The following is a 115,343-nucleotide window of genomic DNA, read 5'->3' on the forward strand; positions in this document are numbered from 1 at the left end:
AAAACCGAAGAGGCTTACTACATTTACTTCCGGCGACCTGTTTGCCATTTATCCTAATAACGATGGCACAGAGCGACTGTATTCTATAGGAAAGGTTGATGGTAACATACTGCTTGTAGTAAAACTACATGAGCACGGGCTTGGTTCTTCTTATCTTAATAAACTTAAGCCGAATATAGCCTTTAAAGCACGCATGGTAGATAATCACGCTTTTCATTATCCTGTTAAATCTCCTGCTGTTGCCATGATTTCTAACGGAACGGGCATTGCTCCGTTTCTGGGAATGGCAGCACAAAATAAAAGAAAGACCAATAGCTATTTGTATGCAGGATTCCGCAAAGAAACAGTTATCACAAAGGGTTATATTGCTTTTGCTGATCACCAGATTAAAAAGAAACACCTTACCGATTTCAAGGTTGCGTATTCACGTGAAGGTAATAATTGCTATGTTACCGATTTAGTTGCTAACGATACCCATAAGCTTGCCACACTATTGGCACAGGGAGGCACAATAATGATTTGTGGTTCTATAGCCATGCAGCTTGACGTAGAGGCTGCTCTGAATACTATTTGCCAGAATATGAATAATGAAAGCCTTGACTTTTATAAGGCTAAAAACCAAATCCTGGCTGATTGTTATTAATGTTCAGTTTACTGATTACGATTGTATCATAAGCTCAAAGATAAACCCCGTAACAAAATATGTTTGTTACGGGGTTTATCTTTAAAGCAGGTTCAGTTTTTCTTCTTCAATATCAAGGTATAACAAGTGCTTGCGTACAATTTCTTCGTCGATATTCTGCTCCCTGTTTTTAGTAGTTAGCCATTTGCGTTGGCGTTCCAGTATATCACGATATACCTCCTTTGCCTCATCTGCCATAATAGCTGTTGTATCGCCTAACTGTCCTGTATCTTCCCATTTACAAGCCATTTGATATAAAACAGGGTGTTCATCCATTTCCTTACTATAATCTGCCCTCATTTGTTCCAGCGCATAATAATTAAGCTTACGCCTTATCTTATTATACAACTCCTCTTCAGGCATTATAAAATCTGGATCCGGAATTTTGATCTTCTGTATCATCAACGGCAGTGTAAGTCCTTGTAACAACAAGGTAGTTAGTATTACTATAAAAGTAATGTAGAGTATCAGGTTACGCTCCGGAAACTGGGTACCATCATCTAACTGCACCGGGATAGATAACGCCGCAGCTAAAGATACCACGCCACGCATACCTGCCCACCCCAATAGCATAGGCACCTTATACCCCGGATGCCTTGCATCTGCAACGGTAATAAAATTACGCATTATTAATGTAACTACTACTGCCATATATGCCGATATGAAACGGGCCACAATTAGCACAAGCGTTACAAGTAGCCCGTATCCTGTGGCAGTCCAAAGCCCCTGGTCTTCTAACCCGGCAGTAATTTCCGGCAGGTCCAGCCCAATGAACATAAACACCAGCCCGTTTAGCACAAAACTCAGGCTTTCCCAAACGTTTATGCCCCGCAGCCTTGAACTGCTGCTTAAATAACCAAGCCTGTGTGTAGATAACAATAACCCGCCGCTTACTACGGCAAGCACACCAGAACTGTGTACCTCTTCAGCTGCTATATAAATTGCATAAGGAGTAATAACATCGAGCACAATATCGGCATTAGCATCTGTAGGCAGTAAACGGTGCAATTTCATTATAATATAGCCTACAGCAACACCAATGGCCACACCACCTATAACCATCCATACAAAGCTAAGTGCCGCCTCATGCCATACAAACTGGCCGGTTGCAACGGCTATCATTGCAAAACGGAATATGATTAGTGATGAAGCATCGTTTAAAAGGCTTTCTCCTTCCAAAATGGATGAAAAACGTTTTGGCACTTTTACAAACTTGAGTATGGCTCCGGCACTAACAGCATCCGGTGGCGAAACAATGCCGCCCAACAGAAATCCTAATGCTAATGAAAACCCTGGAATAAAATAGTTAGCCACAAAAGCTACTGATATTGCCGTAAAAAACACGACCAGGAAAGCAAAACTGGTGATAATGCGCCTCCATTTCCATAGCTCTTTCCATGATATGGCCCACGAAGCCTCATACAATAACGGAGGTAGGAAAATAAGGAATATAAGCTCAGAATCTATATGCAGCGCGGGGATACCCGGTATAAAACTAATACCCAGACCGCCCAGTACCAATAGTACAGGATAGGCTATTTTAGCTTTATTGGCCACCATAATAAGCAGCAATATTATTACAATTAACCCCAGATAAAAAGGAAAGTCATGAAACATGTAGAGGTGTGTTTGTTTTGTGTATAATATTACAAAAACTTTGGCTTTTGCAAATCATCCCTACAATAAAAAGATGCTAAACCAACTGCGACGGCGCTACGCCATACGCTTTTTTAAAGGCGAATGAAAAATGCGAAAGGTTTTCAAAACCAACCTCAATATATACATCTGATGCTTTTTTACCTTTCTGTGCTATCAGAAAGTGCGCTTCTTCCAAGCGTTTTTGCTGTAGCCATTTGCTTGGTGTAGTGCCAAATATTTTTTCAAAATCGCGCTTAAAAGTACTAAGGCTACGTCCTGTTAAATAGGCAAACCGCTCTAGCGGTACATTAAAATTAAAATTTTGCAGCATAAAGTCTTTAAGCCCTATTTTTCCGGGTTCTCTAAAGTCAAACAGTACAGGAACAAGATCGGCACGTTTTTGCGCAAGCAGTAAGGCAATCTCCTGCACCTTAAGTGCAATAAGTGTAGAGTTTACTTCTTCTGTACTATTCAAATATGCAATGAGCGATTGCGCAAAACTCTGAAACAAAGGATCGGGATCTAGCGGGATAACGCTGTCTGGTGTATCGCACAACGGGGATGTATCTTTAAAGTTATCCTTTATTTTTAGTAACGTGTCTGCATCCAGCCGTATCGATAGTCCTTTGTATTCGCCTTTATCAACATCGGGCATCTTCGAGAATTTTGCCAGGCGATTCTTGGGGTAAAAAGCAAAATCGCCCGCCTTGAGCTGGTATTCCTTTCGTCCGTCATTAATAGCAAGGCTGCCCGATTCTATGTAGGTAAATACATGTTCCGGAATAAAATTTTCGCCCTCCCTGCTCATACGCGTGTAGCAGGAATAGATAACGCCGCTTACTTTATTAATACTTGAATTTTCCATTGATACAAATTTTGCCACGAATCTCACAAACCTGCCTTGCTTAGGCAGGTTTGTGGCTTCGATTAAAAATTATTTTTTTAAATACGATTTTCCCTGTTCGGTTTCAAAAAAATTCTCCGCCTCATCGTGGTCAGTGCTAAGGCTTACAGGTAGCCATGCTTCCATTTCGGCTGTACGGTCTGCATCCCTGTTTTGCAGCATTCCTATAGCTTCGCTACCCAGTACTAAATGTACCGGCGGATTAGGATGCACTGCTAAATCTATCATAACTTTTGCAGCCTTATCAGGATCGCCAACAGGTACAAAGCTACCGCTTTTAAAAAAGTCGGCACGTTGTTTTACTAAATCGTAGCCTTCAATATCAGCAGCGTAGGTCATACTGTCTCCGGCCCAGTCAGTCCTAAAGCCTCCCGGTTCTACCGATGTTACCTTTATTCCAAAGCTTTCAACTTCTTTTGCTAAAGATTCTGTAAATCCGCTGAGGCCAAATTTTGCTGCCTGGTAAATACTTACTCCTGCGTTGCCTACCCGGCCACCTATAGAACTAATTTGTAATATGCGTCCGCCACCCTGCCTGCGCATGTAAGGCAATACTGCACGCGTAATTTCTATAGGAGCATACAGGTTTGTTTCAAGCTGACTGCGTACCTGCTCATCTGTAAAAGCCTCTGCTGCACCGGTAATGCCAAACCCTGCGTTGTTTACCAAAACATCAACCCTTCCAAAATGTGTTACGGCTTCTGCTACTGCATCATACACGCGGTTGTAATCAGTTACATCTAACTGTAATGCAAGGAACTGCTGCGGGTATAAATCTTCAAAACCTTTAAGCTGTTGCACGTTACGCGCAGTGCCTACTACTTTATCGCCACCGGCTAATACCGCTTCGGTAAGGCTACGGCCAAGGCCACGTGAACTTCCTGTAATAAACCAAACTTTTTCCATGTCAATTAATTCTTTAATTATAAAGACAAAGTTCGGGCATTAACACGCCTTACATTTTGTTGAAACGTTCAACTTTACTTTGCTATAACGTTCAGGATTTCTTTTCGAAGCGCGATAAAATATCGTTCATCATATCGATCTGTACTTTTTGTGTTTCAATAAGGCTTTGCTCCTGGTGCAGTATCAGGTGATCCAGCTTTTCGTGTAACAGGCGTATTTCAAGTTCAGATTTGAGGTTAACCATATAGTCATTCTCAGCCTTTTCACGATCTTTTTCGCCCTGTCGGTTCTGGCTCATCATAATAACAGGAGCCTGTAAGGCCGCCACACAACTCAATATAAGGTTAAGCAGAATAAACGGATATGGGTCAAACCCCTTATTGGCCAGTATAAAAACGTTAGCGCCTATCCATAACAGCAAAAAACCAAGGAATGAAAGTATAAAAGTCCAGCTTCCGCCAAAGGATGCCACTTTATCAGCAACTTTTTGCCCCAGTGTAAGATTGAGGTCATCCTCGTCAGGATTGTCAGATACTAAAGTTTTTTCCCGCAGTGCCTGTAGCACTTTAGCTTCGAGGTCATCAAGCTGCCCCACTTCTTTTTGCAGAAAGTCGGCTATGTATTTTTCGCGGTACTGGTTAAGTTCACCCATGCTCAGGCTACACGTTTCGTTAAACTCAGGATGATCTGCCTTAATAATGTCTAAAATGGGCTGCCTCACAATATTTGCAGGTACGTGTTCGCGCTGCGGGAATTCTTTCCCGGATATATCACTTGTAAATTTCATGTCTAAAACCAGTCTTTCTTTTTAAAATAAATAACCATAACAATTATAGAAACCATCATAATGCCCCATACCACATAATAACCATGTTCTGTATGCAACTCCGGCATATTGTCGAAGTTCATACCGTAAACCCCAACGATAAATGTTAATGGCATAAAGATAACCGAAAATATGGTGAGCGTTTTCATGATCTGGTTCATGCGCTGGCTCTGTGCAGCATAATGAAAGTTAGAGGCACTATCCAGCGAAGTAAGGTCATAATCCGTTTGGTCCAGCATTTCAAGACATTTTTGGTGCAGGCGGGCAAAGTAGGTATGCGTAGTCTTGCGAATAGTTTCGTACTCGTCTTCATCGCGATCGCTCTTAAGGCTAAGCAGGGCATCACGTAGCGGGGCTATAGCACGCTTAAGATATACAAGGTTGTCTTTGGTCTTCTCTATATCTTCAATAATATTTTCTTTACAGTTTTGACGTGCCATATCGGCCAGTTTGGCAATACGGGTTTCATAACGCTCTATGGTTATAAAGAAGTTCTCCATAATGGCATCCAGCATAAGGTAGAGCAGGTAATCGTTCTTCTTTTTTCGAACAATACCTGTACCCGTACGAATACGCTCGCGTATGTGGGTAAAATAGTCGCTCTTTTTTTCCTGAAACGAAATTATAGTATTGCCTTTCAGCAAAAAGCTAACCTGTTCTGTTTTAATACTACCCTGCTCCTCTTCCGGCAGAACCGATTTTATGCTGAAAAACAACACATCGCCCAGCTCTTCTATACGCGTACGCCTATGCACGTTAAGTATATCGCCTATTATAAGTGGTTCTACCTGTACGAGTTCGCCTATATTTTTTATAAGATCAGGGTTATGAAGCCCATGCACGTTAATCCATTTAATGTCATCTGCCTGCTTTTCATCTGTGCATTCTTTTACAATCCTTTCCAGAGAAACTTTATTATATTCTTCATAGCCGTTTTCATCAAAAACAAAAAGCTGTATTTCTATGGGCTCGTCGGTATGCTCGCCGTTATATTCAAAATAGTTTGGCACTACTTTGCGTACTTTGTTGTATTCTATTCTTTTCACAAAAAATGTGGTATTTCTATCCTATAAATATAGGAGTTTTTTAAAATGGATGCTATTTTTACCAAAAGTTTAAGCATGGCTATCCTCATTAAAAATATAAAAGAACTACTCCAGGTTCGCGAAACTAACATTACTAAACTCAGCGGGAGCGAAATGGCTACATTACCATCGCTAAAAAACGCATGGCTTTTGCTTGAAGGCAAAATCATTACAGGCTATGGAACTATGGATACCTGCCCACAAGTTGCTGATGCAGAATTGATAGATGCTACTGGTAAAACCGTATTACCTACCTGGTGCGACAGCCATACACATCTTGTGTATGCCGGTAATCGCGAACAGGAATTTGTAGACCGCATAAACGGATTGAGTTATGAAGAAATAGCCAACCGTGGCGGAGGGATACTTAACTCTGCAAAAAGGCTTAATGAAGCTACTGAGGATGAACTGTATGAACAAAGCCGTCTGCGCCTTGAGGAGGTAATGCGACTGGGTACCGGGGCAATAGAAATTAAATCGGGCTACGGGCTTACGGTAGATGGCGAACTAAAAATGTTACGTGTTATAAAACGCCTGCGCGAAAATTATAACGTAGCCGTTAAAGCAACATTTTTAGGAGCACATGCTTTCCCTACAGCATATAAGGAGAATCATACAGGTTATATTGACCTTATTATAAATGAAATGCTTCCGGCTATAGCCAAGGAAAATCTGGCAGATTATATAGATGCCTTTTGCGAAACAGGTTATTTTTCTGTTGAAGAGACAGAACGCATTATGGAAGCCGGCTTGAACTATGGCCTGCCTGCCAAAATACATGTGAACCAGTTTAACGCCATTGATGGTATTGCTGCCTGCGTAAAATATAATGCCATAAGTGTAGACCATCTTGAGGTGCTGACCGATGCTGATATTGAAGCACTAAAAAATAGCATTACCATGCCGGTGGCATTGCCAACCTGTTCCTTTTTTATAAGCATACCTTATACACCTGCAAGGCAAATGCTAAACGCAGGCTTACCGCTGGCTATTGCAACAGACTATAATCCGGGTACTACACCAAGCGGTAATATGAATCTGGTTGTAGCCACAGCCTGCATAAAAATGAAGATGACACCCGAAGAAGCTATTAATGCCGCTACTATAAACGGAGCCTATGCAATGGGTCTGAGCCATACACATGGCAGCATTACTACCGGTAAAGCTGCAAGTGTAATTATTACCAAACCGGTAAATTCTTATTACGAGCTACCCTATTCATTTGGTACAAACTTAATTGATACTGTAATCATAGCAGGAAAAAAAGTATAAAAAAATGCCACCCAAAAAAGGTGGCATTTTTACTGTATAACTAAATTAATTTAGTTTTTTATTTTCGCTTTCATCGCTTTGTATTCGGCAGTGCGATCAAGTGCCTGATACATACTTGCTAACGTAGAGATTACCCCCTGATCATCAGGATTAATTTTATGTGCTTTTTCAAGATATGGAATTGCACTATTGTAAAGCGCTTCACGTTGCTTTTTAAGCACCTCATAACGGGCATTATCTTTAGCAGATGTACCCAGCTTATTCATCTCATCTACAATTTTCTTTTCACCTGCCAGTTTAAGGGTACCCAGGTTAGTAAGTGCATCAGCATAATCCGGCTTAAGCTCTATAGCTTTCAGGAAATACTTTTCAGCTTCTGCCGGGGCAGTATCCATAGAAAGTACACCCAGGTTATACACAAGTGTAGGATCGTTAGGGTTTTTAGCCAGTGACTCACCTACCAGTTTTTTGTATGTTGCCATATCCCCTGCTTTGTAGGCAAGGTTAGCTTCTTCTATAATAAGGCTGGCATCATCTGGGTTTTCTTTACGGGCATTAGCAAAAAACTGCCTTGCCTTTTCGTTTTCACCCTTACTGTTATATATAAGTGCAATATTTTTTACTATATCCGGCCTTACAGATGGCTGCTTTATCTCCCTTGGTTTTTCGTAAACAATACCTTGTTTTACGGCAGCATCCCTGCTTTCTTTATCTCTAAAACCTTCTTCCTGTCCACTGGCTTTGTTTGTAGCTACATAAATAGTTGCTTCGCCTGTAAATTTAATTTTGTCCAGTTCAAGGTAATATTCTAATGCCTTATCATAATCCTGTGCATTTAAAGACATCGCAGCAGCATTATATAAATTTATAGGCTCATTAGGATCTACCTTGTAAGCAAGGGCAAATGCCATGGCTGTTTCCTTATACATTTTTTTATCAGCAAGCTGCTGAGCCATTAGCAATATGTCGGACTTTAATTTAGGTAAAGACTCCTTCTGAAGTTCATCAGTATATTTCTTCTTACCGGTAGTTTTTTCAATTTCCAGAACCTTGTTAACATCCGCCATACCCTTATCAATGTCAGATACGGCATTCGCCGGATTTAATGCTGCATCAACAAAAAGAAAGTAAGTACCACGATAGTAGTAAAAATCTCTTTTTTGCTCATCGTTAGCACTGCCTATTTTTGATTCAAATGCAGAAAACAATGTATTGTATTCCTGTATTTGTGCTGCTGTTGGAGGCGTTTCAAGTGCATCCAGTTTTTTAAGTGCCTTTAGTTCGTCCTTTTGGGCAAAAGCACTTACAGATAGTAACAGCGATGCCGCTACAACATATTGAATTTTCATAATCTTTTTTATTATTTATTCTTCACTTGTTTCCTCGTCTTCTCCTGTAAAATCTTCCGGGGTAATGTCAAGGTCTTCGGCCTCGGTACCTTCCGGTACTATAATGCCGTTTACACCATTTTCATCAGCACCGTCTAATGCTTCAAGTACAGCTTCATCAACCGCATCTTCCTCACGCATTACTTTAGTTACAGCAGCAATAGAGTCATTACCTTTAATATTAATAAGGCGTACCCCCTGTGTAGCACGGCCCATTACCCTAAGGTCGCTTACGGCCATGCGTATGGTAAGGCCAGATTTGTTGATGATCATAAGGTCATCGGCATCAGTAACACTGTTTATAGATACCAACGCGCCGGTTTTATCTGTAATGCCCAGTGTTTTTACACCCTTACCACCACGGTTTGTAATGCGGTAATCTTCAAGGCTTGAACGCTTGCCATATCCTTTTTCTGATACTACAAGTATTTCACTGTTCATATCATTTACAGATACCATGCCAATTACTTCGTCCTTATCATCGGCAAGGGTAATACCGCGAACACCAGAGGCGCTACGTCCCATCGGTCTTGTCTTACCTTCTTCAAAACGCACCAGCTTACCACTCTTAACCGCTATAAGTACCTGGCTTTCGCCTGTGGTAAGTTTAGCTTCAAGCAGTTCATCATCCTCACGGATGGTAATGGCTGCAATACCGTTAAGTCGCGGACGTGAATATTGCTCAAGCAGGGTCTTTTTAACTATACCCTGTTTTGTAGCCATAATAACGTAGTGGCTGTTTATGTAATCCTGGTTTTTAAGATCCTGTGTACAAATGAATGCTTTTACCTTATCATCATTTTCTATATTAATAAGGTTTTGTATCGCACGGCCTTTACTTGTTTTACTACCTTCCGGAATTTCGTAAACACGCATCCAGAAACATTTACCCTTTTGGGTAAAGAACAGCATATAGTTGTGGTTAGTAGCCACAAACAGGTGCTCCAGGAAGTCCTGGTCGCGGGTAGCCACACCTTTCTGTCCTACACCTCCCCTGTTTTGTGTTTTATATTCGCTAAGTGGCGTACGCTTAATGTAACCCGCGTGAGATATGGTAATAACCACATTTTCATCGGCAATAAGGTCTTCGATGCTTACATCGCCACCTGCATATTCTATCTGACTACGGCGCTCGTCGCCATATTTATCTTTCACTTCTGCAAGCTCTTCTTTAATAAGCTGCATCCTAAGCTCCTTACTTTCAAGGAGTGCTTTTAACTCGCCTATTAATTTCATGATCTCGCTGTATTCTGCACGAAGCTTATCCTGCTCCAGGCCGGTAAGCTGGCGAAGGCGCATCTCTACAATAGCACGTGCCTGTATTTCGCTCAGGTTAAAGCGTTCAATCAATTTTGCACGGGCTTCTTCACCATCCTTAGATCCGCGGATAATGGCAATAACCTCGTCTATATTATCAGATGCTATAATAAGACCCTCTAATATGTGTGCCCTTTCTTCGGCTTTGCGAAGTTCGTACTTGGTACGGCGCACTACAACATCATGCCTGTGTTCCACAAAATAGTGGATCATTTCTTTAAGGTTAAGCAGGTGTGGCCTGCCGTCTACAAGGGCAATGTTATTAACGCTGAATGACGATTGCAGCTGCGTAAATTTAAACAGGGTATTAAGCACCACATTTGGCACTGCCTCCCTCTTTAATATATATACGATACGCATACCGTTACGGTCAGACTCATCACGAATGTTTGCTATGCCCTCAATCCTTTTTTCGTTAACCATGTCAGCCGTTTTCTTGATCATCTCGGCTTTGTTAACCTGATAAGGAATCTCGGTAACAATAATACACTCGCGCCCGTCTATCTCTTCAAAGTTGGTCTTGGCACGCATTACTACACGGCCACGGCCTGTTTTAAAGGCTTCGCGCACGCCCTCATACCCATATATTATACCGCCCGTAGGAAAATCGGGGGCTTTAATATGGTGCATAAGCTCGTCTATCTCTATCTCATTATTATCAATGTAAGCAAGTGTACCGTCTATAACCTCGCTAAGGTTGTGGGGTGGCATATTAGTAGCCATACCCACGGCTATACCGCTGGCACCGTTTATAAGCAGGTTAGGTACGCGCGTAGGCATTACCGTAGGCTCCTGCAGGGTATCGTCAAAGTTTAACTGAAAGTCTACTGTTTCCTTGTCAAGATCGCTCATAATATCCTCAGATATTTTTCTAAGCCTTGCCTCGGTATATCGCATTGCTGCGGGGCTGTCGCCGTCTACAGATCCAAAGTTACCCTGCCCGTCTACTAATAAGTAACGCAGGCTCCACTCCTGTGCCATACGCACCATTGCATCATATACAGATGAATCGCCATGCGGGTGAAACTTACCCAGTACCTCACCCACAATCCTTGCAGATTTTTTGTGAGCCCTGTTACTAAGTACACCCAGTTCATACATTCCGTATAGTACCCTTCTATGCACGGGTTTCAAGCCATCCCTCACATCAGGAAGCGCCCTCGACACGATTACTGACATTGAATAGTCAATGTAAGCACTCTTCATCTGGTCTTCTATATTAATGGGAATTAACTTTTCTCCTTCTGCCATAAGTAGTTATATTAAAATTTATAGTTATTATAAAACGTGCCAATATACAGAAAAAAAATATGGTTTTATCACATTATGTTAAGATTTTTAATCCATTTATCAACAGAAATACGTTTGCATATAGTTAATAAAGTATTACTAAAAGATTTTTATTTTCTGACTATTTTTCGTCTCTTAGCCTGACAGTACTTTTATTTTAGGTATAGTTTTTGCAATTTCCTGAGGAAATAGTTACATTTACAAGTAGTAAAGAAAGGGCATATTTTATGGACGATAATTTTTCACCAAGGGTCAAGGACGTTATAACATACAGCAAGGAAGAAGCCCTGCGTTTAGGCCATGACTTTATTGGTACAGAACACCTGATGTTGGGCATTTTAAGGGATGGGAACGGCAAGGCCATTTCTATACTTAACAGCATATCGGTAGATTTAGAGCACCTGCGCCGCAAAGTAGAGATACTAAGCCCCGCAAACCCTACCGCCGAACGTAATAATGAAAAGAAAAACCTTCATTTAACACGCCAGGCCGAAAGGGCACTGCGCACCACGTTTCTGGAAGCTAAGGTTTTCCAGAGTACAAGTATCAGTACAGCGCATTTACTGCTGTGCATACTGCGTAATGAGAACGACCCTACCACAAAACTGCTCAACAAACTAAAAATTGATTACGAAACAGTTAAAGAACAATTTATCAGCATGACATCAAACGAGGAAGACTTTATGGAAAATCTGCCAAAAGCGGAATCCTACAACGACGATCCCGGACAGGATGACAGTTTGAGGGGCGAAAGCAGCTTTAACAATCCTGCATCGGGCAATAAAGCCAACAAAAAATCAAAAACCCCGGTTCTTGATAACTTTGGCCGCGACCTTACAGAACTTGCCGAAGAAGGCAAATTAGACCCTGTAGTGGGCCGTGAAAAAGAAATAGAACGTGTATCGCAAATACTTAGCCGACGCAAAAAAAACAACCCGCTCCTTATAGGTGAGCCGGGTGTGGGTAAATCAGCCATTGCCGAAGGCCTTGCACTGCGCATTATCCAGAAAAAAGTATCGCGCATCTTATTCAATAAGCGCGTAGTTACCCTGGATCTTGCCAGCCTTGTGGCCGGTACTAAATACCGCGGACAGTTTGAAGAGCGTATGAAAGCCGTAATGAACGAGCTTGAAAAGAACGACGACATCATCCTGTTTATAGATGAGATACATACCATTGTAGGTGCGGGTGGTGCAACAGGTTCGCTGGATGCCAGCAACATGTTCAAACCGGCATTAGCAAGGGGCGAAATTCAATGTATTGGTGCCACTACCCTTGATGAGTACCGCCAGTATATTGAGAAAGACGGCGCGCTTGAGAGGCGTTTCCAGAAGGTAATTGTTGAACCTACTTCGGTTCCTGAAACCATTACCATACTAAACAACATCAAAAACAAGTATGAAGACCACCACAATGTAATTTATACCCAGGAAGCTATTGAGGCCTGTGTGAAACTTACAGACCGTTATATGAGTGAACGCTTTTTACCGGACAAGGCTATTGATGCCCTTGACGAAGCTGGAAGCCGCGTACACATAACAAATATTGATGTTCCTAAGCAGATACTTGACCTTGAGCGCCAGCTTGAAGAAGTGCGTGAGCTTAAGAACAGCGTGGTTAAAAAACAAAAATATGAAGAGGCTGCAAGGCTTCGTGATGACGAAAAACGTATTGAAAAAGAACTTGCCATAGCCCAGGAGCAGTGGGAAGAAGATTCTAAAAACAACCGCGTTACCGTTACCGAAGACAATGTTGCTGATGTGGTAAGCATGATGACCGGTATACCGGTAAACCGTATTGCCCAGACAGAAAGCAACAAACTTGCCAGGCTGCCTGAACTTATTAAAGGTAAGGTTATTGGCCAGGATGAAGCAGTGCAAAAAATTGCCAAGTCAATACAGCGTAACCGTGCCGGCCTAAAAGACCCGAACAAACCGATTGGTTCGTTCATCTTCCTTGGGCAAACGGGTGTGGGTAAAACACAGCTTGCTAAAGTTATTGCAAAAGAACTTTTTGACAGCGAAGATGCCCTTATCCGTATCGACATGAGCGAGTATATGGAAAAATTTGCCATATCGCGCCTTGTGGGTGCGCCTCCGGGATACGTAGGTTATGAAGAAGGCGGACAGCTTACCGAGAAAGTAAGAAGGAAACCTTATGCAGTAGTACTTCTTGATGAGATTGAAAAAGCCCACCCTGATGTATTTAACATGATGCTTCAGGTACTGGATGACGGTTTCTTAACAGATAGCCTTGGCCGTAAGATCGACTTTAAGAACACTATCATTATAATGACCTCTAACGTAGGTGCCCGTCAGTTAAAAGACTTTGGCCAGGGTGTAGGTTTTGGTACATCTGCTAAAAAATCTCAGGCAGACGATCATACAAAAGGTGTTATTGAAGCTGCGCTTAAAAAAACATTTGCGCCGGAGTTCATCAACAGGATAGACGATATCATAGTGTTTAACGCACTTGAAAAAACAGATATTGATAAAATCATCCTTATCGAGCTTGAAAAGCTTTATACCCGTATTAAAGACCTTGGATACAACATTGCCCTGAGCGAAAAAGCACAGGACTTTATTGCCGAGAAAGGTTTTGATAAGCAGTATGGTGCAAGGCCGCTTAAACGTGCTATCCAGAAATATGTAGAAGATGTTCTTGCAGAAGAGATCATTACTTCTAAAATTTCCAGTGGCGACGAGATCTTTATGGATCTTGAAGAAAACGGTACTGAACTTGCCGTTACCATCAAGAAAGCTGAAAATCCTGCAAGCTAAATTTTAAAAGGTTTATTTATAAAGATATCCCCATTGGTTTTTACCGGTGGGGATTTTTTTATGATCATGACCTACGGCTATAATGCTTAATAAATTACAAGTATTTTTTATTTTGCCCTGCTTCTTATGTAATCGAAAAAAAAACCGACCTCAGTTTTCTCAAATAATTGTGCTTAAAAGTTTAACAAACAAAAATTCTACATCGATTTTTTACGAATTTGAAGCCCCTTATTTAGAATGAGTTTTCCTATATTTGCAAGCCTTCTTTTCTATATTCGGCTTAGTGTGAAATAAGCACATTAAGCCAGATATAAAGGCCGAAACAAACTAAAAATAACAAATTAATAATCAGCCTATTCGGTTTCTTTTAGCCGAACGGGTTAAAACAAACAGAACATGTCCGATACATCAAAAATCTATTACACGATAACTGATGAGGCCCCAATGCTGGCCACCCACTCTTTCCTGCCTATCGTGCAGGCTTTTGCTGCCCCTGCCGGGATAGCAGTTGAAACCAGGGATATATCGCTTGCCGGAAGGATACTGGCTAACTTTCCTGAAAATCTTACTGAAGACCAAAAAATAGGCGATGCACTTACCGAACTTGGTGAACTTGCTAACACGCCTGAGGCTAACATAATCAAGCTTCCTAACATCTCTGCTTCTGTACCACAGCTAAAAGCAGCTATTAAAGAACTTCAGGCTCAGGGCTACAACATTCCTGATTTCCCGGAAGATGCTAAAACAGAAGAAGAAAAAACAGCTAAGGCTAAATACTCTAAAGTATTAGGTTCTGCTGTAAACCCGGTGCTTCGCGAAGGTAACTCAGACCGTCGTGCACCTAAAGCGGTTAAAAATTATGCTAAAGCACATCCACACTCTATGGGTGCCTGGAGTGCAGACAGCAAAACCCATGTTGCCAGCATGAGCGAAGGCGACTTTTACGGTAGCGAAAAATCGGTTACTGTAAACGAAGCTACTGACGTTAAAATAGAATTTACTGCACAAGACGGTACTGTTACCGTTCTTAAAGCATCTACCCCGCTTAAAGTAGGCGAGATAATTGACAGTTCTGCGCTTAACCTTAACAAGCTTAAGGCATTTATTGCCAAAGAAATTGTTGATGCAAAAGCTCAGGGCGTACTGTTCTCAGTTCACCTTAAGGCTACCATGATGAAGGTGTCTGACCCTATTATTTTTGGTGCTATTGTAGAGGTTTTCTACGCCGAAGTATTCGAAAAATATGCTGAATTGTTTAAGCAATTGGGTGTTGACACCCGTAACGGCCTTGGTGATGTATATGCTAAAATAGCAGGTACACCTCAGGAAGCCGAAGTTAAGGCTGCTATAGAAGCGGTTTATACTACTGCCCCAGCCCTTGCCTACGTTAATTCTGACAACGGTATTACTAACCTGCACGTGCCAAGCGACGTTATTGTAGATGCTTCTATGCCTGCAATGATTCGTACAAGCGGCCAGATGTGGAATATAGACGGTAAGCAGCAGGATACTAAAGCCATCATACCGGACAGGAGTTACAGCGGCATTTATACTGCTACTATCGACTTTTGTAAAGTTCACGGTGCATTTAACCCTGCAACAATGGGCAGCGTACCAAACGTAGGCCTTATGGCTCAAAAAGCGGAAGAGTACGGATCTCATGATAAAACATTCCAGCTAACCGCTAATGGTGTGGTTAAAGTTGTTGATAACAACAACGGTACAGTTTATATGGAGCAGGCTGTTGAGGCCGGCGACATCTTCAGGATGTGCCAGACTAAAGATGCCCCTATACAGGACTGGGTTAAACTTGCTGTAAACCGTGCAAGGCTTAGCGATACACCGGCTGTTTTCTGGCTGGATGAAAACCGTGGCCACGATGTACAGCTTATTGCAAAAGTTGAAAAATACCTTCAGGATCACGATACTGACGGTCTTGACATACAAATACTTGACCCTATTGCTGCTACAAAATTCTCTCTTGAGAGGATAAAAGACGGCAAAGACACTATATCTGTAACCGGTAACGTACTACGTGACTACCTTACAGACCTTTTCCCTATCCTGGAACTGGGTACATCGGCTAAAATGCTTTCTATAGTGCCTCTTATGAATGGTGGCGGACTGTTTGAAACCGGCGCCGGTGGTTCTGCACCTAAGCACGTTCAGCAGTTTGTTGAAGAGGGTTACCTGCGTTGGGATTCACTGGGCGAGTTCCTTGCTCTTGGTGTATCTTTAGAGCACCTCGGACAAACTCAAAACAACAGTAAAGCACTTGTGCTTAGCGAAACGTTAGACCAGGCGAACGAAAAGTTCCTTGAAAATGATAAGTCACCCGCACGCCGTGTAGGCCAGATCGATAACCGTGGTTCTCACTTCTACCTTGCACTATACTGGGCACAGGCTCTTGCCGCACAGGATAAAGATGCTGAATTAAAAGCATTGTTTGCACCAATAGCTGCTGAACTTACTGAAAATGAAGCTAAAATTGATGCTGAACTTATTGCTGCACAAGGCAAAGCTCAGGAAATAGACGGTTACTATCACCCTAACTATGCTAAGACTGATGCTGCCATGAGGCCAAGCGAAACGCTTAACGCGATACTTGCTAAACTTAAGTAATATATTTAGCGGGAGCCTAACAGATATCCCGTTAAACTTAAATACGAAAGCCATCCTTTAACCGGGATGGCTTTTTGTTTGTAAGAGCTTACTAGTAAAGGAAGGCAAATGCAAATATGCCAAATAAAACAAAACCTTAGTGAAACGTTATAAAAAAACAACAGAGTCAAACTCAAAAGGGTTAATTCACTATTTCTTAACCCCGCCTTAATGAAAGCCTGCATCATAGATTTTTAAGTTTGCGGGATGAAAAATCGACACTACAAAACCCTTTTTTTTAAAGGGATATTAATGACTACCCTATTATCTTCAGCCTTTTTTCTGGCCTCTTTTTCTAACGATCCTGAATATACTTTACCTGAAGTTATAAAACAATATACTGCCAACCTTGATAAAGACATTGTAACGCTTGATAAGGTTGCAAATGATTTTTCTTATGGAAAAACAACCGCTGCCGAAGTTAAAAAGCAGTTAGCCATTACACGACTGGCGTTCAAAAAAGTAGAGTTTTACCTGGCTTTTCATTATCCTGAATACTATAAAGAACACCTTAACGGGGCTCCGCTGATGCAGATAGAAAAAGAAGGCACACAACCCAAGGTAATAGAGCCGGAAGGGTTACAGGTCTTAGATGAAATGGTGTTTTCTGACAATCCTGCAGAGCATAAACATGAAATTGCTGCACTTGCCAAAAGGCTTACTACTAACTATGCCATGCTGCTAACCGGCATAAACACAAACAAGCGCGCTTCCGGTTACGGAATTACCGCCATGCGTATGGAGCTTGTACGTATTACCAGCCTGGGTATAACAGGGTTTGATACACCGGGGTCTTTAAATGCATTACCCGAAACAGCTGCCGCACTGGAAGGCATGAAAAATTATTTCAGCCAAAACTTTACAGATAATGATATTGTTTCGCTCTTTAACGGCGCAATAAACCAGTTACAAACCAGCAGGTCATTTGATACGTTTGACAGGCTGGCCTTTATAAAACAGTATATTGATGTGCTCTATGCAAAACTCGGTAAGCTTGATACTACGTCGCCGGAATTTTTAAATAATACCAGTGCCTGGAATACAAAAAGCACCTCAATTTTTTCGGCTGACTTTCTAAATCCCTATTACTTTTCAGCTTTAAAAAAAGAAGAAGACAGTCCTCAGCTTCGCGCTTTGGGTAAAAAGTTATTCTACGACCCGGTTTTAAGCAACGACGGACAGTTTAGCTGTGCTTCGTGCCACAATCCTGAAAAAGCATTTACCGATGGGTTGCCAAAATCTGCCAGCAACATACAGGGCAAAACTGTTTTAAGAAACTCTCCCACCCTGCTTAATGCGGCCTATGCAGACCGTTATTTCTACGACCTGCGCGCCTTTACTCTGGAGCAGCAGGCAGAGCACGTTATCTTTAACCGCGATGAGTTTAATACCGCTTATAGCGCGCTTATTAAAAAACTGCAAAATAATAACAGCTATACTTCTCAGTTTAAAAAGGTGTTTGGCAGCAATGCCGTAAACCGCGAAAACATGTCGAAGGCGCTGGCATCTTACGTACTTTCATTGCAGTCGTTTAACAGCGATTTTGATAAATACATTCGCGGTGAAATAGCCGATATTCCGCAAAATGTAAAAAACGGTTTTAACCTTTTTATGGGTAAGGCGGCCTGTGCTACCTGCCATTTTACACCTACTTTTTCAGGATTGGTTCCGCCATTATACAGTGAAAACGAAAGCGAAATACTGGGGATTTTAGAAGACCCAAAAGCCAAAAGCCCAAAAGCAGATAACGACATGGGCAGGTACACAAACCGTATAGTTGCAGAGCAGGCCTGGATTTACGAAAAATCGTTTAAGACCACAACCGTGCGCAATGTAGCACTCACTGCACCCTATTTTCATAATGGTGCATACAGCACGCTCGAAGAGGTAGTTGATTTTTATAACAAAGGTGGCGGTGGCGGCCTTGGTCTTAATATAAAAAACCAAACACTTGCTCCCGATGCGCTTAACCTTACCTTAAGTGAACAAAACGACCTGATTGCTTTTATTAAATCGCTTACCGATACCTCAGCGGCAAAACAATAACCGAGATGAACCTTAAATTTGCATTTCCGCTACTGGCAATGGTATTATTGTTTTTAGCGCCAAGTTTTCATACTACATCCAGCGATTATTACCTGGACGATTTTAAACCTATAATTACATCCGGGATAAAGAACTTTAGTACTGAAGCAGAAAACCTCAACACAGTTGCCACAGCTTATACAAACGGTAAAGCCACACTGCCACAGTTGCGCCAGCAACTTACAAAAACGCGCTATGCTTATAAGGCCATAGAAACCGTACTGGAATATTATTACCCAAAACATTGTAAGGCATACTTAAATGGTGCGCCATTAAAGCATTTAGATCCTTATCCGGTTAAAGAAGAATATAAGAATAACACCTATTATGTGGTAACACCACAGGAATACAGTAAAAACATTCCGTTAGACCAGCTCGATACAGAGCATTACCGTGGCGACCAGCATGTAATAGATCCTGTTGGTTTACAAACGCTTGATGAATTAATTTCGGCAGATGAAACGGCAGATGCCAAAAAGGAGATACAGCAATTAACCCAAAAACTGGTGGATGCTGTACCCGCTATAATAATTGCTGTAAACCAGCGTAATTATTTTTATGATTTTGAAATTATTGAAGCCGCCCGTCTTGAAGTAATCCGCATCTTTAGTATGGGGGTAACGGGGTTTGATACGCCCGGTTCTCTAAATGCATTACCGGAAGCCATAGCCGCACTTCAGGGTATAGAAAGCATCATAAATCCGTTGGTACAAAAAGCACCACAGGATCAGGCAAAGCAGCTTAAAATTCTTTTTAGCAATGCAAAGGCTTACCTTAAAAAGAACAATAATTTTAATGGTTTTGACCGCCTTACTTTTCTTACCAACTATATTAACCCAATTTATAAATTGCTTGGTGAGATACAGCAAACCCTGAAGTTACCATCTACCGCCGAACGTTGGGTAAATATACCTTCGTGGAATGCTGAGAGTACTAATATTTTCTCTGGCAACTTCTTAAATCCATATTACTACAGCCTTTTAACGAAAGAAAAAGACAGCGATAGCCTTAGGCAATTGGGCAAAAAACTATTTTATGATGTATCACTAAGCCAAAATGGCGCTATGAGCTGTGCCAGTTGCCACAAGCCTGAGCTTGCCTTTACCGATGGGCAAAAAACATCTATGGCCAGTGTAGATGGCAAAAGGGTTTTAAGGAACTCTCCCACCCTAATAAATGCCGTTTTTTCAGACCGGTATTTTTATGACCTGCGCGCAACCGATCTTGAAGAACAAGCAGAACACGTTATTGCAAACCATCTTGAATTTAATACCAGTTTTGAAAGTATAGAGCAAAAACTAAATACTAATCCTGCCTATAAAAAACTGTTTACCGATTTATTCAAGGTCAAAAACATATCAAGGCACCAGTTTTCAGCAGCGTTATCATCTTATATAATCTCGTTACGCTCCTTTAATAGTGAGTTCGATAAATTTGTACAGGGCAAAACAAAAACACTCTCTCCGCAGGTTCGGGAAGGGTTCAACCTATTTACAGGTAAGGCAGCCTGCGCCACCTGCCACTATGCGCCTATGTTTAGCGGGCTTGTACCACCACTCTACCAGGAAAACGAAAGTGAAGTACTGGGCGTTTTTACAAATGCCACAGACCGTGTTATAGATACAGACCCGGGCCGAATGGCAAGTAAAATACCCGAAGACAAGGAAGAAATTTACCGTTCATCTTTTAAAACGGTAACGGTGCGAAATGCAAAACTTACAGCACCTTACTTTCATAACGGTGGTTATAACACTTTAGAAGAAGTACTCGATTTTTACAATACCGGTGGTGCAGCCGGGGTAGGTTATGCTTATGAAGTACCTAACCAAACCCTTGCCCCCGATGCATTGGGGCTTACAAAAAAAGAGATAGCTGCAATAATAGCATTCATAGCATCGCTTACAGATAGCCCTTACAAATAATTTGATTCGTAAACTACCTCAAAAATCCCTTTTGAGCCACTTGGCTCGAAAGGGATTTTTTTAACCATCTTTCTCTGCATAATTGTTAAGTCGGTTTTAACCCACACTTAAGAAAGCAATTAATGTTTTGTAGATGTTAAATCAATAAGTTTAGGAAAATGATTGCATTATATTCATCGATTACTGTTAAATCAGAAAGAAAGCTTACAACAAGTTAGTAAAACCATTTAGCACTTCTTAAAACAGGTATATATAGCCCTTAAAAAATTCATACAAATAGGCAATATCTTACATTTTTTTGTAACACCACTTTACTTTTACTTAAAACAAACATAAGTATTTCTAAAGGTACTACCCTACCACACCCTACTACTTTTGGCGTTTCAAAACTAATTAATTTTTTTAAACACACACAACTGATGAAAAAGAAGCTACTATTCTTTGGATTTGTGGTTTCGCTGTGTATGTCGTTTGGGGCACAAGCCCAAAGCATACCCGGCGATTCCATTGTGCACGGCCCTATGCTGAGTCCTGTTTACAACAACAAGGTTCGGGTATGGGTACTCACAAAAAACGGTACCGGCTCGGGCAACGCGCTGAGTATCTCGCTCACGGGCAGCAATGCGCCCGCAACTCCCCTTACAGGAACAGTACACAACCAGGATGACCGCCTGGGGTACAGCCTTCGTTCCTTTGAGTACACCGGCCTTACGCCGGGGGCTACTTACACGGCTAACGTACTGGTTAACGGCACGGCTTCTGCAAGGACAGCCAGTATTGCCAATGGCCAGAGCACGCTTGGCGATTTCTCTTTCCTTTCGGGCGGATGTGCCAGGATTTATGACCTGACCCGCTGTATCGACATTCCTGAATCTGCCACACACATTAATGGCGATCCGGGTATCTTTAATGTAATGGCACAGGAAGACAGCGACATGATGGTGTGGCTGGGCGACGCCGTTTACCTTCTTGGCCTTCAGCACGCCATGGGCCAGTGCCCGGATGGTGTAGACGACTGGGCTAACAAAGACATGGCCTTTGACCGCTACCTGTTTTACAGGAAGTACCATGACCAGCTAATTTCGGCTATGCCGCAACTGGCCATTACAGACAACCACGACACGGGGCCAAATGAGTTTAACAAAACCATGCCAACCCTGGGCGAGATGCGCGACATCTTTAAAGACTGGTGGCCAAACCCGGAGTACAAGGACACTCCAGAGGGACAAGGACTCTTCTCTTCTTACGTTTATAAAGACGTAGAGTACTTTTTATTAGACAACCGCAGCTACCGCGATGGTACACAGCAGCACCTGGGCCCTGACCAGCTTGCATGGTTAAAACAGGGACTATTAAACTCTACCGCTACCTTTAAAGTGCTTATTAACGGTACGCCGTCTTTTGAGCGTAACTGTGGTGGCAGGAACTTTTGTAACACTGCACAGGGTAATGAAATCATCCAGTACATCCAGCAAAACAACATCAACGGTGTTATTTCGCTTAGTGCAGACATCCATGAACAAAAATTCATGATCCGCGAAGGCGATACCAAGTATCCGCTTTATGACGTGCTTTCAGGAAACCTTAATTCAGATGTAGGTACCGGTAACGGCAACTTTAACATTAACTACGGCAGCGATTACATTCTTACAGGTGTTAAGCAAACGTATCTTAAAGTAAGTGTTTTTGGTGAGGAAAACGACCGCAGGATGAAAGTTCAGTATGTAGGCCTTAACGGGCAGCCGTATTTTGAAGAGATCATTCACGAGGATATGCTTACCAGCCAAAACAGTGATGCACTAAAACTATCGCTTGGGCTTGATAACGCACTTACCGATGCTTCAGGCTTTAACCACGCATTTACTACTACAGGCGTTGCTTATGCAGCAGACCGTGATGGTGTTGCAAACGGTGCAGCACAATTTACAGCAGCTACAGATGTACATACTGCAGCTGTAAACGCACTAAACTTCCACGACAGGCCATTTAGCCTTGTAATGTGGGTAAACCCAAGCCAGCTGCCTGCAAACGGCGCTACGTTCTTATCTAACGGCGTTGCCGGAAGCGGAATGAGCCTTGGTATGGATGCTACAGGTAAGCTTACCTTTACAAACCATGCAACGGGTACGGTATATACCAGCAATTACAGCGTGCTGCCTAACGCATGGAGCCACATTGTATGGAAATATGATAACGTAAGGAGAAAACTGTCGCTTTACTTTAACGGCTTCCTTATCCAGTCCTGGGCTAATGTTATATCTTCTGCCGCATCTACAGCAGATGTTAAGATAGGTAATAACTTCCAGAACAAAAAGTTCATTGGTGCTCTTGATAACTTCAGGCTATACGGCAGGATCATTTCTGACGAAGAGATCATGAACGATGCTGAGATCGAATCTACACGTGGTGGCGTACTTAAAATGAGCGGCGCTTCTAACATGGCAATACCTGGTGCAGCGGTAAATGAGTCGCTTGCTAATAACTTTACCATAGAATTTTGGGGTAAGCTTAATGCAGACCCGGGTACTAACTATAAATTACTTGCCAGCAACGGCCGTGTAAACAATAACAGTACAGGTATATCATTTGAGTTTCCTGACAGTAACAAGCTTAATGTTGTTGTAGGTAACAACACATCGGGCTGGAACACCATTTCTGAGCAGGGTGCTGCCTGGAACATTGGCGAATGGAACCACGTAGCGTTATCTGCTACTAAAAACGGTACCATGAAGTATTATGTAAACGGCGTACTAATTGCTGAAGGTAACTTTGGCCAGTATGTAGGTAATACATGGGGACTTGGTCTTGGTAAAAGCCCTGCCTATTCTGGTGGTGTAAACGGCGACCTTGACGAACTTCGTATCTGGAAAAAAGCCCTTACGCAGGAAGAAATTGCACAACGCATGCACTATACCCTAACAGGTACTGAGGCAGACCTTGCACATTACTATACTTTTAACAGCGAGGAAGAAGGAGTAACTACAATTGACGACCTTGGTTCATCTAACCAGGATATAGCAATAAGCGGTGCACTACTTGCCCCGGCTACATCTCCGGTAAGTGTTATAGAAACAGGATATCGTGATGTAGTTACCGGTAAATGGAGCCGTAACAACGCTATAAACAACGGAGGCCTTAGCCTGCCGGATGCTATAACAAACTACAGCAGTAACGTTATTATAGGTAAACACAATGCAGATGCTACAGCAGCAGTTCCGGGCCATGAGGGCATGACCTACGCAACCGGCGGATGGTTCATAGACCCTGTAAACAGTCCGTTTGCAACAGTGCGCATCAACCTTACCCAAGCTATTGCAAACTTTAGCACCATTAGTGCTAATGCAGGACATTTTTACCTTATCAAACAAGATTCTGAAACAGAATTTACAACTGTTGCCGAAGGTAATTTTGACGGACAAAATGCTACATTCTACAATGCTAACCTTGCAGAAGGAAAATATTTTGTAGCATGGAGCGCAGGCGAATTTACAGCAGGCCGTGGCGGTGCCCTTTCTCTTGCGGGTGGCCACCAGGTTCAGATTCCGTATGCAGATATGAATGCTACGCTTGATAATGCCTTTACTATAGAAACATGGGTTAACCTTACGGCAGACCCGGGCGGCAACACGCCACTTGTGTCTAACCACGGCAGGGTAAACAATAATACTACCGGCCTTACTATAGAGATGCCAGATAACAATTCGGTATCCGCTACATTTGGTACAGGTACAAGCAGCTGGAACAGCATTAACTCTGGCGCCAGCCTTAGGGTAGGTGAATGGAACCACGTTGCAGTAACCGCTATACCGGGGCAAAACATAAAACTTTATGTAAACGGCGAGCTTAAAGCTACCGCAGCATACAGCGATTTTGCACCTAACACAAACTGGAACTTTGCCATAGGCAGGAGTATTAACTACAACAGCCAGACCACATCTGTAATGGATGAGTTCCGTGTGTGGAACAAAGCAAAGACACAACAGGAAATTAAAGACCAGATGCATGCCATTATTAATGCAGAGGACAATAACCTTGTGTACAACTTTACTTTTGACCAGGAAAACAACGGTACTCTTGTAAACCATGGTACTAACACAGCTGCCATAGCCTACACAAGCGCACAGATTATTGACGCCACCAGCCCGGTTGCCGAAATTAATGCTGCTTTCCCTGATAAAATGGCGGGTAACTGGAGTGTTACTAACGAAACCACTAACGGTTTATACCTTACTACAGCCATTACAAGCTTTACCCAAAACGTGGTAATAAGCCGTAACAACAACAGTAACATACTACCACTGGGCACAGAAGAAGAAACATCTTATGTAGCCGGAGGATGGCATGTAAACGCACAGGGCATTACTGCTGCTAACCTTCAGGTAAGCCTTGAAGGAGTATTAGCAAACCCTGCGCAAACTAATGCTACTGTAGAAAACTACATGCTTATTAAAGGCGACCCTACAAGCAACTACGAAGTGGTAGCTACTGCAGCTTCTGAAGGACTGCTTGTAAACTTTGGCAACATTAACCTTGCCATGGGTAACTATTACCTTGCCTTTACTACTGATGTGGGCGCTGTAATATCAGAACAGGGCGGTGCACTGCACCTTGCCGGAAACCATGAGGTATATGTACCTAAAGAAGGTGTAAACAATGCTCTTGCACAATCGTTTACCATAGAGCTTTGGGCACGCCTTAACGCTACTGCCGGGCCTAACACTAAGCTTGTAGGCTTTACGAGCCTTACTAACGGTAACTGGGGTTGGGAAATGGAGTTTTTGGGTAACCAGACACTACAAACCATTACCGGTAAAGGTGCAGGTGGCGGATGGAATTCGCTTAACTCTTCACGCGTATGGAGCCATGGCGAATGGAACCACGTAGCCGTAACTTTTACACCAAACGGTGAATTTAAACTGTATGTAAACGGTGAGCTTGCCGGATCTACACCGGTAACAGGTACTTTCCAGCCGTGTGCAAACAATCTTGCCTTTGGTAGAAACGTTGCCAACAACGGACAGACCAATAGTGATATTGATGAGTTCCGTATCTGGACAGTGGCTAAATCTGAAGCTGATATCCGCAGGGATATGTACCTGACTATGCCACAAGGTGTAACTAACCTTGCATACAACTATACCTTTAACCAGGAAGATAGTGGGTATCTTATAAACACCGGATCGGTAGCGGTAGAAGTACCGTATAACAACGCATCTATCATTCCTGCTACAGATCCTGTAAGAGATGTAGAAACAGCGTATCGCGGTAACGTGGGTGCTAACTGGAGCGTGAAAAATGACAACCGCAACGGTATGTACCTTACAGACATTATTGCATCTAACGACCAGAACGTGGTTATAGGTAAAGAAGCAGGTACAGAAATACTTACTTTACCAAATACTGACAACGCTGACAGGAAATACCTTAACAGCCGTTGGAAATTTGAATCGCTGTATGTAGAGAACGGTGCGCCAAAGGCTGACCTTACTAAAATATTCAGCAACCTTAACGATGTTAACGTTCTTGCTAACGAATATTACCTGATACAGGGCGACCCTCAGGGTACTTATACTGTAATTGCTACAGGTACTAAGCAAAACAACATTGTTAGCTTTGGTTCAATAACGTTTAACGACCAGCCGGTTTATCTTGCATGGCTTACAGATACTACCTACCCTGTAGGCAGCTTCCCGATAGCCGCACAAAGCCTTTGGAAATACAATGACCTTGGTACAGACCTTGGCACAAACTGGAAAACCAATGACTTTGACGATACTACATGGACGTTTGGTAACGGTATCCTTGGTTATGGCGACAACAACCAGAGCACACTACTTAGCTATGGTACAGATGCTAACAACAAATACCCTACTACGTACCTAAGGCATACCTTTAACGTAGAAAATGCTGCCCAGTACGGCTCGCTACTATTCGACGTACTTAGGGATGACGGTGTGGTAGTTTATGTAAACGGTGTAGAAGCATTCCGTAACAATATGCCTGAAGGAGATATTACATACAACACGTATGCGTCTTCTCAGATAGGTGGTGCAGATGAAACTACATATGTAGAAACCATTACGGCTAATATGCTACAGGACGGTGAAAACGTAATTGCGGTAGAACTTCACCAGGGAGCTGCAAACAGTTCAGACCTTAGCTTTGACATGACGGTAAGGGCATTACCTCCTGCACTTGAGGCTGCTAACTACCCGCTATCTAAAGACAGCGAGTGGCATTACCTTGATAACGGTACCAGCCTTGATGCTGTGGCATGGGGTGTAACAGACTATGCTCCGGGATGGCTTTCAGGAAAAGCGCCGCTAGGATATGGTGATCCTGTAAACACCGTAATAAGCTATGGTGCAGATTCATCAAGAAAATACATAACATCATATTTCTACAGAAATATTAATGTAGACCTTGCTAACGTATCAGACTTTGTAGAGTTTGGCCTTAAGCGCGATGATGGTGCTATTGTATATGTAAATGGTGTAGAAGCCTTCAGGCAAAACCTGCCTGAAACAGGTGTAACATATCTTACTAACTCTTCTACTACTGTAGATGGTGCAGATGAAAACAGGTATTACACAGAGCTACTGCCTAAAACAATCTTCCAGGATGGCCTTAACCGCGTGTCTGTAGAAGTACACAACCGCGATGCATCGAGCTCAGACCTTAAGTTTGATATGTACATTAAAAATGCACAGGATCTTGCTTTAGAGTGTGATGCGCCACACATTGGTTGCTTTACATCTATTAACCCTACCGGACAAACCACTAAACTTATCATAGCTGAGGAACACCGTTTCCAGATGATATTTAAAGAAGGTGAAGCTTATACTGTAGGTGGTGGTAATGTACCGGGTAACCATGATTACACTGCTTATGTGCCTATTGATGGCAGTAGCGAAGTAGGACATCTTTCGGTTAACCATGAAAACAACCCGGGTGGAGTTTCAATGCTTAACATACATCTTAATACAGATAACCTGTTATGGGGTGTAGACACATCTAAACCGGTAGATTTCTATAACAACGACCTTGTTACTACAAACAGGAACTGTTCTGGTGGTACTACACCTTGGGGTACTGTAGTTACTTCTGAAGAAGCTACAGATGCCGGCGACGTTAACGGCGACGGTTACCAGGATGTGGGCTGGCTTGTAGAAATAGACCCTGCAACAGGCTTAGTAAAAGAATATGGTAATGGCAAACAGGAAAAACTGTGGGCTATGGGCCGTATGAATCACGAGAACGTGGTGGTAACACCAGATGGTGCTGCTGCTTACTATGGTGAAGATGGTGGTACACATTGTATGTACAAATTTGTACCTACTGTACCTAATAACCTTTACTCTGGTAAAGTATATGTACTTAAGCTGGACCTTGCTCTTTCTTCTGATGAGGCAAGTTCATCTACAGCTACATGGGTTGAAGTACCTAACACTACGCAGGCAGACAGGAATAACCTGAATATAAATGCTGCTGCACTGGGCGGTACTAACTTTAACGGTGTTGAAGACTGTGAGATCAATCCTTTTAACGGTATGGTTTACTTTACATCTAAAGGTAAAAACCGTATTTATCGCTTTAAAGATAATGGTAATACCGTTTCTGAATTTGAAGTATTTGCAGGTGGCAGGTCGTACCCTATACAAACGGCAAACGGCATTGTAGAAGAGCCGTGGGCAGATGGTAATGACAACCTTGTATTTGATGATAAAGGTAACCTTTGGGTATGCCAGGATGGTGGTAAAATGTACATTTGGGTAATAAGGCCAGACCACAAACAGGATAATCCTAATGTGTTACTGTTTGGCTCTATGCCGGCAGGTTCTGAGCCAACAGGTTTAACCTTTACGCCAGATTATAAGTACGGTTTCTTCTCGGTACAGCACCCTAACGGAAACAATGTATCGCAAACTGATGCTGCACGTAATGAAGTTAATTTTAACGCTTCTGCTACGGTAGTATTCTCACTAGACCAGTTCCTTGGCCTTCAGGCTCCTGTAGCTGATTTCGTTGCAGACGATGTTACCGTTACAGAAGGACAATCAGTAACCTTTACTGACCTTAGTACACACAACCCTACTGCATGGCAGTGGACGTTTGAAGGTGGTACTCCGGCTACGTCTACAGAAGAGCACCCGGTAGTTACTTACAACAATGCTGGCGAGTATGATGTTACCCTTGTAACATCTAATGAAGCAGGAAGCAGCGAAGCAGTAACTAAAGCGGAGTACATACTGGTTGAAGAAACGGCAGGTACAGATAACCCTGTTAAAGGCATGGTGGCACTATACCCTAACCCTACAAGTGGTAAGGTAACTATAGAACTTAACCAGGCGATAGCAGGCGAAAAAGTTTCTGTTGAGGTATTTGACCTTGTGGGAAGAAAAGTTACCGAAAGGAACAACCTTTCTACCATTGGCGGAAGCCAGAAAATTGAACTTGACCTTTCTGCTTATGCAGGCGAGCAGGTGTTTATTATCAAACTACACGTGGGTAATAACACAGGCAGCTATAAGCTGATGAAAGTAAAGCAATAATTTAAATTTATTTAGGGGAGCCGGTAATACGGCTCCCTTATTTATTTTTTTTAATCCTGAAATTATGAAAAAAAGCATACTGCCATTAATGGTATTTCTTGTACTATGGAGCGTTGCCATGACACTCATGGCCGATATTCCGCTGCTTAAAAAAAAATCTGAAAAAGAGCATTACCATATAAAGATCAGGCGGAAGCCCGCTTATAAAGTAACAGACACTAAACCTGTCGATCCTGTTTTAGAACCATAATATAATACCTATGTTTAAATATACAGCCATTGCATTGTTAGCATCAATATTTGTTTATGCGCAAAACCCCAGCCCTATTAAAGCGATGGTTTATCAGAGTGTGCCTGAAGCACTGACTAATAAAGATAATGCCACACAGCTAAACTTTAGGGATAAAGGTTTGTTTCATGCACCACAGGATTTAGAAAAGCTACAGGAACTAACGTTTCTTAACCTTATGGGTAATAACCTCGAAACGGTAGAACCGGCCATACTTTCCCTTAAAAAACTTGAAGTATTAAACCTTAAGCTAAACAACATTAAATACCTGCCGGAAGATATTGGCAACCTCAAAAAGCTGATACGCCTGGACGCGTCAGACAACGGGCTTACCCTACTACCCAAAACACTTAGTAAATTAAAGCAGCTGCAATTTTTGCACCTGTCTTATAACAGCATCACGGCCCTGCCTGCCGAAATTGGCAATTGCAAAACACTTGAAGTACTACAACTTGACAGTAATCAGCTTAGCTTTTTACCCAAAGAAATTTCAAACCTCAGCAACCTTAAGCAACTGCACCTGGGGCATAACCAGTTTAATGAATTTGATGGTATGTGGACACAGCTTAAAAACCTTGAAGAACTAAACCTGGAGTTTAACTACCTGCGTGGTTTTCCTGAAGAGATAAGCGCACTTACTAAATTAAAATCGCTTATTATAAATAATAACGAACTGGCGCAACTGCCTAATGGCATTACAAAACTGGCACAGTTAGAGTTGCTGTCGCTTTCTAATAATAAGCTAACTACACTGCCTGAAAACATTGGGCAGTTAGCTAATTTAAAAACACTTATGATAAATGGCAACCCATTGACACCAGCCGAAAAGCAGCGCCTTAAAAAAGTACTGCCGGATTGCAAAATTTACTTTTAGGCCGATTTACAAAAAAACGGCCGACAGGGTAACTGTGTCATTAAAAGCTATTGTACATTAGCCGTACCAAAACCTTTATTATGAGTTACACACCATCATCTTCAAGATACAGTACAATGCAATACCGCCGCTGTGGAAACAGTGGGCTAAAACTACCTGCGCTTTCGCTGGGGCTATGGCACAACTTTGGATTTGTAAACGATTTTGAGAACAGCCGCAACATACTGCACACGGCTTTTGACAACGGCATTACACACTTTGACCTTGCCAATAACTATGGGCCACCACCGGGATCTGCAGAAGAAGTATTCGGGAAGATATTGCATACTGATTTTGCAGGCTATCGCGATGAGCTTATCATAAGCAGCAAAGCAGGCTATACCATGTGGGACGGCCCTTATGGCGACTGGGGCAGCAAAAAATACCTGGTATCAAGCCTTGACCAGAGCCTAAAGCGCATGAAGCTTGATTATGTGGATATTTTTTACCACCACCGTTCGGACCCTGATACTCCGCTGGAAGAAACCATGGCAGTACTCGACCTCATCGTACGCCAGGGTAAAGCCTTATATGCCGGTATTTCTAATTACAATGCAGAGCAGGCTCAGAAAGCCATTGCAATTTTAAAAGAACTGGGCACACCCTGCCTGATACACCAGCCCAAATACAGTATGTTTGTACGCGATCCTGAAAACGGGTTATTAAATGTACTGGGTACTAATGGCGTAGGCTGTATCCCCTTCTCCCCACTTGCGCAGGGATTGCTGACGGACAAATACCTCAACGGCATACCGCAAGATTCACGAATTGCCACAAGCGGCGTTTTCCTTAATGAAAGCCACATTACCGAAGAACGAATTGAAAAAATTAAACAGCTTAACAGCATTGCGCAACAACGCGGCCAAAAGCTGGCACATATGGCACTGTCCTGGCTGTTAAAAGATGACAGGGTAACATCGGTACTTATTGGCGCAAGTAAACCTGCCCAGGTACTTGATTCTATTCAAAGTCTTAATAACATTACATTTAGCGATAGCGAATTAAAGGCTATTAATGATATCCTTAAATAACCTATACTTGTTATAAATACAGAAGCCCCGGCACTATTGCCGGGGCTTCTGTATTTATATATGCTGTACTATGCTGACATTCGCGCTTCGTAACCAAACTTTTTCAGTACACGGATGTGCGATTTCATTGCACATAAAAACGTCCTGCTCTGTATGTAAGGTATATCAAACTCATGCGCTGTTAGTTTTACAATTTCACCAATTTTAGCATAATGGATATGGCAAACTTTTGGAAACAAATGATGCTCTATCTGGCGGTTAAGCCCACCAAGAAAAAAAGCCGAAAACTTACAGTCTGATGCAAAATTAGCCGTGGTACGCATCTGGTGCTCTGCCCAGGCTTCTTCTATATTACCGTTATCATTCGGCACAGGATAGTCAGTCCCCTCTACCACGTGTGCCAGCTGAAACACCAAGCCCATAGTTAACCCCTGTGCCATGTGCATAATAAGGAAACCGGCAACAAATTGCCACCCGGTTATGTCGAGTACTAAAAGTGGCAACATAATAAATAGAAAGTAATATACTGCCTTATAAAAGAACAGGTTAAAATATTCTATTTTAGGGTGTTTAACGCTTACCTGCCCTACTTTATCCTGAAAGAATTTTTTATAATCTTTACGGAATGCCCATGATAGCGAGGCAAGGCTGTACAGCGGAAATGCGTACCAGTGCTGGTATCTTTGTATGCTGTTTACAGGATCTTCTTCAGATATGCGGATTAGTCCCGGTGCTACGTCGATATCCTCGTCATGTCCCGGTATATTAGTATAGGTATGATGTACAGCATTATGGGTTATGGTCCATACATAAGGGCTTGCACCCAAGAGATGAAATACATAACTAAAAATTGTATTGATGTAGTTTTTTGATGAAAAAGATCCATGTATGGCATCGTGGCATATATTAAACCCCACAAAGGCTTTAAACATTCCCAGCAATATAACAAGTGGCAACATTGCCCACGGGCTAAACAATCCTGAAATAACAAGTCCGTACAAGGCGAAAAAACCACCTAGGAAGATAGCTGTTTTACCCCACATAAGCCCATTAGCGTTAGGAGATATTCCTTCGTCTTTAAAATACTGGTCTACCCTTGCACGGGTAGTTGCCATAAATTGCGACTTTGTGGTATTATTAAACTTTAACCTGGTACTCATAAATAGAAGGGCTGCAATTTTTAGAGCGAAGGTAAAATGCAAATGAGAAGGTAAGTTCTTATCGGGATAACCTTAGTGTTTAAGGCCTGGCTTTGCTGCAGTCTGCAATATTAACGCAAAATATGCGCCGAAAGTTTTAAAGCCGTAAAATAATTAACAAAATACTATAAATAATTCAGTCATTGTAGTATTATACATCCTTTTCCACCTCTTTTTGCAAAACTTCAATTTCTGTTTTCTCTTTTTTAATCGCCTGGCGCAATAACGCAAACAGGCTCATGTACGCGTTTGCTACAAATACAAGGGCAAACCCGCCAATGATATAGCCCCGCCAGTCCGGTAATAAAAGTTGGTAGTTTGTAAGTGCTATAAAAAATACCGTAACATAATGGCTAAAGCAATACTCGCAGGTAAAAAGGTAAAAGAATTTGCGCCTTAGTATTGTCTTAGAAAATTTACTGTTCTTGATGCAATACTCACGCGGTTCGCGAAATACTTCTTCGTGTGTAACCGTCCATGCCACACACGCTATGGGCAGGGCAAGGATAAACAACCAGGTTATAGGATTTTGTATTTCCATTTTCTTACAATTAGTTCTTCGGGTATCAGCCTGTAAGAGCTAATCTAATTTCGAAATAAAAATTTTTAGCTGCTCCCAATTTTATCCTAAAAAGGTCTGGATACACTACGAGTCATTCTCCATTATCGTAAATCCCGCGCTATACAAATATAAATTTACGATATATCGTAAATTATTTCAAACATTAAAAACGCAATACGCTTAACATCAACATAATAAACAAAAGGCATTGTATTGGCTTATGTAGATACAAAATAAAAATAATAGTATTTATGAAACCATCTCCAAACTTATTGGCACCAGACAACCACGCACTGGTATTGATCGACTTTGAAGGCCAAATGGCCTTTGCAACAAAAAGCATCTCAATTACAGAACTGCGCACAAACGTAGCGATCGTTGCCGGGGCATCAAAAATTTTTGATGTACCTACCATTGTTACCACAGTAGCCGAAGAAAGCTTCTCTGGACCCGTGTTTCCTGAAATCGAAGAATTTTACCCGCAGGCTACATCAGGTTATCTTGACCGTACCAGCATGAACACCTGGGAAGACGAAGCCGCTTACAAAGCCATTACCGGTACAGGTAAGCAAAAACTGGTACTTGCCGGCCTGTGGACAGGTGTATGCATTGTAGGCCCTGCCCTTTCTGCCCTTACCGAAGGTTATGAGGTATATGTAATTACAGATGCCTGTGGCGATGTAAGCAACGAAGCCCATGAGCGTGCCATACAGCGCATGGTGCACGAAGGTGTAAAACCTATCACATCGGTACAATACCTTTTAGAACTGCAAAGAGACTGGGCACGCCAGGAAACCTATGTAGCCGTAACCGACCTGATGAAGAAATATGGTGGCAGCTATGGCCTGGGCATTCAGTATTCTCACATCATGCTGAAACATTAATAACAAACATTTGCCTGTACCCTTCCCCACAATTCAAAATCATAGACCAACATGAAAAACAGTTACCTCATAATCATTTTTATACTGCTGAGCTGCAACGCGGGTGCCCAGTCGTTTAAGCTTATGCGTTATGATGAAAACTATGAGTACCTGAAAGACTCTGCCCGTAACTTTTATGAGGGTATAAAGTTTATTCCGCTATCAGCAGATAAAAACATATACGCATCCGTTGGCGGCGAGGCAAGGTATGAGTATGTTGATTTTAATAACGAAGACTGGGGAAGGTTAAATACAGGGCATAATAACTTTTTGCTGCAACGGTATGACCTGCATGCCGATGTACATTTTGGCAGCAGGGTACGGTTCTTTGGGCAGTTAAGAAGCGCATTACAAAGCGGACGCAAGAACGGCTCGCGCCCCATAGATGAAGACCAGCTAAACGTGCAGAACCTTTTTGTAGATGTAGTACCCTGGATAAAAGACAAACAAGCCATAACCATAAGGGCAGGCCGTCAGGAAATAGACTACGGTTCAGGCAGGCTCATATCAGTACGCGAAGGGCCTAACGCCAGACTGTATTTTACGGGAGCAAAAGTTATGTATAGTGCACCAAATGTTACCGCAGATGTTTTTGCCATGATGGCCGATACCACCTATGTAGGAACATTTGACAATAAACCATCCCGTCAGCTTAACCTGTGGGGCGGTTACTCTAAAATAATAATTCCGCGTAGTGGTAACTTAGACTTTTACTACATAGGCATTAAGCGAAACAATGCAGCTTTTGAAGAAGGTCTTGGCAAGGAGCTACGGCATACTGTTGGCTTCCGTTTCTGGAAGTATGGCGGTGGCTTTATCTATAACCTTGAGGGAGCGTATCAGTTTGGGAGCTTTGGCAATGGCAATATCAGCGCATGGACGGGCTCGGCAGACCTGGGCTATTCTTTTGAAAACACTACATTCAAACCCACCATTAACCTCCGCAACGATTATATATCGGGCGATAAACACGCCGGCGATGGCAGCCTGCAAACCTTTAACCCTATTTACCCAAAGGGCGGATACTTCGGCTTTAGCCCGCAAATAGGCCCGGTTAACTTAATAGACATTCACCCTTACGGAACGCTCGACCTGCTGAGCAACCTTAAATTTCAGGCAGATGTGGTGTTTAACTGGCGCTACTCAGTAAACGATGGCGTATACAGGCCAAGCGGTGGCTTTAACCTTGCAGGTTCATCATCTTCCAAACGATATATTGGTACCGCCTATCTCGCAAGTTTTGTGTACAGCTATAGCAAATTCATAACCCTTAACACAGGCATTCAATATTTTAAGACCGGTGCTTTTGTAGACGACATCATCCCCAACTCTAAAAACGGGCTTTTTATCAATGCGCGCCTTGGCTTTAAATTCTAATCATAACTAAATCCATCATGAAAAATATTCTATCACAATTAAAAACAGTACACTTTTCATTAGTACTGGCACTATTACTAACAACAACACTTACAGCACAAACCACCGCTATAGGCACTTCAAAAGTATGGGGCACTATAGAAGGCGTAGCTATAGAAGGCCTTGTGCAGGGCCCATCGACAGCAAAATCAGATTTACAGGTAGCCTGCGTATTTGAATATACTGAGGGCGATATTTACAATACCCCTCCTGCCCTGCCGGCACAGCTAAACGGACTTGTACACCTTGATGATGCACTAAAGGGACAGCTTACTGCACTACGCAAAGCGGGCAAATTTCATGGTTATGCACTGGAAACTGTAGTACTTACACCTGCAAAAGGTACACTGGCGGCACCTAAATTACTCATCATCGGCCTGGGCGACCGCAATGCGTTTACCCCGGAACTAATGAAAAAAGTGGGCAGTGTAGCCGTAAGGGAAGCCCTACGCCTGGGGGTAGAAAACTTTTCTTTTGCCAGCGACCTTAAAGATGCAGGCATTGACTCGCCTACGGCAAAAGTGGCCGGATATGTAACCGAAGGTATTTTTGATGCTTACCGCAGCGAGCTTTGGTTTAAAGAAAACAAGCTGTCAACATTTAAACCGCTTAAAAAAGTTATCCTGCTGGCAGGGCCTGCCTTTTTTGAAGTAGCAGGACAAGGTATTAACGAGGCTATTTCTAACCTTAAAAACTAATACCATGCAGGCAGATACTATACTTTACAACGGAAAAATATACAGCCACGTGCGCGAAAATAAGGGTGCAACTGCGGTAGCCATTAAAGATGGCAAGTTTATAGCCGTAGGTACAGACAGCGATATCATGACGCTTAGCACGGCTGCTACAAAAATTATTGACCTTAAGCAAAAGCGTGTAGTGCCGGGCATTAACGATTCGCACATACACCTTATACGCGGCGGTCTTAATTATAACCTGGAACTGCGCTGGGATGGTGTACCCTCTCTTGCCGATGCGCTGCGCATGTTAAAGCAACAGGTAGACATTACGCCATCGCCACAATGGGTGCGCGTGGTAGGCGGCTGGAGCGAGTTTCAGTTTGCCGAAAGGCGTATGCCTACACTTGATGAGATAAACGCCATAGCGCCTGAAACGCCCGTGTTTATACTACACCTGTATGACAGGGCTTTTATGAACCGTGCCGCGCTTAAAGCCGTTGGCTATACTAAAGATACCCCTGCCCCTCCCGGCGGGCAGATACAGCGCGACAGCAAGGGCGAACCTACAGGGCTAATCATCGCATCGCCAAATGCCATGATACTGTACAGTACACTCGCTAAAGGCCCCAAGCTGTCTTACGAGCACCAGGTAAACTCTACACGCCATTATATGAAAGAGCTTAACCGCTTTGGCATTACCAGCGTTATAGATGCAGGCGGCGGCTTTCAGAATTTCCCTGACGATTACCAGGTAGTTAATGAGCTGAATGAAAAAAAGCAACTTACTGTGCGCATTGCCTACAACCTGTTTACGCAGCGTCCTAAAAAAGAGTTTGAAGATTTTAACGACTGGATCGACTCGGTAAAACTGTACCAGGGCGATGATATGTACCGACACAATGGTGCGGGCGAAATGCTGGTATTCTCTGCGGCAGATTTTGAAGATTTCCTGCAGCCACGTCCGGACCTGCCAGAAAACATGGAGGCCGAACTTGAAAAGGTCGTACGCCTGCTGGTAGAAAACCGCTGGCCTTTCAGGTTACATGCAACCTATAACGAAAGCATTACCCGCTTTTTAAACGTGTTTGAAAAAATAGACCGCGAAGTGCCTTTTAACGGCCTGCCCTGGATTTTTGACCATGCCGAAACCATAGATGAACGCAATATAGAGCGTGTTAAAAAACTGGGCGGTGGTATTGCCATACAAAGCCGTATGGCCTACCAGGGCGAATATTTTACCGATCGTTATGGTGCAGCTGCGGCAGAAAGCACGCCACCTATCAAAAAAATGCTAGAGATGGAAGTACCCGTAGGCGGCGGAAGCGATGCCACACGGGTAAGCAGTTATAACCCCTGGGTAAGTATGTATTGGCTAACGGCAGGTAAAACCGTAGGCGGCCTGCAATTATATACCGATACCCGCCTGAGCCGCGAAACGGCCTTAGAACTTTATACACGCGGCAGTGCATGGTTTAGCCAGGAACAGCAAAAAAAGGGCGATATACAAACCGGTATGTTTGCAGATCTTGCCGTATTAGATAAAGACTACTTTACTGTAAGCGAGGAAGCTGTTAAAAGCATAGAGGCAGAACTTACCATTGTAGACGGTAAGATTGTATATGCAAAAGGCGACTTTTCATCCTACTCCCCTCCTGTTATACCTATACTGCCAGACTGGTCGCCAACCAAAAGCTTTAACGGCTATTACAGCGATGCCACACACGGGCATAAATTACTGGAAGCCGAAAAGAAAAATGCGGGTAAACCCAACCTTACAGCGCAGGTACACAGTTGTGCAGGCAGTTGCAATGTGCACAACCACAACCACGACACCGCAAGGATGAGCAACCTGCCTATTAATAACTACAATGCTTTTTGGGGCGCGTTAGGCTGCTCATGCTTTGCATTTTAATTCCCGCCTATATATGGAACTTATAAAACTCATTTTTACTTCAGATGCCGGTAGTGCTTTTAACAATGCGGCACTACTTGCCTTTAGGGTACTGCTTGCTGTAGAGCTCTTCAGGGTGCACGGCATGAAAAAATTCAGGATTGAGAACGGACAGAAAGAGCACGTTCCCAATCCGCTGCACCTGCCCGAAAAACTGAATGGGCTTGTGGCAACATTTTCAGATACCGTTGTGCCATTCCTCATCATACTGGGCATGGGAACCCGCCTGGCAGTATTGCCTACCATTGGCGTGACAGCCATTGGCTATTTTGTAGTACATAAAAACGACTCGTTAGAAGTACGCGACGTGCCTTATATGTACACGCTTTCGCTATTGTTTTTACTGGCATTGGGCGCAGGCACATATTCTGTAGACCATTATATCTTGAGCCTTATCAATTAAGATGGGTTTTACCACGGAGTCCACTAAGATTTTCACTAAGAACACTAAGCTGGTACGATAAATAGACCATACTGAATGACCACAAAGCTTTGTGTCCCTCCGCCGAAGGCGGTTCTCATTGTGCACTTAGTGAATACCTTGTGCCTCTTGTGGTAAAATATTAAAACTAAAATCCAGCTAAAAAAGATTCTTAGAAGATTTTACCACGGAGTCTACTAAGATTTTCACGAAGAACACTAAGCTGGCACGATAAATAGAACATACTGAATGACCACAAAGCTTTGTGTCCCTCCACGAAGGTGGTTCACATTGTGCACTTAGTGAAAACCTTTGTGTCCCTTGTGGTAAAAATATTAAAACTAAAATCCAGTTAAAAAAGATTCTTAGAAGATTTTACCACGGAGTCCACTAAGATTTTCACTAAGAACACTAAGCTGGTACGATAAATAGACCATACTGAATGACCACAAAGCTTTGTGTACTTCCGCCGAAGGTGGTTTTCTTTGTGCACCTTGTGAAAACCTTGTGCCCCTTGTGGTAAAAATATTAAAACAACAAAATAAGCCATACACTCATGGAACCAAAAATCGGAATTAAAGAAGAGCACCTCGCTGCTGTAGCGCACTCCCTAAGCCAGATCCTGGCAGATGAATTTGTACTATACACAAAAACAAAAAAAGCCCACTGGAATGTTGAAGGCGCAGACTTTTACAACAAGCACCTGTTCTTTGAGCAGCAATATACCCAACTGGATGATATTGTAGATACTGTGGCTGAACGCATCAGGATACTGGGTCATTATGCTCCTGGGTCGCTTAAGGAATATCTGGAGCTTACTCACCTTTCTGAATCTGCATCAGATAAAAACGACAGTCTTAGCTATATAAAAGAACTGCTGGCAGATCACGAAAGCATAATGATACACCTGCGTGAAAACATTAACCGCTATGCATTAGCGTTGAAGGACCTGGGTACCAGCGATTATATAACAGGCCTTATGGAAACCCACGAAAAAATGGCGTGGATGCTAAGGGCACACCTTAAATAATTATTATGGAAAAACAATCTAATATCTGGTATGTTACACTGTTGCTTACCATTATAGCGGGCTACTGCGATACCGTTACATTTGTCGCAGCAGACTCCTTATTTTCGGCACACGTTACGGGCAACTTTATTGTATTTGCCTATCAAATAGTAAAAGGGTCTGAACTGCACGCCTGGATCAAACTGCTAACCTTTCCGGTGTTTATCATATCGGTAATTATTGGAGGCAGATTGGGCGCAAAGGCCGTAGACCGCTACAATCTTTTACTATGGGAAGGGCTTTTGCTTATCCTTGCCGGTGCAGCTTCTTATGTTTTTGGCTATCTGGGCATATTTACAGAATGGCCCATGTATACCGTTGCGCTTGTAGTGGTTTGCGCTATGGGACTGCAAAATGCGTTTGGTAAGCTTTACGCTAAAGAAACCCACGGCCCTACCACCATGATGACGGGTAATGTTACCCAGGCTTCCCTCGATCTTGGCAGCCTGCTTAAAGATGGCCTTAGCAATGCTGATACGGTATTGAGTTTTAAAAAGCAGCTGGTTACAATATCAGGCTTTTTGGTGGGCTGTTTCCTTGGGGCTATAGCCGGGAAATTTTGGGGACTGGGTACCGTGTTGGTACCGGGAATGGCGCTTATATTTTGCTACATTAAAACAAAAAGGGCAGCTACTTTATAACCATGATAGTACCAACCATAACCAATTACATTAAGTAATGAAGCCCAAACTATCACTAAGTGCTAACGATAAGGCACACTTTACCTACGCCTTGTTGCTGTTATCTCCTTTTTTATATGGTGCAAAGGCAGATTTACAGGAATTAAAATTGCACTTTGAAGTCAGTGAACAGGAAGATACCTCTGTAGTAGCAAAAGAAAACCGGCCGCACCACGATCTCATAGCCAGATATGTAGCCATAGGAAGCCTTATTATCTTGTTTATCCTTATCGGGTTGCTTTATAAAAGCAGTCATAAAAACAGGAAAATAGCCCTTGCCCTGATTGATAAACAGGATGAAATATCATGCCGGCAGGAACTCTTAGAAAAGCTTACGGCAGAAAAAGAATGGCTGCTTAATGAGGTACACCATAAGGTAAAAAACAACCTTCAGCTGGTCGTTAGCCTGCTGAATACGCAAAGCGCTTACCTTGAAAATGAAGAAACAGTAAAGGCACTGCAAAGCAGCAAACACCGTATGTATGCTATGTCGCTGGTGCATAATAAGCTCTACAATGCCAAAAATTTAAACTGTATTGATATGGCAGGATACATTGCTGAATTAGTGCATCAGCTTAAAGAGAGCTTTGATCCTCACGGAAATATTACTTTCAAGCAGGATGTAAGCAATATTATACTGGATGCAGAACAGGCCATTCCTATAGGGCTTATAATTAACGAAGCTGTTACCAATGCGTTTCAGCATGCTTTTACAAGTACTAAAGGGAAGTTAGCGGTAGCGTTAACAGAAAACAGCAACAGCTGTACCCTTAGCATTAGCGATAATGGCCCCGGACTTGTAACCGATTTTGATGCTGACCAAAATGGGGCAGTGGGCATGAATCTTATGAGGGGACTGGCAGATCAGCTGGATGGTACTTTTAGCCTTAAAAATTGTGATGGGCTTACTGTAGCGATTATCTTTACAAAGAAATACCATAAAACCGGCAACGCATACAACAATATATAAACATGATGAAAGAGAAAATCTTAATTGTTGAAGATGAATTTATTGTAGCTAACGACCTTAAGATAATGCTTATAAAAGCAGGATACCAGGTAACCGGCATAGCATCATCTGTAGTGCAGGCGCGCAAGCTCATCCAAGATAAAAGGCCAGACTGGGTATTGCTGGATATTATGCTTAAAGGCGACCTTACAGGCATAGACCTGGCGTGGGAACTTATGGAGCAAAACCTGCCGTTCCTGTATATTTCTGCCAATACAAACCATACCACGCTGGAAGCTGTTAAAGCCACACAGCCCTATGGTTTTATGGTAAAACCCTTCAGGGAGCGCGACCTGCTGGTAATGTTAGATATTGCCCGTTACCGTTACGGCATCGAAAAAGGTATTTCAGAATCGGGCAGTAATACAACATCTTCATCTAAGAGCATTGAAGGCATCATTGGCCAAAGCCAAAACCTGATAAACGTTTTAGATAAAATTAAAGTTGTTGCCCCTACCGATACATCGGTGCTTGTGCTGGGCGAAAGCGGTACGGGTAAAGAACGTATAGCCCACTCCATACACGAACTGTCAGGCTTAGGCAGTAATCCGTTTGTTATTGTAAACTGTGCCGCACTGCCGGAATCGCTTATTGAATCAGAACTCTTTGGGCATGAAAAGGGGGCTTTTACAGGAGCAAACACCATGCGCCCCGGTAAATTTGAGCAGGCACACAACGGTACCATTTTTTTGGATGAGATAGGCGAATTGCCTTTAGACTCACAGGTTAAACTGCTTAGGGTATTGCAGGAAAAAGAAATAGAACGCCTTGGTGGCAGCAGTACTATTAAAGTAAACGTACGCATTATTGCCGCAACCAACCGCTGCCTCGAAAAAGAAGTTGCCGAAGGACGCTTCAGGCTCGACCTCTATTACAGGCTTAACGTTTTCCCTATCGAATTGCCGCCACTGCGCGATCGAAAAGACGATATTGAGAGCCTTGCGCAGCATTTCCTGAATAAATATGCTGCCAAAGCCCGAAAGGCCGTAACCGGAATTTCCGCGGAGGCACTAAGCCAACTGCAAAACTATAACTGGCCGGGAAACATACGCGAACTTGAACATCTTATAGAGCGTAATGTACTGCTGGCAAGAGGCGAAATAATAACGCACTTTGATATGCCGGTAACAATAAATGCTACACCTGTTACAGAAAAATCAGGAGCGATGCTTTCTATGGAAGACATGGAGCGCGAACATATTATGGCTGCACTAAAAATGTGTAGCGGCAAAGTTTTTGGATCTGGTGGCGCCGCCGAAATCCTTAAAATACCTGCCACCACGCTATATTCTAAAATGAAGAAGCTGGGCATAAGGCAGGAATATTATTAACCATTTACGCTTACAACAATGAAACACAAAATATCAGGGCTGCACCACATTACAGCCATAGCGGGCAATGCCCAAAAGAATTTCGATTTTTATACTAAAGTACTTGGCCTGCGCCTGGTTAAAAAGACGGTGAACTTTGATGATCCCGGTACTTACCACTTTTACTATGGTAATGAAGAAGGTGCCGCGGGAACCATACTTACCTTTTTCCCGTGGGAAAATATCGGGCAGGGACAGGCAGGCAACGGGCAGGCTACCGAAATTGGCTATGCCGTACCGGAGGGTAGCCTGGAGTTTTGGACAGAGCGTTTTAAACAGCATAATGTAAACTTTGGCGAAGCAGCAGAACGTTTTGGAGAGCACTACCTTCCGTTTACAGATCCTGACGGGCTAAATATCAGCCTGATCGTACCAAAAGTTGCAGACATTCGTAAGCCGTGGGAAACTGCCGAGGTTAAGCAGGATGCCGCTACTAAAGGTTTCCACAGCGTTACCCTGAGCCTTGACAAGATAGACGATACCGCAAGGATACTTACTGATATCTTTGGCTACAGCCTACAATCGCAGGAGGGCAACCGTTATCGCTTTGCTGTTGATACTGTAGATAATGCCAATATTGTAGACCTGCTGGAACAACCCGGGACATCAAGGGGGCGCAATGCTGCAGGCACTAACCACCACGTAGCCTTTAGGGTACCTAATGAGGAAGTGCAAATGGCTTTCCGCGAAGAGATACAAAGCAAGAACCTGAACATTACGCCAAAAATAGACCGCGATTACTTTTACTCGTTGTACTTTAGAGAACCGGGCGGTGTACTGTTTGAAATTGCTACAGACAATCCCGGATTTACCGTAGATGAGCCACTTAACGAACTGGGCACTCACCTTAAGCTGCCGAAACAACACGAGCAGCTACGTAACCAACTGGAAGAATTTTTACCTAAAATAAAATAATATGGCTGAGATAAAATTAGAGCTGGACGAAAAACAGCACGGGGCTTTTAACCTGTATGATGCAGAGACTAAGATTGGCGAAATGGCAGTAGCTATAAGGAAAGATGCTATTACAGTATATCATACCGAGGTGAACGAAAACCAGGCGGGCAAAGGCTATGCAAAGCAACTGCTTGATGCCCTTGTTGCCCATGCCAGAGATAATAACCTTAAAGTTATAGCGCTTTGCCCTTATGTGCATGCACAGTTTACTAAGCATCCTGAAGAGTATAATGATATCTGGTTAAGGCAGGAGTAATTTATCTCTATGTGAATCTCTCTTGGGGAAATTAGTCTATGAGATACACTCTGTAACACAGAGATACGCAGAGGGGCACAGAGATACACAGAGTTTTAAAATTGAGATTGCGCTTACAGCGCGCGAGTACTGAGTTTAATGGAAACAGAGTACGTAATGCTCTGTGTTCTTTTACCGTAGATGTTCAGCCCTTTTTCTCTGTGTATCTCTATGCCCCTCTGCGCATCTCTGTGATATAACTAATACTTGAAATTAAAAACTACAAAATGGAAAACGTAATTACAGCGGGCACTCCTTTAGCAGAAGCTAAAAAAGCCCTTATAATGATACACGGCCGTGGTGCGGCAGCCCAGGATATATTATCACTATCCCGACATTTAAATGTTGACGGATTTGCCCTTACCGCGCCACAGGCACAGGGTAACAGCTGGTATCCGTTATCTTTTTTGGCAAAGCCTCAAGATAATGAGCCGCACCTTACCCGAGCGCTGGATACCCTTACTGCACTTGTTGCAGAAATAGAAGCACAGGGTATCGAAAAAAATAATATTTACTTTTTAGGATTCTCGCAGGGGGCCTGCCTTGTGTCTGAGTTTACGGCTCGCAATGCTGCACAATATGGCGGTATTGTAATTTTTACCGGCGGGCTTATTGGCGACCAGATCTACGCTGAAAACTATGGTGGCAACTTTAATGGGACACCGGTTTTTATGGGTACCAGCAATCCCGATTTTCATGTGCCTGTAGATCGTGTAAACGATACTGCTGCACTGTTTAAAAGCATAGGTGCTAACGTAACCGTTAAGGTTTATGACAATATGCCCCACACTATAGTACAAGATGAAATAGACATGGCTAACCAACTGATATTTAAAAATTAAAGATGTTTACTATAACGCGTATTTATAGCGATGCTAATGGCGAAAGCCATTTTGAAGACAGGACTGTTCCTTTGCATGATAAGGGTGATATAGGTTTCCTGTCGGATGCAGAAAATGTAAAGGAAATTATCTTTCGTGAGGTTAGTCCATCGTATGATTATGACTTTCATAATGCACCGCAAAAACAGTATATCATCCTGCTGGACGGTGGTGTGGAGATTGAAACGTCTTTAGGCGAAAAAAGGGAATTTGCCACAGGCGAAATACTGCTCGTAGAAGACACTACTGGTAAAGGCCATAAGACCAGAAACCTCGAAAAAAAGCTAAGGAAATCAATATTCATAACGCTTTAGAACACTACTATGGAAAAGGAAACAGTACGAATGGAAGGCTTTAGCGATGCCATATTTGCCATAGCAATTACGCTATTAGTGCTTGACCTGCACATGCCCGAAAAAAATGCACTGACAAGCAGCACTACCCTGATAAACTATCTAACCGCGCAATGGCCGTCTTACCTTGCCTTTTGTATTTCTTTTTTTAGCATTTTTATCATGTGGGTCAATCACCACAAGCTCTTTAAACAAATTTATAGCCGTAATACGGCAATTACGTTTGCAAACGGACTCATACTATTTTTTGCATCGGTAGTGTCTTATCCCACAGGGTTGCTGGCACAGTATTTTAATACGCCGTCGGTTAATGTGGTAGTTGCTATTTATACAGGCCTGTTTATCCTTATCAACCTGTCTTATTTATTGTTGTGGCATATCGCCAGTAAGAATAAAACCCTGCTGCGCCCTGATATAAATGAAGCTGCCATAAAAAAGATAACGCTTAACTATGTATACAGCCTTCCCGTTTATATTGTTGCTTTCGGGCTGTCATTTACCTATCCTGTAGTGGCACTTATACTATGTATCTGCCTTTGGATCTACTGGGCATTATCCTCAGGGAAACTGGAGAAAGAAGCAGCATAATAAATTTTACCACAAGGTTTTCACTAAGACCACTAAGCGAACTCTATAATCAAATACACTTTAAGGACACAAAGCTATACGTAAAACTTTGTGTCCTTTACTATTTTCACGTTTACTGATAATTTTACTGATACAGCTTTGTGTACCTCGTGAAAACCTTGTGTCCTCTGTGGTAAAATTTGAAATCAATGTTATAATTAGAGGCAAATTCCCGAAATTGCGTCTTCATTAAATACTCTTTCATGCAGCAAAAAAATCCGCAGGCTGATGCCATTTTAAAAGCCATCCAGGAACGGGAACAAAACCATTTGCTGCAACTGCAACTTTGTACCGCACTGGCACAGGTAACCGACAGAAATGGACTATCTGCGGTAGTGCATCAGCTTAAAGGTATCATCAATTTCAATGCGTTTGTAATTGCGGTTACAGACCGGTACGAAAAAGAATACAACATATTTTTTCACGACAGCGATAAATCTCAGGCAGAACTATTGGGCGCTGTGCACCAGGTTGAAGATGGTTATTTTGATGTGGCGCAACAATCGGCTGAACCGGTTAGCTTTAATCTGCTCAATGTAAACCCTAATAAAGCCGGCCTGCCCATTTTTATACAACGGGAACGACAGGTAGCCATGCGCGAAGCTATCGCTTTCCCCCTGCACTATCATAAGAATAACCCTTCGGTAGTATTTTTATTTTTCAAAAATGCCAGGGGCTTTACACCACAGGTACACCGTTTATTAAAAAGCATTTCGATGCAGGTAGCGTTAACGGTATCTAACTGCCTCATCACACAAAAAATTGCATTGAATGGGAATATCCCAAATACTGTTTCTGTAAAAGAAGAAACAGAAGCGACCCTTACCGAAGCCGAAGTCATCGATCATTTTTCGGGCATTATAGGACAGAGCGCTGCCATGCAAAAGGTTATTACGCTCATACAGCAGGTAGCCCCGTCAGATTCTGGTGTGTTGCTGCTTGGCGAAAGCGGTGTGGGTAAAGAGGTTGTTGCATCGGCTGTACATAAAAATTCTGAAAGGAAAAACAATAAAATGGTGCGCATAAACTGTGCTGCCATTCCTGCAAACCTTATAGAGAGTGAATTGTTTGGGCATGAAAAAGGCAGCTTTACAGGTGCTACAGAGCGCAGGATAGGCAAGTTTGAACAGGCTGACAAGGGCACACTTTTTCTGGATGAAATAGGTGAATTACCCCTCGCCCTGCAAACAAAACTACTACGCGTTTTGCAGGAGCGCGAATTTGAGCGTATAGGCAGTGCCAAAACCATTACCGTAAATGTGCGTGTTATTGCAGCGACCAACCGCAACCTTGTACAGGAAGTTGCTGCCGGGCGCTTCAGGGCCGATTTGTTTTACAGGCTTAATGTGTTCCCTATTATTATACCGCCGCTACGGGAACGGAAAGAAGACATTGCGCAGCTTAGCACCCATTTTATAGCTGAATTTTGCAGGAAAAACAGAAAGAAAACAAAAACACTTGCAGCGAAGGTTTTAGAAGCCCTTACCATTTACACATGGCCGGGTAATGTGCGCGAACTGCGCCATATACTGGAACGTAATGTGCTACTTACCCCTGGTACTACAATAACAGAAATACAACTTCCTGAAATTATTACTCATGGTGTAAACGACGACCACAATTTAAAAACACTGGGAGAGGTAGAAAAAGAGCACATTCTTAAAGCAATAAAACTTTGTAGCGGGCGCATTTCAGGGGCTAATGGGGCTGCTAAAAAACTAGGGATACCCCACACAACCCTGCTTTCAAAAATGCAAAAACTGGGCATTAAGAAAAACCATACCATTGACGAAAGCAAATAGGCAATCTGCTGTGTGCTATACCTAATACAAACTCCTAATCAATTATAAAACAATATTTTATCCTGCAATGATTTTGTAACATCAATATAAATTTACGATATATCGTAAAAAATGTTTTGGCATAAAATTACAAATCACTCATAAACAATATTTTAAATTAAAGGGCATGTAAATTGGTTATTACATAACAAATCAATTTTAATTCAATTTAATTTAAAAGTTATGAGCACATCACAAATTACAAATGCCATCCCTAACGTTGCAAACGATCCTGCAATTTCAACAGAAACAAAAAAATTCCTTGCAGCCTTAAACTCGGGTGGCGTACCACTAGAATCGTTATCACCTTTAGACGCACGCCAGGTATTGGTAGGTGCACAAAAATCGGTAGAAGTAGATTATTCAGGTATTGAAGAATCAGAAAAAACCATTACCCAGGACGGCTATACACTAACACTAAACATTGTAAAACCTGAAGGTACTACAGGTACCCTGCCTGCATTTATATTTATCCACGGTGGTGGCTGGGTGCTGGGCGATTACCCTACCCACAAGCGCATGGTGCGTGATCTTGCAGTACTATCTGGCGCGGCAGGTGTATTTGTAAACTATACCCCAACTCCCGATGCGCAATTTCCGCAGGCAACAAACGAAATCTACGCGACCACTAAGTGGGTAGCCGAAAACGGCAGCGAAATAGGTATTGACGGTTCTAAACTGGCTGTTGTGGGTAACAGTGTTGGCGGAAACATGACAGCAGTAACGGCTATTAAAGCAATAGAAAACAACGGGCCAAAAATTACCAACCTTATTATGCTATGGCCTATAGTTGATAACAATTTTGAGACAGAAACATACAAACGTTTTGGTACAGACCGTTTTCTTACCACATCGTTAATGAAATGGATGTACGACCTGTACACTACAGACCAGACCGAGAGAGACAGCATGTATGCTTCGCCAATAAATGCTCCGGTAGAGATACTTAAAAACTTCCCTCCTACGCTTATACAAGTTGCCGAAGCCGATGTACTTCTTGAAGAAGGCGAAGCCTTTGGCCGTAAACTAGATGACGCCGGTGTTACTGTAACCACAGTGCGCTACAATGGCATGATTCACGATTTTGGTTTGCTGAACCCTCTTGCACATCTTCCGCAAACAAAATCTTTATTTGTACACGCTGCTGCAGAACTTAAAAAATATCTTTTCTCATAATCATAAGCCATGAAGGATACTACTATAAAAAACATTGTAATTGTGCATGGCGCTTTTGCCGATGCATCGGGTTGGGAACCTGCTTATAAAATATTAAAAAGCAAAGGTTATAAAGTAACCCTTGTGCAAAACCCAACTACCACACTGGAAGATGATGTAACCGCCACTAAGGCAGCGCTGGACCGACAAGATGGCCCCGCTTTACTGGTTGGGCATTCCTGGGGCGGTACGGTTATAACCGAAGCCGGCATTCACGACCTGGTAGCGGCACTGGTATATGTAGCAGCTTTTGTACCCGATGTAAACGAGTCTACCCTGCAACTGGTACAGTCTGAAAAGATACTTGAGGTAAATGGTATTTTGCCTCCGGATGATAAAGGGTTGGTATATCTGGATGAGGCGCTTTTTAATCAAACCTTTGCCACAGGGCAAAGCGCTGAGAAGTCTGCTTTTATGTATGACTCACAAATTCCACTTACGGTAAAATCATTTATTACACCCGTTACAAATGCAGCCTGGAGGAGCAAACCATCATATGCTATTTTACCAACAGATGACGCTACAGTAAATCCTAAACTACAGTACACCATGTACAACCGCGCGGGCAGTACCATTACAGAGATGACCGGTGGACATACTTTGTTTATGACACACGCCGAGGAAGTAGCAAACGTAATTATAAAGGCTGCACAAAATACTAACCTTTTATAACCTGTAAGTTAAGATATGGAACATCAAAACACACAACCCTATTTTGATACTGTTACAGAGGCGTTGCAATGGTTAGGCACAGAAGGATATACGCATGACTTTAATCTTGATAATGACTGCATCAGGTTTAATAATGGTGCGCAGGCCATGTCGCCGCAGGATTTTAATATAGAATACGTTTTTCGCTTTGAGGGTGAAACAGACCCGGGAGATGAGAATATTGTTTATGGCATAAACTCTGACACTTTTAAGGTTAAAGGAGTAATGATTAGTGCCTTTGGTGTGTATGCCGATGAAATTTCAGACGAAATGCTAAAAAAACTCTCGGTACATTGATCGAAAGTAATGGTATGACTAAAATAGCAATGTAAGCTATAAGTTTAATCTGGCATAGAAACAAAGAAGGCCGCCTGATTATATATCGGCGGCCTTCTTCTCATTTATAGATAAGCTTAGTTTAGTTCGTTTTTGGAACAATATCCCTGGTTAGCCAGCCCCGCTTACTAGCTGTTGCTATAGCATAAGGTGCAATCCAGAACAGGCCAAAGGTGTATAACAGGCTGTATGAATAGGCATAGAACGATTCTGAAATGCCGTAACGTTTAGCATAAAAGAATACCGGAAAACTTGACATTACCAATATACCCAACAGTGTAGAACTTAAAAACAGTAACGGATAACTGATTATAAAAAACACCATAAGCAGCAGGAACGGGTATGTAAGCGCTATAGAAAAGAACTGGTTAAGGAACAATAACCTTGTACCCAGTTTTGACTGGTCCCTGAATTTTTTGAAAACAAATTTAGCCATCATCAGGTTTTCGCGTACGTTGCTCCTACCCCACCTAATAAACATTTTATAAAGGCCCTTATATTTTTCCGGCACATTTGTAAGCACATAAGAATTACGCTGGAAAAGAATATGGTATCCTTGTTTCATGATCATATTAGTCATGGCACGGTCTTCGCCAATATCAGACGGCTGTCCCATAAACGTTTGATTTATCCATTCATCAAGACAACCAAAAACAGCTGTTCTGCGGTAGGCTGCCAGTGCACCCGGCGTACATAATACAGACCCAACACTACTCTCTGCTGAACGTATAAATTCGAAACTTAATACAAAACTTACATTAAGCATCTTTGCTATAATACTGTTATCGTTATTAAGCACACGAACGTTACCACCTACAGCACCACAGTTTTCATTTGTAACTATAGGGCTTACAAGATTTCTTAATGTATCAGGTTTAACAACTGAGTCGCTGTCTACCGTTATAAAAACATCTCCTTTACCTATGTTAAAACCACGGTATAGTGCATGACGTTTGCCTTTGTTTTCCGGCTGCTGATAGATTGATACCCTGTCTCCAAGCTCGGCTTTAGCCTTTTGCATCCAGTTCCAGGTATCATCTTTACTACCATCATCAATAGCCATGATCTCTAATTTAGCAGCAGGATATTTACTGGCTACAAGGCTCATAAGAGTATCGTATACCAGTTTACCTTCATTATATGCCGGCACAATTACAGTACACGTTGGCAGCATTTCATCTGAAACCGATTTTACCGGCTTGTACTTAAAATATAAAAACAAGTTATATAAAAAGTATGCCCCTTTTATAGCCAATAGTGCTGTAGTAACAGCAATAAGTATAAAACCCCAGGTACTGCTCATACGCTCCTGATGAAGACGGTCAAACTCAGGCTGTAATTGATATACCCATAGTGCACCGCACAATAATAGTGCAATTGTACCTATAATAACAGCACGGCCGGACAGTTTTGAGCGCAATGTTGTAGCCTCAGATTTTGCTGTATTAGCAACAATATTTTTATCCGGAATACTTGCAGAAGTGGTTAGTGGTTTTGCAGTTTTGATATTTATATCTTCCCGAAGGACAAAACGGTTAGTTGTGATGGTATCTGTTTCCATAGTAAGTGCATGTATTATTTTTATTAGGCAGAGTCATTCTTACACAAACAGTAATACCAACCATTGTACCACAACAAAAAACAACTATAAATCAGCACAATACAAATAATAAACTATTGTAGATTGTAGTGCGATTCTACACTTTTCTACACTTTTCCCCATTTATAATATGTCTTATAGAAATCGGGGGCATCAAAAAAATCAATACTTTTACATAGCAAATAATCTTTAACAACATTAAAAATGAGTTCTAAAAGGGCATTATCAGAGTTAGATAAAGAGGAATTTATAACGTTGCTAAAAATACGTTTTGAAAAAAATATGACCCGGCATAACGATATTGCCTGGCAGGATGTAGCATCAAAACTTGAAACCCAACCACACAAGATAATCTCATTACATGAAATGGAAGAGACAGGAGGCGAACCGGATGTTACAGGATACGACAGCACTACAGGCGAGTACATTTTTATAGACTGCTCTCCGGAGAGCCCAAAAGGGCGCAGGAGTATTTGCTTTGATCGCGTAGCGCTGGATAAGCGAAAAGAAAATAAGCCCCATAATACAGCCAAAGATATGGCTGAGGTCATAGGGATAGAAATATTGACGGAAGAACAATACCGAAAACTGCAAACGTTGGGGAATTTCGACCTTAAAACATCAAGCTGGATACAAACACCCGAAAAAATAAGGAAACTGGGAGGTGCTTTATTTGCTGACAGGCGCTATGATACCGTTTTTGTATACCATAATGGTGCAGACTCTTACTATGCAGCCAGGGCATTTAGGGGGATGCTTAAAGTATAAAAATCTATCTGATGGAGATATTCTTATATACAAAATCGGCTGTCCTTATATAAGACAGCCGATTTTGTATGGTGTAAAGTACTATTACTTTATAAATTCTATTTTCTGCGCTTCTTCTATGTTAACGCTGTCAAAAAAGCCCTGCTCATTCATCCACTCATCGCTAAATACTTTACTCATATAACGCGATCCGTGATCAGGGAATATAAGTACAACGTTGCTGTTTTCGTCAAACTCACCTGCTTCGTCATACTGTCTTGCAGCCTGTAGAGTTGCACCGCTGGTATAGCCTACAAAAAGGCCTTCAGTCTTAGCAATATAACGGGCGGCATGTGCGCTGTCTTCGTCAGATACTTTTATAAACTTATCTATAACGTCAAAGTCTGTAGCCGTAGGGATAAGGTTTTTACCAAGCCCCTCTATACGGTAAGGATAAATTTCATCGCTATCAAACTCTTTAGTTTCATGATATTTTTTAAGCACAGATCCAAAAGCATCTACACCTAATATTTTAATATCCGGGTTTTGCTCTTTAAGAAAACGTGCTGTGCCGCTTATAGTACCACCGGTACCGCTGCAGGCTATAAGGTGCGTAATTTTACCGTTAGTCTGTTCCCATATTTCAGGGCCGGTAGTTTTATAGTGCGCATCTACATTAAGGTCATTAAAATACTGGTTAATGTAAACAGAGCCTTTCATTTCTTCATGAAGCCTTTTTGCAACACTATAGTAAGAACGCGGATCATCTGCAGAAACATTTGCAGGGCATACATATACCTTTGCACCCATGGCACGCAGCATATCTATTTTATCCCTGGATGACTTAGAACTTACAGCAAGTACGCAATCATATCCTTTAATAATGCTTACCATAGCAACACTAAACCCCGTATTACCCGAAGTAGTTTCTATAATGGTATCGCCTGGTTTAAGGATACCTTTTCGTTCAGCTTCTTCGATAATATAAAGAGCAATCCTGTCTTTAGTGGAATGGCCCGGATTAAAAGCTTCTACCTTTGCGTAAAAATTTCCTTTTAATCCTTCAGTAATTTTATTGATCTTAACAAGCGGTGTATTGCCTATTAGTTCCAATACATTATTATAGGCTTTTATTTCTTCTTTCATAAAAAAAATAAGTTAGCAAGGTAAACTGTGTGTAAAATATTAGTAACCTTAAAACGTTGCAAATCTAACAAAAAAAAATTAATTACTTTTCTATTCCTTCCAAATCTAATAAAAAACTGTATTCTTTGGCAACTTCCTTAATTGCCTCAAAACGTCCGGAAGCCCCTCCATGCCCGGCTTCCATATTGGTATCCAGGAATAAAAGGTTGTTATCAGTTTTCAGGGTACGTAATTTTGCAACCCATTTGGCAGGCTCCCAGTACTGCACCTGGCTATCGTGAAGCCCGGTTGTAACCAGCATATTTGGATAATCCTGTGCTGTAACATTATCATAAGGAGAGTATTCTTTCATATAATCATAATACTCTTTCTCGTTCGGGTTGCCCCATTCGTCATATTCTCCGGTAGTAAGTGGTATGGTATCATCAAGCATAGTAGTTACCACATCTACAAACGGTACCTGTGCAATAACGCCATTATACAGCTGCGGAGCCATGTTTATTATAGCACCCATTAGTAGCCCACCGGCAGATCCTCCTTCAGCATATAAATGCTGTGGCGATGTATAGCCCTGTGCAATTACATATTCTGAACAGTCTACAAAATCGGTAAATGTATTTTTTTTAACCAGCAGCTTTCCGTTATCATACCACTCACGCCCCAGATCTTCACCTCCGCGAATATGAGCAATGGCATAAATAAAACCCCTGTCTAAAAGACTTAGCCTTATAGATGAGAAATAAGGATCCATAGAGGCTCCATACGACCCGTAAGCGTACAGTAGGAACGGATTACTGCCATCTTTAACTATACCGTTGCGGTACACAACAGACATGGGTACTTTAGTACCGTCTTTGGCTGTAGCCCAAATACGTTCTTCTGTATAGTTATCTTTATCAAAAGTACCGCCAAGAACCTCCTGCTCTTTAAGCACTACCTTCTCTTTGGTCTTCATATTAAAATCAATGACCGATGAAGGCGTTGCCATAGACTGGTAGCTATAACGTAATACATCAGTATCAAAATCTGGATTGGTAGCTGTAGCTGCCATATAGGTTTCTATATCAAAAGGCAGGTAGTACTCCTCCCCTTCCCACGGGCGAATGCGAATGGTATTAAGGCCATTACTGCGCTCGCTTATAACAAGGTAGTCTTTAAAAATATCAATATCTTCAAGAAGCACGTCGCTGCGGTGTGGTATCAGGTCTACCCAGTTGGCTTTTTCAGTCTCACCCTCCGGTGTGGTCATCAGTTTAAAGTTGATGGCCTTATCTTTATTGGTAACAATATACCATTTATCTCCATAGTGGCTAATGCCATATTCCATACCGCGTGTACGTTTCTGGAAAAGGCTGAACTCGCCATCCGGATTTTTAGCATCCAGTATGCGGTACTCTGACGTAAGTGTACTCGACGAACCTATTACAAGATATTTTTTAGACTTTTCTTTATAAATAAAGGTATTATAAGTATCGTCTTTTTCGTAGTATATTACTGTATCATCAGCAGGGTCTGTACCCAGTTTGTGCTTATAAATTTTGTCAGACCGTAATGTTACTTCATCCTTACGGGTGTAGAACATGGTTTGGTTATCGCCGGCCCAGGTAGTGCCACCGGTAGTATTCTCTATTTTTAACGGCAGTATTTCGTTTGTTTCAAGGTTTTTAACCTGAATGGTATATTGCCTGCGCGATACGGTATCAATACCAAAGGCGATCCACTTATTATCTTCGCTTATGCTAAGCCCGGAAAGGTGAAAATAATTATGCCCTTCTGCCATCTGGTTGCAGTCAAACAAAATTTCTTCGGGTGCCTCTAAAGTTTCTTTTTTGCGGGAATATATTGGGTAATCTTTACCTTTTTCATATCGGGTAATGTACCAGTAACCATTATATTTATAAGGTACAGAAGAATCATCTTCTTTAATCCTGCCCTTCATTTCAAGAAAAAGGTCTTCCTGAAACTTTTTAGTGTGGGCAGTTTGCTCTTTGTAGTATTCGTTTTCTTTATTAAGATATTCTATAACTTCGGGGTTTTCCCTTTCGTTTAGCCAGTAATAGTTATCAATACGCACATCGCCGTGCATTTCAAGCGTTTTAGGCTTAATAGCGGCAACCGGCGGAATTATCGTTTCGGTCATTTTTATATTGCTGATTTAGGCATTTCCTGCAAAAGTAAAACAAACCTATTGTTTAAGGGGCTGTTTTTTCATTCTTTTATAAACAGGATAATTTTATGGCAATTTAATACATTTGCATCTACAAATAACATATAAAAACTGCAAAAATGTTTGGAGATATCATGGGAATGATGGGTAAAATTAAAGAAACCCAGCAAAAGATAGAAGAAACTAAAAAAAGGCTTGATACCGTACTGGTAGATGAGCAAAGTAATGACGGCCTGCTTAAGGTAACACTTACTGCTAACCGTACCATTAAAAGTATAACAGTAGACGATAGCCTGCTGGAAGACAAGGAGCAACTGGAAGATTATCTTGTACTGGTATTAAACAAAGCCATAGAAAAGGCAACATCTGTTAACGATGCAGAACTGGGCGCAGTAGCACAGGACGGAATGCCAAACATACCGGGCATGGATATGTTTAAATAGATAAGGTATAAAACCGCTAGGGCAAATGCATTATTTCATTTGGTTAATTTTTTTGCCACGAATTCCCCCGAATTCTCACAAATTTTCATTCTGTTTTAAATCAGTTTGAGTATAACGAATTTAATGATTCCTAAGATTTGTGAGAATTCGGGGAATTCGTGGCTTATTTTTATGGCGCGTTGGCACAGATAAAACTGCGAAGAGGCAGTTTGCTTAAAAATGCATTGTTTACATTTGCTCGTTGCAGGTTGTATTTAATAATAGTAACTTGCCCTCGATCAACAACTAAACAACATGACTTTTAAAAAACTGGTTCTTTGCGGGCTTAGCCTTGCTTATTTTTCTGGTGCCGTGGCACAAGAAATTAACGAAGAAACTGCCTATCGCCCTAACTTTCACTTTACACCAAAGAAAAACTGGATGAACGACCCTAACGGCCTTTTTTATGCCGATGGAGTGTATCATTTATTTTTTCAGCACTGGCCTTATGGCAATGTTTGGGGTCCTATGCACTGGGGCCACGCTACCAGTAAAGACCTTGTAAAATGGGAGGAACAGCCCATAGCCCTCTACCCTGACCGTTTTGGTTACATATTTTCGGGCAGTGCCGTGTATGATACTAAAAATACCAGTGGTTTTGGTAAAGATGGTAAAATACCTGCCATAGCGCTTTTTACCTATCACGACTCCGCAAAAGAAAAAACCGGCGCTACAGATGTAGAATCTCAGGGACTGGCTTATTCTCTTGACAATGGACAAACCTGGACAAAGTATGATGAGGGCAACCCGGTTATAAAGAATAATGGTATTCGCGATTTCAGGGATCCTAAAGTTACATGGGACTGGGTTAACAATAAATGGATAATGGTGCTGGCCGCTAAAGACAGGGCACAGTTTTATACATCAGATAACCTTAAAGACTGGAAATACCTGTCTGACTTTGAAGACAAAGTAAGCAAGCACGGTACGTGGGAGTGCCCCGATTTTTTTCCTATAAAAGTAAAAGGTACTAACGAAGTAAAGTGGGTGCTAATCCAGAGTTTTTATCCCGGTGGTGCTAATGGCGGCAGCGGAACACAATATTATGTAGGAGACTTTGACGGTAAAAATTTTACCCTTGATAAATCTTTTGCGCAAAAACTTGAGAAAGAAAAAGGCATTTGGCTCGATTATGGCCGCGATAACTATGCAAGCGTTACCTGGGGCGGATCGCCAGACGAGCAATATAAAAAATATATCATCGGCTGGATGATTAACCTTGATTATGCCTTTGAACCGCCCACAAACATTTGGCGTGGTACAAATACAGTAGCGCGGGAACTTGAACTTATAAAAGACAAAAACAGCTACAGGTTTAGCATTGCCCCTGTTGCCGCACTTAAAAAATATGTTGCTGCAACCGAAACCCAAAAAAAAATTACCGTAAATCAAACAGCTGAGCTTATTAAAGAAGGTAAAACTAACCTGACTCAGGCAGAGATTAACCTTGACCTTAAAGGATTAAAGAAGGAAAAATATAGTTTGGTGCTTTCTAACAAGACAGGCGATACCCTTAAATTTGGTATAGACAATACTGCAAAAAACTTGTTTATAGACAGGACTGCATCCAGCAACAGTACCACATTTAAAAACCGTACAGCTAAGGTTTCAAAGGCATCTTTAACCGAAGATCAAAAAGAAGTTAGCTTTAAAATACTGCTTGATAAAACATCTATAGAGTTATTTTATAATGATGGCGATAAAGTATTAACCGAAATATTTTTCCTGAAAAGCCCTTTTACAACATTAACCATTGAAGGCAAAAGTAAATTTGTAGTAGAGAATCTGGTTATCAACCAGTTTAATTTTAAATAAAAGATATTTAATAATCAGCCGCTGGTTAAAGCATTTCAAAAAGAAAAGAACACCCGGCGGCGTACCACATTATTTGCTACTTTTGCGTTGATATTATTTTAAAACACACAAATCATGGCTACAGTAACCCTTGGCGGAAACGAAATACACACATCTGGAAACTTACCTGAAACAGGTACAAAAGCACCGGATTTTACATTAGTAAAAGGCGACCTTTCTACTACTTCATTATCAGACTATAAAGGTTCTAAAGTTGTACTTAATATATTCCCAAGTGTAGATACCGGCACTTGTGCGGCATCCGTTCGTAAATTTAACGAGAAAGCTGCTGCGCTTGAAAATACTAGGGTAATCTGTATTTCCCGTGACCTTCCGTTTGCTCAAAACCGTTTTTGTGGTGCAGAGGGGCTTAGCAATGTAGTTACAGCTTCAGATTTTAGGGATGGCAGTTTTGGTGCTGCTTACGGCCTAAATTTTACTGATGGCCCGCTTACCGGCCTGCACTCTCGTGCGGTTGTGGTACTTGATGAAGAAGGTACGGTAGTTTATACTGAGCAGGTACCCGAAATAAAAGACGAGCCAAATTACGACAACGCCCTCGCGGCACTGTAATAGCCGCAATGAAAGATAACAGGTTTGTTAAAGGCAGGCTTAAAAGCATATTTTACTCTGTAAAAGGTGCTTACCGTTTAGTTACCAGCGAGCACAGCATTATGGTGCAGTTTGGCTTAGGCATACTGGTATCAATAGCAGGGTTTTATTTTCACATCTCCTCTACTGAATGGATGCTGCAAACATTTGCCATAGGGCTAATTATGGCTATAGAGGGTGCTAATACAGCGGTAGAAAAAATATGCGATTTTATCCACCCCGGTTTTAACGAAAAAATTGGGGAGATAAAAGACATTGCATCGGGCGCGGTATTTTTTGCCGCAATAACAGCCGTTATAATAGGAGTAATAATTTATTACCCAAAGGTAGCGGCACTATTCTAAATTTAATATTTTTACAAAAAAGGAAGTTTTAAAAAACGTATGGCAAAGGCTAAAAAAGAACCGGAAAAGGTACAAAAACCCGAAAAAGAAAAAAGGCCGTGGCGCTTATCCCGCAGAAATAAAGTACTGCTGGGGCTGCTGTTCTTTTTATTTTCGATAGCCATGCTATTATCATTTGTTTCTTATTTTTTATACTGGAATTCAGACCAAAGCGCACTAACCCGTTTTACTGACAGGGATGTGCAGGTACAAAACTGGCTGGGAAAATTTGGTGCTTACCTTGCCGATGTTTTTTTATATCGTGGTTTTGGTGCTGCATCTTTTATACTAATACGTTTCTTCTTTTTAATGGGTGCCTACATGGTGCTCGACCTGCCTGTAGGTAAACTAAAAAAAACCTTGTTTTGGGATGTTTACCTCGTAATTATCATATCTGTGCTTTTAGGTTTCTTTAATGCTTACCTCCCAGAACTGGGCGGGGTTATAGGCTATGAAATGAATCTTTTTATTCAGGATTATATAGGTAAGACAGGTGCTTTACTAATATTGTTATTTGGGCTATCCGTATTCTTATTTGTAAGGGTAAAAATTTCTCCGGATGCCATTAAAACATTCTTTGAGCGAAAAGAAGAAGAGGAAGATGGAGAGGAGCCTGTGCTACAGGAAACGCCGCTGCAACACGCAGCAGCTGTGGCTTCTCCTCTTACAGACCCTGAAGAAGAACATATAAAAGTAGCCAACTACGAAGATATGGATGAGGACGAATATGAAGATGTTCTTGACAATATAGAACTTAAAGTTGTACAGCCGGAGCCTGCTGCTATTATACCTCCAGCCATACCGGTACCTCCCGTAGCACCGGTTTCTAAATTCGAAATTAACAAGGATGCACTCAAGCCAACTATCGAAAAATCATCTGAAATAGCGCTTGATCCTGTAGCACCCAAACAGGTATTTACTGAGCCTGCACCACAGGTTCATGAAATTATAGAAACCAGCGACGACAACTTTGTTATCGAAAAAATTGAAGACGAACCCGCTGTAGAAGAAAACCTTGCGGCACGCCTTGTACGTGATTTTGGCGAATTTGATCCAACGCTTGAACTGAGTAGCTATCAATTTCCTCCCCTTGAATTGCTAAAAGATTATTCATCGGGCGGTATTACTATAGATCAGCACGAACTCGAAGAAAACAAGAACCGTATTGTAGATACCCTGCGTAACTACAAAATTGATATTGCCCAAATAAAAGCTACCGTAGGCCCTACAGTTACGCTTTACGAAATTGTGCCAGAAGCCGGTATACGCATCTCAAAGATAAAAAGCCTTGAAGACGATATTGCGCTTTCGCTTGCAGCATTGGGCATCCGTATCATTGCCCCAATACCGGGAAAAGGCACCATAGGTATAGAAGTGCCTAACACCAAGCCTACTATGGTATCTATGCGCAGTGTTATTGCTTCGCCTAAATTCCAGACGGCTGAAATGGAGTTACCAATTGCCCTTGGAAAAACAATTAGCAATGAAACTTTTGTAACCGACCTTGCCAAAATGCCCCACCTACTTATGGCGGGTGCTACAGGCCAGGGTAAATCGGTTGGGCTTAATGCCGTGCTTACCTCATTATTATATAAAAAACACCCTGCCGAAGTTAAGTTTGTACTGGTAGACCCTAAAAAGGTAGAACTTACGCTATTTAATAAAATAGAGCGTCATTATCTTGCAAAACTGCCTGATGGAGGTGATGCCATTATAACCGATAACACTAAGGTTATCAACACGCTAAACTCTCTTTGTATTGAAATGGATAACCGTTACAACCTGCTTAAGGATGCAATGGTACGTAACATTAAAGAATACAATGAAAAATTCCGCCACAGGAAATTGAACCCTGAAAACGGACACCGTTTTTTACCTTACATCGTACTTGTAGTAGACGAGTTTGCCGACCTTATCATGACAGCCGGTAAAGAGGTAGAGACCCCTATAGCGCGCCTTGCACAGCTTGCCCGAGCTATTGGTATTCACCTTATTATTGCTACACAAAGGCCATCGGTTAACGTTATTACAGGTATTATTAAAGCCAACTTCCCGGCCAGGATAGCCTTTAGGGTTACCTCTAAAATTGACTCACGCACCATTCTTGACAGCCAGGGTGCAGACCAGCTTATAGGGCGTGGCGATTTACTATACACACAGGGTAACGATCTTGTAAGGGTACAATGTGCGTTTGTAGACACCCCGGAGGTAGAAAAGATAACCGAATTTATTGGCGGGCAAAAGGCATATCCTGATGCTTATCTGCTGCCCGAATATTTTGGAGAAGAAAGTGGCACTAATCTTGATATAGACATTGGCGAAAGAGATTCAATGTTCAGGGATGCTGCAGAAGTAATTGTTACCGCCCAACAGGGTTCGGCATCATTGCTTCAGCGCAAATTAAAACTAGGCTACAACCGTGCCGGCAGGCTTATAGACCAGCTTGAGGCAGCAGGAATTGTAGGCCCTTTTGAAGGCAGTAAAGCCAGAAGCGTAAACGTTCCTGACCTTGTTTCGCTGGAGCAATTCTTAAAAAATGAAGAAAACAATTTTTAATATGCAACGCATTATCAGGGTTTTGTCTTTTGTAATTTTATTTGTTAGTTTAACAACCCAGGCACAGGATTCGCAAAAAGCGAAAAGCTGGCTTGATGCTGTTTCTTCTAAAATAAAAAGCTACAACAATATTACCATTGATTTTAAATACCAGGTAAGCAACCCAAAAAAGAACCTAAACCAGGAAAGTAAAGGAAACGTGGCATTGCAGGGCAATAAGTATGTGCTTAACTTTATGGGAGTTACCCGTGTTTTTGACGGAAAAAAAGTGTACAATATTGTTCCGGAAGATGAAGAGATCAGTATATCATCTGCTGACGACCAGAAAAACGACGGACTTACACCAAGCAAAATGCTTACTTTCTTCAATTCGGGCTACCGCTATACAATGGATATTTTACAGCCGGTAAAGGGCCGTAAAATACAGTATATTAAGCTTGTGCCTACCGATGCTAAAAGCGATGTTAAAGATGTGTTGCTGGGTATAGACTCTCAAACAAAGCATATTTACACCCTTATACAAGCAGACAAAGACGGTACTAAAACTGTTTTTACTATAAATTCTTTTAAAACGAACCAACCTTTGTCAAAAAATCACTTTACCTTTACCGAAAGTAAATATCCTAATTATTACATTAACCGATTAGACTAATTTACCGGTGAAAATATTAGACCGCTACATTCTTACCTCGTTTATACAAACGTTTGCAACTGTATTTATAATCCTGTTCTTTATATTTATATTGCAGGGTATCTGGCTTTTTATAGCCGAGCTTGCCGGCAAAGACCTCGATTTTTTCCTGGTAATAAAATTCCTTGCTTTCTACTCCCCTACCATTGTTCCGTTGGTATTGCCACTTTCTATTTTGCTGGCATCGATCATGACCTTCGGTAGTTTCTCTGAGAATTACGAATTTGCCGCCATGAAATCTTCTGGCATATCGTTACCCAGAGCAATGCGCGGTCTTACCATTTTTATTTTTGGCCTTAGCATAGTAGCTTTCTTCTTTGCTAATAATGTAATTCCGCAGGCACAATATAAGTTTACCAGCCTGCGTAAAAACATTATTCAGCGTAAACCTGCCATGGCTATTGTAGAAGGTCAGTTTAACGCCGTGGGTACATTTAATATTAAGGTAGAAAAAAAGGAAGGCGGAAACGGAGAAAAATTAAAAGGTGTTACCATACACAAACGCAGGCCGGGTGCATCTTATGCTACAGTAATACGTTCTAAAACAGGGCTGCTAAAAAGTAGCGAAAAAAGCAACCTCCTGCAGCTTGAACTTTATGATGGATATTATTATGAAGACATTGTTTCTACAACTTCTAATAACCATGAAAAAATGCCATTTGCCAAGAGTAGCTTTTCAAGGCAGTTAATGAACATCGATCTTACTGCGCTTAATACTTCTACCGAAGATGACGGGCAGATATCCCACACTAATAATATGCTTAATGTATCTGAGCTAAACTATACGCTGGATTCCCTCCAGGGAAGTTATAACAGAGAAGCTAAAAGTATTACAGATAACCTAGTAATAAGGCCTGTTAGTGCCTTTACTGCTACTAATCCGGGAACAGGAAAAGACACCTTTAAAAAGGCCAAAAGCAAGGTTCCTAAAAACCTCTTGTCGCTTTTAAATAAAGAAGAAAAATCTCGTGTTCTTGAAATGGCCAAAAGCAATGTAAGCAGCACAGAATATGTAGTTAACTCCAGTAAAATAGGTCTTGAAGATAAGATTAAAAGCATTAACAGCCATTGGCTGGCACTATATGACAAATTTGTAATTGCTTATGCGTGTATAATGATGTTCTTTATCGGGGCTCCATTGGGGGCTATTATCCGTAAAGGCGGCCTTGGCTTACCCATAGTATTTGCAGTGCTCATATTTATTATATTCCATTTTATAAACACCTTTGGCAAAAAGCTTGCACAGGAAAACGGCATACCACCTATGCTTGGTGCCTGGATGTCGTCTATAGTGCTTACACCACTGGCCATATTACTTACATACAGGGCTACTAATGATAGCGGCCTGGTAAACTTTGATAATTTGTTGCTGCCACTTCAAAAAGTCTTTGATAGGTTTACAAAACCAAAAAAACAGCAATCTTAATCCAGACACAACACAAACATGATAACTGCTAATAACGAAAAAATAGTTTTAAATACCATTGAGGAAGCCATCGAAGACATTCGCATGGGCAAAGTAGTAATAGTGGTTGATGACGAAGACCGTGAAAATGAAGGAGATTTTATAGCCGCCGCCGAAAAAGTAACGCCGGAAATGATAAATTTTATGGCAAGTGAAGGCCGAGGGCTTATATGTGCGCCACTTACTGAGCAGCGTTGCGATGAACTCAACCTGCACCTTATGGTTACAAACAATACAGTGCTGCACGAAACAGCTTTTACCGTATCGGTAGATCTTTTAGGACATGGGTGTACCACCGGCATATCTGTACACGACAGGGCAAAAACAATTAAGGCCCTTGTAGATGAAGACACTAAAGCACATGACCTGGGCCGCCCCGGTCATATATTTCCGCTTCGCGCTAAGCAGGGCGGTGTACTTAGGCGCACGGGCCATACCGAAGCTGCAATAGACCTTGCCAGGCTAGCAGGCCTTAAGCCTGCCGGTATACTTGTAGAAATACTTAACGAAGATGGCTCTATGGCGCGCCTGCCTGAGCTTTCTAAGCTTGCCAAAAAACTTGATCTTAAACTAATATCGATAGAAGACCTTGTAGCATACCGTATGCAGCATGACAGCCTTATCCAGAAGAAAGAAGATTTTGAGGTAGAAACCCGTTTTGGAAACTTCAGGCTACGCGCGTATGAGCAAACAACTAATAAACAAATACACATTGCCCTTACCAAAGGCAGCTGGAACACGGGCGAACCTATCCTTACCCGTATAAACAGTACACAGGTAAACAATGATATTCTTGGCACACTTACTAATGATGCCGATACTAAGCTTGATGGTATGTTTCGTAAAATAAATGAAGAAGGTAAAGGCGCCATACTATTTATAAACCAGGACATACAGCCATCAGAACTATTAAACCGCCTTACAGAATTAAAGGGGCTACAGTCGACCGGCGTAAAAAAAGCACCGCAGCCTAAAATGGATGTAAAAGATTTTGGTATTGGCGCACAGATACTGCATGATATTGATATTTGCAAAATACGCCTGCTAACAAATTCTGAACATGGTAAACGTGTAGGGATGATAGGTTATGGCCTTGAAATAACAGAATATTCAGGTTTTTAATATTATTATATACCTGCTTAATATACAAACTCCCCGAAGCCTGGCTATCGGGGAGTTTTATTTTTAGGACATATTGTACCTGAATATCCGGCAAAAATCTAACGATTATAATAATCTTTCTTTCAAAAACTGTAAACTCCCAACAGCTAACTCCTGTGCGTCATGCGGCGACTTTTGCCATAACGAAACCGCCTGCTGCATCCCGGGAACGGAAGACGAAAAATTCTCCAGGACTAAGTTACCCTCAAAGTCAATTGCCCTGAGCGCTGCAAACAGCTCATCCCAGTTAACGGTACCTTCGCCCGGCATACCCCGGTTGCTCTCGGTAATATGTATATGCTTTAGCAATGAACCGGATGCTATAACGGGATCGTAAAAATTAGCTTCTTCAATATTCATATGAAAGGTATCCAGATGCAGGGCAAGGTTACTCACGCCTGTTTTTTCTGTAAGTTCCCTAACATTAGCCGCTGTATTACAAACGTAACTTTCATAACGGTTTATGGGTTCTATGCCAATGGTTATACCCCGCTTATCGGCATAGACAGCGGCCTGGCCCCATACATCGGTAATAATTTCTTTCTCATCTTCTGTAAGTGAGTTACCGCTAAACACACCAATACCACCGTGCAATACCCCTCCTAAAAAGGTGGCATCTAGTGCTGCTGTTTTATCCAGGGCTTTTTGCATTAATGCCAGAGCTTCTTTAGGATAAAAAGGGATATGTGCTTCTTTAGGCAGGTTAAGTGAGCAGGCTACTCCAAGATTGTTTTCTTTAAGCTGTCTTTTTACGGTTGGCGCATCAAAGTCCATGCTGTTTGGCAAGAGTATCTCAATCAGGTCAAAACCTGTTTTTGCCGTTTTTTTTATGGCATAGTGTCCCGCCTCTGCCGTCCATAATGGCGTAATCCATGATAGTAGCGAAGCTCCAAATTTTATTTTCATTTTGTAAGTAATTGAATGTTAGAATACCCACCATTCTGATCGGATTCCAAAGTAGGTTCCCAGCCTTTTATGTCCGGCCTGCTCTAAAAATGGCGAATACATGGTGTTTTTAGCCTGGTTATTATAGCGTGCCACCTCTGCAATAAACCTTATGTGCGGCCTTGCCCAGGGGCTACGCTCGGCAGTGGGTACAATGGTAGGTGCAAGTGCTACCTTAACCATAGACTCTGCTGGATTATTACCATCTGTACGCGATGTGTAGTGCAGTTCTGAAACCAGGTGCAGCCAGTCTTTAAGATAATATATAACCCTGGTGCCCAGGGCTACATCTACTTTGTAATTATAAATTTCACGGCCATAAAAATCGGTCGCTTTATCTTTAGTACTTCCCGCACCCCTACTTTGTGTAAAAACCGCATAAGGGTTAAGGCTTATTCTGTTTGAAAAGTTTAGCATCAGGTGCTCTACCATAGTAAAAGAATAAGCTCCTTTATAGGTCTGGTCGCCCTGTCGTGGAGCGCCAAAGGTACGCCAGGTCTGCGTACTGCCGCTATCTCCCCCATTTGCTATGCCCCAGCCGTAGCGCGCCGAAAACTGGTTAAACGATCCTGGTTTTGGTGTAGTAAGCACAGAGCTTATTTTAGCTCCCAGTACAAAACCGTAGTCTGACGGGTATGTAGGGTCGGCATTTTTTCTAACAGCCGAAACATAATGATACTCTGCTAATAGCTTAACCAAATGTGTTTTTGTAATGTTAAAACTATGCTCGCCCACCATTACCTCGCGCTGCCGGTATGCCAGTACTTTACTGCTTGATATAATGTTAGCATAAGAATATGGCGTAACGTTAGACGAAGTAGTATCTATAGCTGCCGGAAAGAACATAGAGAACGAGCTCTTTTTATATTTTATGCCAAACCCCTGAGACGAGTGGTCGTCAAAGTAAAAATAATCGGCAATGTGTATGTCATCATAACGCATGTAGCGTGCCCCTGCCCAAACCGTCCAGGGGCTGCCTACAATATTGCGCGCTTCTACAAAGGCTTCAGGCAGGCTTACAATCATGCCATTTATTGATCCTGAATGTACATTACCCAAAAATGTACCGTTAGATGAATAAAAGGCAAGCCGTACCTGAAAGTCTATAGCAGTGCTGTCCTTATTTGCATTTACCGGCATGAAATGAAAGGCCGGAAGCAGGTCTACATAATCGCCCTGATCCATCCGCCCACCTAACGAACCATGACCCAAAAGGTTTAGTTGTCGGCCGGTATGCCCTTCAATATCCGGCGAATAGCCAAACCCTATCCGCCCGGTAGTGCCAAAGGAGAAATTTTTATTAGTTATTGTTATCTGGCTGTTTCCGGCAAAGCTGCCAAGCAACAAAACGTAGATAAAAGTGAGCCTGTAATAAAAGCCGGGTATCATACCGTACTCTTATTTAAAGCAATAGATTTTACACCCAGTGTTTTAGGCTTATAGTATTTTACCGCAAACAGCAGTATTACAACATAACATACTATAGGCAGCAGGTAAGCATAGGCAATATTTGTGTTAGCCACGATACCCATTACCGGCGGAAAAACTGCCCCGCCAAACATGGCCATTACTAAAAATGACGAAGCCTGTTCTGTTTTATTGCCTAATTTTTTTAAGCCAAGACTAAATATAGTAGGATACATTACACTCAAAAAGAAATTGAGCATAACCAGCGCCCCAAAAGATACCCAGCCAAAGCTTTGCGATATAATGATACATAATACCATATTACAAACACAGTACACGGCAAGCAGCCTGTTAGGCGCAATGTAGCGCATTAAGAAGGTGCCTATAAAACGCCCCACCATCATCATTGCCATACTAAGCGAAAAATAATAGGCCACCTGGTTATCTGCAAGGCCGTTTTTTTCTACACCATAGTTTATGAAATATGCCCAGGTACCGCCTTGTGCGCCTATGTTGAAAAACTGGGCCAGTACCGCCCACATAAAATGACGCTGGCGGTATAATGGTGCGTTGGTAATAACCTCTCCTCCTTCGATAGCAACCTCATTATCTGTATGGCCGCCGTGCGGGTCTTTTAGCGCAGGCACTTTTACAAACCAAAAGGCCAGTGCTATGGCAAGTATGACACCGCCAATGATAAGGTACAGGCTCTTAACCGACTCTAAACCTTCGGCACCTTCGGTATTCAGTATAAAGAAACCACCTAATAATGGCCCTATAATAGCACCAAGGCCATTAAACGATTGTGCAAAATTAATGCGTTGGTCGCTGGTTCGCTCATCTCCCAGTGAAGCCACAAATGGATGTGCTACCGTCTCAAGTGTTGCAAGTCCTGATGCCAGTATAAATAACGCTACCCTAAAAAAGGCGAACGATTCGTTTTGAGCCGCCGGAACAAAAAGGAATGCTCCCAGTGCGTACAGTATAAGCCCTAACAGCACACCTTTTTTGTAGCCGTATTTTTTCATGAACAGCCCTGCGGGGATGCCCATAACGGCATAGGCTCCAAATATAGACAACTGCACCATACCCGATTCTGACTTGGTAATGTGCAATACATTCTGGAAGTGCTTGTTAAGCACATCGCCCATGGTAATGGCTATGGCCCAAAACAGGAAGAGCGATGTTACGAATATAAATGTAACGGTATATTTTTTCTCGGTAAATTTAGCTTGCGACATGATACAGCTATTATATATTGTTAGTTAAAACATTACCCGCAGCAACCTGGTGCTGCACACAAAAAGATTTAAAATCTGCAAGGGTATATGATGGGCATGCGCCTTCTCTGGCAGTAATAAAAGCACCTAAGGCGGTTGCCTGTGCCATGATATCCTGCGGGTTAGCCCCCATAATTCTTTTAGATAAAAAGCCTGCAAGAAAAGCATCGCCACTACCCACCGTATCCTGAATGGTAACAGGTACCGCCGGAGCTTCAAAATGTACACCGCCATTATAATATACCGCGCCTTTACTGCCTTTGCTTACAAGCACTTCCTTAACATTAAAAGTATCCTGTATAAAACGTATGCCATCGTCTTCGGTTACATACTCTTTACCCACATAGTCCAGTATCAGGCGCAATTCTGCCTTGTTCATTTTAACAAGGTCGGCTTTAGCGAGCAGGTCTTTTATTACAGGAACGGAGAAGAATGGCGGACGGATGTTTACATCAAAAACCTTAAATTTTGCAATTTCCAGGAGCTGGAACAACGTATTGCGCGATACTTCGTTACGGGTAATAAGGCTGCCAAAAACAAAAGCTTCGGCTTTGCCTACCTTTTCTATATAATCATTCCTGAATTCTATAAAATCCCATGCAACAGGCTGAATGATATCATAATGGGCTTCGTTGTGCTCATCTATGTGCGCTATTACAGTTCCGGTTGGGTAATTAGGATCGATCTGGCTATCCTGTGTTGAGATATTCCAATCCGCAACCTGGTTCATCAGGTCGGCACCCAGCTTATCTTCGCCAATGCGGCTTATCATATGGGCATCTACACCCATACGCATCAGGTTATAGGCTACATTAAAGGGTGCGCCACCGGCGCGTGCGCCTTCAGGAAAAATGTCCCAAAGCACTTCTCCGTAACAAAATACAGAGGGTTTATTTATTGATTGTATCATAAGTTATTTGGTTAAACGTTTAATCAAATTGATAAATAAAAAAGTATTAGTAAATTTCAAATTCAGATGACTGCCCTATATGTAGCTCGGCATTCAGGGTAATATTTTTTACGGGTAATGTTATATCAACTATTTTTTCGTGTAATATTTCCATCGCTGTGGTGCCTATTCCTGAAAGAGGCTGCCTTACATAAGATAAAGGGACACTAAAAAGCTCGTAAGCCTCTGTTTCATCAAATGCCACAACCGCAACATTCTCAGGAATTTTGACACCAAGTTTCATAAGTTTTTTTAACCCTGAGACAGCCAGTTTATTACTTGTAAAGAAAATAGCATCCGGAGTGATTTCACCACCGAATAAGTAATCAAATCCTTTGCTTATATCTTCATCTATAGCATCTTTGTCGATATTAAGCACCGAATGATCGCACAACTGCAGGTTATGTTTTGTTACGGCATCTGTAAAGCCCTGGGCCCTTTGCTGCAGGTGATGGAGCTTTGTATCATAAGCTACAAGCACAATATTTTTTCGCCCTGCGGCAATCAAATGTTCTGTAACGCTGTAACTGATATCGTAATTATTGATCTGCACACTGTCTGCCAACACCTCCGGAAGATAACGGTCGATAAAGACAAACGGCATATTTTGCTTTTGGAGTTTTTGCAGGCTTGCTTCGGTATTTTCTACCGGAGCTATAATCAAACCATCTGCCTGGCGGTCGCAAAACATATTGATTAGGCTTTCAAACTTCTCCTTATTCTCATCGCTGCTGCCTATAATAAGTGTGTAGCCTTTTTTATTGGCTTCATTTTCTATAATGCGTGCTATTTGCGAGAAATATGGGTTGGCAATATCTGCCACAATAAGACCTATAATATAGGTGCGTGAGGTTTTTAAGCTTTTCGCAACATTATTTGGACGGTAGTTAAGTTCTTCGGCTGCGTTTCTTACTTTTTCTATAGTGTCTTTTCCAATGCGGCTGTCTATCTTATTGTTAAGTACATAAGATACCGAGGCGATAGATACACCTGCTTTTAATGCCACATCTTTTATAGAAACTTTTTTCACTATATCGATTTCTGATAGCAAATATAGTTAACTTAAACGTTTAACCAAATTATTCAGCAATTTTTTTGAAAATTTTTTTTTTGGTATTGACGTCCCCCTACTCCACTATGCCTTAAACATATCGCTTAAAATAAAGGCCATAAAACAGTTTCCTGCTTATGGCCTTTCAGTATTAAGTTAACCTTTAATTATTGCCCATCAGGCTTTTTGCTTAATAAGCGTACCTCAATAATTTTTGGGGTAATCGAATTTTCAGATGTAGAAAACTTCACTGTCAGCGTTTCCTTTGCCTTCTCGCTTTGCGGTATCGGTAATAGCATATATTGTGGCGAAACACCCGATTTACCCTCAAAAACCTGAGATTTGACTTTTACACCATTAACCTCAAGCGTAAGGTTACGATTAGCATCGGCATCAAAATAGGTCAGATATAGGTATTCTGCCTTTTTAGTTTTATTTGCCATACGGTAGCTAAACCAGCCACGGGCATCCCTAAAATGGCGGTCTTCCATATATCCGGTATAGGCATCGCTTGTAACTATAAAATGGTCAGCTTCCGGCTGCTGTTCGCCAAGCGTAATTTTATCAATCGTAATTTCATTAAGCTTACGCTCTTTCTCCTCATTATCTGCCGTTTGCTGTTGCAGGGCAACTACCTTATCGGCATCTGCCTGTGGCCAGTAAACTATGTAACGTTCTCCCTGTATTTTGTAGAAGGGCACAAGAGTAAACCCGTTACCATACTTTTGCTGTGGGTATAATTCGCCCAACTTGAAGTTTAGCGGTGCATTATCTACCGGAACTACATGCCCCGTTACAGTTGACGCATTACCTAACAGTACAGGCATTGTATTAAGCGGTATTTGTGGGCCATGGGCTATGTGTCCGCCACGGCTGTCATCGGCAAAAAGGCCATCCTGGTTATCAGTACCAAAGCTTGCCGCAAGTACCACAGGGCCATATGTAAAAGCATAATAATCTGACTTATCAGGCAGTTGCTCTGCAGCTATGTGCATGGGTAGTTTTAATACCACTACATCGCCTTTTTTCCATTTTCTATTGATTGTAAAATAACCCGAAGCATCGGCATCGGTAGCATATTCTTTGCCGTTAAGCAGTATTTTTACTTTAGCCTTATCAGTCCATTCCGGGCAGCGTAGCTTTAAGGCAAACTGGGTTTTACGGGCAGGATTTACAGTAATCCTGGTTTCCGGTACTTCCGGAAAATTATTTTCCTGTACCAAAACCACTTTTTTATCCTGCCAGGTAACTTTAGAAGGTATAAAGAGGTTTACATACACGGCATCATTAGTATGTGCATAGATCATTTCGCCATACTTACCATGGTTCTCCATACCAGAACCTACACAGCACCAAAAACTGGTTTGTGGCTGCGAATATACCCTGTAATGCCCGGGGCGCATGGGTGTAAAATATACAAAGCCCCCTTTGCTGCTATGCTGTGTAGAGAGTATATGGTTATAAAGTGCGCGCTCATAATAATCTATATAAGATGCTTGTGGCGCACCTGCATACAAATCTTTTGTAAGCTTAAGCATATTATAGGTATTACAGGTTTCGGGTCCTTCTACACTTTTTACCATATTGCTAAAATCGTCAACCGGGTTAAAGTGCTCACTTATGCTGTTCCCTCCTATGGATACTGATCTTTTTTCTGTAACATTATGCCAAAAGAAGTTGGCTGCATCATTCCACGCCGCATTGTTATCCAGCGCTGCTATACGCTGATAGCCAATAACCTTAGGTATCTGCATATTAGCATGTATACCCGTAAGTTTATCTTCATGTTTTATAAGCGGATTGAGTATTGCCATATGCGAAAATTTCTTACCCAGCTCTAAGTACTTCTTGTCGCCTGTAAGTTCGTAAACATCGGCAAAAACCTCATTAAGTCCGCCATGCTCACTTATCAGCATTTCCTGTATCTGGGCATCTTTAAGTCCCGAAACTTCAGTTATCATCCAGTCACACAACTTTACAAGCATTTGTTTTGCTTTTTCACTGTGGGCATACAGGTAAGCATCTCGCAGGCCGCCATATATTTTATGTATATTGTATAACGGTACCCAGCGATCGTTTAACCCAAAGCTGTGTGCCCGTATATTGCCTTCAGATATTTCTTTCCATATTGCTTTACCGTTTGGTACACCTGATATATAGCCATTACCGGCTGCCTTTTGGCAACGTTCCAGTTCATTAACCATATATTCTACTCTGTCAAGCATTGCCTTATCTCCGGTAGATGCATACATTAAAGCAAGTGCCGAAAGATAATGCCCGCCTATGTGTCCGTCGAGCCCGGTATTTTCCCAGTTAGGATAATTTTCTGCCTTAGGCGACAATCCTGCCTCTTTAAGATAAGGTGCAAGCAGCCTGTCTGTATCCATTTCCAGAAGGTACTCCTTGTCGGTAAGCATAGCCTGCCTGAATGGGCTATCTGATAATTCGACAGTACTAAGTGGAAAATAATCAACATGCGTTGTTTTTTGTGCATATGAAAGGCAGCCGTATAGTAAAAAGAGAATTACTTTTTTGTTCATAATGTATATTGATTGTTATCTAATAATTTGACACATATTACGAGCTAAAAAATCATATAGTCAAAAAGACAATATTAAGGCATTTTAGCGATTAAAAAATTTGAAGCGTTAAAATTAATTAATTCATAAAAATTAAACACATTTTGAGAGTAAAATTAAATGTAATATACACATTTATAATTTTCATGCAAAATAAACATAAAAAAGCTTATTTTTTTTATTATTTATTTATTTACAGGTGATATTTTTTCATTATGTATAAATATATTTTGAAAAAAATTTGTTCAGTTGAATAATAATCTCTACACTTGTAGTCACAATAACTATAAGAAAAAACGATATAGTTATCGCATACATTATTATTTACGAAAAAGCTTATTTATTAATTGAAATCAACAATACTTATGAAAATGCTTCCGGACTTAATTACAAATAGCGAAAGCTGACAAATGCAGATAAAAAAAATTTGGTCAAAAACGAAAACGTATTCGTGAATTTATTGCAAAAAAAAATAAGTGTATTTCTTTTTTACTCTTGCAAGTTTTGACATAACAATAACCACTTACCCATTTTTAACAAATTAATTATTCTATGAACAAATTCTACTTTAACCGTCAGGCCATGACAAAGCGAACTGCCGCTTTACTACTGGGCATGATGCTGGGCATGGGCTATACTGCACATGCTAATGAAAGTTACAGCTCCTACACGCATTATCAGGAGCCTGTAAAAGGAAAAATTACAGATAAAGAAGGTATGCCGCTGCCAGGTGCTACGGTACTTATTAAAGGCACACAAACAGCTGTGAGTACCGACCTTGACGGTAATTTTGTAATTGATGCACCTGCCGATGCCATACTGATTATTTCTTATGTAGGTTTTACAACCCAGGAAGTAGCTGTAGCCGGTAACACAACTATTAATACTACGCTTGAAGATGCTACAAACGCCCTGGATGAAGTAGTAGTTATAGGCTACCAAACCCAGCGGGCCGGTGATGTTACCAGTGCGGTTTCGAGCGTTAAAAGAGATAAATTTACCCAGGGGCAGGTAAGAGATGCCGGGCAACTGGTAGCCGGCAAGGTAGCCGGACTGCGCGTAACAAACTCTAACGGAGATCCTAATGGCACAACCGGCATTAACATAAGGGGGCTTAGCACACTATCTGGTGCTAACAGTGCACCATTAGTATTAATAGATGGTGTACCCGGCTGGATAAATACTGTAGCCCCGGAAGACATTGAAAGTATAGATGTACTAAAAGACGGTTCTGCCGCAGCCATATACGGTGTACGTGGTACTAATGGTGTAGTACTTATTACAACTAAAAAGGCTAAAGGGGGTGCACAAATTAATAGCGTAGAGTACTCTGGTTATGTAAGTACTGCACAAATATCAAGAAAACTCGATTTTTTAAATGCTCAACAATTTCGTGAATTATACCCTGAATCAGACCATGGGGCTAATGTAGACTGGCTGAAAGAAATAAGTACTACACCGGTTATACACGTTCATAACCTTACCCTTCAGGGTGGTACTAATCAAACTAATTATATAGCTAATATTAACTACAACAGCCAGGAAGGGGTATTTAGAGAGTCTAACAATAAAACATTTAGGGGGCGTATAGAAATAAACCACAAGATGTTTGACGACAAACTTAAAATTCGTTTCTCTATACTTGGACGGGAAAGCTATACCGATGGCAATTTTGGCAACTGGGTATATTATTCTGCCCTGAGGCGTAACCCTACTGATCCTGTTAAGAATGCAGATGGATCATGGTATGAAAACAAACAAAAACTCGGTTATGAAAATCCGCTTGCACTACTATATGAGGCAGATGGTAATACTAAAACTACCGAGATGCGCTATGCAAGTACACTAACCTACAATCCTATAAAAGACCTTACACTTTCAGGAAATTTCTCTTACAGAAGGCAACCCAGCACAAACGGAAACCAGACATCGTTAAACCACATTGCAAACGTGCGCGACAATGCCGGAGTTACAGCATCTGTAGGCGGATATACCGACACAGAAAAGATGATGGAATTTACAGGTACTTATAATAAGACGATTGGCAAAAATAAATTTACCCTGCTGGGAGGTTACAGCTACATTGAAAATGGTAGTGAATCATGGAATATGTGGAACAAGAACCTTCAGGACGATATTTTTAGTGGATGGCACAATATAGGTACAGGTACAGGCCTACAGGAAGGTTTTGCAACCATGGGTTCTGGTAAATGGAAAACAAACCTGATAAGTTTTTTTACAAGGGCTACCTATGCCTTTGATGATAAATACCTGCTTATGGCCAGTGTAAGGCACGAAGGTGCCAGCCAGCTTTGGGGTACAGATAATGCCTGGGGTACCTTCCCGGCTGCTTCTGTAGGCTGGAGGATAAGCAACGAAAACTTTATGAAAAACCAAAAAATATTTGACGACCTTAAATTACGTGTAGGCTATGGTGTAACGGGTAACCAGCCATCGGCATCATTTCTTGGGGTAGGTATGCTTACCTACGGTGATTATGCATATGTAAACGGGCAATGGATACGTACTATAATGCCGGCATCAAACCCAAACCCTGACCTGAAATGGGAGGAAAAAAGAGAAACAAACATAGGTTTGGATTTCAGTTCTCTTGGCGGCCGTATATCCGGTTCAATCGATGCATATAGCAGAGAAATTGTAGGTTTATTATACAATTATAAGGTAGCAACACCTCCAAATTTATTTGACCACACTATGGCAAATGGTGGTAATATGGTTAACAAAGGTATTGAGGTACTTATAAATGCCACCCCGGTACAAACAGAAGATTTTACATGGGAAACATCTGTAACATACTCTGTTAACGACAATAAGCTAAAAAGCCTTAACGGCAGTGTATTTAAAACAGACAACGATTATTTTGATACCGGCTGGGTTGTTTATGAGGGTCAGGGTACAAGCTCGCACAGGGTACAGGTAGGCCAGTCTATAGGCAATTTCTATGGTTTTAAAGTTGTAGATGTTGATGCTAATGGAAAATGGATCTACGAAAACAGAGATGGCGAAAGGGTACCATATGATGAATTTACCCATGCACCGGAAGACAGGCACTACCTGGGTAATGGTATACCAAAATGGTATGCCGGCTTTAATAATACTTTTAGATATAAAGGCTTTGACTTTACCGTTAATATGCGTGGTGCATTTAACTACCAGATACTTAATGAAGCCCGTATGAACTTTGAAGGTACGCAAAACGGATATCGCGATAACCGCCTAACATCTGTAAATGATAAAATATTTGGCAAAACCACTCTAAGCCCGTTAGTGCAGGCAGAGTATAACAGCTATTATATTGAAGATGGCGACTACTGGAAAGTAGACAACATAACACTAGGATACACATTTAACAAATTTGAAAAAAGTGTATTTAAAGACATCAGGCTGTATGGCTCTGTTAACAATGCCTTTATCATTACAGGTTACAAGGGTATAGATCCTGAAGTGCCTACCGGCGGACTGGACGCGGGAGTTGACAGGAGAGAAAAATTCCCAACAACACGCACTTTTGCCTTTGGCGTAACCGCAAGATTTTAACAAACAAAAGAACTGCAATGAAAACAAATAAATTATTATTAGCCGGTGTTATGGCATGTTTGCTGGGCACCACATCATGCACAGAACTGATTGATGAAAGTTATGGTAGCGTGGTATCTGAAAATTATCAACCAAAATCTGAACTCGAAATAAGTGCGCTTGTTAACGCTGCATATATACCGTGGCGCAAAACAATGTTGCTGTGGAACGGCGTAGTACGCACACAAGAACTTTCTGCCGATCAGGATGTTATACCTGCACGTATAGGTATTGGATGGATAGACGGATATGTTTATAAAAGGTGGCACCAGCACACCTGGACCACTAATGATGATAGTATGTGGCAGCCCTGGAGCCGTACCTACGAAGGTATAAATACTACAAACAGGATTATTACCCAAATTGAGGAAGGCAGTATAACCCTGCCAACAGAAGAACAAAAAACAGCCTTGCTCGCAGAATTACATGTACTTAGGGCATCGTACTATTACATTCTTATCGACCTTTTTGGTAATGTACCTCTTGTAACCGATTTTAGAGATACTACACCGCCTAATACTGCTACCAGGGCAGAGGTTTTTGACTTTATTATAAAGGATATTAATGATAATATGGAATCGTTATCAGACGAATCGCGTGGTTACTATTATGGCCGGATGAACAAATGGGTAGCCCATACCCTGCTTGCAAAAATGTACCTGAATGCAGAAGTATGGCGTGGACAGGCCATGTGGCAAAAGTGTATTGATGAATGCGATATTGTAATGGGATCTGGCAATTATGTTCTTGAGCCAAACCAAAAGAATATTTTTATTACAGAAAATCAAAATTCGAAAGAAATAATATTTGCATTGCCTATGGATGAGAAATATGTGACAGACTGGAATGCATTTGACTTTCATATGCAAACACTGGCGCAGGAAAGCCAGGAAACTTATAGTATGGTTTTTGCGCCATGGGGCGGCGTTTGTGCAATTCCGCAGTTTATAGAATCGTTTAATCCTGCAGATAAGCGCCTTCAGCAAAACTATATACAAGGCCCACAATTTGCCCGTAACGGCGACCCGCTAACAATTAACTACACTAATTCGGTTCCGTCAATAGACGAATCTGATAAAGATGATGGCTACCGCTGGGGCAAGTTTGAAATAAAAATTGGCGCACAAAACCGCCTGGGTAATGACTTCCCTGTATTACGCTATGCAGATGTATTGCTTATGAAAGCCGAAGCGCTTATGCGTTCTGGCCAGGCGGGTGCAGGTGCACTGGTTACACAGGTGCGTATGAGGGCTTTTGACGATGCATCATTAGCTACTGTTACAGATGCACAATTAAGTGCAGGCAGTACCTACGACTACGGCCGCAGGGATACCAACTCAGAAACCCATGAAGGTGGCGCAGATATACAATACGGGCGCTTTCTTGATGAGCTGGGTTGGGAATTTTGCCAAGAAGGGCGCCGTCGCCAGGATTTGATACGATTTAATGTATTTACTACTAAATCATGGTTTTCGCATGATCCTTCTAATGCTAATAAAAACCTGTATCCAATACCGCTACAGGCAACTCAAACAAATAGTAACCTTGTACAAAATCCGGGTTACGGTGGATAATTTAGGTTTCGTTTAATTAATGCTTTTTTACATGCCTGCAGGTATTTTATCTGCAGGCTTTATTACTGTAATACCATAAGAAGATCAAACATACATTTAAGCCAAAAAGAAGAAATGAAAAAAAACATCCTCAATAATTACAAGCCGGTCAAAAATACCATCATTGCACTGGCACTATTGTCATTCAGCGTTGTGTTTTCACAAAAAACTAAAGTCAGTTCAAAAAATACGGCACTCTTTACTTCATTTTCTTATACAGGAAATGATGCTGTCTATAAAGAAAATCCGCTTGCAACAAATGAGTTTTATTCGTCCATATTACAGGGCTGTTACCCAGACCCCAGCATTACCCGCAAAGGAAATGACTATTACTTAGTAAACTCATCTTTTGCCATGACGCCGGGTGTGCCTATCTTTCACTCTACAGATATGGTAAACTGGAAACAAATAGGCCATGTACTTGACAGGCCTGCACAATTAAAAGTAGAAGATTCCGGCATATCGGCAGGTATTTATGCGCCACACATTATATACAATAAGTACAACGATACCTTTTATATGATTACCACCCAGTTTTCGGGCGGGTTTGGTAATATGGTCGTAAAAACAAAAGATCCTGCAAAAGGCTGGAGCGACCCAATAAAACTGCAGTTTGACGGTATAGACCCATCACTGTTTTTTGATGATAATGGTAAAGCTTATGTAATACATAATGATGCTCCCCCGGCAGGCGCGGCATTATATGAAGGACACCGTGTTATTAAAATATGGGAGTATGACCTTGCTGCAGATAAAATAGTACAGGGATCTGATAAAATAATAGTAGATGGTGGCACTGATATAAAACAGAAACCAATATGGATCGAAGGGCCACACATGTATAAAAAAGACGGCAAATATTATCTTATGTGTGCCGAAGGCGGTACCGGCGGCTGGCATAGTGAAGTTATCTTTAAAGGTGATTCTCCTAAAGGTACCTTTACACCTGCCCCAGGCAACCCAATACTTACACAGCGTTATTTTGCAAAAGACCGCAAAGACAAAGTAGACTGGGCAGGCCATGCAGATCTTGTAGAAGGGCCGGGGGGTAAATATTATGCTGTTTTTCTTGCGGTGCGCCCTAATGATAAGGACAGGGTAAATACCGGGCGGGAAACTTTTTTATTGCCCGTAGACTGGAGCGGAGAATGGCCGGTTTTTGAAAACGGACTTGTACCTCTAAAACCAAAGCTTAAGGTACCTGTCGGAGTTAAAAACCAATCAGGAACAAACGGTTATATGCCAAATGGCAACTTTAAATTTACCGACAACTTTAAATCAGGCAAGCTGGATTTGAGATGGATAGGCATAAGAGGATGGCGAGAAAGTTTTACTACACTAAGCAAAGATGGTTTAAGAATAAGTGCATTTGCAACTAATATCAAAGCAAAAACTCCTACTTCTACCCTATTCTACAGGCAGCAGCATGCTTCTTTTGAAGCTGTTACAACAATAAACTACCAGCCAAAATCAGCAAATGATCTTGCAGGTTTAGTATGCTACCAAAACGAAGGGTACAACTATACCTTTGGCATCACTAAAAATGAAAAAAATTACTTTATAGTACTGCAAAGAACTGAGAAAGGAATATCAAAACTTGTAGCAAGCGAAAAGATTAGCCTCAACGGCAATATTGCCCTCAAGGTTACAACTGTAGGAGATGCTTATACCTTTAGCTATGCTACAGACGAAAAAACGTTTAAAAATTTAGGCGAAACAGTATCGGGAGATATTCTTTCTACTGATGTTGCAGGTGGGTTTACAGGTGCGCTTATAGGGTTATATGCTACATCAGGAAACGATATTAAACCATAATTACAGGTATGAAAATCAGAAATATATTTTTACTGGTAACTGTAACAGCTGCTTTACTGGGTTGTAAAAGCAGCAACGCACAAACCGGCACACCTTATACCAACCCGCTGATATGGGCAGATGTACCTGACTTATCTATAACACGAAACGGTGACGATTTCTTCCTCATCAGCACTACCATGCACCTTATGCCGGGTGCACCGGTAATGAAGTCTAAAGACCTTGTACACTGGGAAACCGCAAGCTATGTTTTTGATAGCCTTACAGATAATAGAAAGTATAATCTTGAAGGCGGTACGGTTTACGGCTGGGGCCAGTGGGCATCATCCATACGCTATCATAAAGGTAAATACTATGTACTGTTTTCGCCAAACGATGAACCATACAAGTCTTATATTTTCGTAACTGATAACCCATCGGGTAAATGGAAGCTGCTCTCGCGTATGCGCCACTTTCACGATGCTTCGTTGTTTTTTGATGATGATGACCGGGTTTACATATATTCAGGCACACACCTTACAGAGCTTAAAGCAGACCTTATTTATGTAAAACCGGGCGGCATTGATATGGAAATTTTTAAAAAAGATGCAAGCGAAACGGGTTTGCTTGAAGGTAACCAGGTGGTAAAACACAATGGCAAATATTACCTTTTAATGGTATCATGGCCGCAGGGAGGCATACGCAAACAGGTATGCTACAGGGCAGATACTATTACCGGGCCTTATGAGAAAAAGACCATTTTGCAGGATACCTTTGCAGGCTTTACTTATGTAGGCCAGGGCTGTATTATCGACGACAAAAACGGCAACTGGTATGGGCTGGTGTTTCAGGACCGTAATGGCGTAGGCCGTGTACCCCTGTTGATGCCCGTAAACTGGAAGGATGGCTGGCCTATGCTGGGTGACGAAAACGGACACGTTCCGGCTAGCGGCATCATACCGCTTAAACCACACGATACCGGTAAAAGAATTGTAGAAAGCGATAATTTTTCGGCAAGTAAACTTAATATTAACTGGCAATGGAACCACAACCCCATTAATAATGCCTGGTCATTAGCAGAACGTAAAGGATATTTGAGGCTTAAGACAAATCGTATTGTTGATAACCTGTATGCAGCTCCAAATAGCCTTACCCAGCGCATGGAAGGCCCCAAATGCTCCGGTAGCATTGCTCTCGATATTTCTAAAATGAAAGATGGCGATGTAGCAGGCTTTGCTGCCTTTAACGGCCATTCAGCCATACTTGCTGTAGTAAATGAAAATGGTAAAAAACATCTTACTTTATCTACCAACCGGGTGAATTTCAATGAAAATTCTAAAGTTATTAAGAATGTTGACACAGATGAAAAAGCACGCGTAGCGCTTAGTTCAAATGTGATCTATTTGCGCATTGATGCCGATTTTAACGTTAACCGGGACATAGCCACATTTTACTACAGTATTGATAATAAAAATTGGAAACCTATTGGTACCGAGTTCAAAATGATATTTGATTATACCAGGCTTTTTATGGGTGCCAAGTTTGCCATTTTTAATTATGCAACAAAAACTGCCGGCGGGTATGTTGATGTTGACTTTTTTGAGTACAAGAATATAAAATAACCAATAATGAAAAATATGAAACATATTTATTTATTGCTAGTGCTTGCTGCTTTTTCAGGCAGCCTGCAGGCACAGTCATTTCAAAAAACAGCCCAGGGGGTAAAAGCCTCAACTACAAACAATGATATTGAAATACAATTTTATAATGATGCCACTATACGTGTGGTTAAATCTCCAAAGGGTAAGGTTTTTAAAAAGGAAAGCCTCTCTGTAACAGCATCGCCATTAAAAACTGGCTTTACTACACAGGAAAAAAATAGCATCCTTACATTAAAATCGGGAAAAGTAAGTGTAAACCTTAATCTTAGTAACGGAGAAGTTTCATTTTTTACAGCAAACGGGCATCCCTTACTTAAAGAAAAAGCAGGCAGTACAGTATTTACCCCTTTTAACGATGCAGGAAACAGTACATACACCGTTTCGCAATCTTTTATCTTAGATAAAGACGAGCCCATCTACGGACTTGGTCAGCACCAAAACGGAAAGCTAAGCCAACGCGGCCTTAAATACCGCATGGAACAGGGTAATGTAGAAGATGTGGTTCCTTTTTTTCAATCGGTAAAAGGCTACGGGCTGTTTTGGGATAACTACTCTCCTTCTGATTATACAGATACCGAAGAAAGCACTACCATTAAATCAGATGTTGGAGATGGTATTGATTATTATTTTATGTATGGCGGCAGTGCAGACGGGGTCGTTTCGCAAATGAGGGGACTGACAGGAAAAGCTCCCCTATTCCCATTATGGACATACGGTTACTGGCAAAGCCGCGAACGCTACAAAAGCCAGGCAGAACTGGTAGATGTGGTAAAGAAATATCGTGAACTTGGTGTGCCGCTGGATGGTATAATACAAGACTGGCAATATTGGGGTAATAACTATTTATGGAACGCAATGGAGTTCTTAAACCCTGAATTTCCTGACGGTAAAAAAATGGCCGACGATGTACATGCCCTCAACGCCCACATGATTATATCAATATGGTCATCATTTGGCCCTATGACAAAACAATATCGCGAAATGGCTGCTAAGGGTATGTTATTTAATATGCAGACCTGGCCGGAATCGGGTTCAGAAAAATGGCCGCCAAATAAAGATTACCCATCCGGAGTAAAGGTGTATGATGTATATAACCCACAGGCACGCGACATTTACTGGAAATATGCTAATGCAGGCTTATTTTCTGCCGGTATAGACGGATGGTGGATGGATTCTACTGAGCCTGACCACGTTTATGCCAAACAGGAAGATTATGATACGCAAACATTTTTAGGCTCTTTCCGTAAAGTGCGTAATGCTTTTCCGCTAATGACTGTGGGAGGAATGTATGATAACCAGCGAAAAACCACGTCAGATAAACGTGTGTTCATACTTACCCGTTCGGCGTTTGCAGGGCAGCAACGCTATGGAGCCAATACCTGGTCTGGCGATACAGGCTCAAGCTGGGAAACACTTCGTAACCAGATACCTGCGGGACTTAACTTTTCGCTTAGCGGCATACCGCACTGGAATTCTGATATAGGAGGATTTTTTGCAGGAGCCTATAACACTTCGTGGAATGATGGTTCAGGAGCAAACAACCCACTGTACAGAGAATTGTATACCCGATGGATACAGTTTGGAACTTTCAACCCCATGATGCGTTCGCATGGTACTGAGGTACCACGGGAAATTTACAATTATGGTAAAAAAGGCGAGCCTATTTATGATGCCATAGATAAGTTTATAAATCTTAGGTATGCCCTACTGCCTTACATCTACTCTGCCTCATGGGATGTAACACATAATAACTCTACGTTTATGCGTGCTTTATTTATGGATTTCCCTGCCGATAAAAAAGGATGGGATATTAATAATGAATTTATGTTTGGACAGTCAATACTTGTTGCCCCTATTGTAAATGCACAGTACACACCTGAAAAGATTGTTAAGGTAGACGAGCAAACAGGCTGGAACAAGCAGGAAAATAAAACAAACGACAGCACTATTACTGTAGACTTTACTACCGAAAAAACTACTAAAGTATATTTACCGGAAGGCACTGGTTGGTATGATTTCTGGACTAACCAAAAAATAGAGGGTGGCCGCGAAATTACCGCCAAGACCACAATAAATATGATTCCGGTTTACATTAAGGCCGGAGCGATCCTGCCAATAGGCCCTGCTGTACAATATGCAACCGAAAAGAAATGGGATAACCTGGAGATAAAAGTATATCCTGGTGCAAATGGCAGCTTTACACTATATGAAGATGAATTTGACAACTATAATTATGAAAAAGGAGCCTATACTGAGATAAAGTTTATTTGGAATGACAAAGCTAAATCGCTTACTATAAATGACCGTAAAGGAAAATATAACGGCATGCTTAGTACCAGGAAATTTACTATTGTTTTACCTTCAGGTGTAACGAAAACAGTGACTTATAACGGTAAAAAAACTACCTTTAAGTTTTAATAGATCTTTTTAAGATGCTATTAGATATAGCATCTTTTTTATACAGAAAAGGGAATCAGTAATTACTGATTCCCTTTTCCTGTTTAAATCCTTTCAGATCAAAACAAATTAGTTCAGTATTTTTATAAGATCTCCAGACGGAGTAAAGGTTGCAGTTAAGTCGATACCATCTTTAGTAAGTACTAATTTATACTCTCCGTCATCTGCTTTGGCAGCTTCCTTAATGGTATAAGTGCCATAACTTTTCTTGATCTTATCTAAGGTTTCTTTAGGTATGGCAGAAACATCGATTTTCTTATATTGTTTTTCCTGATAGTAATTAACTATGTCTGATGTCAGATTTGTGGCTGCCGCTGATCCGGTAAATCCGGCCAAAACAGCAAAAAGAAGAAATAATCTTTTCATGGCTTATGCTTATTAGTTTTACCAAATTTAGTCAACATATAAATGGACTACTGCTAAATAAATGCTAAACTTAACAAAGGCAAAATTAATATAACGCAAAAGGCTGCCCTCATCAGGCAGCCTTTGTTATACATTTAAGTGTAATTATTTTTTAAGGTACTTTCTATATTTAACGTAAGCAAAGCCGGCAAGAATACACGCACCAAGTGCCATATAGTAAAACTGGTCTGGCGTACGGCGTTCGCCGCTTGCATAACTGTGAAGCCCGGTTAGGTAAAAGTTAACCCCAAAATACGTCATCAATATTGAGAAGTAGGCTAACACACTAAAAAAGTTATAGATCCAGGTATTGCGCAAAGACGGCACAAAACGCATGTGTATAACAAATGCATATACCATAATACTTACAAGTGCCCAGGTTTCTTTAGGGTCCCAGCCCCAGTAGCGTCCCCAACTTTCATTAGCCCATTGTCCCCCTAAGAAGTTACCAATGGTTAGTAGCACAAGCCCTACGGTAAGCGCCATCTCGTTTACATAAGTAAGTTCCTTAATGCTCAGGTCTAGTTTTACCTTGTTTTTATCGTTAGCAAAAATCATCAGTATCAGCGCTACAAGGCCAAGGATCATACCCAGGGTAAAGGGGCCATAGCAGGCTACTATAACCGCCACGTGTATCATTAGCCAGTAAGAGTTAAGCACGGGTTGCAGGTTAGCAATTTCAGGGTCGGTCCAGTTACCCTGTGCCACCATAAGTACTATACTGGTTACAAATGCCGCAGAAGCTACCACAAGGTCAGACCTGCGGTTAATAAAGTCTTTTATATAATCAATTTTTGATAGCTGTCTTACAAAGAAGCCCGGTGTAAAACCAGCCCCTAAGCCAAAACCAAACAACATGGTAGCCCAGGCCACATAAATGATAGACTCATAAGCGTTACTCCATGGGGCGTGGCCCGATACATACCAGCGTACTATCAGCGCCACAGTATGCAGCACGAATAGCAGCCAGACTATAGTTTCAAATACGGTTAATGTAATCCTGATAGCTTTACGGTCATAAAATATCTTTATGATGGCAAACAACAGCATTAGTATACCGGCAAGGGCGTAATACAAGAACAGTTTTTTAAACACATCATATTTGTTGTAGAGTATCTCTGCATTTATCTTATCATCTGATGGCATTACTGATGCCCCCATTTTCTTTTGATACATGGTAAGATCCCTCAATATACCATTAGCTATTTTATAGTCGCCGGAAGTTACGGCATTACCTAAAGAGCCAAAATAATACGGCACTATGTTACGAATGGTATCGAGCCCCTTGTAGGTTCCCTGAGAAGCCTCAGGATATGATACCCATTTATTTTCTTTATTGCCGGGTACCGGCAATACTCTTAGTATTTCTCCGGAAAGTGCCCAGTTAAGCAGGTTGATGCGTTTATCAAGATCTATAAAATCTGTATCAAACTTGTTGGGTTCTTTTTTGGTAAATGCTTTTTCTAAAACACCAGTCAGCTTATAGTTGCCCTGATTATCAAAAAAGTCGGCCATGGCGGCATACGTTGCCGTTTTGTCCAGTCCGGCTATTGCCCTTATACTGTCGTTACCACTTTTACTAATGAAGAGAACCGGCACCTCATACCACATTCTGTTAAACAGCTGCATCGACAAAAATGTCTGGTCAGCATTCATACCATTGTAAGTATCGCTTTTGCTTACTTTACGCAACAATTCAGATGAGAAAGTATTGGCAGGCTTCATCCTTCCCCCCGCATCCTGAATGATTATATGTCCAAATTTTTCGGCGTGTTCCGCGCTTACTTTATACTTATCAAATATAGAGTCTATTTGTTTTTGTGTAGGCCGCACGTGCTGCACATGGTCATGCTGCTCTGCAGGAGTACTTTCCTGCTGGGTATGCACATGGTTGTGATCATGATTATGATCGTGCTCATGGTCATGTTCCTGTGCAAAGCCAATTAGTCCCATAAACAGTACAAGCACCGTAGCCAATGCCTTTTTCTTAGCAGCTACTTTATCCAGTTTTTTCTTAAGGTCGCCAAAACGGGTATTTTTGTCAACTAGTATTACCATAAGGCCAATATATAATAAGAAGTATCCGGCATAAGAAATTGAGGTACCCCAAAAATCGTGGTTTACCGATAGCTTTGTACCTTTTTCATCCGGGTCAAAACCCGACTGAAAAAAGCGGTAGCCCTTGTAATCTAATACATGGTTCATATAAATACGGGCATCAAATTTTTTATTATCACCAGCATCATCAATGCTAACCTTACTTTCAAAAGAAGCATAACTTTTCTCTGTACCCGGATATTTTTCGGCCACAAAATCATTAAGTTTTATAGAAAAAGGCAGTTCATATGTTTTACTGCCATAAAGCAATGTAAAATCCAGCTTACCGATAGTGAATGATACGGGAACACCTATTTTTTGCCTGCCTCCCAGTAGGGTAACTTCTTTTTCTTCGCCCTGGCTTTTAACAGTTACGGTAAGCGCGGCATCTTCTTTAGTCTTAACATCGCCGTTAGATTCATAAGTAAGCTTACCTTTTATGGCACGCTCAGGCAGTACAAACATGGCACCTGCCAGGTTATATAGTGAACGGAATACCAATGGCTGTAGTGTATCTTTAGCCACAGTGCCCTGCATCCTGTCGGCCATACGCATATAGGTACCTTCAAACGGCGCAGAAAGAGTGTAATCTTCACCATTTTTAATGATGTTTACAGCACCTTCTGTTTTCTTATTAAAGGCAAAAAGTATATTGTTTATATTTTGCACCTCACCTTCTTTAAGGTAATGGTCGTGGCGCTGGCCCATGCTTTGCTCCACCAGCTTTATATATTGTATATTAGAAGTTGGGTCTTCTTTAATAACTTCTTTTGCACCCAGTGTAAAATTTTTATATTCTACCTCAAAAGGTATTTCATTAAAATCTTCTGACACATTAAAGTAATTGCTCGCTATAAACGGAATTTCGTTACTGCTGAACAATAATGGCTCTTCAAAAGTGCGGCGCATGGTTTCTCCTTTATATTCGCCATCTACCAGAACAGTAAGATAAGGCTTATCGCTGTAAAACACCTTTTCGGTAGCACCTTCTCTAATAGGCATCATACCTTCAAAACTAATATAGCGGGTAATAAAAGCACCTATTATTATAAGTATAAAAGAAAGGTGTAGCAATAGCGTAGCCCATTTCTCTTTTTTATGCAGCCTGTAACGCTTAATATTACCAATAAAGTTGATGACAAACAATAGCATTATGGCTTCGAACCAGCGGGCGTTGTATATAAAAACACGGGCCGTTTCTGTATTATAAGCATCTTCGATAAAGGTTCCGATGCCCATTGAGGCTGCAAAAACTACAAAGAGGACAGCCATTAATCGTGTAGAGGAAAAAAAGGATATAATTTTATTCATGATTGTTTTAGAAGCATTGTTTAAAAACTGGTGCAAAAATACTCAAAACTTCAGTCACAGCCGCTTTGTATTTATTAAAATTCAATAAATGGTGCGTAAAAACTCATTTTCTTATTTACAATAACTTAGGTATATTTGACAAACTATTGCTTAACATACACAATACTTTAATTTAATGAGAATACCACAATTCCTGCTCGTGTTAGGGCTTACAGGTTTTGCAGCCTTTGCACAGGATATAGATCCTAACAACCAGCCAAAATTTGATGATATTATGTACCGCCGTGGCAACACCTACCGTGCCGCAAGCGGAGTACCCGGGCCGGAGTACTGGCAAAACCGTGCTGATTACAGCATTGAAGCCGAACTGGACGATGTAAGCAACACCATAAAAGGGAAACTTACCATGACCTATTATAATAACAGCCCGCAGGATTTGCCTTACATATGGATGTATGTTGAGCAAAACCGCTTTACCGAAGAATCTCGTGGTACACTTACAACACCCATTCGCGGTAACCGCTACAGTGGTGATACCGATGGCGGCCTTACCGTTACAGGGGTTACTGCAAAAACCAAAGGTGATGCCAGCAACAAATACCTGATTAACGATACGCGTATGCAGGTATTTTTTAATGAGCCTGTAAAAGCTAAAGGTGGCAAAGCCGTAGTGAGTATGAATTTTGAATTTAAAATTCCGCAGGCAGGTATGGACCGTATGGGAAGGCTGACTACCGAAGGCGGCACTACCTACTCTATTGCCCAGTGGTACCCACGCGTAGCCGTTTATGATGATGTTGTAGGATGGAATACCGACCCTTACCTGGGTGCGGGAGAATTTTATGTAGAATATGGCGATTTTGATTATAAGGTTACCGTACCCTACAACCACATTGTGGTAGGATCTGGCGAGCTGGTTAATGCTAAAGAAGTACTGACAAAAAAGGAGCAGGAACGCTGGGAGCAGGCCAAGAACAGCGATAAAACGGTTTTCCTTATATCGCCGGAAGAAGCCGGAAATACAACCATAACCCGCCCGGTACAAAACGGCAAGGTTACCTGGCATTTTAAAATGAAGAACACGCGCGATGTAGCTTTTGCTTCGGCAAAAAACTTTATTTGGGATGCAGCACGCATCAACCTGCCAAGTGGTAAAAAAAGCATGGCACAGTCTGCTTACACATCTGATGATGATGGTAACGAAGCCTGGGGACGCAGTACAGAATATGTAAAAGGTAGCATCGAGTTTTATTCTAAAACTTATTATGAGTTTCCCTACCCTAATGCGGTAAACGTAGCAAGTAATGTGGGTGGTATGGAATATCCGGGGCTTTCGTTTTGTGGTGCCGGCAGTAAAGGTGGCGAACTGTGGGATGTTACAGACCATGAATTTGGCCACAACTGGTTCCCTATGATCGTGGGCAGCAACGAACGCCGTTATGCCTGGATGGACGAGGGTTTTAATACCTTTATAAACTACTATAGTTCTACCGCATTTAATAACAATGAGTACCCAAGTAGCATTGCAAAAAGCCGTGCACACGTGCCATGGTTAAAAAGCAGGTACCGCGAGAGTATAGCTACCTACCCAGATATTGCAAGATCTATGAACCTGGGGTATACAGCCTACTACAAGCCTGCAACAGGGCTTATAATGCTGCGCGAATATGTACTGGGACATGAGCGTTTTGACTATGCCTTTAAACAATACATTAAAACATGGGCATTTAAGCACCCACAACCAAGCGACTTTTTTAATGCAATGGATAACGCCGCCGGAGAAAACCTTAACTGGTTCTGGAGAGGATGGTTTACTAATAACGATAATATAGACCTGGGCATAAGTACTGTAAGCCAGGAAAAAGAAGGCTACATTATTACCTTTACTAATAAAGGGAGCCTGCCTATGCCTGTTGTATTTAAAGTAACGTATGATGATAATACCAGTGATGAGCACAGCCTGCCTGTAGAAATATGGCAGCGAGGCAACGAGTGGAGGCATTATTTTAAAACCACAAAAAAAATCAAATCACTTGAGCTGGATCCAGGAAGATTTATACCGGACATCAATATAAGCGATGACACCTGGACAAAAGAATAACAGATAAAACAAACATAACAAGGGCTACTGCTAAAGTGGCCCTTTTTTTTATCCTACAGCTATTAGGCGATACGTTTCCTCGGTATGTATAACCTCTGTATGGCAGGCACTTTTTAGCCAGGCATGTATTTTCCTGAACAGGCGGCTGTTGTTTACCAGTTCGCTTTGCGAAGCATGTACCTGCAACAATATAAAAGTGGTAAATTTTTTAAGCCGTTTTGCATAGCTGCGTAGTTCTTCAGATATTCCGGTATCATTACGTACGCAAATAATACTTGCGCTGCCGCAGGTAATAGCTCTTGCTGCATGGGCGCAAATATTATCCTGCTCTTTATCGTGGCTGGCTGTGGCATAATCCTCATGTATTTCCAGCAATAAAAAATACGGTTCCATTTTTATTTACTAAGATAATAACTAAACCGTTTTCGAAACAACGAATTATTATTCAATTAACTAACAAACAACGCATTATCGAATATTTACATCCGTTAATCGATAAAAATGTTAAAAAAATACTTTTCTGTAAGGATAGTTTTCTAAATAAAAGTTTAAAATAGGCTATAAATACAAAAAACCGCCACATCTAAATTACTGATGTGGCGGTTTATGCGAAAAGAATAGTAAAACTACTCCTCTTCCGTAGTATGTGATTTAGAATACGTTCTCCATTTATCAATACACTCTACCATATCCTTAGGCAACTCGCTGTCAAAACGTATAAATTCTTTTGTCGTTGGGTGTTCAAACCCAAGTGTTTTAGCGTGCAGTGCCTGGCGCGGCAGTGTTTTAAAACAGTTATCTATAAACTGCTTGTATTTTGTAAAAGTAGTACCCTTAAGAATAATGTCTCCGCCATAGCGCGCATCGTTAAAAAGAGTGTGCCCTATGTATTTCATGTGTACGCGTATCTGGTGTGTACGGCCTGTTTCCAGCCTGCAGCTTACCAGCGTTACATACCCAAGTCGCTCAATAACCTTATAGTGTGTTACCGCGTGCTTACCCTGGCTTCCATCCGGGTAAACTGACATTTGCATACGGTCTTTAGGATGGCGGTCAATGTTACCCTCTATAGTACCTTCATCTTCCTGCACATTACCCCACACCAGCGCTATATATTCGCGTTCAGATGTTTTATCTGCAAACTGCTTGGTAAGGTAGCTCATTGCCTGCTCTGTTTTGGCAACGACCAAGAGACCCGAGGTGTCTTTATCAATACGGTGCACAAGGCCGGGGCGCTCGCTACTGTTCATGGGCAGGTTATCAAAATGATAAGCCAGTGCGTTTACCAGTGTACCGCTGTAGTTTCCGTGGCCGGGGTGTACCACCATGCCGGGTTCTTTGTTAACAATAAGCAGCTCATCGTCTTCAAAAACTATATTAAGCGGAATATTCTCCCCTTCCAGCAAGTGCTCATAAGGCGGGTGCTCCAAAAGCACACGCACCACATCGCACGATTTTACTTTGTGATTACTCTTTACAGCAACATCGTTTACATAAATGTTACCGGCTTCGGCAGCCTTTTGTATTTTGTTTCGGGTAGCATTTTCTACCAGGTTCATCAAAAACTTGTCAACCCTCAGGGGCTGTTGTGCTTTACCCGCTTCAAAACGGTAATGCTCATACAGCTCATCATCATTATCGGCATCAATATCCGCTATCGGCTTTGTTGTCATTTCTATATTATGGGGTTATTGTATCATTTGCAGTGGCTTCAGGATCCTGGTAGCTCTCTTTACCGTCGCCCAGTACAAGGTCTATCTTACTTGCTTTTAAAACTTTATCGCCTTTTTTAAGCGTTTTTCCGTTTTGCTTCATCTCCAGTACCACATCTTTAGCAAGATAAGGCACATAGGTTTTAGTACCCTCCGCAAGCCCGGCACTCTTAAGCATTGGCACTGCCTGGCGATACGATTTTTGTACCAGGTCTGGCACTATGATCGAACTATATCCACCGGCATTAACTTTTACATATACCTTACGGTCTTTTTTAACGGTAACATTAGCCAACGGATCCTGCTCTGTAATGGTATATGGCGGAAACTGAGGATTAAAATCGACAGTATCCAGCACTACAGCTTCAAGGTCAAGCTCCTCAAGTTTCTCCTGAGCTTTTTCAACGGTTGTTTTCTTAAGATCAGGTACCGGTATCTCTTCACCGTGGTTAGTAGCAAAACTAAGCCAGTATAATACTGCAAAAATTGCCACTATAACAATGATAAGGGCAATGATTACCTGCTTAAAGAAAACTTTGCTCGTTAAAAAATTTTTAAGGCTCATAAGTAATTAGGTTTCCGCAAAGATATAAATAATACTAAACTTTATGAGTTTACACAAATAATGATATTTTTGTGTTAGGCTTAACCGTTTTCGGCGGCAGCCGGTAAATCAAAATATAACAATGAACGTAGCAGTAGTAATGGGCGGATACTCAGATGAGTCCGTTATTTCCATCCGTAGTGGTCAGCTTATCCTTAGTAACCTTGACCGCTCAAAATATACCCCTTTTGAAGTACATATTTTGCCCGATGGCTGGCATGTACTGGCCGATGGTGCTAAATATGAGGTAAACAAGGCCGATTTTAGCTTTGAAAAAGATGGTAACAAAGTAACATTTGATGTTGCGGTTAATACCATACACGGCACACCCGGAGAAGACGGACAGCTACAGGCTTACTGGTCGCTCATTGGCCTGCCATACACGGGCTGTGGTTTTTATCAGAGCGCGCTTACATTTAATAAGAGAGATACACTTAGTGTACTAAATAAATTTGGTATCCCTAAAGCAAAGAGCATTTACCTTACGCAGGGTGATGCCATTACTGCCGAAGATATAGTTACTACGCTTGGCCTGCCTTTTATGGTAAAGCCAAACCAGAGTGGCAGCAGCCTGGGTATTAGTAAGGTAAACAGCATAGAGGAATTTGACAAAGCCTTGGATTTTGCCTTTGCAGAAGACAGCGATATACTAATCGAAAGTTTTTTGAAAGGTATGGAAGTATCTGTAGGGGTGCTTAATTATAATGGAAAAACTACCATATTGGGTATTACCGAAATAGTATCGCACAACGACTTTTTTGACTACGAAGCCAAATACCAGGGTAAAAGCGACGAGATTACCCCTGCCCGCTTAGATAGCGAAACCGAACAAAAAGTGCGCGATATATCTATTAAAGCATATGAAGCACTGGGCATGAGTGGCTTTACCCGTTCTGAATTTATTATAGTAGATGGCGAGCCTCATTTTATAGAGATGAATACCAACCCCGGATTGTCTCCGGCAAGTATCTTCCCGCAGCAGGCAGCGGTAGCAGGCATTGCAATGAGCGACCTGTTTGATAATGAGATACAACTGGCACTAAGCCGAAAAGTGCTTTTGAAGAAGTAGTGGTCAGTAATCAGTTGGCAGATAGCGGCTGGATAACTTCCTAAACTTTAAACCTGAAATTTTAAAGAAAAAACTATGAAAGTAGCTGTATTTCCCGGATCGTTTGACCCCATTACCCTGGGGCATTATGATATTATAAAGCGTGGCAGTACGCTATTCGACAAAATAATTATTGCCATTGGCGTTAACGCCGAAAAAAAATATATGTTTCCGCTTGAAGAGCGCAAGCGTTTTATTGAAGAGGCTTTTAAAGATGCACCAAACATTGAGGTAATTACTTATGAAGGGCTTACCATAGACCTTTGCAAAAAAGTAGGCGCCAAATTTATTCTTCGTGGGCTACGGAATCCTGCCGATTTTGAGTTTGAAAAGGCCATAGCCCATACCAACAGGCTTTTGAGCAAAATAGAAACGGTATTTTTACTTACTGCGGCACAAACATCATACATAAGCAGCAGCATAGTGCGCGATGTGCTGCGCCACGGCGGCGATTATACCAAACTGGTGCCGGACGCGGTACGTGTGAATAAAACTACTGAATGAAAAAACTCTTAGTACTGCTGCTATTCCCGGTGGCGTTGTCAGCACAAAATAAAATTATGTATACTACGCCTTACGAAAAAGGGAACGGCAACCAGACTGCCACCTACCAGGAAACCAAAGCCTACTTTCAAAAACTGGATGAAGGCTTTGAATCTATACAAATGCAGGCCATAGGCAGCGATGATAACGGTATGCCCCTGCACATTGTAATATACAATCCTGATAAAAATTTTAACCTGCCCGAAGTACGCAAAACCAAGGCTATTTTATTACTTAACAACGGCATTCACCCCGGAGAGCCGGACGGTATAGATGCTACAATGATGCTGTACCGCGACCTTGCTACGGGAAAAATTGCCATCCCAAAAAATACGGTTATTGTTAACATTCCCATATATAATATTAGTGGGGCACTAAACCGTAACAGCCACAGCCGTGCTAATCAGAATGGCCCTGAAAGTTATGGCTTTAGGGGTAATGCCCGCAATTATGACCTTAACCGTGATTTTGTAAAGTGTGACACCAAAAACGCACGCAGTTTTGCAGAGATTTTCCATAAGGTAAAGCCCGATGTGTTTATAGACAACCATGTAAGTAATGGTGCTGATTACCAGTATATATTTACCTATATAGCTACGCACCACCAAAAGCTGGGCGGAGCATTAGGACAGTATTTTAAGGCAGAAATGATGCCTGCCATACTCGACGCCATGAAAGCCAAAGGCATTGAGGCTACACCTTATGTAAACATACACGACGAAAAGCCTGATAATGGTTTTGAGCAGTTTATGGATTATCCGCGCTACTCTACCGGATATGCTAGCCTGTTTAACGTGCCCGGCTCGATGCCCGAAACACACATGCTTAAAAAATATGCCGACCGTGTAAAGGTTACTTATGAATATATGCTGGAAACACTGGCGTACACCGATACTAATTTTAAAACCATAAAAGAAAGCAGGCTCGTTAACCGCGATAACTATATGCCGGGCAATCGCTATACCCTGCAATGGTCTATAGATAGTAGCCAGGTAAGCCTGTTGCCTTTTTTAGGCTATGAAGGCAGTTATAAGCCCAGCGAAGTAACAGGCCAGCAAAGGTTATACTACGACCGCACAAAGCCTTTTAAAAAAGTGGTTAAATATTATCAGGAATATAAGCCGGCACTTGAGGTAACGATACCTAAATCATACGTTATTCCGCAAAGCTGGTGGAATATAATTGATCTTTTAAAGCTAAACAACATTCAGCTACAGCAGTTACAGCAGGATACCGAAATAGAAGTGGAAAGCTACCGCATAGGCAGCTATGAAACGAGTAAACAGCCTTATGAAGGCCATTACCTACACAGCAAAACACAAATTGCCGCAACAATTAAAAAAGTGCTTTTCCATAAGGGTGACTATGTAATAGACACGGCTCAGCCTGGCGTTAAATATATTATAGAAATGCTGGAACCACAGGGTGTGGATTCATTTTTTACATGGAACTTTTTTGATGCCATATTGCAACAAAAAGAGTACTATTCTGCTTATGTATTTGAAGATACTGCAGCAAAGTTACTTAAAGATAATCCGAAACTTAAGGCCGAATTTGATACAAAAAAACTAAACGATAAAGCCTTTGCCTGGAATACAGAAGCACAACTCGACTGGATTTACACTAACAGTGTATATTTTGAAAAGCAGTTTATGGAATATCCGGTGTATAGGGTGTTGAAATAACTTTCATTCGGAAGGTTCTAAAACACACCTGTTCGGAAGAGCTAAAAGGGTTAGTTTACTATCCAAATAACTCTATTCAGCTTCGGAGAAGCGGCATGTCTATAGAAAATGATCACAGGGCATGGTCAGGAGTTCCGGAGGAACGGCACATAATTTCAAAAATATGCCGCTCCTCCGGAGCTCTGCTCACTCTGATGTTACAATTGCTATAAATATGTCGCCCCTCTGGGGCTATCTAACTGGTAAAATTAGTCTTCCGAACACCTGTGCTTTAAAAACCCGCCAGGCATAAACAATTAATCAATCAACAACCAACCATAACCAAATGAAAAACCTTACCATATACCCCCGCCTGTTTGCCTTTATTGCACTGGGTTTTGTACTGGCTACAATTGTAGGTACAGTAAGCCACGAAATGGGTCATATTGCCGTAGCAAAAAGCCTGGGATATAAAACAAAGCTTTACTATGCTTCAATGAATTATAATTTTGAAGAAAAGCTTGATTCGCTTGAAGCTTATCATGATAAACATAAATCTGCAATTTACGCAAAACAGGATTCTCCCGAAAAGACGTATTTTAAAAAAGCATATGAACAGATAGGAAAAGAGCGATATTATATAAACTGGGGCGGGCCGGCACAAACCATGATTGTAGGAACATTTGGATTTATCATGCTTTGGTTACGCCGAAAAAAAATAACTGAATATGGCATGAAAGTAGCCGACTGGATTTTTGCAATAATAGCATTTTTCTGGTCGCGCCAATTATTTAATTTCTTGCACCTTATTTTTGATTATATAGGTAGTAAAGGAACGAACCTGAGCACAAGAGGCGACGAAGTAAAAATAAGTCGTTACTTGCGTCTTCCATTGCCAACTGTAAATGTAATAACTGCCACAATAGCCATAATACTACTTGTATGGGTTGTGTTTATAATCATACCAAAATCCAAACGCCTAACCTTTATAATTTCCGGCCTTGGCGGTAGTGCCCTGGGCTGGATGATTTGGATGTACTGGATGGGGCCAGTATTACTCCCATAAAACATCATAATTTATACAACTATCTTTTTTATTTTTGCAAACAACCATAAAGCACAAATGTTTAAAAAATTCCTGAGCTTTTTTATTCCTGTAAACCTTGTCAGGAAAGATTCAGAGGTAAGCCAGCAACTCGAAGTTACCCTTAACAATGGCAAACTGGTGCTTGACAGTAAAAACACCAATTACTCTTATGGCAGCCTGCAGCGTATATTACGCAAAGGGCTTCACTACATAGGTTTTGAGCGCATACGCGAATTTAAAAATATACTGGTACTAGGTGTGGCCGGCGGCAGCGTTATCAAAACACTTGCCGATGACATTGCTTATAAAGGACAGATTACCGGTGTGGAGATTGACCCAAAGATAATTGAGATAGCCAATAAATACTTTGAACTAGATAAAGTACCAAATTGCAACATTGTAATTTGCGATGCCTTTGAGTTTGTACTAAAGTCTAAAGAAACATATGATCTTATTATAATTGATATCTTTAAAGATACCATAATGCCGGGATTTTTATTTGAAGATTTCTTTATAAACAAAGTCAACCAAATACTTAATGTAAATGGATTTATATTATTCAATACCATGACATTAACTAAAAAAGATTTTGAAAGAAACCAGGAATATAAAACACACTTTAACAGCAACTATTCTATAAGGCTCTACCCAAAAGTAGAAGAGCATAATGAATTGTTTACCATTAAAAAACTGCGATAAATGGATTTCAGGCTGCATAAAAAAGCTATAGATGAACTTGGTTTCTCTATAATTGATGACATTTACAGTGATGTTGAACGCAACGCTATCATCAATATAATTGAAGGCGCAGACACATCTGGCGATACCTTTAGAAAATCGGCCAACCTGTTTGCCATACGTCAGTTTTTAAAAGAAATTCCACGAGCGGCATCGTTGATTTTTAATAAAAAATTAAACGAAGTTATCAGGACTATTTTTGGCGCTGATTATTTTGTGATCAAATCGATTTATTTTGACAAACCGGGCGACTCTAACTGGTTTGTTTCCTATCATCAGGACCTTACCATATCTGTAAAAGACAAAATCGAAACTCCCGGCTATGGCCCGTGGACGATAAAACAAAACCAATTTGCGGTGCAGCCACCTTTACCTGTTTTAGAAAATATCTACACCATTCGCATCCATCTTGATGACACAAACGAAGATAACGGTGCGCTTAAAATAGTGCCCAAATCGCATGCGAAAGGTATTTACCGACCTGAAACTATCGACTGGAATGCTGAAACCGAAGTAAATTGTAGTGTTAAAGCAGGCGGTATTATGTTAATGAAGCCACTTTTACTGCATAGCTCTACACGTTCGGTTAACAATAATCGCAGGCGCGTTATTCATATCGAGCTTAGCAATACAGTACTTGCTGATGGACTACAATGGGCAGAATTAATTGATTAAAATATTACAAAAAAATCAACCTCTTGGCATTTTCCATATATAAGATTATAATCTAAATACATGTTTTAATTTTATGTTTTTCAGATATTTAAAACATAAAACTTAAATATTTAATTTAATACATTTATTATTTTAAATGTTGTACCTCACCCCTTGCACTCTAATCAGTTAATGTTATTGCTAAATATATCTATATATCGTAATACGATACCGTTTTAGTTTATTTTACATTATGATATGAAAAATTAAATAGATTATTTTTTAAGGTATGCGTAAAATTTTTTGAAATAAATTATAAATGTAAAATAAACATTTATATATTTGATAAGTGTAAAGAATACATTTATTAAACAACCAAATTTTATTTTATGAAAACAATTTTACGTTCTAAATTGCCTTTGTATGCAGCCCTGTTTGCGGTTCTTGGTACAGGAAAACTAACAGCTCAGGTTTACACCTGGAACGGATCGGCTAATAACCAGTTTTACAATACCTCAAACTGGGTTAGCTCACAAGGTGCAGTAGCATTTGATGACAGCTCATTCAAAACCGTAGTTACTAACAATACAGGCACTGCTCCTACTATTAACCAGTTTGTAGCCTGGCAACCGGGTATTTTTAACAGCATGAGTGGTAACCTTACTGTGAGTGCTGAATTTAATGTGTTTTTTAACGACTGGTTAAACGGTACTGTAGATGTAAACACAGGTGGTATTTTTACGTGCCGAAACATTATCCGTGTGGGACGTGAGGGTGCAGGAACTGTAAACATCAATGGTGGTACATTTCGCTGCCAGAACGATGGTACATGGCAAGGAATCTTTATTGGTGCGCTTGCAAATGGTAATGGTACCGTAAACGTAAATGATGGCGGCCTTATAAGTGGTGGCTATCAGGTAGAAGTTGGTACACGTAACAACTATCCTACCGGTGTGCTTAACGTAAATGCAGGTGGTACATCTGAAGCTTACTGGACAACTGTTGTAGGGCCTAACGGTACTATAAACGTAAACGGCGGTACGGTAAACACAGGGCAGGCATTTATTGTAGGCGACCTTTATGTAGATCCGGATGGTACTCCGGGTACTGTAGGTGCTGTTGTAGGCAGCGTAAACATTAACTCTGGCACTATAATAGTAAACCAGTTTGACTTAGAAGCACCGGTAGTAGACCTTAAGGCAGGTTCTAAAGTAGTTGTTGACAATGGTAGCCTGGTTGTTAAACGCACAGGTGTAAACTTTAGCGATACTCTTAACGCATTAATAACTGATGGAAAGCTGGTAGCGGCAACGGGTAAAGTGCTTCGTGTAACATATGATGGTACAGGCAACACTGCGGTTATAGCCGAAACTGCGGCCGCCGTAGCAACGCTAAGCAAAAATACGGTAAGCCTATACCCTAACCCGGCTTCAGACGCTATAACTATAGGTTTTGAAAATGTTGCCCGTAATGCTTCGGTTAAAATTGTAAATCTTACCGGTGAGATCGTGGCGCAACAAAAACTTAATGGCACACTTAGCAATACGGTTGACGTAAGCATGCTGGCAACAGGTATGTACCTTGCTACCATAAGCAGCGATAACGGAAGCTACACGACTAAGTTTATCAAAAAATAATTGAGTTAGTTAGTTAATAAAAATGCTCCGGTTAGTAATTGTACTGACCGGAGCATTTTGTTTTCAGGCAATGGTGACGAATTTTTAAACTTCAATAAAAAAGCCGCCCCAAAATAGGGACGGCCTGCACTCAAAAAAATATAGAATACAAAAAATTTTTATAATGTAGCTACAAGTTCTCTCCACTCTGTAAGCTCAGGAATACCCGGCTTACGCTTACCAAAGAACTGAACAATGATCTCTCCCATTTCGTTAAACACTTCAAGAGCAGTAACCTCACCATCTGCAGTAGGCTTGCGCACTATCCATGTCTGGGCTATTTTGCTCATATCCAGGTGAAGGTTAAAATCAGGATCCATAACGTTATACCACTGGTTGTGCCACATTGTTTTGCGTACAAGGCCTGTATGTATTTGTATGTTGCCACGGTTGCCCACAAAACACATAATAGGCAGTTTTGTTTCGGCAGCGCCTTCAAGCATTTTTACCACAGCCTCTTTATCTACCTGTCTTGCATGGTGCTCATTAGGAGCCAGGCGAAGCGCCTGTGTGCGGGTAACGCCAAACTTTTTAAGCATACCAAAGAATGCGTGAGTATCTTTCAGTTCTTCCCATGCGGCTTTAAAACCGGCTACATCAATATCAGCATCCGGCTTCTCATCAATAACAAGCGGCACATCTGTAGTAGTCTCTTCAGGACTTTGGTTGTCTGATGTATATTTTGCAACAAGGCCATCAAAAGCAGCCTCGTTACTATCTTTAGTAAGGTATATTTTGTGTATGGCAAGGCCGTCTTTACCAAAGAACTGAAGGCTCTTACGGTCGCCGTGCTCGCTTGTTTCTGAAACAGCAAAAGCTTTGTCCCAGTGCGAAATAAAAATACGAAGGTCGATATCCTCCCCTACAAACAGGCCGGCAAACGGGCTGCTGAAATCAGGGTTAAGGTAGGTACCCTTGCGTTCATGCACACATTCGTCATTGCGGGTAAGCGCCATAACTTTTCCAAGGCCTTCCACTTCTGTAAGTATGTTTACAAACTCAGGTTTAAGACGCGTAACATTCTCTCCTGCCTGTGTAGCAAGAAGCTCTGCCTCGCTTACGCCAAGCTGTTCTGCAGCATTGCGGATGCGTAAATGTGGGTTTTCAGCCTTAAGGGCCTGCCATTGTTCTTTTAATGTGTTGATAGCTGTACTCATGGTGCTATAGGTTTAAATTAGGTTCCGAAAATTATCAGAGGATTATTATTAATGGGATTTGGGCAAATGGTACACGGAAAATTGTATGCCGCGCTTATAATATCGCGGGTAAACACTTTATCCGGAACATCATAGGCTACAACCTTACCTTTTTTTAGCAGCATTACCTTATCGGAAAACTGCGCAGCAAGATTAAGGTCGTGCAGTACCATGACTGCCGTATTCCCTTTTTTTGTAAAATTTTTAATGGTCTGCAAGATACGATGCTGGTGAAAAATATCAAGGTTATTTAACGGCTCATCTAAAAAAACAAGCTTATTTTCTACCTCATTGTCCAGTTGTGCCAGCACGCGTGCCAGGTGTACCCTTTGTTTCTCCCCGCCACTCAGCTGGTTATACTCGCGGTTTTTAAATGCAGCCACGTCTGTTTCTTCCATAGCTTTTTCTGCTGCCGCAATATCACGCTGCTGCGGAATGGATGAAAAATAAGGATAGCGCCCCATTAACACTACATCCTGCACCTTAAGCGGTATATCAGGGCTGTTGCTTTGGGAGAACTTCGCCTTATTATGAGAAAGTTCTTTGCTGTTCCACTCTTTAAACATTTTCTTTTTAAAGAAAATGGCATCGGCACCACTACCCATTTCATTTGCAAGCAGGCTCAATAAAGTAGACTTACCTGCACCGTTTGGCCCTACGATAATTAAAAGTTCGCCGGGCTGAGCAGTTACATCAATCCCCTCAAGTATAGAGAATTTGCGGTGGGCATACGATATGTTCTGAGCTTCAAGCATAATGCAGTTTACATTTGTTTCCTGTTGCGTATCAGGATCATCATAAAAATTGGTGCGCCTATAAAAGCGGTAAGTACCCCTATGGGTATTTCGCTGGGCGGCGCTATTGTACGGCTTATAGTATCGGCCGTAAGTAGCAAAATAGCACCCCACACTGCCGATAAGGGCAATATAAAATGATAGTTGCTTTTAAAAATCAGTCTTAAAATATAAGGTACTATCAGCCCTATAAAGCTTATGGTACCTGCAAACGCTACAGAGCTTCCTACCAAAAGAGCCGTAAGCACTACAATTTGCTTTTTAACACGCTCTACGGGTATACCCAGGTGTTGTGCATCCTGTTCTCCAAGCATCATGGCATTAAGTGCCTTGCCCCTGCGTATCAATATACTGTAAGCAACAAATACAACTACTGCAAGTATTCCGCTTTTTGTCCATGAGGCACCGGCAAGGCTGCCCAGGTTCCAAAAAGTAAGGTCGCGCAGTTCATCATCTTTACTAAAATAAATAAGCAGTCCCATTACAGCAAACCCGGTTGCAGTAAATGCCACACCGGTAAGCAGCATTACGACCACGTTAGTGCGCCCGCCTACTATAGAAATGCGATACACCAAAATCATAGTAATAAGTGCACCTAAAAAAGCCATAAGGCTTAGCAGCGAATAATGCAATGCCTCAGGAATGTAGGGTTTAATATAACTGCCCAGTACTATGGTTACGGCTGCAAGCAGCGATGCCCCTGCTGTAATACCCAGCAAATCTGGTGTGGCAAGCGGGTTGCGGAACATTCCCTGCAAACACGTACCCGATACCGAAAGTGCACTACCTATAAGGATACCCATAGCAATGCGGGGCAACCTGAGGTCCATAAGCACAAAACGGTCGGCAGGGTCTATAGACCCGTCATTATTGATGATGCCTGTAAATGTTTCTAATAACGAATGCTTTTCAAATACATAAACCCCCATATACAGCGAAACTACTGCCAGCGTTGCCAGCAGTAGTAAACTGATAATAAGGTATAACGGCAGCTTATTTTGCATCAGCAGCAAGCAGGCCGTTTAATTGTGTGGCAGCTTCGCCAAGGCGTGGACCAAAGCCCGAAAGCAGGCCACCATCCATAGCGATAATTTTTTTGTTTTTACCTGCATTGGTTTTATCTACACCAGGTATTTTTAATGCACCTGCTGCGCCACCAAGGCTTTCAAGGCCACTGTCAAACATAAGTATAACATCAGGGTTGCCTTTTATAAGAGCTTCCGGCGTAAGTGGTTTGTAATCTTCAAAATCTGTTACGGCATTTTTACCACCCGCAAGGGTAATAACTTTATCTACAGGTGTATTAGTACCACTCACCATAAGCATATTAGCACCACGTGCATAGATAAATAATACTTTAGGAGCAGTTGCAAGCGGCTTTACATTTTTAAGGTCAGCATCTACTTTCTCCTCAATTTGCTTATAGTTTTTCTCACCAAGTACGTTAGCAACATCAGCTATAAGTTTTTTTGTACCCTCAGGAGTAAAATCCTGTTTGAAAAGTTCTGCCTTAACACCAGATTTCTTTATTTTTTCTAACAGCTCAGGGCTAAGGTCTTTTTCTGTACCAATAATAAGTGTAGGCTGTAATGCCATAATGCCTTCTATAGAAATGGTGCGTACATGGCCCAGGTCTTTAGCAGTTTTCTTTATGCTTTCAGGGTACGTACTGGTAACATCTACCCCTATTATTTCTTTTTCATGGCCCAGGGCAGCAACTACTTCTGTTACGGCACCGTTAAGCGATACTATTTTGTGGGCTTCAACTTTTGCAACAGTGTCAGTTGTTGTAGTTTCAGGAGTCTCTGTAGTTTCTTTTTTACACGAAACCGCAGCAATTAGCATGAAAGCACATACTAAAAGTGTATTGATTCTTTTCATTGGTTAAAAATCTATTTTTATTGATTCTAAATAAGTGCAAATATAAGTCTCATCAACGCTTTACCAAAATTATTAGCTTAAAAAAATCATTTTATTTATGTTAAAAGCCATACCACAACATCTTGAATTTGTAAATTTAACATCGTTGTAGTAAAGTTCACTTTTTCATAACTATGCAATGATTATCAAACCTCAAATACATAAACAATGATAAACAACAACGAAACAAAAATTACTAAAGGCTCTGCAGGAAATAAACTACTTGTTACCCGCAGTTTTAATGCACCCGTAGAAAAAGTTTGGGAAGCCTGGACCAACAGCCGCATTTTAGATCAATGGTGGGCACCAAAACCCTGGAAGGCTGTAACGGTAGTATTTGATTTTAGCGAAGGAGGCCACTGGCTCTATTATATGTTAGGGCCTGAAGGAGAAAGGCATTACTGCCGTGCAGATTATAAAGCTATTGAGCCCCTAAAAAGTTATATAGCGACAGATGCTTTTACAGATGAAAACGGCGTACCCAACAATATGGCGCCAAGTGCGCAATGGGAGAATACTTTTACAGCCAATGACGATAAAACTGACCTTAGCATAGAAATAACTTATCCAACAGAAGCTGATCTCGAAACAATTGTGAGCATGGGTTTTAAAGAAGGTTTTTCTATGGGGCTTTCTAATCTTGACGAGCTTTTGGCAAAATAATAATTTCCCACATCATACTATTGTGCCATCCTTTCCAGATTGAATTTTTATTGATGATAACGCTAATATAATATGCTTGCGAGTGGCACTTAAGCAGTAATTTCATATTATTGTGGTTTTACCTTCATGAAGAAATTTTCACTATTCGTTTCAGCCCTTTTACTGCCATTAACCTCATTTTCTCAACAAAAAAATGAACATGTACAAATAGCCTTTTTAGCCGATGTACACCTACAGGATTTATACGGAACCTTTAAAGATACCGCTTATGATACGCTCATAAATCCGCTAAACCGTAAACCTGTGTTAATGCGCACTATGGAGAGCCAGTTGCACAGCACTCGGATTTTTAATGAAAATTACTTTGCCTTCTTAGCCGCACTAGATGATATTGCAGCACGAGGCATAAAAATAGTGGCGCTTCCCGGAGATTATACTGATGACGGACAGCCCATACACTTACGCGGACTGCAAAATATTTTAAATCAGTATAATCAAAAATTTGGAATACAATTTTACATCACCACTGGCAACCACGACCCCGTAGGCCCCTGGGACAGCCCTGCAGGTAAAGACGATTTTTTAGGCAATGGCGGCAAAAAACAACCGGTTTTCAGCCAACAGGGAATACACACTCCTACTGATAAAACGGAACTCCCTATAATCATCAGTAAAGATATTGCGACTATGGGATACGAAAGCATCATTACACATTTAAAAGATTTTGGTTTTTATCCAAACAGTCAAAATAAATTCTGGGCAACACCTTACAGTAGTTATACCTATGGCAACTACAATTATAGTATTGCTTTAAGTGAATCTGGCTATGATAACCGGCATTATGAAGTAGCACCGGGATATACTGTTCCTGATGCTACATATATAACAGAACCTGTAGACGGGCTTTGGCTACTGGCTATTGATGGTAATGTGTATATACCTAAAAAATCGGCTGATGGTAATGCCAAAAACCCTACGAACTACACCGGAGCATCAATAGGCTATAATAATGTAATGACCAATAAAAAGCATTTAATAAGCTGGGTAAAACAAATGGTTGATGAAGCAAAAAAACGGGGCAAAACCCTGATAGCCTTTAGCCACTACCCTATGGTAGAATTTAACGATGGTGCTTCGGCAGAGATAACACAACTGCTGGGAAAGGGAAAATGGCAGATGGATCGTGTTCCTGTTGATGCCGTAGCGCAAAGTTTTGCCGATGCAGGTATAAAAATACATTTTGCAGGCCATATGCACATTAACGACACCGGCATATATAAAGGTTCAAACGGTAATACACTGGTTAATGTGCAAACGCCATCGCTGGCAGCATATATTCCTGCATATAAGCTTTTGACTATTAAAAGTGAAGCGGACTGGGAAGTTGAAACCATTACAATAAACGATATTCCGCGATTTAATGAGTTGTTTGGTCTCTATAAAACAGAATATGAGTTTTTAAAAAGCATTAATGCGAAAGACATTTGGGATAAAAGCATCCTTAAAACCAAGAGTTACCACGATTTTACCGAATATCATTTAAAAGAACTTGTACGGCTGCGCTTTATACCTGATGAATGGCCAAAAGACTTTATTGCCTATTTTACAAATGCAAGTGGATATGATTTACTAATGACTGCGGTTGATAGTAAAGTAGTAAAAGACGTACTTAAAAAGCACAGGCTAAATACAAATGATTTTAAAAAATGGACAGGATTAGATTTTATATTTGATCTTTACAGGCTGCATAGCGCCGACTGCCTGGCGTTGAAAGATATTGGCAAAAAACGCTTAGACCATTATAAACTTATCATAGAACTATTTACCAACAACCATAATAACAATACACAGGTAATAGATAAACAGCTTGGTTTATTCTACAACATATTCAGTAAACTTTTAAATGGCGACCCCGCCGGGCATTTTATGGTAAACCCGGAAAATGGAAATGTTACAGAGATAAAAGATTAGATGTAATTCTGATCATTGAGATTTCTCAACTCCACTGCGCTTCGTTCGAAATGGAAGACATGGATAAAAAAATAGCGGAAACCCGTACTGAAGTTTCCGCTACAAAAAAGGAAAGGCCTCCCTTTATTTTACCTTACCTGTAACAGGATTAGTTCTGACATAGGTTTTGTTATCAAAGGAAATATGGTAAGGTGACTGGAATATCTTGCTTGGCAAATAATAATCGGTAGTTATTATTTGTGCCCCAGATTTTTTTGCTGCTTCAAAATGGCTGTAATCGTTAGCACGGGCTTCTTTAGTATCGGCATCGGCACGTGTGCGGATAATGTAGCCCTTTTTAGCCAGTTCAGCTATTGTAGCATCTTCAGGGTTATTACGAAAAAGTGCCGCCGCTTCAGGCGTGCCCGGTGCTGCATTTACAAACACTACACGCCCTCTAAGTGAAGGATGATCTTTTATATACAAATCGCGCTTCTTGCCGCTATTATCCAGCAGAAACATAAATTTGCCCCTCGCCTGTTTTAGCTTTGGCCAGTTACCCGCAAGTACGGCTTCTTCAAGGGTTTTATACTTACCTCGTACCATATCCGGCGTTATAAGCTTATTGGCACCAAGCCCTGTAATAATCACCTTATCCATTTCGTCAAAAGTCTTTTGCGTAAACTCCTCTTCGGTAGTACCAAAGTGCCCATCGCCATCTTTAGGCTCCAGGGTTATAAATATAGGTTCGTGCGTTGGGTGGGCATCGCTCCATTTTTTAAGGTCGGCAAGCAGGCCGTCAAAAGTACTGTACCAGGTACGGTAATCAATATCCAGCATATGGAATACCTTAAAGCCCGGCTTATCCATAGCGCTATCAGTATTATAAGCTTCTGTAGGTTTAGCCAGTTCCAGTCCTTTTGGGTGTGCATAGCGGCCTCCTTTAGTATCAGCATGAATGTCGATCTCCAGGTTACGAAGGCCCATGTCCAGCTGCTTTGTTATTTCAATATGGTCATATTGCAGGCCGCTTAAATCGCGTGATGGGTCTTTAGCCTGTATTACATCATATAATTGGGGCTCTATGGCTTTGCGGTAGCTATTATGCGATCCTATAACCTGTATGGCATTCATGGGCTGGTTATCATCTTGCGCTACTGCGGTAGTGGTGAATAAAACGGCACCTATAAATAAAGGTACGGTAAGTAATTTGTTCATTATGGTTTATTTGTAGTTTAGGAAACCCCAAAGCTACCCCCACGTTGTTACCTTCCCGTTATGTAAGCGCAAACAAAAAGCCACCATACCATTATTAGAATGTAAACAAAAAAAGGCCGAAAACAATACTACAAACGTTGTAGCACCTTTGTAGCACCGGCAACACTAAACACACCCTTAATTTAATGGTAACGTTTCCGCAAAAGCTTTTTGACGGGTATGCTCTTATTTCGCACCTAATATTTTTATACCCTTCGACGGGTAACCTAAACTACTAAAACTAAACATAAACAAATTAACTCAACTACTGCCTATGGTGTAACATCATCTATGTTGCCAACTGCCAAAACACAATTAAAAAAGCCGCAACCGCTGCAACGGTTACGGCCACGGAATAAGCCAGTCTTATTAACTAATAACTTAAACCACAATGCAATTTAAAACTACTCTTTTTAACTTTAAAAGCTCCCTGCTTTTAGTACCGGCCGTACTAAGCCTTAGTGCCGGCTATGCTGCCGAAAAGGGAACTACAGTAAAGGTACACATAAATAGTGATGCCTTTGCTAAAACCATATTAAGCCCTGATTTTTACCAGCAAACCGTAAAAGGTAAAGTGCTTGACGAAGCCGGTATGGGCCTACCGGGTGCTACCATTATAGACAGGGCTACAGGCAAAACAGCCGTAACCGATATTGATGGTAACTTTACCATAGAAGCTGCACAGGGTGCTAACCTTGAAATTATATTTGTGGGCTATAAGACACAAACAGTAGCTGTTAACGGTGCCGATATTAACGTTATCATGAAAACCGACATGAACGAGCTGCAGGAAGTTGTACTTGTAGGTTATGGTAACCAGACAAAAAAAGACGTTACCGGAGCAGTAACGCAGCTGAGCAGCGAGAAGTTTCGCCAGGGTGTAAACATAAGCGCAGACGGCCTGCTACAGGGTAAAGTAGCTGGTGTGCGCGTAGTGCCTACCAGCGGTGAGCCGGGTGCGGGCATTAATGTAAGCATACGCGGTATAGGCTCTATACGTAGTGGCAGTACACCACTATTTGTAGTAGACGGCGTGCCGCTAAGCAATGACGATACCAGCCCACAGGGCGCTAACGTGGGCTTCGGCTCACAGTCGGCAAAAAACCCGCTTAACTTTCTTAACACCGGCGACATTGAGTCGATAACGGTACTTAAAGATGCTTCTGCCGCGGCCATATATGGCGCGCGCGGTAGTAATGGTGTAGTAATCATTACCACTAAAAAAGGAAGCAAGGGCAAGGCAAGCTTTACGGTAGATTCTTACCTGGGTTTTAGCAGTGTTGCAAATAAAATAGATGTACTGAACGCTAGCCAATACCGCAGCGCACTCGCGGCAACCGGTGGCAACGAGGCCTATGATCACGGCGGCAATACCGATTGGCAGGATGTAATATACCGTACTGCGGTTACGCAAAACAACTCATTCTCTTTTGCAAAAGCAACCGACAGCGGTAACTACTATGTGTCGCTTTCGCAAATGAACCAGGACGGTATTGTAGAGCACAGCAACTTTAAGCGTACTACCGGAAGGATAAATGCGGCAGAATCTTTTCTTGACAATAAGCGACTGAGGCTTAAGGTAAACCTTACCGCCAGCGAAACTAAAGATACAGGTGTGCCTATAGGCGATGATGGTGGTAGCGATGGCCAGCTTATTATACATACGCTTATGGCTAACCCTACCCAGCCGGTATTTGATGAAAACGGCGATTATACAAACTTTAATATGAATGCCCATTATAACCCTGCTTACCTGCTTAGCATTTTTAGTGATGAAACTCGCACGTCAAGGATACTGGGTAATGCGGAAGCATCTTTCCGTATCTTAAACGGGCTTGACTATAAGCTAAACGTGGGTATAGACCGTTCTATGTCTGAAAGAAATACAACCGTATACCCCAACCTTACTGACCGTAGCAGGACAGGTACCTACATACAGGGTAACATGGAAAACAAAAACTCGCTTATAGAGCATTACCTGACGTATAACACTACATTTGGTTCGCATAAAATTGATGCCCTTGCCGGTTTCTCTTACCAGAAGTTTGAACGCAGCGGTACTAACTACACTATGATTAACCTTACCAATGACCAAAGCGTAGGCATAGACCCTGCAGACAACCCGGCTTTCTTTGGTGCCCAGGCAAACGTTAGCGGCTACGCACAGGTTAATGAGTTGCAATCTTACTTTGGCAGGGTAAACTATACCTTTGCAGACAAGTACCTTATTACAGCATCAATAAGGGCCGATGGTTCTACCCGTTTTGGCCAAAATAATAAATACGGCTACTTCCCGTCATTCGCGGCAGGCTGGAACATAAACCAGGAAAGCTTCCTTAAAGACAGCAAAGTGGTAGATAACCTTAAGCTGCGTGTAAGCTGGGGCCAGACCGGTAACCAGGAAGTACAGAACAAAATTACAAGAGCCAGCTACTCACTTATACCCGGAGACGGTTACTACCTGTATGACAACCTTGACCTTGTTAACGGTGTATATACATCGCGCACGGCAAACCCTGATCTTAAATGGGAGGTGGTTACACAATATAATATAGGTACCGACTTTAACCTTTGGGGCGACAAGCTTTACGGTACGGTAGATTATTTTAACAAAACCACTACCGATGCCATACTTTTTATACCATCGCAGCCACTGAGCGCTACTCCAAACGTATGGAAAAACATAGGCGGAAAAATTGTGAACACCGGATTAGAGTTTATGTTAGGTTCAAAAATAATTGATACCGAAGACTTTACCTGGTCTTTAGACGCTAACGGTGCTACACTGCATAATGAAATTAAAGACCTGCCAGTAAGCCAAATATACTCAGGTGCCATATCTGGCCCGGGCCAGAGTGGTGTATTGGCAAACATTTATAAAAGCGGCTATTCTGCCGGATCGTTCTACCTGATGAAATTTGACGGTTATGATGCAGATGGTCTTCCTACCTACGTAGATACAAACGGAGACGGCGTTACCGATAATAACGACCGCCAGATTTTTGAAAGTGCGCTACCTACCTTTAGCTACGGTATTAATACAAACCTGCGCTACAAAGCGTTTGACCTATCTCTGTCATTTATAGGCCAGAGCGGTGGTTATCTGCTTAATAACACAGGGCTAAACGCACTGAACATAAACAACCTGGCATCTGACCGTAACGTGGCTACTAACTATTACGAAAGTGGTGCAAACCCTTCTGTAGCCCCGGTAGTATCTACACTATACCTGGAAAAGTCTGATTTCCTTCGCCTAAACAGTGCACGTATAGGCTACACATTTAAACATCCGGGCATTAACTGGTTAGACAGCCTTAACCTTTATGCTACAGGAACCAACCTATTTACCATTACGCCATACACAGGTTACGACCCACTTATCAACAGCCCTAAATCGAGCGGCGGTAACCAGAGTATAGGTATTGATTATGGTGCTTACCCTACAACAAGAACATTTATTTTAGGTGCAACCTTAAAATTATAAAAGCTATGAAACTGAAAAAATTTACAACCCGATTTGCTATTACCGCGATAGCTGCAGTGGCTCTTGCCGGATGTACATCGCTTGAAGAACAATTTCTTGACGAAAAACCCAGCGACCAGGCTTCAAGCCCCGTAGGTGCACTTGCAGCCGCTTATGACCGCCTGGGCGACGGTACTTTTACCAGCACTGGCGGCCTTTTTGCAATGCAGGAAATGGCCAGCGATATAGCCCTGTTGCCTACCCGCGGGTCAGACTGGGGCGATGGTGGTAAATGGCGCGCCATGCATGAGTTTACCTGGGCTACAGATAATGCTGTAGTTACAGATAACTGGACCAGGCTTAATGATGGTATCACAAAATCGCTTATTGCCATTAATGCTATTACCGTGAGCGAAGACGTAGCCCAAAAAACCATATTGCTTGCCGAAGCAAAGGGGCTTCTTAATTTTTACCTGTACCAAACGCTCGACCTTTATGGCCAGGCACCGTACCGCGACCCGCTTAACCCTAATGCCCCTGTACAGGCACTACTGGCCGGTGATGCTATTGATAAACTTATACTGGATGTAGAGGCTCTTATACCTGATCTTGCCGATATGGGGACTAATAACACGCACAACGGCAGGTTTACAAAGCAGGCTGCTTATGCCCTGCTGTCTACCATGTATCTTAACCGTGCCGTGTTTAAAGATCGCTACAACGCCACCTCTGCGTTTAACTTTACTGAAACGGCAGTAAGCGGTACGGGCAATGATATGGACAGGGTAATATACTACACCAGCCTGCTTATAAACAGCGGTATGTACCATCTTTCAAGCAACTATTTTGAGAGCTTTGACATTACAAATGACAATGCACCTGAGCTTATATTTGCCATTACGCAAAAAATTGACGGTGTACACAACGGCAGTAACGACCTTGCCTACAACACTATGGAGCGTAACCAGAGGTGTTCACCTATAAACAGGGGTACAAATGCATCGTGCATTACACCAGAGTTTTATGCCATGTGGGATGGTAACCATACTGATCCGCGCTTTAGCCGCAAATACCAGTATGCAGACGGTACCTGGTTTATGAACGATGGTACCGATGTAAGCGTACCGGCTACAAGCCTTGTGGCTGGCACTACACAGCCTTGGTTTCACTTTAACAGGGGCTTGCAGGAAGGCCAGCAATATGGGCCTATACTGCTTACAGGCGGTGTGTTTGAGATGAGTGGCAGCAGGATAAAAGTATCGCCGCTGGTATGCGAAAAAAGCACTACTACGCCTATGAACTTTACACCGGCACTAAATTTTGACAATGCTGCTGTATCTGTTTTCTCCCAAAACCAGATTAACCGTGGCGTGCGTTGCTTTAAGTACGAGTTTGACCCGGGTAGTGGTAACGGTTCAAGTAATGTAGATATAGCACTGTACCGCCTGGGCGGTATCTATACCATGAGGGCTGAGGCTTACCTGCGCAAAGGTGATGCCGGTGCTGCTCTGGCCGATATTAACCTGCTGCGCACCAGCCGTACACGTGAATCGCTGTTTAGCAGTACACCGGGTACAGCCCTAAGCAGTATGACTACAGATGTGCTGTTCCGTGAAATAGCCCTTGAAATGTACTGGGAAATGTGGAGAAGGCCACAAATGATACGCTTTGGTAAACTTGAGGCTGCGCTTCCGGGATCTGCCAAGCCGGCTACACAGCCATTCAGGAGGGTATTCCCTATACCGCAACAAACCATGGACGTTTCTGATATTTTTACCCAAAACCAGGGGTACAATTAATTTGCGTTTTAAATAGCTTTTATATGATTTGAAAATGGCTGCCCTCGGGTAGCCATTTTTGCTTTATATGATGTTCTTATTTTTTTTCCCTTTAAAATGCTGTAGCGCTATACCTCCCATACTTATAAGGTACTGCACTAAAACAATTGCTATCATATAACCAATTTCAGCAATATCAGGATCATTAAAAAATGTCATTGCCAGCATTGCAGGCAGATAGTATACAACATACATAATTGCTATGGCTGAAAGTAAACTGCGAAATGGCAACTGCCGGTTTTTAGTTCTAAGAAAATAGATTAATAATGCATATAGTATGGGAAAGAACATAATTATTACACCAAGCAAAAGAGATTTTGGTTTTATGCCAAAGCCTATTAATACAAAAAACAGCACCTCTAAAACAAAAACGCATAAGTAAGTAATCAAAAAATACTTTCTATAGCTATAATCGGTTACTTCTGTTTTAAAATCGGCCTCTTTTAATAAATCTTCTATTGGTAAAATTTGTTGGGTTAAATATATAAAATTATGCCTAACCAATTTTATATTAGCATAATACACCACTACCCTACCAACTCTATATTCTTAGCATATTATTAAAAATCAACAAGTTACATAAATAATTATGTAGTAATGATTAGGATTAGCCAATTTTTAGTGTAAAATTTGCGTAACAAACACATACACTTTTGGAAAGCGTACTGCTTATTATTGCCGGTTTTATTATAGGTTCTTTTGGCACACTCATAGGTGCGGGCGGTGGTTTTATACTTGTGCCCCTACTCCTGATATTTTACCCTCAGCTTGGACCTGAGCTTACTACAGCCATTTCTATAGCAGTGGTATCTGTAAACGCAATATCGGGCACAGCAGCTTATGCAAAATCTGGCCGCATAGATTATAAAGCAGGTATCATGTTTGCAGCCTTTACCATACCGGGATCTATACTGGGTGTATTAACGGTAAAATACATACCGCACGAGGTGTTTAATACAATCTTCGGAATATTATTATTGGTACTGTCTGTTTTCCTGTTTTTTAAAAATAACAAAAACAATGTGGTGCCTGCCTATACTCCACCCTGCAGCGGAAAAAAAACCAGCACCCTAACCGATGCTGCCGGTGTTACCTACTGTTACAGTTATAATCAAACCATTGGTAATGTATTAAGCGTTGTTGTGGGTTTTATATCGCCCCTGCTCGGTATCGGCGGCGGAATTATTCATGTGCCTGCCATGGTAAACTGGCTTAAATTTCCTGTGCACATAGCCACGGCAACATCGCATTTTATACTGGCTGTAATGGCAACAGTAAGCGTACTTACTCATGCCTATAATGGCACATATGAAAACCCTGAAACCGTACATATGATACTGTACCTGGCCATAGGTGTGGTACCTGGGTCGCAACTTGGTGCATACTTTTCTCACCGCCTTAAAAGCCACGTCATATTAAGGGTATTATCAGCCTGCCTGGTAGTTGTAGGGTTGCGGATCCTGATTTGTTAAATCCAATAAAAAAACTCTGTAGAAATGGCATAGCCCATTTCTACAGAGTTTATATATATTTTAAAAAATATCTATTTACAATCAACTTTAGAAAGTATCTGCTCTTGTGCAGCATTTTTGTTTTTATAGCGTAAAATTCCATCCTTACTCTCAGTCATTTCTCCATATTTAATAGCTACAGCACTATCCGTTATAGTAAAAATAACTTCCTCATTAAATGTTGACCCTTCCTGTTTAGAATTAGCTACTGCCGTACCCATATTACCATTAATTACGCCCTTGTAAGTAGCTATCTTTTTATCTTTTTCCTGAGGTCTCCATTCATAAACTCCCCAAATGCTGTCGCCCCTACGCTGTTGTATCTGGAAGATTATACTATCTCGAATAATGTGGCTGGCATCGGCTTTATTTTCTGTAACCTGTAAAAAGCACTGCTCACCGGCTATTGCTTCTGGCTGTGGCGCAGTCTCCTCTACTGTGGTTTCTTCTACTACCGTTTCCGTTTTATCCTTACAGCTTATAGCGCAAATTGCTATTGTCGTAAAAAGGGTTACTATCTTAGTTTTCATTGCTTTGATGTTTTTGTTTTTATAAAGATAAATTTTATAAAACAAAAAAAGAACCCTTTTAAGGGTTCTTTAAGTAGTATCTTGTTTACAATGAATTAGTCTTCGTCGTCTTCATCATCTTCATCTGCATCATAATCACGGTCACGATCCTCATCATCGCTGTCATCATCATCGTCATCGTCGTCGTCGCCATCATCACTTTTGGTGCTTACTTTTTCTTTCTTCGGCTCGTCGTCATCGTCGTCGTCATCCACCTCAAGATCTTTTAATGCATCAAGATCGTCTGC

At 41.6% G+C, this 115,343-nt stretch carries 86 protein-coding genes (2 of these 86 only partly in view); 55 read left to right on the forward strand and 31 right to left on the reverse strand.

The window, feature by feature from the left end; translation table 11 throughout:
• Positions 1 to 643 carry the 3' portion of a PepSY domain-containing protein gene (locus tag DYH63_RS07545; protein WP_116788225.1) on the forward strand. Its footprint begins 1,520 nt before the window's first position, so 643 of the gene's 2,163 nt are visible here — the last part of the coding sequence; the start codon falls outside the window, past its left edge; the stop codon is at positions 641 to 643.
• Positions 644 to 724: 81 nt separating this feature from the next.
• On the opposite strand, the gene DYH63_RS07550 is transcribed toward DYH63_RS07545, so the two are convergent.
• From DYH63_RS07550 to corA, 5 genes are all read right to left on the reverse strand, one after another.
• Positions 725 to 2,299 carry a Na+/H+ antiporter gene (locus tag DYH63_RS07550; protein WP_116788226.1) on the reverse strand — a complete coding sequence of 525 codons (1,575 nt, stop codon included), beginning with the start codon at positions 2,297 to 2,299 and terminating at the stop codon, positions 725 to 727.
• A 76-nt stretch (positions 2,300 to 2,375) separates the two neighbouring features.
• Entirely contained in the window at positions 2,376 to 3,185 is an 810-nt protein-coding gene (locus tag DYH63_RS07555; protein ID WP_116788227.1) for a helix-turn-helix domain-containing protein, read from the reverse strand.
• 69 nt (positions 3,186 to 3,254) lie between these two features.
• On the reverse strand, positions 3,255 to 4,130 hold the full coding sequence (locus tag DYH63_RS07560) for an oxidoreductase (RefSeq protein WP_116788228.1): 876 nt from the start codon (positions 4,128 to 4,130) through the stop codon (positions 3,255 to 3,257).
• Positions 4,131 to 4,221: 91 nt separating this feature from the next.
• Positions 4,222 to 4,917 (reverse strand): DUF1003 domain-containing protein, encoded by a 696-nt coding sequence (locus DYH63_RS07565; protein ID WP_116788229.1) that lies wholly within the window; start codon positions 4,915 to 4,917, stop codon positions 4,222 to 4,224.
• A gap of 2 nt (positions 4,918 to 4,919) precedes the next feature.
• Positions 4,920 to 6,002, reverse strand: coding sequence for a magnesium/cobalt transporter CorA (gene corA, locus DYH63_RS07570; RefSeq protein ID WP_116788230.1), 1,083 nt, complete (start codon positions 6,000 to 6,002; stop codon positions 4,920 to 4,922).
• 75 nt (positions 6,003 to 6,077) lie between these two features.
• Between corA and hutI the strand changes: the two genes are divergently transcribed.
• Positions 6,078 to 7,313, forward strand: a complete 1,236-nt coding sequence (gene hutI, locus DYH63_RS07575; protein WP_116790769.1) for an imidazolonepropionase — start codon at positions 6,078 to 6,080, stop codon at positions 7,311 to 7,313.
• Between the two features lie 50 nt (positions 7,314 to 7,363).
• Here hutI and DYH63_RS07580 read toward each other — a convergent pair whose 3' ends face one another.
• Both DYH63_RS07580 and gyrA read right to left on the reverse strand, forming a co-directional pair.
• Positions 7,364 to 8,662, reverse strand: coding sequence for a tetratricopeptide repeat protein (locus DYH63_RS07580; RefSeq protein WP_116788231.1), 1,299 nt, complete (start codon positions 8,660 to 8,662; stop codon positions 7,364 to 7,366).
• Between the two features lie 15 nt (positions 8,663 to 8,677).
• Positions 8,678 to 11,269 carry a DNA gyrase subunit A gene (gene gyrA, locus DYH63_RS07585; protein WP_116788232.1) on the reverse strand — a complete coding sequence of 864 codons (2,592 nt, stop codon included), beginning with the start codon at positions 11,267 to 11,269 and terminating at the stop codon, positions 8,678 to 8,680.
• Positions 11,270 to 11,535: 266 nt separating this feature from the next.
• On the opposite strand from gyrA, the gene DYH63_RS07590 reads away from it, so the two are divergent.
• From DYH63_RS07590 to mgrA, 8 genes are all read left to right on the forward strand, one after another.
• Positions 11,536 to 14,088 carry an ATP-dependent Clp protease ATP-binding subunit gene (locus DYH63_RS07590; protein WP_116788233.1) on the forward strand — a complete coding sequence of 851 codons (2,553 nt, stop codon included), beginning with the start codon at positions 11,536 to 11,538 and terminating at the stop codon, positions 14,086 to 14,088.
• Between the two features lie 396 nt (positions 14,089 to 14,484).
• Positions 14,485 to 16,710: an NADP-dependent isocitrate dehydrogenase gene (locus DYH63_RS07595; protein ID WP_116788234.1), complete on the forward strand. Its 2,226-nt coding sequence runs from the start codon at positions 14,485 to 14,487 to the stop codon at positions 16,708 to 16,710.
• Positions 16,711 to 17,001: 291 nt separating this feature from the next.
• Positions 17,002 to 18,795, forward strand: a complete 1,794-nt coding sequence (locus DYH63_RS07600; protein WP_240409076.1) for a cytochrome-c peroxidase — start codon at positions 17,002 to 17,004, stop codon at positions 18,793 to 18,795.
• Between the two features lie 5 nt (positions 18,796 to 18,800).
• Positions 18,801 to 20,756 (forward strand): cytochrome-c peroxidase, encoded by a 1,956-nt coding sequence (locus DYH63_RS07605; RefSeq protein WP_116788236.1) that lies wholly within the window; start codon positions 18,801 to 18,803, stop codon positions 20,754 to 20,756.
• A gap of 419 nt (positions 20,757 to 21,175) precedes the next feature.
• Positions 21,176 to 29,308 (forward strand): LamG-like jellyroll fold domain-containing protein, encoded by an 8,133-nt coding sequence (locus DYH63_RS07610; RefSeq protein ID WP_116788237.1) that lies wholly within the window; start codon positions 21,176 to 21,178, stop codon positions 29,306 to 29,308.
• 64 nt (positions 29,309 to 29,372) lie between these two features.
• Positions 29,373 to 29,558: a hypothetical protein gene (locus DYH63_RS07615; protein ID WP_116788238.1), complete on the forward strand. Its 186-nt coding sequence runs from the start codon at positions 29,373 to 29,375 to the stop codon at positions 29,556 to 29,558.
• Positions 29,559 to 29,568: 10 nt separating this feature from the next.
• Complete coding sequence (locus DYH63_RS07620; protein ID WP_116788239.1) at positions 29,569 to 30,471, forward strand: leucine-rich repeat domain-containing protein; 903 nt, start codon at positions 29,569 to 29,571, stop codon at positions 30,469 to 30,471.
• Between the two features lie 80 nt (positions 30,472 to 30,551).
• Positions 30,552 to 31,541 carry an L-glyceraldehyde 3-phosphate reductase gene (gene mgrA / locus DYH63_RS07625; RefSeq protein WP_116788240.1) on the forward strand — a complete coding sequence of 330 codons (990 nt, stop codon included), beginning with the start codon at positions 30,552 to 30,554 and terminating at the stop codon, positions 31,539 to 31,541.
• Between the two features lie 68 nt (positions 31,542 to 31,609).
• Here the strand turns inward: mgrA and DYH63_RS07630 are convergent, their stop codons facing one another.
• A complete protein-coding gene (locus DYH63_RS07630; protein ID WP_116788241.1) occupies positions 31,610 to 32,701 on the reverse strand; it encodes a fatty acid desaturase family protein in 1,092 nt (363 codons plus the stop codon).
• Between the two features lie 190 nt (positions 32,702 to 32,891).
• Positions 32,892 to 33,281 (reverse strand): hypothetical protein, encoded by a 390-nt coding sequence (locus DYH63_RS07635; protein ID WP_116788242.1) that lies wholly within the window; start codon positions 33,279 to 33,281, stop codon positions 32,892 to 32,894.
• Between the two features lie 272 nt (positions 33,282 to 33,553).
• Between DYH63_RS07635 and DYH63_RS07640 the strand changes: the two genes are divergently transcribed.
• The 18 genes from DYH63_RS07640 to DYH63_RS07725 all read left to right on the forward strand — a co-directional run bounded on the left by DYH63_RS07640 (position 33,554) and on the right by DYH63_RS07725 (position 49,998).
• Positions 33,554 to 34,186, forward strand: coding sequence for a hydrolase (locus DYH63_RS07640; protein WP_116788243.1), 633 nt, complete (start codon positions 33,554 to 33,556; stop codon positions 34,184 to 34,186).
• A gap of 51 nt (positions 34,187 to 34,237) precedes the next feature.
• Positions 34,238 to 35,602, forward strand: coding sequence for an alginate export family protein (locus DYH63_RS07645; RefSeq protein WP_116788244.1), 1,365 nt, complete (start codon positions 34,238 to 34,240; stop codon positions 35,600 to 35,602).
• 17 nt (positions 35,603 to 35,619) lie between these two features.
• Positions 35,620 to 36,339 (forward strand): M17 family peptidase N-terminal domain-containing protein, encoded by a 720-nt coding sequence (locus DYH63_RS07650; protein ID WP_116788245.1) that lies wholly within the window; start codon positions 35,620 to 35,622, stop codon positions 36,337 to 36,339.
• A 4-nt stretch (positions 36,340 to 36,343) separates the two neighbouring features.
• Positions 36,344 to 38,233 (forward strand): amidohydrolase, encoded by a 1,890-nt coding sequence (locus DYH63_RS07655; RefSeq protein WP_116788246.1) that lies wholly within the window; start codon positions 36,344 to 36,346, stop codon positions 38,231 to 38,233.
• A 13-nt stretch (positions 38,234 to 38,246) separates the two neighbouring features.
• On the forward strand, positions 38,247 to 38,675 hold the full coding sequence (locus DYH63_RS07660) for a DoxX family protein (RefSeq protein ID WP_116788247.1): 429 nt from the start codon (positions 38,247 to 38,249) through the stop codon (positions 38,673 to 38,675).
• 574 nt (positions 38,676 to 39,249) lie between these two features.
• Positions 39,250 to 39,723, forward strand: coding sequence for a Dps family protein (locus DYH63_RS07665; RefSeq protein WP_116788248.1), 474 nt, complete (start codon positions 39,250 to 39,252; stop codon positions 39,721 to 39,723).
• 5 nt (positions 39,724 to 39,728) lie between these two features.
• Positions 39,729 to 40,403, forward strand: a complete 675-nt coding sequence (locus tag DYH63_RS07670) for a YoaK family protein (protein WP_116788249.1) — start codon at positions 39,729 to 39,731, stop codon at positions 40,401 to 40,403.
• Between the two features lie 37 nt (positions 40,404 to 40,440).
• On the forward strand, positions 40,441 to 41,412 hold the full coding sequence (locus DYH63_RS07675; RefSeq protein ID WP_116788250.1) for a sensor histidine kinase: 972 nt from the start codon (positions 40,441 to 40,443) through the stop codon (positions 41,410 to 41,412).
• 2 nt (positions 41,413 to 41,414) lie between these two features.
• The gene (locus DYH63_RS07680; RefSeq protein ID WP_240409077.1) at positions 41,415 to 42,782 is read left to right on the forward strand and encodes a sigma-54-dependent transcriptional regulator; all 1,368 of its coding nucleotides are present in this window, start codon (positions 41,415 to 41,417) and stop codon (positions 42,780 to 42,782) included.
• Positions 42,783 to 42,800: 18 nt separating this feature from the next.
• Positions 42,801 to 43,736 (forward strand): ring-cleaving dioxygenase, encoded by a 936-nt coding sequence (locus tag DYH63_RS07685; protein ID WP_116788251.1) that lies wholly within the window; start codon positions 42,801 to 42,803, stop codon positions 43,734 to 43,736.
• A gap of 1 nt (position 43,737) precedes the next feature.
• A complete protein-coding gene (locus tag DYH63_RS07690) occupies positions 43,738 to 44,034 on the forward strand; it encodes a GNAT family N-acetyltransferase (protein ID WP_116788252.1) in 297 nt (98 codons plus the stop codon).
• Between the two features lie 266 nt (positions 44,035 to 44,300).
• Positions 44,301 to 44,915: an alpha/beta hydrolase gene (locus DYH63_RS07695; protein WP_116788253.1), complete on the forward strand. Its 615-nt coding sequence runs from the start codon at positions 44,301 to 44,303 to the stop codon at positions 44,913 to 44,915.
• A gap of 2 nt (positions 44,916 to 44,917) precedes the next feature.
• Complete coding sequence (locus DYH63_RS07700; RefSeq protein WP_116788254.1) at positions 44,918 to 45,268, forward strand: cupin domain-containing protein; 351 nt, start codon at positions 44,918 to 44,920, stop codon at positions 45,266 to 45,268.
• 9 nt (positions 45,269 to 45,277) lie between these two features.
• On the forward strand, positions 45,278 to 45,895 hold the full coding sequence (locus DYH63_RS07705) for a TMEM175 family protein (protein WP_116788255.1): 618 nt from the start codon (positions 45,278 to 45,280) through the stop codon (positions 45,893 to 45,895).
• 242 nt (positions 45,896 to 46,137) lie between these two features.
• The gene (locus tag DYH63_RS07710) at positions 46,138 to 47,736 is read left to right on the forward strand and encodes a sigma-54 interaction domain-containing protein (RefSeq protein WP_116788256.1); all 1,599 of its coding nucleotides are present in this window, start codon (positions 46,138 to 46,140) and stop codon (positions 47,734 to 47,736) included.
• Between the two features lie 222 nt (positions 47,737 to 47,958).
• The gene (locus tag DYH63_RS07715; RefSeq protein ID WP_116788257.1) at positions 47,959 to 48,951 is read left to right on the forward strand and encodes an alpha/beta hydrolase; all 993 of its coding nucleotides are present in this window, start codon (positions 47,959 to 47,961) and stop codon (positions 48,949 to 48,951) included.
• A gap of 9 nt (positions 48,952 to 48,960) precedes the next feature.
• Positions 48,961 to 49,662, forward strand: coding sequence for an alpha/beta hydrolase (locus tag DYH63_RS07720; RefSeq protein ID WP_116788258.1), 702 nt, complete (start codon positions 48,961 to 48,963; stop codon positions 49,660 to 49,662).
• Positions 49,663 to 49,677: 15 nt separating this feature from the next.
• Positions 49,678 to 49,998, forward strand: coding sequence for a phosphoribosylpyrophosphate synthetase (locus DYH63_RS07725; RefSeq protein WP_116788259.1), 321 nt, complete (start codon positions 49,678 to 49,680; stop codon positions 49,996 to 49,998).
• Between the two features lie 121 nt (positions 49,999 to 50,119).
• On the opposite strand, the gene DYH63_RS07730 is transcribed toward DYH63_RS07725, so the two are convergent.
• Positions 50,120 to 51,598 (reverse strand): glycosyltransferase family 2 protein, encoded by a 1,479-nt coding sequence (locus DYH63_RS07730; protein ID WP_205528288.1) that lies wholly within the window; start codon positions 51,596 to 51,598, stop codon positions 50,120 to 50,122.
• A gap of 243 nt (positions 51,599 to 51,841) precedes the next feature.
• Between DYH63_RS07730 and DYH63_RS07735 the strand changes: the two genes are divergently transcribed.
• Positions 51,842 to 52,405: a DUF4256 domain-containing protein gene (locus tag DYH63_RS07735; protein WP_116788260.1), complete on the forward strand. Its 564-nt coding sequence runs from the start codon at positions 51,842 to 51,844 to the stop codon at positions 52,403 to 52,405.
• An 84-nt stretch (positions 52,406 to 52,489) separates the two neighbouring features.
• Here the strand turns inward: DYH63_RS07735 and capA are convergent, their stop codons facing one another.
• The gene (gene capA / locus DYH63_RS07740) at positions 52,490 to 53,530 is read right to left on the reverse strand and encodes a cysteate synthase (protein WP_116788261.1); all 1,041 of its coding nucleotides are present in this window, start codon (positions 53,528 to 53,530) and stop codon (positions 52,490 to 52,492) included.
• An 82-nt stretch (positions 53,531 to 53,612) separates the two neighbouring features.
• Complete coding sequence (locus DYH63_RS07745) at positions 53,613 to 55,616, reverse strand: S9 family peptidase (protein ID WP_439952041.1); 2,004 nt, start codon at positions 55,614 to 55,616, stop codon at positions 53,613 to 53,615.
• Positions 55,617 to 55,816: 200 nt separating this feature from the next.
• Between DYH63_RS07745 and DYH63_RS07750 the strand changes: the two genes are divergently transcribed.
• The 8 genes from DYH63_RS07750 (at position 55,817) to ribB (ending at position 64,862) form a co-directional block, all read left to right on the forward strand.
• The gene (locus DYH63_RS07750; RefSeq protein WP_116788263.1) at positions 55,817 to 56,140 is read left to right on the forward strand and encodes a YbaB/EbfC family nucleoid-associated protein; all 324 of its coding nucleotides are present in this window, start codon (positions 55,817 to 55,819) and stop codon (positions 56,138 to 56,140) included.
• A 294-nt stretch (positions 56,141 to 56,434) separates the two neighbouring features.
• Entirely contained in the window at positions 56,435 to 57,994 is a 1,560-nt protein-coding gene (locus tag DYH63_RS07755) for a glycoside hydrolase family 32 protein (protein ID WP_116788264.1), read from the forward strand.
• A gap of 114 nt (positions 57,995 to 58,108) precedes the next feature.
• Positions 58,109 to 58,606: a thiol peroxidase gene (tpx, locus tag DYH63_RS07760; protein ID WP_116788265.1), complete on the forward strand. Its 498-nt coding sequence runs from the start codon at positions 58,109 to 58,111 to the stop codon at positions 58,604 to 58,606.
• A gap of 8 nt (positions 58,607 to 58,614) precedes the next feature.
• Positions 58,615 to 58,989 (forward strand): diacylglycerol kinase, encoded by a 375-nt coding sequence (locus DYH63_RS07765; RefSeq protein WP_116788266.1) that lies wholly within the window; start codon positions 58,615 to 58,617, stop codon positions 58,987 to 58,989.
• 39 nt (positions 58,990 to 59,028) lie between these two features.
• Positions 59,029 to 61,584 (forward strand): DNA translocase FtsK, encoded by a 2,556-nt coding sequence (locus DYH63_RS07770; RefSeq protein ID WP_116788267.1) that lies wholly within the window; start codon positions 59,029 to 59,031, stop codon positions 61,582 to 61,584.
• The gene (lolA1, locus tag DYH63_RS07775) at positions 61,565 to 62,236 is read left to right on the forward strand and encodes an outer membrane lipoprotein periplasmic chaperone LolA1 (RefSeq protein ID WP_116788268.1); all 672 of its coding nucleotides are present in this window, start codon (positions 61,565 to 61,567) and stop codon (positions 62,234 to 62,236) included. The genes DYH63_RS07770 and lolA1 overlap by 20 nt, the downstream gene beginning before the upstream one ends.
• A gap of 7 nt (positions 62,237 to 62,243) precedes the next feature.
• Positions 62,244 to 63,701 (forward strand): LptF/LptG family permease, encoded by a 1,458-nt coding sequence (locus DYH63_RS07780; RefSeq protein WP_116788269.1) that lies wholly within the window; start codon positions 62,244 to 62,246, stop codon positions 63,699 to 63,701.
• An 18-nt stretch (positions 63,702 to 63,719) separates the two neighbouring features.
• Positions 63,720 to 64,862 carry a 3,4-dihydroxy-2-butanone-4-phosphate synthase gene (gene ribB / locus DYH63_RS07785; RefSeq protein ID WP_162926960.1) on the forward strand — a complete coding sequence of 381 codons (1,143 nt, stop codon included), beginning with the start codon at positions 63,720 to 63,722 and terminating at the stop codon, positions 64,860 to 64,862.
• 105 nt (positions 64,863 to 64,967) lie between these two features.
• Here ribB and DYH63_RS07790 read toward each other — a convergent pair whose 3' ends face one another.
• The 6 genes from DYH63_RS07790 to DYH63_RS07815 all read right to left on the reverse strand — a co-directional run bounded on the left by DYH63_RS07790 (position 64,968) and on the right by DYH63_RS07815 (position 73,073).
• A complete protein-coding gene (locus DYH63_RS07790) occupies positions 64,968 to 65,807 on the reverse strand; it encodes a sugar phosphate isomerase/epimerase family protein (RefSeq protein WP_116788270.1) in 840 nt (279 codons plus the stop codon).
• An 18-nt stretch (positions 65,808 to 65,825) separates the two neighbouring features.
• On the reverse strand, positions 65,826 to 67,235 hold the full coding sequence (locus DYH63_RS07795) for a carbohydrate porin (RefSeq protein WP_116788271.1): 1,410 nt from the start codon (positions 67,233 to 67,235) through the stop codon (positions 65,826 to 65,828).
• Positions 67,232 to 68,494: an L-fucose:H+ symporter permease gene (gene fucP, locus DYH63_RS07800; RefSeq protein WP_116788272.1), complete on the reverse strand. Its 1,263-nt coding sequence runs from the start codon at positions 68,492 to 68,494 to the stop codon at positions 67,232 to 67,234. Before fucP ends, DYH63_RS07795 begins: the two co-directional genes overlap by 4 nt.
• A 10-nt stretch (positions 68,495 to 68,504) precedes the next feature.
• Positions 68,505 to 69,443: a carbohydrate kinase family protein gene (locus DYH63_RS07805; protein WP_116788273.1), complete on the reverse strand. Its 939-nt coding sequence runs from the start codon at positions 69,441 to 69,443 to the stop codon at positions 68,505 to 68,507.
• Positions 69,444 to 69,489: 46 nt separating this feature from the next.
• Positions 69,490 to 70,512: a LacI family DNA-binding transcriptional regulator gene (locus tag DYH63_RS07810; protein WP_116788274.1), complete on the reverse strand. Its 1,023-nt coding sequence runs from the start codon at positions 70,510 to 70,512 to the stop codon at positions 69,490 to 69,492.
• 188 nt (positions 70,513 to 70,700) lie between these two features.
• Positions 70,701 to 73,073: a glycoside hydrolase family 127 protein gene (locus tag DYH63_RS07815; RefSeq protein WP_116788275.1), complete on the reverse strand. Its 2,373-nt coding sequence runs from the start codon at positions 73,071 to 73,073 to the stop codon at positions 70,701 to 70,703.
• A 591-nt stretch (positions 73,074 to 73,664) separates the two neighbouring features.
• On the opposite strand from DYH63_RS07815, the gene DYH63_RS07820 reads away from it, so the two are divergent.
• The 5 genes from DYH63_RS07820 to DYH63_RS07840 all read left to right on the forward strand — a co-directional run bounded on the left by DYH63_RS07820 (position 73,665) and on the right by DYH63_RS07840 (position 84,195).
• A complete protein-coding gene (locus DYH63_RS07820) occupies positions 73,665 to 76,670 on the forward strand; it encodes a SusC/RagA family TonB-linked outer membrane protein (RefSeq protein ID WP_240409078.1) in 3,006 nt (1,001 codons plus the stop codon).
• A gap of 17 nt (positions 76,671 to 76,687) precedes the next feature.
• Positions 76,688 to 78,283, forward strand: coding sequence for a RagB/SusD family nutrient uptake outer membrane protein (locus DYH63_RS07825; RefSeq protein WP_116788276.1), 1,596 nt, complete (start codon positions 76,688 to 76,690; stop codon positions 78,281 to 78,283).
• A gap of 114 nt (positions 78,284 to 78,397) precedes the next feature.
• Positions 78,398 to 80,137, forward strand: a complete 1,740-nt coding sequence (locus DYH63_RS07830; protein WP_116788277.1) for a glycoside hydrolase family 43 protein — start codon at positions 78,398 to 78,400, stop codon at positions 80,135 to 80,137.
• Positions 80,138 to 80,145: 8 nt separating this feature from the next.
• A complete protein-coding gene (locus tag DYH63_RS07835; protein WP_116788278.1) occupies positions 80,146 to 81,738 on the forward strand; it encodes a glycoside hydrolase family 43 protein in 1,593 nt (530 codons plus the stop codon).
• A gap of 15 nt (positions 81,739 to 81,753) precedes the next feature.
• On the forward strand, positions 81,754 to 84,195 hold the full coding sequence (locus tag DYH63_RS07840) for a glycoside hydrolase family 31 protein (protein WP_240409079.1): 2,442 nt from the start codon (positions 81,754 to 81,756) through the stop codon (positions 84,193 to 84,195).
• A 108-nt stretch (positions 84,196 to 84,303) separates the two neighbouring features.
• Here the strand turns inward: DYH63_RS07840 and DYH63_RS07845 are convergent, their stop codons facing one another.
• Together DYH63_RS07845 and DYH63_RS07850 are read right to left on the reverse strand one after the other, a co-directional pair.
• Positions 84,304 to 84,600 carry a hypothetical protein gene (locus DYH63_RS07845; protein WP_116788280.1) on the reverse strand — a complete coding sequence of 99 codons (297 nt, stop codon included), beginning with the start codon at positions 84,598 to 84,600 and terminating at the stop codon, positions 84,304 to 84,306.
• Between the two features lie 144 nt (positions 84,601 to 84,744).
• A complete protein-coding gene (locus tag DYH63_RS07850; protein WP_162927134.1) occupies positions 84,745 to 88,050 on the reverse strand; it encodes a cytochrome c biogenesis protein in 3,306 nt (1,101 codons plus the stop codon).
• 172 nt (positions 88,051 to 88,222) lie between these two features.
• Between DYH63_RS07850 and DYH63_RS07855 the strand changes: the two genes are divergently transcribed.
• Positions 88,223 to 90,148, forward strand: a complete 1,926-nt coding sequence (locus DYH63_RS07855) for a M1 family metallopeptidase (RefSeq protein WP_116788282.1) — start codon at positions 88,223 to 88,225, stop codon at positions 90,146 to 90,148.
• Between the two features lie 48 nt (positions 90,149 to 90,196).
• Here the strand turns inward: DYH63_RS07855 and DYH63_RS07860 are convergent, their stop codons facing one another.
• From DYH63_RS07860 to DYH63_RS07870, 3 genes are all read right to left on the reverse strand, one after another.
• Positions 90,197 to 90,541: a hypothetical protein gene (locus DYH63_RS07860; RefSeq protein ID WP_116788283.1), complete on the reverse strand. Its 345-nt coding sequence runs from the start codon at positions 90,539 to 90,541 to the stop codon at positions 90,197 to 90,199.
• Positions 90,542 to 90,774: 233 nt separating this feature from the next.
• Positions 90,775 to 91,821 (reverse strand): RluA family pseudouridine synthase, encoded by a 1,047-nt coding sequence (locus tag DYH63_RS07865; RefSeq protein ID WP_116788284.1) that lies wholly within the window; start codon positions 91,819 to 91,821, stop codon positions 90,775 to 90,777.
• A gap of 7 nt (positions 91,822 to 91,828) precedes the next feature.
• A complete protein-coding gene (locus DYH63_RS07870; protein WP_116788285.1) occupies positions 91,829 to 92,425 on the reverse strand; it encodes a PASTA domain-containing protein in 597 nt (198 codons plus the stop codon).
• A 121-nt stretch (positions 92,426 to 92,546) separates the two neighbouring features.
• On the opposite strand from DYH63_RS07870, the gene DYH63_RS07875 reads away from it, so the two are divergent.
• The 7 genes from DYH63_RS07875 (at position 92,547) to DYH63_RS07905 (ending at position 99,895) form a co-directional block, all read left to right on the forward strand.
• The gene (locus tag DYH63_RS07875; RefSeq protein WP_116788286.1) at positions 92,547 to 93,533 is read left to right on the forward strand and encodes a D-alanine--D-alanine ligase; all 987 of its coding nucleotides are present in this window, start codon (positions 92,547 to 92,549) and stop codon (positions 93,531 to 93,533) included.
• Between the two features lie 75 nt (positions 93,534 to 93,608).
• A complete protein-coding gene (gene coaD / locus DYH63_RS07880; RefSeq protein WP_116788287.1) occupies positions 93,609 to 94,076 on the forward strand; it encodes a pantetheine-phosphate adenylyltransferase in 468 nt (155 codons plus the stop codon).
• Positions 94,073 to 95,800, forward strand: a complete 1,728-nt coding sequence (locus DYH63_RS07885) for a M14 family metallopeptidase (RefSeq protein ID WP_116788288.1) — start codon at positions 94,073 to 94,075, stop codon at positions 95,798 to 95,800. The genes coaD and DYH63_RS07885 overlap by 4 nt, the downstream gene beginning before the upstream one ends.
• Positions 95,801 to 96,125: 325 nt before the next feature.
• Positions 96,126 to 96,845, forward strand: a complete 720-nt coding sequence (locus DYH63_RS07890) for a hypothetical protein (RefSeq protein ID WP_116788289.1) — start codon at positions 96,126 to 96,128, stop codon at positions 96,843 to 96,845.
• Between the two features lie 57 nt (positions 96,846 to 96,902).
• Positions 96,903 to 97,565, forward strand: a complete 663-nt coding sequence (locus DYH63_RS07895; RefSeq protein ID WP_116788290.1) for a spermidine synthase — start codon at positions 96,903 to 96,905, stop codon at positions 97,563 to 97,565.
• Positions 97,566 to 98,279 carry a phytanoyl-CoA dioxygenase family protein gene (locus tag DYH63_RS07900; protein WP_116788291.1) on the forward strand — a complete coding sequence of 238 codons (714 nt, stop codon included), beginning with the start codon at positions 97,566 to 97,568 and terminating at the stop codon, positions 98,277 to 98,279.
• Positions 98,280 to 98,647: 368 nt separating this feature from the next.
• A complete protein-coding gene (locus DYH63_RS07905; RefSeq protein WP_116788292.1) occupies positions 98,648 to 99,895 on the forward strand; it encodes a T9SS type A sorting domain-containing protein in 1,248 nt (415 codons plus the stop codon).
• A gap of 158 nt (positions 99,896 to 100,053) precedes the next feature.
• Here the strand turns inward: DYH63_RS07905 and DYH63_RS07910 are convergent, their stop codons facing one another.
• From DYH63_RS07910 to DYH63_RS07925, 4 genes are read right to left on the reverse strand one after another with little or no spacing between them, the layout of a single operon-like run.
• Positions 100,054 to 101,091, reverse strand: a complete 1,038-nt coding sequence (locus DYH63_RS07910; protein WP_116788293.1) for a hemin-degrading factor — start codon at positions 101,089 to 101,091, stop codon at positions 100,054 to 100,056.
• 17 nt (positions 101,092 to 101,108) lie between these two features.
• On the reverse strand, positions 101,109 to 101,885 hold the full coding sequence (locus tag DYH63_RS07915; protein ID WP_116788294.1) for a heme ABC transporter ATP-binding protein: 777 nt from the start codon (positions 101,883 to 101,885) through the stop codon (positions 101,109 to 101,111).
• Positions 101,886 to 101,893: 8 nt separating this feature from the next.
• A complete protein-coding gene (locus DYH63_RS07920; RefSeq protein ID WP_116788295.1) occupies positions 101,894 to 102,928 on the reverse strand; it encodes a FecCD family ABC transporter permease in 1,035 nt (344 codons plus the stop codon).
• Complete coding sequence (locus DYH63_RS07925) at positions 102,918 to 103,805, reverse strand: heme/hemin ABC transporter substrate-binding protein (RefSeq protein ID WP_116788296.1); 888 nt, start codon at positions 103,803 to 103,805, stop codon at positions 102,918 to 102,920. The genes DYH63_RS07920 and DYH63_RS07925 overlap by 11 nt, the downstream gene beginning before the upstream one ends.
• A 207-nt stretch (positions 103,806 to 104,012) precedes the next feature.
• Between DYH63_RS07925 and DYH63_RS07930 the strand changes: the two genes are divergently transcribed.
• Positions 104,013 to 104,507, forward strand: coding sequence for an SRPBCC family protein (locus DYH63_RS07930; RefSeq protein ID WP_116788297.1), 495 nt, complete (start codon positions 104,013 to 104,015; stop codon positions 104,505 to 104,507).
• Positions 104,508 to 104,633: 126 nt separating this feature from the next.
• Complete coding sequence (locus tag DYH63_RS07935; RefSeq protein WP_116788298.1) at positions 104,634 to 106,478, forward strand: metallophosphoesterase; 1,845 nt, start codon at positions 104,634 to 104,636, stop codon at positions 106,476 to 106,478.
• Positions 106,479 to 106,601: 123 nt separating this feature from the next.
• Here the strand turns inward: DYH63_RS07935 and DYH63_RS07940 are convergent, their stop codons facing one another.
• Positions 106,602 to 107,675 carry a phosphatidylinositol-specific phospholipase C1-like protein gene (locus DYH63_RS07940; RefSeq protein WP_116788299.1) on the reverse strand — a complete coding sequence of 358 codons (1,074 nt, stop codon included), beginning with the start codon at positions 107,673 to 107,675 and terminating at the stop codon, positions 106,602 to 106,604.
• 430 nt (positions 107,676 to 108,105) lie between these two features.
• Between DYH63_RS07940 and DYH63_RS07945 the strand changes: the two genes are divergently transcribed.
• Both DYH63_RS07945 and DYH63_RS07950 read left to right on the forward strand, forming a co-directional pair.
• Positions 108,106 to 111,198: a SusC/RagA family TonB-linked outer membrane protein gene (locus DYH63_RS07945; RefSeq protein WP_116788300.1), complete on the forward strand. Its 3,093-nt coding sequence runs from the start codon at positions 108,106 to 108,108 to the stop codon at positions 111,196 to 111,198.
• Between the two features lie 5 nt (positions 111,199 to 111,203).
• The gene (locus tag DYH63_RS07950; protein ID WP_116788301.1) at positions 111,204 to 112,976 is read left to right on the forward strand and encodes a RagB/SusD family nutrient uptake outer membrane protein; all 1,773 of its coding nucleotides are present in this window, start codon (positions 111,204 to 111,206) and stop codon (positions 112,974 to 112,976) included.
• Between the two features lie 63 nt (positions 112,977 to 113,039).
• Here DYH63_RS07950 and DYH63_RS21265 read toward each other — a convergent pair whose 3' ends face one another.
• A complete protein-coding gene (locus tag DYH63_RS21265; protein ID WP_162926961.1) occupies positions 113,040 to 113,210 on the reverse strand; it encodes a hypothetical protein in 171 nt (56 codons plus the stop codon).
• 458 nt (positions 113,211 to 113,668) lie between these two features.
• Between DYH63_RS21265 and DYH63_RS07960 the strand changes: the two genes are divergently transcribed.
• Positions 113,669 to 114,487: a sulfite exporter TauE/SafE family protein gene (locus DYH63_RS07960; RefSeq protein ID WP_116788303.1), complete on the forward strand. Its 819-nt coding sequence runs from the start codon at positions 113,669 to 113,671 to the stop codon at positions 114,485 to 114,487.
• 71 nt (positions 114,488 to 114,558) lie between these two features.
• On the opposite strand, the gene DYH63_RS07965 is transcribed toward DYH63_RS07960, so the two are convergent.
• Positions 114,559 to 115,056: a hypothetical protein gene (locus DYH63_RS07965; protein ID WP_116788304.1), complete on the reverse strand. Its 498-nt coding sequence runs from the start codon at positions 115,054 to 115,056 to the stop codon at positions 114,559 to 114,561.
• 95 nt (positions 115,057 to 115,151) lie between these two features.
• Positions 115,152 to 115,343, reverse strand: the final stretch of a protein-coding gene (locus DYH63_RS21270) for a DNA primase (protein WP_162926962.1). Its footprint extends 234 nt past the window's final position; the window shows 192 of its 426 coding nt (coding positions 235–426); the start codon falls outside the window, past its right edge; it ends in the stop codon at positions 115,152 to 115,154.

It is taken from the genome of Flavobacterium psychrotrophum (assembly GCF_003403075.1).
Taxonomy (GTDB): domain Bacteria; phylum Bacteroidota; class Bacteroidia; order Flavobacteriales; family Flavobacteriaceae; genus Flavobacterium; species Flavobacterium psychrotrophum.

What these genes read in the sequence shown, in the direction of transcription:
- DYH63_RS07600 (WP_240409076.1), top strand. Translation starts at nt 17,002, where the DNA reads ATGACTACCCTATTATCTTCAGCCTTTTTTCTGGCCTCTTTTTCTAAC.
- DYH63_RS07665 (WP_116788248.1), top strand. Translation starts at nt 39,250, where the DNA reads ATGGAACCAAAAATCGGAATTAAAGAAGAGCACCTCGCTGCTGTAGCG.
- DYH63_RS07820 (WP_240409078.1), top strand. Translation starts at nt 73,665, where the DNA reads ATGAACAAATTCTACTTTAACCGTCAGGCCATGACAAAGCGAACTGCC.
- DYH63_RS07865 (WP_116788284.1), bottom strand. Translation starts at nt 91,821, where the DNA reads ATGACAACAAAGCCGATAGCGGATATTGATGCCGATAATGATGATGAG.
- gyrA (WP_116788232.1), bottom strand. Translation starts at nt 11,269, where the DNA reads ATGGCAGAAGGAGAAAAGTTAATTCCCATTAATATAGAAGACCAGATG.
- DYH63_RS07630 (WP_116788241.1), bottom strand. Translation starts at nt 32,701, where the DNA reads ATGAGTACCAGGTTAAAGTTTAATAATACCACAAAGTCGCAATTTATG.
- hutI (WP_116790769.1), top strand. Translation starts at nt 6,078, where the DNA reads ATGGCTATCCTCATTAAAAATATAAAAGAACTACTCCAGGTTCGCGAA.
- DYH63_RS07950 (WP_116788301.1), top strand. Translation starts at nt 111,204, where the DNA reads ATGAAACTGAAAAAATTTACAACCCGATTTGCTATTACCGCGATAGCT.
- DYH63_RS07595 (WP_116788234.1), top strand. Translation starts at nt 14,485, where the DNA reads ATGTCCGATACATCAAAAATCTATTACACGATAACTGATGAGGCCCCA.
- DYH63_RS07795 (WP_116788271.1), bottom strand. Translation starts at nt 67,235, where the DNA reads ATGATACCCGGCTTTTATTACAGGCTCACTTTTATCTACGTTTTGTTG.
- DYH63_RS07640 (WP_116788243.1), top strand. Translation starts at nt 33,554, where the DNA reads ATGAAACCATCTCCAAACTTATTGGCACCAGACAACCACGCACTGGTA.
- DYH63_RS07915 (WP_116788294.1), bottom strand. Translation starts at nt 101,885, where the DNA reads ATGCTTGAAGCTCAGAACATATCGTATGCCCACCGCAAATTCTCTATA.
- DYH63_RS07825 (WP_116788276.1), top strand. Translation starts at nt 76,688, where the DNA reads ATGAAAACAAATAAATTATTATTAGCCGGTGTTATGGCATGTTTGCTG.
- DYH63_RS07935 (WP_116788298.1), top strand. Translation starts at nt 104,634, where the DNA reads ATGAAGAAATTTTCACTATTCGTTTCAGCCCTTTTACTGCCATTAACC.
- DYH63_RS07965 (WP_116788304.1), bottom strand. Translation starts at nt 115,056, where the DNA reads ATGAAAACTAAGATAGTAACCCTTTTTACGACAATAGCAATTTGCGCT.
- DYH63_RS07730 (WP_205528288.1), bottom strand. Translation starts at nt 51,598, where the DNA reads ATGGAAACAGATACCATCACAACTAACCGTTTTGTCCTTCGGGAAGAT.
- DYH63_RS07815 (WP_116788275.1), bottom strand. Translation starts at nt 73,073, where the DNA reads ATGAACAAAAAAGTAATTCTCTTTTTACTATACGGCTGCCTTTCATAT.
- DYH63_RS07745 (WP_439952041.1), bottom strand. Translation starts at nt 55,616, where the DNA reads ATGCACGGCGATGTGCGTATTGATAACTATTACTGGCTAAACGAAAGG.
- DYH63_RS07685 (WP_116788251.1), top strand. Translation starts at nt 42,801, where the DNA reads ATGAAACACAAAATATCAGGGCTGCACCACATTACAGCCATAGCGGGC.
- DYH63_RS07705 (WP_116788255.1), top strand. Translation starts at nt 45,278, where the DNA reads ATGGAAAAGGAAACAGTACGAATGGAAGGCTTTAGCGATGCCATATTT.
- DYH63_RS07940 (WP_116788299.1), bottom strand. Translation starts at nt 107,675, where the DNA reads ATGAACAAATTACTTACCGTACCTTTATTTATAGGTGCCGTTTTATTC.
- DYH63_RS07565 (WP_116788229.1), bottom strand. Translation starts at nt 4,917, where the DNA reads ATGAAATTTACAAGTGATATATCCGGGAAAGAATTCCCGCAGCGCGAA.
- DYH63_RS07830 (WP_116788277.1), top strand. Translation starts at nt 78,398, where the DNA reads ATGAAAAAAAACATCCTCAATAATTACAAGCCGGTCAAAAATACCATC.
- coaD (WP_116788287.1), top strand. Translation starts at nt 93,609, where the DNA reads ATGAAAGTAGCTGTATTTCCCGGATCGTTTGACCCCATTACCCTGGGG.
- DYH63_RS07790 (WP_116788270.1), bottom strand. Translation starts at nt 65,807, where the DNA reads ATGAAAATAAAATTTGGAGCTTCGCTACTATCATGGATTACGCCATTA.
- DYH63_RS07655 (WP_116788246.1), top strand. Translation starts at nt 36,344, where the DNA reads ATGCAGGCAGATACTATACTTTACAACGGAAAAATATACAGCCACGTG.
- DYH63_RS07555 (WP_116788227.1), bottom strand. Translation starts at nt 3,185, where the DNA reads ATGGAAAATTCAAGTATTAATAAAGTAAGCGGCGTTATCTATTCCTGC.
- DYH63_RS07550 (WP_116788226.1), bottom strand. Translation starts at nt 2,299, where the DNA reads ATGTTTCATGACTTTCCTTTTTATCTGGGGTTAATTGTAATAATATTG.
- DYH63_RS07645 (WP_116788244.1), top strand. Translation starts at nt 34,238, where the DNA reads ATGAAAAACAGTTACCTCATAATCATTTTTATACTGCTGAGCTGCAAC.
- DYH63_RS07675 (WP_116788250.1), top strand. Translation starts at nt 40,441, where the DNA reads ATGAAGCCCAAACTATCACTAAGTGCTAACGATAAGGCACACTTTACC.
- DYH63_RS07610 (WP_116788237.1), top strand. Translation starts at nt 21,176, where the DNA reads ATGAAAAAGAAGCTACTATTCTTTGGATTTGTGGTTTCGCTGTGTATG.
- DYH63_RS07590 (WP_116788233.1), top strand. Translation starts at nt 11,536, where the DNA reads ATGGACGATAATTTTTCACCAAGGGTCAAGGACGTTATAACATACAGC.
- mgrA (WP_116788240.1), top strand. Translation starts at nt 30,552, where the DNA reads ATGAGTTACACACCATCATCTTCAAGATACAGTACAATGCAATACCGC.
- DYH63_RS07870 (WP_116788285.1), bottom strand. Translation starts at nt 92,425, where the DNA reads ATGAGCCTTAAAAATTTTTTAACGAGCAAAGTTTTCTTTAAGCAGGTA.
- DYH63_RS07890 (WP_116788289.1), top strand. Translation starts at nt 96,126, where the DNA reads ATGAAAAACCTTACCATATACCCCCGCCTGTTTGCCTTTATTGCACTG.
- DYH63_RS07725 (WP_116788259.1), top strand. Translation starts at nt 49,678, where the DNA reads ATGGAACATCAAAACACACAACCCTATTTTGATACTGTTACAGAGGCG.
- DYH63_RS07855 (WP_116788282.1), top strand. Translation starts at nt 88,223, where the DNA reads ATGAGAATACCACAATTCCTGCTCGTGTTAGGGCTTACAGGTTTTGCA.
- DYH63_RS07910 (WP_116788293.1), bottom strand. Translation starts at nt 101,091, where the DNA reads ATGAGTACAGCTATCAACACATTAAAAGAACAATGGCAGGCCCTTAAG.
- DYH63_RS07875 (WP_116788286.1), top strand. Translation starts at nt 92,547, where the DNA reads ATGAACGTAGCAGTAGTAATGGGCGGATACTCAGATGAGTCCGTTATT.
- lolA1 (WP_116788268.1), top strand. Translation starts at nt 61,565, where the DNA reads ATGAAGAAAACAATTTTTAATATGCAACGCATTATCAGGGTTTTGTCT.
- DYH63_RS07660 (WP_116788247.1), top strand. Translation starts at nt 38,247, where the DNA reads ATGGAACTTATAAAACTCATTTTTACTTCAGATGCCGGTAGTGCTTTT.
- DYH63_RS07930 (WP_116788297.1), top strand. Translation starts at nt 104,013, where the DNA reads ATGATAAACAACAACGAAACAAAAATTACTAAAGGCTCTGCAGGAAAT.
- DYH63_RS07735 (WP_116788260.1), top strand. Translation starts at nt 51,842, where the DNA reads ATGAGTTCTAAAAGGGCATTATCAGAGTTAGATAAAGAGGAATTTATA.
- DYH63_RS07620 (WP_116788239.1), top strand. Translation starts at nt 29,569, where the DNA reads ATGTTTAAATATACAGCCATTGCATTGTTAGCATCAATATTTGTTTAT.
- DYH63_RS07680 (WP_240409077.1), top strand. Translation starts at nt 41,415, where the DNA reads ATGATGAAAGAGAAAATCTTAATTGTTGAAGATGAATTTATTGTAGCT.
- DYH63_RS07895 (WP_116788290.1), top strand. Translation starts at nt 96,903, where the DNA reads ATGTTTAAAAAATTCCTGAGCTTTTTTATTCCTGTAAACCTTGTCAGG.
- DYH63_RS07650 (WP_116788245.1), top strand. Translation starts at nt 35,620, where the DNA reads ATGAAAAATATTCTATCACAATTAAAAACAGTACACTTTTCATTAGTA.
- DYH63_RS07580 (WP_116788231.1), bottom strand. Translation starts at nt 8,662, where the DNA reads ATGAAAATTCAATATGTTGTAGCGGCATCGCTGTTACTATCTGTAAGT.
- DYH63_RS07860 (WP_116788283.1), bottom strand. Translation starts at nt 90,541, where the DNA reads ATGGAACCGTATTTTTTATTGCTGGAAATACATGAGGATTATGCCACA.
- DYH63_RS07945 (WP_116788300.1), top strand. Translation starts at nt 108,106, where the DNA reads ATGCAATTTAAAACTACTCTTTTTAACTTTAAAAGCTCCCTGCTTTTA.
- ribB (WP_162926960.1), top strand. Translation starts at nt 63,720, where the DNA reads ATGATAACTGCTAATAACGAAAAAATAGTTTTAAATACCATTGAGGAA.
- DYH63_RS07710 (WP_116788256.1), top strand. Translation starts at nt 46,138, where the DNA reads ATGCAGCAAAAAAATCCGCAGGCTGATGCCATTTTAAAAGCCATCCAG.
- DYH63_RS07805 (WP_116788273.1), bottom strand. Translation starts at nt 69,443, where the DNA reads ATGATACAATCAATAAATAAACCCTCTGTATTTTGTTACGGAGAAGTG.
- DYH63_RS07840 (WP_240409079.1), top strand. Translation starts at nt 81,754, where the DNA reads ATGAAACATATTTATTTATTGCTAGTGCTTGCTGCTTTTTCAGGCAGC.
- DYH63_RS07700 (WP_116788254.1), top strand. Translation starts at nt 44,918, where the DNA reads ATGTTTACTATAACGCGTATTTATAGCGATGCTAATGGCGAAAGCCAT.
- DYH63_RS07845 (WP_116788280.1), bottom strand. Translation starts at nt 84,600, where the DNA reads ATGAAAAGATTATTTCTTCTTTTTGCTGTTTTGGCCGGATTTACCGGA.
- DYH63_RS07885 (WP_116788288.1), top strand. Translation starts at nt 94,073, where the DNA reads ATGAAAAAACTCTTAGTACTGCTGCTATTCCCGGTGGCGTTGTCAGCA.
- DYH63_RS21265 (WP_162926961.1), bottom strand. Translation starts at nt 113,210, where the DNA reads ATGTATGTTGTATACTATCTGCCTGCAATGCTGGCAATGACATTTTTT.
- DYH63_RS07920 (WP_116788295.1), bottom strand. Translation starts at nt 102,928, where the DNA reads ATGCAAAATAAGCTGCCGTTATACCTTATTATCAGTTTACTACTGCTG.
- DYH63_RS07750 (WP_116788263.1), top strand. Translation starts at nt 55,817, where the DNA reads ATGTTTGGAGATATCATGGGAATGATGGGTAAAATTAAAGAAACCCAG.
- capA (WP_116788261.1), bottom strand. Translation starts at nt 53,530, where the DNA reads ATGAAAGAAGAAATAAAAGCCTATAATAATGTATTGGAACTAATAGGC.
- DYH63_RS07835 (WP_116788278.1), top strand. Translation starts at nt 80,146, where the DNA reads ATGAAAATCAGAAATATATTTTTACTGGTAACTGTAACAGCTGCTTTA.
- DYH63_RS07720 (WP_116788258.1), top strand. Translation starts at nt 48,961, where the DNA reads ATGAAGGATACTACTATAAAAAACATTGTAATTGTGCATGGCGCTTTT.
- DYH63_RS07925 (WP_116788296.1), bottom strand. Translation starts at nt 103,805, where the DNA reads ATGAAAAGAATCAATACACTTTTAGTATGTGCTTTCATGCTAATTGCT.
- DYH63_RS07605 (WP_116788236.1), top strand. Translation starts at nt 18,801, where the DNA reads ATGAACCTTAAATTTGCATTTCCGCTACTGGCAATGGTATTATTGTTT.
- DYH63_RS07670 (WP_116788249.1), top strand. Translation starts at nt 39,729, where the DNA reads ATGGAAAAACAATCTAATATCTGGTATGTTACACTGTTGCTTACCATT.
- DYH63_RS07905 (WP_116788292.1), top strand. Translation starts at nt 98,648, where the DNA reads ATGAAAACAATTTTACGTTCTAAATTGCCTTTGTATGCAGCCCTGTTT.
- DYH63_RS07690 (WP_116788252.1), top strand. Translation starts at nt 43,738, where the DNA reads ATGGCTGAGATAAAATTAGAGCTGGACGAAAAACAGCACGGGGCTTTT.
- fucP (WP_116788272.1), bottom strand. Translation starts at nt 68,494, where the DNA reads ATGTCGCAAGCTAAATTTACCGAGAAAAAATATACCGTTACATTTATA.
- DYH63_RS07765 (WP_116788266.1), top strand. Translation starts at nt 58,615, where the DNA reads ATGAAAGATAACAGGTTTGTTAAAGGCAGGCTTAAAAGCATATTTTAC.
- DYH63_RS07715 (WP_116788257.1), top strand. Translation starts at nt 47,959, where the DNA reads ATGAGCACATCACAAATTACAAATGCCATCCCTAACGTTGCAAACGAT.
- DYH63_RS07900 (WP_116788291.1), top strand. Translation starts at nt 97,566, where the DNA reads ATGGATTTCAGGCTGCATAAAAAAGCTATAGATGAACTTGGTTTCTCT.
- DYH63_RS07755 (WP_116788264.1), top strand. Translation starts at nt 56,435, where the DNA reads ATGACTTTTAAAAAACTGGTTCTTTGCGGGCTTAGCCTTGCTTATTTT.
- DYH63_RS07770 (WP_116788267.1), top strand. Translation starts at nt 59,029, where the DNA reads ATGGCAAAGGCTAAAAAAGAACCGGAAAAGGTACAAAAACCCGAAAAA.
- tpx (WP_116788265.1), top strand. Translation starts at nt 58,109, where the DNA reads ATGGCTACAGTAACCCTTGGCGGAAACGAAATACACACATCTGGAAAC.
- DYH63_RS07695 (WP_116788253.1), top strand. Translation starts at nt 44,301, where the DNA reads ATGGAAAACGTAATTACAGCGGGCACTCCTTTAGCAGAAGCTAAAAAA.
- DYH63_RS07560 (WP_116788228.1), bottom strand. Translation starts at nt 4,130, where the DNA reads ATGGAAAAAGTTTGGTTTATTACAGGAAGTTCACGTGGCCTTGGCCGT.
- DYH63_RS07615 (WP_116788238.1), top strand. Translation starts at nt 29,373, where the DNA reads ATGAAAAAAAGCATACTGCCATTAATGGTATTTCTTGTACTATGGAGC.
- DYH63_RS07635 (WP_116788242.1), bottom strand. Translation starts at nt 33,281, where the DNA reads ATGGAAATACAAAATCCTATAACCTGGTTGTTTATCCTTGCCCTGCCC.